Genomic DNA, 81,960 nt, shown 5'->3' with positions numbered 1-81,960 from the left:
AGACGCGCATGCAGCCGATCGGCAATGCCTGGCAGAAGCTGCCCCGCATCGTCCGCGACCTCTCATCCGAACTCGGCAAGCAGATCGAGCTCGAGATGCACGGCGCCGACACCGAGCTCGACCGCCAGGTGCTCGATCTGATCAAGGACCCGCTCACCCACATGGTGCGCAACTCCGCCGATCATGGCCTCGAGACCCCCGCCGAGCGCCTCGCCAGCGGCAAGGGCGAGCAGGGCACCATTCGCCTGTCCGCCTATCACGAGGGCGGCCACATCATCATCTGCATCGCCGACAACGGCCGCGGCCTCAACACCGAGAAGATCAAGGCCAAGGCGCTCTCGTCCGGTCTCGTCACCGAGGCTGAGCTCGAGAAGATGAGCGAAGCCCAGATCCACAAGTTCATCTTCGCGCCGGGCTTCTCCACCGCGGCCGCCATCACCTCGGTGTCGGGCCGCGGCGTCGGCATGGACGTGGTCCGCACCAATATCGACCAGATCGGCGGCACCATCGACATCAAGTCGGTCGCGGGCGAAGGCAGCTCCGTCACCATCAAGATCCCGCTGACGCTCGCCATCGTCTCCGCGCTGATCGTCGAAGCCGCCGGCGACCGCTTTGCGATTCCCCAGCTCTCGGTGGTCGAGCTGGTGCGGGCCCGCGCCAACTCCGAGCACCGCATCGAGCGCATCAAGGACACCGCGGTGCTGCGCCTGCGCAACAAGCTGCTGCCGCTAATCCACTTGAAGAAGCTCCTGAAGATCGACGACGGCGCCGCTAGCGATCCCGAGAACGGCTTCATCGTGGTGACGCAAGTCGGCAGCCAGACCTTTGGCATCGTCGTCGACGGCGTGTTCCACACCGAAGAGATCGTGGTCAAGCCGATGTCGACAAAGCTGCGTCACATCGACATGTTCTCCGGCAACACCATTCTGGGCGATGGCGCGGTCATCATGATCATCGATCCCAACGGCATTGCCAAGGCGCTCGGCGCCGCCGGCTCCTCCGCCCATGACATGGGCGACGAGAACGGCGCCCACCACATCGGAAGCGGCGAGCAGACCACCTCGCTGTTGGTGTTCCGCGCCGGCTCGGCGCAGCCCAAGGCGGTTCCGCTTGGCCTCGTCACCCGCCTGGAAGAGCTGCCCGCCGACAAGATCGAGTTCTCGAACGGCCGCTACATGGTGCAGTACCGCGAGCAGCTGATGCCGCTGGTGGCCATGGACGGCGTCACCATCGCGAGCCAGGGCGCCCAGCCGATCCTGGTGTTCGCCGACGACGGCCGCTCCATGGGCCTCGTCGTCGACGAGATCATCGACATCGTCGAGGAACGGCTCAACATCGAGGTCGGCGGCTCCTCCTCCGGCATTCTCGGCTCGGCCGTGATCAAGGGCCAGGCCACCGAGGTGATCGACGTCGGCCACTTCCTGCCGATGGCGTTCGCTGACTGGTTCACTCGCAAGGAGATGAAGCCGTCGCTGCATTCGCAGTCGGTGCTGCTGGTCGACGACAGCGCGTTCTTCCGCAACATGCTGGCGCCGGTGCTGAAAGCCGCCGGCTATCGCGTCCGCACCGCGCCGACCGCGCAGGAGGGCTTGGCGGCGCTGCGCGCCCAGAACTTCGACGTGATCCTGACCGACATCGAGATGCCCGACATGAACGGGTTCGAGTTCGCGGAAGTCGTTCGCGCCGACAACAACCTCGCCGCGACGCCGATCATCGGCCTCTCGGCGCTGGTGTCGCCGGCGGCGATCGAGCGTGGCCGTCAGGCCGGCTTCCACGATTATGTCGCCAAGTTCGACCGTCCCGGTCTGATCGCGGCGCTGAAGGAGCAGACCGCGGGCGCCGCCGGCGCCTCCGAGCTGAGCCGGGCGGCCGCGGCTTAGGCCCTGAAGCGGGATGGATCAGGAGAGAGGTAAGATGAGCAAGACCCAATCCAGCGAAGGCGCCATGGTCGAGTACGTCACCGCGATGATCGGCGGTCAGCTGTTCGGCCTGCCGATCTCGCGCGTCCAGGACGTGTTCATGCCCGAGCGCGTCACCCGCGTGCCGCTGGCCTCGCGCGAGATCGCGGGCGTATTGAACTTGCGCGGCCGCATCGTCACCGTGGTCGACATGCGCTCGCGCCTCGGCCTGCCCAAGGACGAGGACGGCAAGACCGCGATGGCGGTCGGCGTCGACCTGCGCGGCGAATCCTACGGCCTCCTGATCGACCAGATCGGCGAGGTGCTGCGCCTGCCCGAGGACGGCAAGGAAGAAAACCCCGTCAACCTCGACCCCCGCATGGCCAAGCTCGCCGGCGGCGTCCACCGCCTCGACGGCCAGCTCATGGTCGTCCTCGACGTCGACCGCGTCCTCGAGCTCGAAACCAAGACGCAAATGGCTGCTTGAGCCAACGAAACATCGAAGCCGGAGAACCGAAATGAAGACGTGTTTGGTGGTCGATGATTCCAGCGTGGTACGCAAGATCGCGCGCCGGATCCTGGAAGGCCTGGAGTTCGAGGTCACCGAGGCCGAGGACGGCTCCAAGGCGCTCGAGATCTGCCAGCGGCAGCTGCCCGACGCGGTGCTGCTCGACTGGAACATGCCGGTCATGGACGGCTTCGAGTTCATGGGCCACATGCGCCGCCTGCCCGGCGGCGACCAGCCCAAGGTGGTGTTCTGCACCACCGAGAACAACGTGGCTCATATCGCTCAGGCGCTCAGCGGCGGCGCCAACGAGTACATCATGAAGCCCTTCGACAAAGACATCATCGCCGACAAGTTCGCTGAAGTCGGTTTGATCCCGGTCGGACAAGCCATGGTCTGAGTGTGTCTGGCCCAAAGTGCTTGGGCCAGAGTGTTCCAGTACAGCTTTCGAGAGGCCATCCGTGACCCCGACCGAGTACGAGTATCTGCGTAAATTCCTGAAGGATAATTCCGGTCTCGACCTGTCCGCAGAGAAGCAATATCTGATCGAAAGCCGTCTGCTGCCGCTGGCCCGCAAGGCCGGGATGTCCGGCATCGCCGAGCTCGTGCAGAAGCTGCAAGGCGGTTCGCGCCAGCTGATCACCGACGTGGTCGAGGCCATGACCACCAACGAGACTTTCTTCTTCCGCGACAAGGTCCCTTTCGATCATTTCCGCGACCACATCATGTCGGAGATCATCAAGGCGCGTGCGGCCAAGCGCAGCGTGCGCATCTGGTGTGCCGCCGGCTCGACCGGGCAGGAGCCCTATTCGCTGGCGATGTGCCTGAAGGAGATGGGCGCGGCCCTCACCGGCTGGCGCGTCGAGATCATCGCGACCGACCTGTCGCAAGAGGTGCTGGAGAAGGCCAGGGCCGGCGTCTACAGCCAGTTCGAGGTGCAGCGCGGCCTGCCGATCCAGATGCTGGTGAAATATTTCAAGCAGATCGGTGAGACCTGGCAGATCAATCCCGAATTGCGGGCGATGATCCAGCACCGCCAGCTCAACCTGCTGCACGATTTCGCCCAGCTCGGCACCTTCGACGTCATCTTCTGCCGCAACGTGCTGATCTATTTCGATCAGGACACCAAGATCAACGTCTTCAACCGCCTGGCGCGCCAGATCGAGCCCGATGGCTTCCTGGTGCTTGGCGCCGCCGAGACCGTGGTCGGACTGACCGACACGTTCCGGCCGATTGCGGAGCGGCGCGGCCTCTACAAGCCGAACGATCCGCGCGCGGCAGTGACCAAGCCGGTTCTCGCCGGTGTGGCGCCGCGCATGGCGGCGATGGCGGGGCGATAATCATGGCCGAGGATGGCAAGGGCGCGGAGCGTGTGACCTTCAGCCGCGGCTATGATGTCTGCATCATGGCCATCGACGGCACCTGGCGGCGCGACTGCAAGCTCAACGCGATCTCCGACACCGACGCCGTTCTCACGGTGGAGGGCTCGATCCAGGGCTTGAACCTCAAGGAGTTCTTCCTGCTGCTGTCGTCCACGGGTCTCGCCTATCGTCGCTGCGAGCTGGTCCGTGTCAACGGCGCCGAAATGGACATCCAGTTCCTGCGCGGCAAGAACCGGAAGAAGCGCGGTGCGGCCGGTGGCCATGACGCCGCGGCCTGATCTCGCCGCCGCTGTCGCGACGCTTTCCGGCACTTTGCTTCACATTTGCTGAACGTGTCCGAGTCAATTGCTCGCGGCCGCTTTACGCGGCTTAAGCGCGAGCCGTGTATCCATTGACGCTCTCAATCTCAGGATCCGGCAATGCCCAGAAGTTCTCTTTCCCCGATCTCGTCAAACCTGCCCGACGGCGCCGAGCGGCGTGCGCTTCAGCTCCTGGTGGTCGATGACGATGCCACGCAGCGCCGCCTGATCACGGTCGCGGCCAAGCAGGCGGGCCACGAGGTCACCGTGGCGCCATCCGTGGCGGACGCGATCGAGAAGCTGCGCGCCGCGCGCTTCGACTGCGTGACGCTCGATCTCGTGCTGGAGGATGGTGACGGCGTCGACGTGCTGCGGGAGATGGCGAGCGCGAAGTTTGCAGGCTCCGTGATCGTCATCAGCGGCATGGACGGCAAGCGCCGCAGTGCCGCCCGCAGCTTCGCCCGTTCCGTCGGGATCGAGCTCCAGAGCCTGCCGAAGCCGCTGGATCTCGCGGCGCTGCGCATCAGCCTTGCCAATCTCGGCAAGACCGCGATGGGCCTGCCGGCGATTCACACCTGGGGTGGTGTCGCCACCGACGCGATCGTGGAACGGCACCGCGCCTAGCTTGCGGAGCTGCCATGCAGTCAGACGCGGCCGCCCGCCGCGTTGTCGGATTCCGACAGACATTGCAGGGCGTGGCCGAGGCCCGCCCGGCAGGCATTGAGGGCCGCGCTCGCGCTGACGTAGCGGGGCGTGACGTCATCGAGCAAGACGACATCTGCGGAACCTTCCGGATCGCTGCCGTGTTCTTGATCCATGGCTGCGGCGATCCGGCGCATGCTGGTCTCGATCTGTGCGATCAGCAAACGAAGGTCCGCCGCAATCAGCTCACGGCTCTCGACTTCGGACGTTGCGACGGGAGGCGACGTGTCGGCCAAATTTAGCATGGATATTCTCCGTCCACTGCAATTAGGCGCCATGCCGCTACTTGTGCGTTAAGTCCATGTCCCGTACAAATACGGGTGAGCCGGATCCGCGCCGAGCGCCATAACGATTGGCGCGGACGCGAGTCCTTCATGCCAACCGGATGTGGCACATGGCCGAACAAAGCTCTCGCGGTGAAATCTTCGTGGTCGACGACGACCCTGCCGTTCGCGACACCTTGTCGATGGTGTTGAAGGCGGCGGGCTATGAGGTGATCTGTTTCGCGGACGGTGCAGCGCTGCTCTCCGTCGCGCGAAACCGCACGCCGGCTGCAATCCTGCTCGACGTGCATATTCCCGGGAAGTCGGGTCTCGACATCCTGAAGGAGCTGCACGGCGAGGACTATCCGGCGCCGATCTTCATGATCTCCGGGCAGGGCGACATCGCGATGGCGGTGGGCGCGATCAAGAGCGGCGCGCTCGACTTCATCGAGAAGCCGTTCCGCGGCAGCGAGATCGTCGGCCGCCTCGACGAGGCGATCGGTGCCTATGCACGCAGGCAGGCCGAGAACGCGTCGCCGAAATTCGGCTCGCTGCATTTCCCCGGCCGCGAGCCGCTGACGCGCAGGGAGCGTGAGGTGCTGGAGCAGTTCGCCTCCGGAGCCTCCAACAAGGAGGCCGGCCGCACGCTCGGCATCAGTCCGCGTACCATCGAGGACCACCGCGCCAACATCATGAAGAAGCTCGGCGCGCGCAATGCCGCCGACCTGATCCGCATCGTGATGACCGCGGCCCAGCGCGCGTCGTAACATGGTCTCGTGCCCCGGACGCAGCGCATCATGCAATGATGCGCTGCTGAGCCGGGGCCCATCTCCCCAACTTCACGGCTCAATGTTCTGGGTCCCCGCTCTGCACAGCAGCGCTTACGCGCCGCAGTGCGTCCGGGACAAGAGAGCAATCACCCGCTCAACGCCTTGCGGACGATCCGCGCCAGGTCCGATTTGCGATAGGGCTTGGCCAGCAACATCACGCCGGAATCCAGCCGGCCGTGATGGATGATCGCGTTCTCGGTATAGCCTGACGTGTAGACCACCTTGAGATCCGGGCGCGTCTTCATCAGCTCGTCCGCGAGCTGCCGTCCGTTCATCTTGCCGGGCATGATGACGTCGGTGAACAGAAGGTCGAACGGCTTGCCGGCTGCGACGATCGCGAGCGCCTCCGCGGCGTTCGCCGCCTGTAGAGTGACGTAACCCAGCGAATGCAGCTGCGCCAGCACGTAGTCCCGCACCAGCCGGTCGTCCTCGACCACCAGGATCGTCTCGTGTCCGCCCTCGATCGTCGCCGGCGTCACGCCCTCGCCGACCGCCGTCGGCGTCTTGCCGGGCGGCAGATACATCTTGATCGTGGTGCCGTGCCCCTCCTCGCTGTAGATCTTGATGTGACCTGCGGACTGCTTGATGAAGCCGTAGACCATCGAAAGTCCGAGTCCGGTGCCCTTGCCAGGTCCCTTCGAGGTGAAGAAGGGATCGAACACCCGGGGCAGCATGTTCGCAGGGATTCCGGTGCCGGTGTCGCTCACGGCGATCAGCACGTAGTGCCCCGGCGGCACGTCGTTGGCGCTGGCATAGACCTCGTCGAGATAGGCGGCGCCGGTCTCCACGATCAGCTTGCCGCCGCCGGGCATGGCGTCGCGCGCATTGAGCGCGAGGTTGAGGATCGCGGTGGTGAGCTGGTTGGGATCGACGATGGCGACGCAATTCTCGTCCTCGAACACCGATTCGATCTGGATCTGCTCGCCGAGCGTCGGGCGCAACAATTTCGCAGTGTCGACGATCAGCGAGTTGATGTCGATCTCGCGCGGCTGCAGCGGCTGCTTGCGCGCGAAGGCGAGCAGGTGCTGGGTCAGATCGGCGCCGCGCGCGGCGGCCTCGTCGATCATCTTCGTGATCGCCGCGAGCTGCGGCTCCTTGGCGACCGCCTCCGCGAGAATCTCGATCGTGCCGGTGATGACGGTGAGAATGTTGTTGAAGTCATGCGCCACGCCGCCGGTCAGCTGGCCGACGGCCTCCATCTTCTCGGCATGGCGGATGCGCTCCTCGGCGGCGATCTTGTCGGTGAGGTCGCGGTAGAAGACGTTGAACAGCAGGCCCTCGCGCCGCTTCAGCGCGGTGACGCTCAGCTCGGCCCTGAATTCCTTGCCGTCGCGGCGGCAGCACATCAGCTCGCGGCGGCGGTTCAGCGTCCGGCCGTCCTCGTTGGCCAGGAATTGCTTCAGCCCCGCCCGAACCCTCTCGCGTTCGCTCTCGGCGACGATGAGGTCGATCGTGCTCTTGCCGAGGACCTCCTCGCGACGCCAGCCGAACAGCTGCTCGGCCTGCGAGTTCCAGTTCAGGATGCTCCCGGTCTCGTCGGTCTGGACGAAGGCGTCGAGCGAGGTCTCGACGATGTTGCGAGCGAGGCGCTCGCTCTCGCGCAGCGATTCCTGCGCGAGCCGTGCTTCGGTCATGTCGCGCCCGACGAAGAAGAAGCGCTTGGCCGGCTCGGACCAGCTGCCGAGCCAGGACAGCCAGACCTCGTGCCCGTTCTTGTGGATGCAGCGGGTGTCGGCCAGCTTGACGCGATCGCCGCGGCGCATCGCCCGCATCTCGGCACGGGACTGCTCGAGATGACCGGGATGGATGAAGTCGGCGCCGCTGCGGCCGATCATCTCGTCCGGCCGGTAGCCGAGAATGGTCTCGCTGCTCGGGCTGACCTGCGCGACATGGCCCCGCGCGTCCATGATCATGATCAGGTCCTGCGACGTCTCGAAGATCTGACGCCGCTCCTCGAGCTGGTGCTGCAGCGCTCGCTCGGCGCGCCGTGCCTCGGTCAGGCTGCGCGCGCTTCCCGAGGCGCCGATGATTTCGCCCGACGGTCCCTTGATCGGCGACAGGCTGAGCGAAATCTCGACCGGCGTGCCGTCCTTGCACAGGCGGACCGTCTCGAAGCGTTCGATCGGCTCGCCCCGTGCGATCCGCCGCAGGTACTCCTTGCCCTGTTCGCGGCGGTCGGGCGGGACGATGATCGAGGTGGGCTTGCCGATCGCCTCTTCCGCCGTATAGCCGTAAAGGCGTTCGGCGGCCGGATTCCAGCCGGTGATGATGGCATCGAGCGTCTGCATCACGATCGCATCGTCGGACGATTCCACGGCGGCACTGAACAGGTTCTCGCGCGCAGCGTGATGGCTCCGCGCGGCCTCGGTGCGGCGATGCTCCTCGATCTCGCGTTCGAGCGCGGCTGTTTTCGCGCGCATCTCCTCCACCATCCGCGCAAAGGCCCGTGCCAGCACGCCGGTCTCGCCGCTGGCATCGATGGGGATGTCCGCGGGACGTCCGCTGCCGATGGCCTGCACCGCCTCCGTCAGACGCCCGATCGGGCGGGTCAACGAGCGCGCCAGCAGCACCGCGAGCGCAGCCGCGGCGAGAACGGCCAGCACGCCGACCAGCAGGGACGTTTTTTGGATGGCGGCCGGCACGCGGCCGAACACGGACGGGGGAATGGTCACGACGATGGCGACCCATTCCTTGCCCGCAAGCGATATGGGCGCGAATGCCGCGCCGCTCGTCCGGCCCGACTCGTCGGTCGTGACCCGCGTGGCCACGTCCGACGTGCCGGCCAGCGCTGCGAAGAACGGAAAGTCCTTGCGCCAATCGGTCGGATGGCCCCGCGATGACCCGAACTCCCGCGCCCGGTCGGGATGGACGAGATAGTCGCCGCGCGCATTCACGACGTAGATCTCTCCGCCCGAGGTCGTCGTCGCGCGGACCCGGTCGAGTGCCGGGCGCATGTCGATATTGGCCACGATGATGCCGAACGGCTTGTCGTCGGCTGTGAACAGCGGCATCGCCACGCGTAAAGTCGGCGCGTGAGGCGCCGCCGTTCCCCCCTGACGAGTCGCGAGTTCGATGGGAGAAACATAGATCTCGCCGGGCCCGAGCCGTATGGCTTGCTGAAAGTACGCTCGGTCGCCCTTGCGCTCCAGTTCGCTGTCCGGAGCGATCCGGGCTGCTCCGTTGGGACCCGAACGATCGACGTGGACCAGTTCGCGCTGGTCGTTGTCGACGCCGATGATCCTGAACTGCCCGTAAATGGGCTTGGCGTCGATCTCGGCCGCGAGCCGCGCCGCGATACGCTCGCGCCAGGTCTGCTCCGAGACGCCGTCCGCAGGATCGATCCCGCCGCCGGCATGAGCGCGGATCAGGCCATTGATCGCCGCTGCGGCGCGATAGCCGACCAGATCGCCGCGTACGCCGGCAACGTAGGATTCAAGGTTGGTCGCGAGCAGGCGCGATTGGGCTTCGACCCGCTCCAGCACCCGCGGAATGACGGCCTGTGTGGTGTTGCGATAGCCCAGCCATCCGACTGCGGCCACGGTGACCGCAACCAGCAGGATCATCGCGATGGCCAGCCGCGTGGCCAGCATCGTTGCTGCTCTCATGGGGAGTTTCGCCGGACCTGCCGCATCGCTGCGCCATTTCTGGCTTGCGGCAGAGGAGGCGTTCTTGTCATCGGCGGCCGGAGCGGACATCGGACCCCTCCGGCGCGTCGGCCTTCAGGCAATCTGTGACCACGGCAAGCAGTGCATCGGGCCGGAACGGCTTTTGCAAGCTGGCCAACGCGCCGAGCTTGGTCGCCATCTTCAGGAAGTCCGGCCCCGCGTAGGCATCCGGCGTGACCGAACGGCCGGAGATGACGACGGTCGGAACCGCCGGGGCCAGCGCCCGAATGTGACGCATCGTCTCCAATCCGTCCATGCCGGGCATGAAGATGTCGAGAAACAACAGGTCGAACCGGCTTGCCTCGAACAGCGCCAGCCCCTTGCGGCCATCCGCGGCGATCGTCACATGATGACCAGCCCGTTCCAGCAGCAGCCGGATGGTGAACTGGACGGCCGGATCGTCATCCACGATCAGGATGTTGGCCACGCCTGAAATCCTCCGCGGTCGGCAGGGAGTGTCCCAGCGACCGCAAATCAAACCAATGAACACGAAATTGTTGCGCGGATTCTCAACGGCCGGCAAGCACTTCGGAACCCCTTGGGCCCGCCTGCCGCTTTATTGCGCTGCACTGTGCGGTGTGCACGCCTGAGTGCATAGCAGAGGTCCGCCCTCCGCCCGCCCTGCGCCTTGCCGGGGATGGATTGCCTGTGAGAAGAGCAGGGCGAATCCTCCGGACGGACAAGGAAAGAGATGAGCAACAAGAAGAAGACGCCCGACCAGCTCCGCAGCGCGCGCTGGTTCGCACCCGACGATCTGCGTTCGTTCGGCCATCGCTCCCGCGCCATGCAGATGGGATATGCGCCGGAGGAGTGGAAGGACCGCCCGATCATCGCGATCCTCAACACCTGGTCGGACGCGCAGCCCTGCCACATGCACTTCAAGTCGCGCGTCGACGACGTCAAGCGCGGCATCCTGATGGCGGGCGGCCTGCCGCTTGAGCTGCCGGCGCTGTCGCTGTCGGAATCGCTGCTCAAGCCCACCACCATGCTCTATCGCAACCTGCTGGCGATGGACGCCGAGGAGCTGCTCCGCAGCCATCCCGTCGACGGCGTGGTGCTGATGGGCGGCTGCGACAAGACCACGCCGGCGCTGCTGCTGGGTGCAACCTCGATGAACATTCCGGCGATCTATCTGCCGGCAGGCCCGATGCTGCGCGGCAATTGGAAGGGCAAGACGCTCGGCTCCGGCTCCGACGGCTGGAAATATTGGGACGAGCGCCGCGCCGGAAAGATCTCCGACAAGGACTGGCTCGACATCGAGGCCGGCATCGCCCGCAGCTACGGCACCTGCATGACCATGGGTACCGCCTCGACCATGACTGCGATTGCGGAAGCGATCGGCATGACGCTCCCCGGCGCCTCGTCGATCCCCGCCGCCGACGCCAACCATATCCGCATGGCAAGTGAATGCGGCCGCCGCATCGTCGAGATGGTGTGGGAGGATCTGACGCCGAAGGTGATCCAGACCCGCAAGGCGTTCGAGAACGCGATCGCGGTCGCGATGGCGATGGGCTGTTCCACCAACGCCATCATCCATCTGATCGCGCAGGCCCGCCGCGCCGGCCAGGATATCGGCCTCGACGATTTCGAGAAGGCCAGCCGCAAGGTGCCCGTCATCGCCAACGTCCGCCCGAGCGGCGATACGTACCTGATGGAGGACTTCTTCTACGCCGGCGGCCTGCCGGCGCTGATGGGCCAGATCAAGCCGCATCTGCATCTCGACTGCATCACGGTCACAGGCAAGACGCTGGGTGAGAACATCGAGAGCGCCGAGGTACACAACGCCGACGTGATCCGCGGCATCGACAATCCCATCTACAAGGAAGGCGCGCTCGCCGTGCTCAAGGGCAATCTCGCGCCCGACGGCTGCGTCATTAAACCCTCCGCCTGCGCACCGCGGTTCCTCAAGCACACCGGGCCGGCGCTGGTGTTCGACGACTATCCCTCGATGAAGAAGGCGATCGACGATCCCGATCTCGACGTCACCGAGGATCACATTCTCATCCTGCGCAATGCCGGGCCGCAGGGCGGGCCGGGCATGCCGGAATGGGGCATGCTGCCGATCCCGACCAAGCTCGTGAAGCAGGGCGTGCGCGACATGGTGCGCATCTCGGATGCGCGCATGAGCGGCACCAGCTACGGCGCCTGCATCCTGCACGTCGCGCCGGAATCGTATATCGGCGGCCCGCTGGCGCTGGTGCAGAACGGCGACCGCATCACGCTCGATGTCGCTGCGCGCACCATCAATCTCGAAGTCGGCGAAGCCGAGCTCGCAAAACGCCGCGCCGCCTGGAAGCAGCCCCAGCGCCGCTTCGAGCGCGGCTATGGCTGGATGTTCACCAAGCACATCAAGCAGGCCAATGACGGCTGCGACTTCGACTTCCTCGAGACCGATTTCGGCGCGCCGATTGGCGAGCCGTCGATTTATTAATCACCTTGTCATTCCGGGGCATCGCGAAGCGATGAGCTATGGTGCGCAATTGCGCACCTGAGAATCCATAACCACGATGGATTCCGGGCTCGCGCCAAGTGGCGCGCCCCGGAATGACGAAAGAGAGAACACGACATGACCAAACTCACCGAAGCCACCCGCAACAAGCTCAAATCCGTCTCCACCGCCACCGTCGCCACCGCCTTGTTCAAGCGCGGCCTGCGCATCCAGATGATCCAGGATGTCCGCCCCTTGAGCCCGGACCAGCCGACCATGGTCGGCGAGGCCTTCACGCTGCGCTACATGCCGGCGCGCGAGGACCTCAACACCATCGACGTGTTCAGGGACCGCTCCCATCCGCAGCGCAAGGCGGTCGAGGATTGCCCGCCGGGCGCCGTGCTGGTGATGGACAGCCGCAAGGAGGCGCGCGCGGCCTCGGCCGGCGCGATCCTGGTGACGCGACTGATGAAGCGCGGCGTTGCTGGCGTCGTCACCGACGGCGGCTTTCGCGACTCCGCCGAGATCTCAACGCTCGGCTTTCCTGCCTTCCACCATCGCCCCTCCGCACCGACCAACCTGACGCTGCATCAGGCGATCGAGATCAACGTGCCCATTGGCTGCGGCGATGCGCCGGTGTTTCCCGGCGACGTCATCCTCGGCGATGCCGACGGCGTCATCGTGATCCCCGCGCATCTGGCAGACGAGATCGCCAACGAGACCTTCGAGATGACCGCGTTCGAGGATTTCGTCACCGAGGAAGTCGGCAAGGGCCGCGGCATCTTCGGTCTCTATCCCGCCACCGATCCGCAGACGCTCACCGATTTCGCAGAATGGCGCAAGAAGAACGGGCGGTGAGTTGCCTCGCCTCTCCCCGCTTGCGGGGAGAGGCCGGAATTCGCAAAGCGAATTCCGGGTGAGGGGGAGCCTCCGCGAGCTTCACTGCCGGCGTGTTCGCGGATAAAGCCCCTCACCCGACCCTCTCCCCGTAAGAACGGGGAGAGGGAGAAGAGTCACGCCTCCGCCATCCCCGCGGCCCACAGCGCGAACGCGTACACGATCGCGACTTCGTCGAGCCGGTCGAAGCGCCCCGAGGCGCCGCCGTGGCCGGCGCCCATATTGGTGCGGAGCAGGACCGGGCCGCCGCCGGTCATGGTGGCGCGCAGGCGCGCGATCCATTTGGCGGGCTCCCAGTAAGTGACGCGGGGATCAGTCAATCCGCCCATCGCCAGGATTGCCGGATAATCCTTCGCCGCGACGTTGTCGTAAGGCGAGTAGGAAAGAATGGTGCGGAAATCCTTCTCGCTCTCGATCGGGTTGCCCCATTCGGGCCATTCCGGCGGCGTCAGCGGCAAGGTGTCGTCGAGCATGGTGTTGAGCACGTCGACGAACGGCACTTCTGCGACGATGCCGGCGAACAATTCGCCGGCGCGGTTGGCGACCGCGCCCATCAGCATGCCGCCGGCCGAGCCGCCATGGCCAATGATGCGCTTGGCGCTGGTGTACTTCGCGTCGATCAGTGCCCGCGCACTGGCGGCGAAATCGTCGAAGCTGTTCGTCTTCTTCTCGCGCTTGCCGTCGAGATACCAGCCCCAGCCCTTGTCGGCGCCGCCGCGGATATGGGCGATGGCATAGACGAAGCCGCGGTCGACCATTGACAGGCGGTTGGTGCTGAACGAAGCCGGCATCGCCATGCCATAGGAGCCGTAGCCGTAGAGCAACAGCGGCGCCGCGCCGTCGAGCTTCAGCCCGCGGCGATGCAGGATCGAGACCGGCACCTCGGCGCCATCATGCGATTTCGCCGTGATGCGCGTCGTGACGTAGTCGGCCGGGTTATGGCCGGACGGAATCTCCTGGCGCTTGCGCAAGGTGCGCGTGCGCTTGATCATGTCGTAGTCGTAGACTTCCGACGGCGTCGTCATCGACGAATAGGAAAAGCGCAGGGTAGTCGTCTCGAACTCGTAGGAGCCCATCGTATCGAGCGAGTAGGCCGCCTCGTCGAAGGCGATGGCATGCTCCTCGTTCGAGGCGAGGTCGCGGATCACGACCGACGGCAGCGCATTGGCGCGCTCCAGCCGCACCAGATGGCCGGCATAGAGATCGAGGTCGATGATGTAGATGCCGGGCCGATAGGGAATCAGATCGCGCCAGTTCTTGCGCTCGGGCTGGCTAAGCGGCGCAGTGACGATCTTGAAGTCGATGGCATCGTCCGCATTGGTGAGGATGAACAATTCGTCGCCGCGGTCGGCGAGCGAATATTGCACGCCTTCCTCGCGCGCAGCGACCAGGCGCGGCGGCGCCTCGGGATTGGCGAGATCGATCAGCCGTTGCTCCGAGGTCTCGTGATCGCCGCCCGCGATCACGCAAAAGCGGCCGCTGGTGCTTTCATGCAGGTGGGTGAACCAGCCGGCATCCTGCTCCTCATAGACCAGCGTGTCGTCGGCCTGCTTTGTGCCGAGCTTGTGCCGCCACACCTGCATCGGGCGGTGATTGTCGTCGAGCTTCACATAGAAGAAGCTCCTGCAGTCCGCGGCCCAGACCACGCCGCCGTCGGTCTCCTCGACGAGATCGTCGAGGTCCTTTCCCGTCGCCCAGTCGCGCACGCGGATGGAGAAATATTCGGAGCCCTTGGTGTCGGCGCTCCAGGCCTGCAGCTTGTGATCGTACGAGTGCCGGCTGCCGCCGAACTTGAAATATTGGTGGTCCTTGGCGAGCGCGTCGCCATCGAGCACGATATGGCCTTCGCCGCCGTCGCGCGGCATGCGCCCGAACAGCTCGTGCTGCCCGCCCTCGCGAAACCTGCGGAAATAGGCGAAGGGCCCATCCGGTGACGGCACGCTGGAATCGTCCTCCTTGATCCGCCCGCGCATCTCGCGCACCAGCATCTTCTGCAACGGCGCGGTATGGCCGAGCAGGCTCTCGGTGTAGGCGTTCTCCTCGTCGAGATATTTGCGGATGTCCGGATCGAGCACGGCGGGATCGCGCAGCACCTCCTGCCAGTTCGCGTCCTTCAGCCAGGCATAATCGTCGGTCACGGTGATGCCGTGCCGCGTGAAGGAATGCAGCCGGCGCGGGCCGACGGGGGGCTTCGAAGGCGTCTTGGCTTGGGTCACTCGGTCCTCGTTCGTCAGCGCATCGTCTTGTCTTAACCTCGCCCCGCTTGCGGGGAGGGTCGCCGCGAAGCGGCGGGTGAGGGGGTACAGGTCCCTCGACCATCTCGCGTGTGGAAAGAGGCCCCTCACCCCAACCCTCTCCCCGTAAGAACGGGGAGAGGGTTAAGAGGGGCCGCCGCTTGATCGCGCGTTCCCTTATATCGTTCCGATTCCGCCGATTGCCAGCACGACCGTCCCATCCCCACCGGGTTGTTGATCCGTCCCTTGTATGCTTTAGGACCTTATCCCCGCCGCCGGTCCAGCCCGATGCTGTTCAATTCCTATGCCTTCATCCTGCTGTTCCTGCCGGTCGTGCTCGCCGGCTATTTCCGGCTCGGCCGGCGCAGCAATCTGGCTCCGGTGGTCTGGCTGGCGCTGGCTTCGATCACCTTCTACGCAATCGGCAGCTGGCGGTTCGTCGCCCTTCTGCTGCTCTCGATCGCCTTCAATTACGCCGTCGGCCATCTTCTCATCGCGGCGGAGCTCACGCACCCGCAACGAAAGGCCGCGCTCGCCCTCGGCGTCGCCGGCGATCTCCTCATGCTCGGCATCTTCAAATATGCCGGCTTTGTCGCCGAGAACGTCAACGCGCTGCTCGGCACGCATGTCGCGGTCGACATCCTGCTGCCGGTCGGCATCTCCTTCTACACCTTCACCCAGATCGCGTTCCTGGTCGATGCTTATCGCGGCCGGGTCGCGGCCTATGCGCTGCCGCATTACGCCCTGTTCGTGACTTACTTCCCGCATCTGATCGCCGGGCCCATCCTCCATCACAAGGACATGATCCCACAATTCGAGCACGAGGAGACCAAGCGCCCGGACGGGCATCTCATGTTGTGCGGAATCATCATCTTCGCGATCGGCCTGTTCAAGAAGACCTGCCTTGCCGACGGCATCCAGCCGCTGGTCGCGCTCGCCTTCGAGGCGCGCTCACCGAGCTTCGACCAGGCCTGGCTTGGCGCGCTCGCCTACACCTTCCAGCTCTATTTCGACTTCTCCGGCTATTCCGATATGGCGATCGGCATCTCGCTGATGTTCGGCATCTTCCTGCCCGTCAATTTCAACTCGCCCTACAAGGCCACAAGCATCGTCGAGTTCTGGCGGCGCTGGCACATGACGCTGTCGCAATTCCTGCGCGATTATCTCTACATCCCGCTCGGCGGCAACCGGCGCGGCCGCGTGCTGCGCTACGTCAATCTGATGATCACGATGCTGCTCGGCGGGCTCTGGCACGGTGCGGCCTGGACTTTTGTCATTTGGGGCGCGCTGCACGGCGCGTATCTCTGCTTCAATCATGCCTTCAATGCCTTGATATCGAACGTTCCGCCGCTGTTTGCGCGCCCGGCTCGCATCGCGGGCGCTGCGCTGACGTTCCTCGCTGTCGTGGTCGCCTGGGTGTTCTTCCGCGCTGCGAGCGTGGAATGGGCGTTGCGCGTCCTTCGCGCCATGACCGATCCCGCGAATCTCGTGCTCGGCCGCGAGGAGATTGCAGCCCTGGTGCAGGTCATGGTCTACGCGGCGCTGGTGTGGCTGGCGCCGAACACGCAAGCGCTGATGGGATACGACCACGGCAACCGCAAGGTCGGCGAGGCGCTGCGGGCAGGGCGCACGCGGCCGCTGGTGCTCTATGCGGCCTCGCTGCTGCTCGCCTTCGGCTTTCTGGGCATCCAGAGCCACAGCGAATTCATCTATTTCCGGTTCTGATGCAGGGCGCGTTCACCAGTCTCAGGCGTCTTCTGCTGGCGAGCGCGGCCTGCGTCGCGAGCGCTGCAGCGCTCACTTTCGTCGTCGATCCCCTGCAGCTGTTCCGCCCCTCGCGCCTGGTCCCGGCCTTCTACTCGGAGGACACGCGCGTTCAGAATGCCGGCCTGATCCGCAGCCAGCCGTTCGACACCGCCTTCATGGGCACCTCGCTCGCCATCCATTTCCGGCAGAGCGACATCGATCGCGCGCTCGGCGTCCGCTCGCTGAAGCTTGCCATGACCGGCTCCAATTCGCGCCAGCAGGCGTTCGTGCTGGAGCAGGCGATCGACCGCGGCGCAAGACGCGTGATCTGGGAAATGGACGATTTCATCTTCATCGATGCCGCGGATATCGAGACCGATCCTTATTTGTCCGTCGATCTCTACCGCCGGACGACAAAAGGCATCGCCTCCTATCTGTTCAGCGCGGCGATGGCAAAGGAATCCCTGTTCGCGCTGCTGCGGTCCGTCCCGCTGCTGCGGCAGCCGCTGACCCGGGCGTCGCCCTATCTGCCGGTCAAGTTCGCGCTGGCAGACATCGACGACATCTACGCCCTGCCGCGGGACATCGACATTTCGCGAGACTACAACGCGAAGAAGACGCTCGCCGCCTTTGCCTATATCACCAGCCCGGTACGCAGCCGCTTCCTCGGCGAGGGCTACGGCTATGAGGCCATGCTCCGTCATTTCGAGCGCGATGCTATCGGCCTGATCGCGCGCCACCCCGATGTGACCTTCGACATCTATTTCCCGCCCTATTCGATCCTGCAATTCGTCGCGATGCGCGATGCCTCGCCCGAAACGCTGAAGATCGTCACCGCTCTCACGGCACACATTGCGCGGCGACTGACGCAACTGCCCAACGTCCGCCTGCACGATTTCCGCGCGCTCGCGGCGGTCACGCACGATCTCGACAATTACAGCGACGTCATCCACCATTCGCCGGTGGTGGACGCGATGGTGCTGAGATGGCTTGCGAGCGGAGAATACAGGGTCGATCCGAAAGCGCCGCTGGCGTCACTGGGTGAGTTGAAGGCGCAGGTCGAAGCATATCGCGTGCGGCAGCCGTAGCCATACACTCCGCTGTCGTCCCGGACAAGCGCGCCTCAAGCGCGCGCTGATCCGGGACCCATAACCCCAGGGAGAAGTTGTACCGCGAGCTGGTAACTCCGAGTCTTCGTCAAACCACTCCCTGTGGCTATGGGTCCCGGATCAGCGCTCCGCTCTGACAACGCTGCGCGTTGTCAGGACTACGCTTGTCCGGGACGACAGCGGAGTTTGTGGCTGCTACGCCGCCACCTCTTCCCCGAGATACGACACCGCCGCCTCCAGCCCGCCCTTGCCGTGCGGGATCTTCAGCGCGTTCAGCCCGACCTCGATCACCCCGAGCGTGCCGAGCAGCATCGGCGCGTTGACATGGCCCATATGGGCGATGCGGAAGGCTTGGCCGGAGAGATCGCCGATACCGGTGCCGAGCACGACGCCGCACTTGTCCTTGCAATAGCGTTGCAGCACCGCCGGATCGTGGCCGTTGCTCATCGTCACCGTGGTCACGGTGTTGGAGCGCTCGCTGGCTTCGGCGACGTTGAAGCCGAGCACCTGGCCTTCCGACCAGACCGAGACCGCCCGGCGGGCGGCTTCGCCGAGCAGGCTGTGACGGCGGAAGGCGTTCTCGAGCCCTTCCTCGTGCAGCATGTCAATCGCCTTGCGCAAAGCGAACAACAGATGCACCGGCGCGGTGCCGGCATATTTGCGATAATTCTCGGTGCCCTCGCGCTCGCTCCAGCTCCAATAGGGCGTCGACATGTTGGCCTTCTTGTGCACCTCGAGCGCGCGCGCATTGGCGGCGACGAAGCCGAGGCCGGGCGGCGTCATCAGGCCCTTTTGCGAGCCGGACATCGCGACGTCGATGCCCCATTTGTCCATCTCGAACGGCATGCAGCCGAGCGAGGCGACGGTGTCGACCATGTAGAGTGCGGGATGGCCGCTCGCCTTGATCGCCTTGCCGATCGCCTCGATGTCGTTCTGCACGCCGCTCGCCGTGTCGACCTGGACCACGACGACGGCCTTGATGCTGTGCTCCTTGTCGCGGCGCAGGCGTTCCTCGACCTCGTGCGGCCGCACCGCGCGGCGCCAGTCGCCCTTGAGCACCTCGACCTCCGCGCCCATCAGCGCCGCCGCGTTGCCCCAGCCGATCGCAAACCGTCCGCTCTCCAGCACCAGCACCTTGTCGCCGCGCGACAGCACGTTGCTCAGCGCCGCTTCCCAGGCCCCGTGACCGTTGGCGATGTAGATGTAGGACTTGCCCTTGGTCGCAAACAGCTTCGAGATGTCGCTGAGCAGGCTCTCGGTGAGATCCAGCATCTCCTTGGCGTAGATGTCGATCGCCGGACGGTGCATCGCCCGCAGCACCTCGTCGGGCATCGTGGTGGGCCCGGGGATGGCCAGAAACTCCCGGCCCGCGCGAACGGTCATTGCTGTCGGTCCTTGTTGCTTGAGAACAGGATGGTGGGTTGCTGAGTCTCACTTTTACGCGGCGTTGGAGGCCAAGAAAAGCGCACAAAACGCAGGTCTGGGGCTCTTATCTCTTGGTCTCCCGGCAACCGGCCGCTTCGGCTTCCTCGACCGAGCAGAACCAGCGGGTGCCCTTGCTGATCTTCATCTTGATCTGGGTGTACCAGCGGCTGGTCGGCTGGTGGTAGATGCACTCGCCGGCGCTGTTCACGTTGCCCTTGATGGTGCAGTCCGGCGACGGCGCGACCGGCCCCGAGGCCGAAGCGAGCAGCACCGCGTGCGCGCCGTCCGGCGGCTTGGTCGCGCCGAGGATGGCGGTCTTCTTGTTGCGTTCGCGCCAATCCCACGGCGCGATGAAGGCACCCTGCCACATGCCGGCTTTGGCCTCGCGCGCCGCCGCTTCGTCTGGCTCGTAGTCCTTGGAGATGCGGGTGTAAGCCAGCGCCCAGCCGTTGCGCACCAGCCATTTCTGGATGTCCTCGCCGCCAACCTCGCAGCGCGCCACGGTGCGGCCGCGCCGGTCGACCGATCTCGGGTGGCAGACCCAATTCTTGCCCTCGGCGTATCTGGCGAGCTCGTCGCGGGCCGCGACGCCGCAGGTCCAGCGCTCGGTCTTGGTGTTGAGGCAGAGCTGGTCGATTGCAGGCGCGTCGATGCCGCCGAGCCGGATCCGCGTGGTGCCGATCACCACGGTATCGCCGGTGCGAACCTTTGCCGTGCCGGCGATGTCGGCGGCATCTGCCAGCGAAGGGATGGCAAACAAAGACAGCGCAATCAGGACCTTTCGCAACATGCCCGTCCAGTTGTGATGACAATCTCGATAAGCCGCGCAATTGTGGTCGGCTTTTGGCCGCACGGCCAGCGCATGCCGAACAGACAGGCTTTCAACTTCCCGTCATTGCGGAAGGGCGTTCTTACCCTCCCCTGGAGGGGGAGGGTCGACACGCAGTCGAGCAAAGCGAGATTGCGTGACGGGGTGGGGTGATCTCTCCACTCGGGCACTGTTCGTCGCGGAGGGACCGTCACCCCACCCCGCTCGCGCTGCGCGCGATCGACCCTCCCCCTCCAGGGGAGGGTAAGAGGACTCACCCCCGCGCCATCGCCCGCTTCGCCACCGCCAGGCCCATCAGCACGAAGGCCGAGGTCACCTCGGGCCCACCGACCAGGATCCGCGTCGGTGTCTTCATCTTGTTCCATTCATAGGCGCGGAACGGGCCGCGGCGGCCGCCTTCACCGAGCCCGGCGACGATCACGTTCAGCGCCGGCGTGAAGGCGCGCGGGTCGGCGCCGAGATGGCCGAGCGCGATCAGCGCCAGCGCGGCGTCGAACACGTTCATCTCGGCCGCCACCAGCTCGCCCTTGACGTAGGACAGCACGCGGTGGCGGATGAAATCGAAATCGCCGGCGGGATCGATCGCGGCCTGCGCGGCCAGCGGCAGCGCCAGGAAGGCGGCATAGCAGCGGCCGAAATAGGCGCTGTAGAGCTCCGGCAGATAATAGATGTGCGAGCGCGGATTGGCGAAGGCGCCGCTGGCGGCCAGCCGCTTCTGGAAGCCGATGATCCGATGCACCGTTGCAAGCCGCGACGGCGTCTCCAGCACTTTCCAGCGCTCAAGGTTGCGGAAGCTGACCTCGAGAATGTCGAGATTGAGCGTCGGATCGAGATCGTTGCCGTAAGGGCGCTCGCCGGCCAGATTGTCGATCCAGGTCGCAACCCCGCCCTCATAGTCGATATTGTCGTTGAGCGGCACGGTCACGCGCGGTTCGTTGACGCCGGCGCGCACCTGATAGCCTGCATAGAAGTCCAGCAGCGGCTGGTCGATGATGGCGTCGGTACAGCCGGCCTGCGTCGCCGCGGAGATCGAGCAGGCCGTGGTGTCGCAATCCGGCACGTAGATGCCGAAGCCGAGGTCCTGCTTGATCTGCGCGAAGTAACGGGAGAAGCGTGGATGCGGCGCCGGCGCCAGTGCGGTGATGACGTTGAAGCGCGCGCCGTCGATGCCTTCGACCTCCTCGCGGCTGATGTTGACGCAGAAATCGACCATGTCGGCGATCGCGCGCTCTGCCGCGATCTTGTCGGCTGGCGAGGCGAGCCCGGTCTCGACGAAGCTGAGCAGGGCCTCGATGAAAAACGCGTCGTAATAGGCCGAGCGGTGTCGGATCTGCACCGGCTCCCACATCGGCTCGGCAATACCCTTCCAGGGCGGATTGACCACGGCGCGCGCGGGCGAGCGGGCGATGAAGACGCGGGCGAGGTTGAACAGCAGCGAGGAATTCTTGTAGCCGCGCGCGTTCAGTCCCGTCAGCGCCATGATCAGCTCACGGCCGCGGAAATCTGGATCGCCTATCAGGTTGAAGGCGGCGTAGGTCGGCAGGAAGCCGTTGCGGCGGTACGAGCCGAGCAGATGCTGCGCGCAATCGCGGATCACGCCGTCGACCTGCGCGCTCTGCGGCATGGCGGCGGTGAACGGCACCGGCGGCGGCCTGGGATGGTCGAGCGCGATGCCGTCGACGAGATCGGCGATCGGCTGCCCGACCGCCGCCCAGTCGGGCTCGGCCTCGTCGCGGGCCTGGGTGAGGGCCGCGCGCAGCCGCGTCAGCGCCCCCTCGTCGCGCAGTTCTGGCAGGCCGGCGCGGCGGAGCAGGATCCGTAGTGCGGGATTGCCGAGCGCGGTCTTGTAGAATTTGGCGAGATGCGGATCGCCGCTGGACGTGCCCGACAATACGGGATCGCAGACGTCGTAAAGCGAGGGGCCGTCCTTCCGCGCCGTCAGCGCCCGGCAGGCGGCGCCGGCAAAATAATGAAAGCTCATGAAATACCTGGTCGCGGGGGCCTTGGTCGGGGACGGCCAGCACGCCGGCATCGGCGCGCCACCCCCTGCAAGTCGTTGAAAAGGCTACCCGGATTCGCGGGAAATACAAATGTGATGAACGTCACGGAAAAGCCGGCGCGAGAGCTGCATGGTCGATCCCCGGAAGGCTACGGGGATACCAGCAAAGCAGGAATTGAGCTCGGAGAATTAGCTAACAGGCTCAGTCGCTTAGCTCAAATTTTGGGCAATCTATTGCCCCAGGGCCTATATCGGGTTAAGGGTTTGTTTGGTGCGGCGCCGCAAATTGCGCGCAATTCGGGGGCACTTCCCCGGCCAATCCCTCAAACCTAAAGACGCTATCGCGCTACTCAAACAGTGTGCGCGCGCTTGGCTGGTCTTTGGCACAGGAAACGAAGCGAGATGAATGTAAAGCAGCTCGACCTTTCCAGACGTACGATCGCCCTCGCCGCAGCCCTCATCGGCACGGTGTCGCTGGTGATCGGCGCCCATGCTGCTCTCAACATGCGCGCGATCGATGCCGCCAAGGCCGTCTCGACCGACCAGATCACCGGTTCGATCGGCCAGACCTCGCGCCTCGCGCTCGTCATCGGCAATGGACATTATCCCGACGCCAGCGCGCCGCTGACGCAGTCGATCAACGACGCCCGCGCGCTGTCCTCGTCGCTGCGCAAGAACGGCTTTGACGTCGATATGGTGGAAGACGCGACCAAGGACGACATGGTCCGTGCCGTGAGCCGCCTGAAGTCCCGGATCACGCGCGACAGCGTCGTTATGCTGTTCTTCGGCGGCTACGGCGTGCAGGCCGGCCGCGAGAGCTACATGCTGCCGGTCGATGCCGTGATCTGGAAGGAAAGCGATGTCCGCCGCCATGGCGTCTCCATCGACGGCGTGCTCGACATGATGAAAGAGCAGGGTGCCAAGGCCAAGCTCGTCGTGCTCGATGCCTCCCGCCGCAATCCGTACGAGCGCCGCTTCCGCTCCTACAGCCACGGTCTCGCGCCGATCAGCGCGTCCGACAATGCGCTGATCCTCACCTCCGCCTCGCCCGGCAAGGTCGTCGATGACGGCAAGGGCGAGCACAGCGTGCTGGTCAGCGAGTTCCTCAACAACCTCAGCAAGCCCGGCAGCGCCGAGAGCGTCTTCAACAAGACCCGCCTCGCCATCTCCCGCGCCAGCGAAGGCGACCAAGTCCCGACCGTATCGTCGTCGTTGCTCGAAGACGTCCGTTTCGGCGAAGCCGGCGGTTAGTTTTCTTACCCTCCCCTGGAGGGGGAGGGTCGGCACGCGATCAAGCGAAGCGAGATTGCGTGACGGAGTGGGGTGATCTCTCCACTCGGGCACTGTTCGTCGCGGCGGAGGGACCGTCACCCCACCCCGCTTCGCATTTCGCTTCGCTACATGCGAAGCGACCCTCCCCCTCCAGGTCCCCTCCAGGGGAGGGTGAAGCACCGCTTCTACTTCGCCGCTTCCGCGCTCGCCATCACGGGACGCACCGGATCGCCTTCGCGCAGCAAAGCGCCGGCGCGGGCGACGACAACATCGCCCTCGTTGAGGCCGTCGCGGATCTCGATATTGCCGCCCGACATCAAGCCGACCTCGACACGCTTGGTCTCGACGCGGTTGCGGCGGATCACCTGCACCACCGTGCCGGCGGATGAATATTGCACTGCTGTCAGCGGCACGGCGACGTTGCAGCTCTGCCCGGTCTTGATCAGCGCGCGCCCGCTCGCATTCAGCAGCAGCCGCTTCTGCGAGGAGATGCCGATATAAACCATGCCCTGCTGGATGTTCGGCTCGACGGTCGGGCCGATGCGGCGCACCTTGCCGCTGATGTCGCCGGCGCCTGCGATCCGGACGGTGGCCTGCTGATTGACCGCGAGCTTGCGCACATCGGTGGTGGCGACGAGGCCGACGAGATCGTACTCGCTGCGTGCCACGATCGTGAACAGCGCCTCGCCCTTGGCCGAGGCGAAGTTGCCGATCTGCGCGGTCGAGGTCGCGATCACCCCCGCCACGGGGGCGGTGACCTGAAGCGTGCCGCCCTCGGGCAGCGCCAGCCGCGCCAGCACCTGGCCGGCGGTTGTGGTATCGCCGGCTTCCGCCAGCACATCCGTGACCTTCAGGCCGGGACGCTCCGGCCGCACCGAGGTTTCCTCGCGCGCGATGATCGTGCCGGTGGCCTCGACGATGTCAGAGAAGCAGGATTTCGCGACCTTCAGCACCGTGACCGCCGGCCCCTTGGGCGCGTCGTCATCGGCGGCACCGGCCGGATGGGGGTTGAGGATGAGCAGGCCGGCGACGGCTGCGGGATACAGGCTTCGAACAACGGCGCGGGGCAAATGACGCATCGGAAATTCCACGGGGGCTATGCCTCCAATCGATAGCAGATGGTCGCCGCCCGCACTACGGCCGCGTCGTCCCGAAACAGGACGCCACGCCGCCGCAGGCAGTCGCGGCAAGTCTTTGATGAGTCGCAGGATTGGAAAACAGGTTCGCTCCGAAGAGCTCGCGTCGCGCGCGGCGGGCGTCAGCGGCGCCGATCACCGACCAGCTTGCCGCTTGTCCGCTCGATCAGATGGAACTGCGTGCAGGCCGGACAGGACACCGACACGTGCGTGCGATCGGCCGGCTCGTCGGTAAGCCGATGCTGCACGTTGAGGCCCGTCCGGGGGCATTTGAAGACAATCTGCCGGTCCATGACCGAGATATGGCGCCAAGCCGGGCCTCGCGAAATTACGGATGATTACGTAGGTCGGCGACGGCCCCTCACGGCAGGCTCAGAAACTCGACCCAGTTCGGTTTCTTGCCCGTGGGATAGGATTTCAGCTTGGCCAGCGCGCCGCTGCCCTGGTCGATGGTATAGACCGTCATGCTGTCGGAGAGCTCGCCGACCGCGGCGAGATAGCGGCCGCTGGGATCGACCTGAAAGCCGCGCGGCTGCTTCTCGGTCGGCACGCTGCCGATCGTGGTGAGCTTGCCGCTCGAGCCGTCGACCTTGTAGGCGGTGAGCGTGCTGGTGGTGCGCTCGGAAGCGTAGAGGAAGCGGCCGTCCGGCGTGATGTGGATGTCGGCGCCCCAGGGTTTTCCGGAAAACCCCTCCGGCAGCGCGGTGGTGCGCTGGATCTCGTTCCAGGCGCCGCTCTTGGCCTCATAAGAGAATGCCGCGACGTCGCCGTTCAGCTCGTGGAGGAGATAGACGAACTTGCCGCCGGGGTGAAACACGAAGTGCCGCGGCCCCGATTTCTCCGGCACCTTGTGCGCCGGCGGATCGTTCGGCGTCAGGGTGCCGGTCGTGGCCTCGAATGCGAAGGCCAGCACCTGATCGGAGCCGAGATTGGTGGCGAACGCGAAGCGGTTGTCGGGCGAGGGCAGGAAGGCGTGGGCGTTCAGCCCGGTCGGGATCACCTGCTTGGGCTCGCCGGCGACGCCGGTGCCAAGCAGCGGATTCAGCGCGACCTTGTTGCCGCCATAGGAGGCGCTGAACAGGTACTTGCCGCTGCGGTCGATGGCGATATGGGCCATGCTGTCCGCGAGCGGTCCGTTGCCGAGATGGCCGAGCTGGCCCGTCTTGGGATCGATCGCAAAGCTCACCGCAAGATAGGGCTGCGAGCGGATGCCGGCAATCAGCACGCGGTGGTCGGGCGTGATCGCGAGCGGTGTCGAGGAGCCCGGCTTTTCGATGCCCTTGAAGGCGGCCGTCTGCACGAGCGTCATCTCGCCGCTCTCGCTCATCTTGAACACGCTGATGTCGTTGCTGTCGGCGTTGCCGACATAGGCGAAGGTTTCGGCCATGCCGGCACGGACTCCAGAAACGAGGGTGACAGAAGCGAACAGGGCAGCGGCGATCGCAGCGCGTGGCGCGCGCGATGCGATGCGTCGGATCGGTCTCGACATGGGTCTCAACTTGGGCTCCTCCTGAAAGCCGGCTCGCGGCATTATCGTTTTGCCGCCAGGATAGCGGGCGGAGCGCCGCCGCACCAAAATCCAATCGGGATCGATCGATGCCGAAATCGCATCGGTCGCGGGATGACAGGTCAGCGCACCGCCGCGGTTCGGGAGGGCAGATGCAACCCGGGCGGCTGGTCCGGCGGCCCGAGCACGGTCCACACGGTGATCGCGACCAGGGCAGAGGTCATGAAGGTCCAGAGGATGAGTCGTTTTCGCATCAGGCCAATCCATCGGTGCAAGCCGCGAGGCCAAGGGCCGCGTCAGCGATCCTGCACCGCAAAGAGCGGCGGTTCTATGAGGCCGTTCACAGGGCGAAAACGGCCGATGCTGTCGCGAACCAATGCCCTGCGAACGCATTGAACCGGCATGTCCCGCGCAAACGACCTCGAAGGCAAGCCCGACATGGGCGGCAAGCATGGCGGTCAAGCCGGCCAGCCCAAGCTTCCGCCGCGCCCGTACGAGGGCGAGCGCGACACGGACGTCGTGGCAAAGCGCCACACCGGCCAAACCGATCGGGCGGCGCCGCCGACCAAACCAAAATAGTACCTTGCCGCCGCCCTCGCGGCAGGCCTCGCGCCGGGAACGGCGGCATCCTCTGCCGTTAGCTCGGGACGTGAGAGAGGGACAGGGAGGCTGGCTCGTGTTTTGGATCTATTGGAACACCGCTTGGTCGCTGATCATCAGCGGCATCATGGTCGCCACCATCGTCAGCCACCCCGACGCCGAATTCGCCGAAGTGCGGGCGGCCCGACAATCGATGTGAGCTCTTCGGCCTTGCCGAGCTTGTTCCGGATCACGTCATGCTGCCAGGCATGAAGCAGCGGATCTTGGGACGGCCGTTGACGTAGTAAGGCCAGACCATGGTGCGCTCGGCGCGGTTGGGCTCGGTGATCACAGTGTCGTCGGGCACCTCGACCCAGTTGCCGAGGAGCCGCACCCGGTAATGTCCGTCCCGCGTCTCCCAGTCGACGTCGTCGAGCGCGGTGCCGTCGGCGTCGGCACAACAGGGACCGCCACCCTTGCTTTGCAGGCTCTCGAACCAGCCCTTGAGCGGGGAGTTCGCGTAGCGCCCGTCGTCGCGGGCCTCCGCGGCGAGCCCGATCAGGGCCGCAACCGCGACGAGAGGGATCGTTCTGAACGCCGGGATCGCCATGTCACCTCGCTTCGTTGCACGCACGCGCGCGCCACAGCGCCGGCGATGAGCCGCCCGCGGTGCGCGTGATGCAATGTCGACCAGGGCCCGTCGGCCGGAGTTTCCCGACCGTCTCAGCGAGGCGATAACCGCACGGCGCGAGGTTTGATCCTATCTTTCCCGCCGGGGGCAGGCCCGACCGTCGAAGCGCCGTGTCGCGGGCGCTTCTCAACGAGCGGTTGGCGGGCCTCGGAACGCTCGGGGCTTCCAAGCGTTCAATCCCATCGCGTAGGCGCCCGCCTGCGGCACGTCGGGGCTAAGTATGTCGAATGTCGAGGAATTTCCGCTTTCTGCCCGCAAGCTGACCGAATTCGAGGCCCTGGTGGCGGCGGCTCCGGGTGCGCTCGAGGCCATTCCGGGCGCGGTCTATGTCTGCGATAGCGAAGGCTGGATCGTGACCTACAACCGCGAAGCCGCGGAGGTGTGGGGCAGAACTCCTGAGCTTGGCTCCGTCGAGAAGTTCTGCGGGTCGCACTATCTCTACAACATGGACGGTACCCACCTTCCGCATTCCGATTGCCCGATGGCCACGGCGATCCGGCTCGGGCTCCCCACGCGCAACACGGAGGTCATGATCGAACGACCCGACGGCTCGCGGATCACCGCGCTCGTGAACATCCGCCCGCTGCGGGATCACGCCGGCCGCATCCAGGGCGCAATCAACTGCTTTCAGGACGTTTCAGATCGCAAGAAGATCGAACAAGAGGTTCACGCAAAGACCAAGGATCTCGAGGACTTCTTCGAGAACAGCGCGGTGGGGCTCCACATCGTGGGCGGCGATGGCATCATTCGCCGCGCCAATCAGGCGGAGCTCGATCTGCTGGGCTACAGCGCCGAAGAATATATCGGCCATCACGTGGCCGAATTTCACGCAGACGCCCCCGTCATCGGCGACATTCTTCACCGGCTGTCCTGTGGCGAAAGGCTGGACCGCTATCCCGCCCGCCTGCGCGCGAAGGACGGTTCGATCAAGCACGTGCTGATCACCTCCAACAGTCGTGTCGAGGACGGTAAGTTCGTCAGCACCCGCTGCTTTACCACTGACGTCACCGAGCTGCGCGTGGCCGAGCTGGCGCGTGAGGCGAGCGAGACTCGCCTCGCTGCAACCTACCAAGCCGCCAAGGTCGGCATCGCCGAGGCCGATGAGCATGGGCGGCTGCTCCGGGTCAACGATTACCTGAGCGAGATCACCGGGCGATCCCGTGAAGAGCTGCTGGCGATGAGCTTTTCCGACTACACTCATCCCGACGATTGCGCCGCGGATCTTGCCCTCTATGAGCAGCAGGTGCGGGGCGAGATTCCGAGCTACTCCTACTACAAGCGCGCCCTGCGCCCCGACGGCAGCGTGCGCTATCTCGAGATTTTCAGCTCCTCAGTCAGGGACAGCGCGGGACGCTTCCGTTACGGGGTTCGTGTCAGTCACGACGTCACCGAAGCCAAGCGATTGCAGGATCGAATCCGCGAGAGCGAGCAGCATATGCGCGATCTGCTCGAGGCACTGCCCGCAGCGGTCTACACCACCGACGCAAACGGTCGCATCACCTTCTACAACAAGACCGCCGTCGAGATGGCCGGGCGGACGCCGTTGCCCGGCGACGAATGGTGCGTGACCTGGAGGCTGTATTGGCCCGACGGCACGCCTCTGCCGCACGACCAATGTCCGATGGCGATCGCGCTGCGGGAAGGGCGGCCCGTGCGCGGCATGGAGGCTGTCGCGGAGCGCCCGGACGGCACGCGCGTGCCGTTCATTCCCTATCCGACGCCGCTCTTCGATTCCGAAGGCAGCATGATCGGTGCGGTCAACATGCTGGTCGACATCACCGAACGCAAGCGAGCGGAAGCGGCGCAGACGCTCCTGATTGACGAACTCAATCACCGCGTCAAGAATACCTTGGCCACGGTACAATCGCTCGCCAGCCAGACCGCGCGCCATACTGACAGCCTGGACGATTTCAAGCGAATCTTCGTAGGACGGTTGCTGGCGCTCTCCCGTGCGCATGATCTCTTGACCGAGCGCAAATGGCAGGACGCTCCGCTCCAGCGGCTCGTCGAGGACATCACGGCAGCGGTGGCAGAGGATGGCCGGATCACGATGGAAGGTCCGACCGTCGCGCTCAATGCGCGCTCGGCGCTCAGTTTCACAATGGTTCTCAACGAGCTCCTGACCAATGCGACCAAGTACGGTGCCTTGTCAGCGCCGGATGGGACGCTCTCGATGCGATGGAGCCTGCGGAATGCCGGGCACGGCACCATTCTCGATTACGAATGGGTGGAATCCGGCGGGCCGAAAGTCACGCCGCCGATGCGCCGTGGCTTCGGCACGCGGCTGATGGAGCGCTGTGTCGAGGCGGATCTCGGCGGCGAGTTCGATCTCGCCTTCGAACCCGGCGGCGTGCGCTGCCGCATGTCGATGCCGGTCACTGGCACCGTCGGATCGAATTGAACATGCTCCGGGCCTAGCTTGCACGGCGCAAGCGGTTGCCTCCCGGAGGGGGCGACTGGCATGGGCATGATGCAGCCGCCGGCCGCGTTCGCTTCGCTTGCACCGCCAGCAGCCCGGGTGTCGCGCTACCTGTGGTCCGAGCAACAGGCGCGCGGCTGCTGCTGGATAACGCGGCGAGGTGTGGCTAAGTTGTTGGCCTGTTCAGGAAACGGACCGAGAGGACGTTTCTATCGTCGAGCGTTTTTGTTGGAGCTCATTTGCGAGCGCGATGGCTTCTTTCACGTCCGGCGTGAAGAGCCCTTCACGGAGCCTGCCGACGACAGGCACAAGCAGCTCGGCCGCCTGCTCATGCTTGTCGGAATCTCGCCAGAGGCGGGCCAGGCTGACGGCTGTCCGCAGCTCCCACGAGCGGGCACTCTGTCCGCGCGCGACCTCCAGCGACTGCACGAACAATTCCTCAGACTCGGCCGCTGGTCCGGCATGGGCCCGGATGGACTCCCCTTGCAGGCGGTAGATCTCCGCCAGATAGAAGTGATCGCCCGTCCTCTTCGCGACCGCCAAGGCACCATCGAGCGCGCGCAAGGCCGCTTCCGACAGACCGGCCCTCGCATAGCCTTGCGCGAGGAGGCATCTGAACCAGCAACTGGCGAGCCAGGAATCCTGCGCCTCATAACCCTCGACGCCCGCGCGCATCTCGCTCAGACCTGCATCCATGTCCCCGAGCTCAGTCAGCGCCCATCCATGCAGAATGGCCGCCTGTTGCTTCCAATGCAAAAAGCCGTGTTGCGATGAAATGGTCATCGCGCGGCTGGCATAATCTCTGGTGCCCGGGACGTCGCGCAGATGCTGACAAAGGTATGCGCCAAACACCTGCGCGAATGCCAGCGTAAAAGGATGGCGCATTTGCTCGGCATCGGAAATCGCCTGCTCGCTGTGCTGCCGCGCGGTGTCGGGCTGCCCCAGGAACCATAGCAGGTATCCGAGGTACGACGTCGACATGACACCTGGATTGAGGAGCCTTTCCGCCGAACCGCGATGCAGAGCCGGATCATCGAGTTGGATGGAGCGACGAAGATGATGTTGCGCCGCTAGAAATCGTCCGCGGTAAAGCATGGTCGCCGCGGTCGACCTATGGGCTTCCACGAGGTACAGGGTCTGCTTCGACAGCAACGCGCTCGGACGTTCTTGTCTGGCGAATTTCAGGAGTGCGGCACTCAGACCGTGCGCCTTGGTCAGGTCAGCCCGAATGAAGTGGTGCATCCAAAGCCCTCTTATCGCCGCTAGCACCTTGTCTTCATCATTGAGCTGCCGTCCGAGCTCGAGGCCTCGGGCAAAATTGTCTTCCACCTCCTGTGTGCCGTAACCTTTGGCAGCGATCAGCGCGTTACCCAGTGCAATGCGAAGCTCCAGCTCCATTCTATCGCGGTCGGGCATCTCGGGACTGCCCAGGACGACCGCCAGTCCGCGGCGCAGATGGCCGATCGCTTCCAGGTAGGCTCCCAACCTTGCGGCGTGCCTGCCGGCTTTGATCCAGGAATCTGCCGCCGGCTGGCTTTGGTCGGATTCGGTCAGATGATAGGCGAGAAGCTCCGGCTCGCGCTCGGTCTTTTCCGGATAGTTCTGAGTCAGCACCGACGCGATCCGCGCGTGGAGCCGCCTCCTTTCGCTGCGCAACAGGCTCGCATGCGCTGCATCCTGGATCATCACGTGCTTGAACGAGTAGAGCGCATCCGGCGGATGGCCCAGCTGGACGATCAACCCTGCCTCCTCCAGGCGATCGAGCGCCGCCTCGATCTGGTCGGCTGGTACGGAGGCGACTGCGTTCAGCATCTCGTAGGAGAACTGCCGGCCGATGGTGGCACCGATCTGTGCGATCCTCTTGAGCGGGCCCAGCCGATCCAGGCGCGCCATCAGCGAATCCATCAGCGTTGCCGGGATTGCCAGCTGTCGCCACGAACCGGAGAGCACATAGTTTCCGCGTTCCTCGGTCAGAAGGTCGCTTTCGAGAACGGCTTTGGTCAGCTCCTCGACGAACAGCGGCACGCCGTCGGTCTTGACGATGATGTCCTCGACGACTTCCTTCGGCATTTTACGGCTGCCGGCAACCCGCTCGACCAAGGTCGTCCGCTGCTGCCGGCTCAGCCTGTTCAGCACCAGCGTCGTGATGTGAGAGTGAGCGCTCCAGCTCGGCTTGAATTCGGAACGGCAGGTGATGACGACGAGAATGGGCGTGTTCTGCACCCGCTCCACCAGCAGATCGATGACCTCCCGGGATGTCGGATCAATCCAATGGGCGTCCTCGAAGGCGATCACCAGCGGCTGATCGCGCGCCAGGCCGAGGAGATGATTGATGAGGGCGGAGACGATGGCGTCCTTTTGCTGCTGCGGCGACAGATCGAACGGAGGATAGCGAGCTCCGGTCGGAATCGACAGCAGTGCCGCAAAGAGCGGCGTCACCTGCTCGATATCGCCATGCGCGGCCGCAACGGTCCGCTCAAGACTCGCCAGAGACGAGGCCGAAGCCTCGTCGCGGTCGAGGCCGAGGGCAAATTTGAGCTGCTCGATGAAGGGATGGAACGCCGTCGAACTGTAGTAGGGCGAACACTGGAACGAGACATGCCCGTGCCGATCGCCCGCAATCCGCACGAAGATTTCCTGGACGATGCGCGACTTGCCAATGCCCGGCTCCCCGAACAGCACCACGACCTGGCCGTCGCCCGCCTTTGCCTGTTCCCAGCGGTCGAGCAGAACCGAGATCTCATCGTCGCGATTGACGAGTGGCGTCAGCCGGGAGCCGATGGCCGCGGCAAAGCGGGTCTCCACGCGCGACGGCCGAACCACATGCCACGCCTGTGTTCTCCCGGCTATGCCCTTGAGTGCATGGACCCCGAGATTGCGATAGTCGAACTTTCCCTTCAACAGCGACTGCGTCGACGACGAGATGACAACTCCGTTCGGCGGCGCCAGGCCCTGCAATCGCGCCGCCAGATTCACGGTCTCGCCGACCGCGGAATCGCGCTCCTCGGTGCCCTGGCCGACCAAGTCGCCCACGACCACGAGTCCCGTCGCGATGCCGATCCGGACGGCGGGCGCGTGGCTAAGCGCACCCAGCGGCTCGATCGCAGGCGTGGTCGACAATGTCCGCACGATCTCGAGACCAGCCCGCACCGCTCGCTCGGCATCGTCCTCATGCGCTTTCGGGTAGCCGAAATAGACCAGGATGCCGTCGCCGACGAAGCGGGCGGCAAATCCTTCATAATGTTTGACCACGCGCACGCAAGTTTCGCGAAAGCTCGCGATCATGTCGCGCAGGTCCTCGGGATCGAACTGCGCGGAGAGCGCGGTGGAATCGACCATGTCGCAGAACATCGTGGTGAGTTGGCGACGTTCCGCAACGATTGCCGTACCGGGCAATGTGTGGCCCGTCGCTGGCGCGCCCATTCCGGAAAGGGACGCTATTGCACGCTGAAGCCGCTTGCGGTCTCCGAGCGGCAGTCCAATCTGTGCCAGATCCGACTCGGTCAGGTGGGACAGGACGTCGAGCTCGATGCGGCGGCGGATGAAGAGGTCCGTGTATTGGCTGAGCCCAACGCTTTCAAGCCAGTGTCTCAGACGCTCAGTCCCCGCCCTCGACTCATCATTCGGCATGCAGAAATCCCTGGTTCAAATTGCGCTAAGCGGTTCAGAAATGCCTGTGGTTTGCGCTTGGATGGGGACTCGATGCGACTCTTCGTTACGGCGGCCAATGGAGGCAAATCATCGGCATTTGGAGCGTTTCTTGCCCGCGTCCCGAAAATGAGGCGGATCGGCGGCTCACCACTTCGACGAGCCAAGTGCGCAGAATTCAATGAATTGATAGCTGTCAGTCGCTGATTGTCAAATCGCCGCACGACCTCGAACCAAACACTCAGCGACGCCGCTTTCCTCGAAGCGGACATCCGGGCCAGACGTGGCGTCGCCCGCTAGGCCGCGACCGCCTGCGCCGCCAGCAGCTGCTTCAGCTTCGCCGCCGGCACCGCCGGGCTGAACAGCCAGCCCTGCATCTGGCTGCAGCCGAGCTGGCGCAGCACCTCGCGCTGGGCTTCGGTCTCGACGCCTTCGGCCGTCGTCGCCATGTGGCGCGCGGCGGCCATGTGCACCACGGCCTGCACGATCGGCGAGGAATCCTCGGGCTCGCCGATGTCGCTGATGAAGCTGCGATCGATCTTGATCTTGTCGAACGGGAAGCGGTGCAGATAGCTCAGCGAGGAATAGCCGGTGCCGAAATCGTCGAGCGCGATGCGCACGCCGAGCTCGCGCAGCTGCTGCAGGATCGCCAGTGCTTCCTCGTCGTCGCGGATCAGCACCGTCTCGGTGATCTCGAGCTCGAGCCGCCCCGGCGTGAGCCCGGACTCCGCCAGCGCGGCGGCGACCTTGAGCGCCAGCGTGCGCGAGCGGAACTGGACCGGCGATACGTTGACCGCGATGTGAATCCGTCCCGGCCACGAGGCGGCCTCAACGCAGGCCTGCTTCAGCACCCATTCGCCGATCTCGCCGATCAGGCCGGTGTCTTCGGCGACCGGGATGAACTCCGCCGGCGAAACCATGCCGCGCTCGGGATGGCGCCAGCGCAGCAACGCCTCGCAGCCGGTGACGACATTGGCGGTGAGATCGACCAGCGGCTGGTAGTGCACCTCGAACTCGCCGCGCGCGAGCGCCTGGCGCAGATCGAGCTCGAGCTGGCGGCGCTGGCGCACCTTGGCATCGTATTCGGGGACGAAGAGACGGAAGGTGCGGCGGCCGTCCGACTTCGCCGCATACATCGCCAGATCGGCGCGCTTGAACAGATCGTCGAGATTGTCGCCATGGTCGGGCGCGATCGCGATGCCGATGCTCACATCGGTCGGAACCTCGTGCCCCCTGCAATCCACCGGTGCGTGCAACGCTTTGAGGATGGTTTCCGCAAGCGCCGTCAGTTCGGCCGGATCGGAGGTGCCGGCCTTGACGATGGCGAATTCGTCGCCGCCCAGCCGCGCGACCATGTCGTTGCCGCTGACGCAGGCGCGCAGGCGGTTCGCCACTTGGCGCAGCAATTCGTCGCCGACCTCGTGTCCGAGCGAATCGTTGACGCCCTTGAACTCGTCGACGTCGATATAGAGGATCGCGAACGGCTTGCCCTGGGCGAGCTCGGCGACGCGGCGTTCCAGATGCCCGCGCAGCAGCACGCGGTTGGGCAGATCAGTGAGCGCGTCGTAATGCGCCAGATGGGCGATGCGCTCGTCGGCGCGGATGCGCTCGGTGACGTCGTCATGGGTGGCGAGCCAGCCGCCGGCAGCGGCCGGCTGGTTCTTGATCTCGATCAGGCGGCCGTCGGCGGTTTCGACGATCGCGCTCTTGGTGCGGTCGACATTGCTCAGGATGTCGTCGCAATAGGCCTCGACGTCGCCCTCGAACGAGCCGGTGTCCCGGCGGTGCCGGATCACGTCGCGGAAGTGGGCGCCGGGCTTCACCACAGCGGTCGAGAGCCCGTACATGTCGATGTAGCGGCGGTTGCAGACGATCAGCCGCTCGTCCTGATCGAACATCAACAGGCCCTGCGTCATCGTGTTCATCGCGGTGTCGAGCCGCTGCTTCTCGAGCGACAGGCGGTGCGTCACCTGGCGGAAGATCAGAAACAGCGTGAGCACCAACAGGCCGATCGACAGTGCGGCAATGGTGACGAAGAATTTCGTCTGCGTTCGCCAAGTCGCCAGCGTCGCATCAAGCGACTTGGTCGCGACCACGACCAGCGGCTCGCCGGTGAGCAGGCGCGAGGCGACGATGCGGTCCTTGCCGTCGATAGGGCTTGCGAGCTGGGTGGTAACAAAGGTGCGCTCGAACACCGCTATCTGCTCGGGCGTGCCGTTGCGGAAGTTCTGCCCGATCATCGCCTCGACATGCGGAATGCGCGCAAGCAGCTGGCCGTTCTGGTGGTGCATCGCGATCGAGGAATCCTCGCCGAGCCCGGTCGAGGCGAAGAAGGATTCGAGCTGCTCGGGCGTGATCGCGCGCGAAACCAGCCCGAGGAACTCGCCGTGCGGGCCGGAGACGCGCCGCGCGAACACGATCGCCGGTCCGTTGCCGAGCCGGCCGGGCACGACCTCCACTTCCTCTTGCGCGGCCGGATCGTCCTTGAGACGGTTGAAATAGCCGCGATCGGCGATCGAGATATCGGCGACCGGCCATTGCCGCGACGAGTTGATCAGCACGCCCCTGGAATCGAACACATTGGCACCGGCGACGTCGGACCAGCCGCTGGCTTTCGCGCGCAGCACCTCGTGCACGGCGAGCGTGCCCATCTCGCTGCGGAAGATTTCGGCGGACTCGATGCCGTGGCTCTCGAGCTCGGCGATGATGCTCTTCTGCAGCACCGCAAAGTCCTCGAACTGACGGTCGAAATGCCGGGCGAGCATGCGGACGGCGTTTTCCAGGCTGTCGCGGCCGCTCTCGATGGCGTTTTGCCGGAAGCGGTCGACGGTGAGCGCGGTGCCAATGGCGGTCGCCAGCATCAGCACGAAGCCGCCGACGATCAGCCACGTCAGCGGCGCCCCGCGCCAACGGCGGAACAACGCGCGTGTTCGCGCGGTCCATCGGATCGATGCGCCCATCCAGCCCTCCCGTGGGATGCAAGATGCAGCAAAACCGACAAGAGCCCGTTACCATTGACAGTTACGAAAATATGAATCGGAACGGAATCAGAGGGTTGGTTCCATCGCGCGGAAAACCGCGGCGAGCCCGCAGGACCTCACCGCTTGATTTCCCACTTCAAGGCTTCCGTGTTGCCCTTGGCGAACATCTTCGGCACATCGAACTTGCCGGTCTTAAGGTCATAGCGGCATCTCCAATCCGCCAGTCCCTTCACCGCGACGTTCTTCGGATGCTTGTCCATTTCGCCGGAAAGCGAGATCAGGAGATAGCGGTTGTTGGGCCAGTCGACGCCGAGCCAGCGATACGCATTTTCGGTGCCTTTCATCAGATTGGCCGAGATGTGGTAGTCGAGCTTCATCTTCCCAGTGTCGGGCCGGCTGTGGAAATAGGCCCAGGCGAGATCGCCGAGCGATTGCTTGGTCGCGCTCACGAAGGCGCCGTTCTCGAAATGATAGAGAAAGAGGTCCTGCTCGCCCGAGCCGGTCTTCTGCATCCGCACCAGCCATCGCGAGTCCGCCGTGAAACGGAAGCCGGCCGGATAGCCCTGCTCGGGCTTCAGCTCTCGCATCTCCCCGCCGCGTCGCGCCCAGACCTGCCACTTGACGGCGAAATCCTCGCCCTCCTTCATGTATTGCTCGAGCCTGATGGCGCCGTCGGGCGAGGTGAAGGCGAGATCGGCATCGTCGGACAGCGTGAAGCCGGGCGGCGGGCCGGAGCCGGCCAAAGCGGGTAAAGCGGCCAGCGTCAGCACCAGCGCCAGCCATGGGGCAGGACGGTAAAATACGGTCACGAGAGGTCCCCTGACGTCATGCTGCGTTATGGCCGCGATGTTGGACGCCAGCGCCATGGCGCCGGTTCACCCCGGGCGCTGTCTAATCCCATCGACAGTCTTGCTGCCGCAGCCAAATCGGCGCACCTTGCCGGCCTCGGCTGATTTGCCACCCAAGGTCCTTTTCAAATGATCACCGCATCCAAGGCCTTCATTGCCTTCTGTCTGCTCGCGCTGGTCGGCACCGCGCTGGTGATCGGCCCGACCGAGCTGCGCCGCCTGCTGCCTGATGGGACGAAGGTTACCGTCGCCGCCAAGCCGGAGGCCAAAGTCGAACCCAAGCTTGAAGCCAAGGTCCAGTCCAAACCTGAGTCCAAGCCAGAGCTGAAGCCGGAACCGCCGAAGCTCGCCGGCAGCGCGCCGCCTGCACCCGAGCCGAAGGCAGGCGCGCTGGCCGAGACCCAGAAGCAGGTGGCCGCGCTCGGCGATCTCGTACCGGTCAAGCCGCCGGCACCGGCTGCAGATACCGGCCCCCGTTTCGACGTCGCCCGCATCGACGATCACGGCGAGGCGGCGGTGATTGCCGGCCGCGCCACGCCGGGTGCGAGGGTCGAGCTGATGCGCGACGGCAAGCCGCTCGACAGCGTGGTCGCCGACGCCTCGGGCCAATTCGTGATGACCCCGCCGCAGCTGCCGGCCGGCTCGTATGACCTGACGCTCCGGGCCAGGGCGCCGGATGGCACGGTCACCGAATCCGGCCGGACCATGCCGGTCACCATCGCCGCGGCGGCGCCGTCGCCCGCGCGCACCCCACCGGTTGCGAAGCAGGAAACCAAGCCGGCCGAGAAGCCCGAGGACAAATCGGATGTCGTGGCCGCACTGCCGTCGGCCTCGCCGCGGCTGGCGTCGGTGCCTGAGAAGCAAGCGGCCCGGCCGATCGGCGCGCTGAAGCCCGGGCCAAAACCGAAGGCTTTCGCGAATGCGCCGGCGGCCACCGCGGTTGCATCGGCCTCGCCGGCGGATGCGCTCACCGCCGCGCCGGCCGAGGCTGGCGGCAGCCGGATCATCGCCCGCGGCGACAGCCTGTGGGCGCTCAGCCGGCTCGCTTATGGCGACGGCTCCCGTTACGGGGTGATCTTCAAAGCGAACCGCGACAAGATCCACAACCCGAACTTGATCTATCCCGGCCAGACCTTCGTGATGCCGCAAAAGGCGGAGTGACACGGCACGGCCGGCACGCGTTGCGACGCATTGTCCTGTGTCTCTCCGGAACCTTCGGTTCCCTCGCGCGTCATCGTGATGCGACGCATTGCGCACTTGGCGGGAGGGAGGGCCAAGACGTGACCAAGCCCGTCTGGAGGTCAGTGATCATGCCGGGACGCATGGGACTGGCGCTCGCCGGTGCGGCCCTGCTAATTGCGACAGTGCTGCTGCCGGGCAGGGCTGAGGCGCAATTCGGCTTGCGCGGCGGTCCGCTGGGGGTTGCGCGCTTCGCCGTCGGCCACGTGATCGGCCTGTCGCGCCTGCGCCATTCCCGCATGGCGGTCCGTAGTGGTCGCTACCGCTCCGCTGCGCTGAGATCACAGGATCCGCGCGGGGCCGACCGCGGCCAGCTGTCGAACCCTTACGTGCTGCGCGCGGCCCTCACGGCGCAAGCGGCGCTGGCAGGCTGGCAAGGCGGCCGCCGCCCGCAGGGCTGGTGGCGCCATCCCGACGGCAGCTACGGCTGGGTCGGCCCGGTGTTCTGGCCGTTCGCCCATGACGATCTCACCAATGCGATCGTCTTCGGCGACACCACCAGCCTCTCGCTCTACGGCTACGGCGACCTCTATGCCGCGCTCTTCACGCCCTATGCCGCCACCGAGCTTGCCGCCTATACCGTGCCGCCAGGCCGTCGCGCGCGTCGAATCCCGGCCGCAGAAACAATGTGCGAAGCCAGCGACACCGGCGGCCTGCCGGTCGAGCGCATCGCGAGCGCCGTTCAGCCGAACGAAGCTCAGCGCACTGCGCTTGACGAGCTCTCATCCGCCTGGCTTGCGGCGCGCGACACCATCCGCGCCGCCTGCCCGGCGGCGCAGGTCCCTGCAAATGCGGCGGAGCGCCTCGGCCTGATGCGCGAGCGTATCGAGGCCATGGTCAAGGCCATCGATACAATCGAAGCGCCGCTGTCGAAATTCGTCGGCCTGCTCAATGACGACCAGAAAGCCCGGCTCAACGCCCTTGCCAACGAGCGCCGCGCCGCGTTGGCGTCCTACCAGTCCAAAAACACCGACAAGAACGCGAGCAAGGACGCACAGGCGGCCAAAGCCTGCCAAGCGGACTATGATCCTCTGTCCGACGAAAACGCCCAGCGCCAATACGAGCAACTCGTTCAGCAGCAATGGCCCGCGGAGATCGCCGCCACGCTCCACCTCGACGAGGTCGCCCGCGCCCGCTTCGAGGTGCTGCAGGACACCGCGCTCCGCACCATGCAGACGCTCAGCGCCTGCCCGACCGAGCCCGCCGCAACCCCGCAGGCCCGCCTCGTCGCCGTGAAGGCGCGGCTGCAGACTATGCTGGAAGCAGTGAACGGCGTGGCCGACGCGCTCGACGATTTCCAGGCCGATCTGAGCGACGAGCAGAAGGCCGGGTTCGAGGCGATCGGGCCGAAGCGGGGGGTGTGATCACCCGCACGCCCAGTCGAACTTCATGTCCTTGAAATCCAGCTGCGCGTTGCCACCGCCGAAATTGTAGCCGCCGAAATATTCCTCGAACTCGATGTAGAACGGGCTCATCTCCGGCACGGCCTGGCAGGGCCGCATGGTGCCGCCGAGATGGTTGTGGGCGTGATCCTTGGCCCAGTCGTGCAGGCGGAAATTGTCGCGGCCCGGTCTGCCCTCGACATAATAATAGTAGGGCTGATAGCCGGTCGGCGGATTTTCGCGTGCGTACTCGTCCTGCGGGCCCTTGCCTGCATTGGGATCATCAGCGCGCGGCGACAGCGCGATCGCGCGCGTCTCGCTGAGATCGGCGCGCGGCGGGGCAGCAAACATCTTCTTCGCGTAAGCCGGCGCGGCCTCGAAGAAGGCGCTGGCGCCGCCGACGTCGAGCCAGCGCGGCCGCTCCACCGTCGCCAGCGCCAGCGGCGCCGGCGGTGTCGCGAACGCGCCGTCATACTCGGCTTGCGTCAGCAGCAGCGCGGCATAGGCGTAGTCGAGAATGTCGGTCATGCGCGACAGGCGCGGATGCGATGGCCGCGCCAGCACCGCCTCGCGGACTTCAGGATCGTCCGGCGCGCCGCCGTCATTGTGATCGGGCGCCGTGGCGAAGAACGACACCGCGACGATGTCGTCGCCGTGCACACGGTAATCCTCCGGCAACAACAGCGTGAAGCCGTGTATCAAGGGATAGCCGGTGACGGGATCGAGCGGCCATTGCTCGGATGCAATGCCCGGCGGCAGCCCAAAGACCCAGCCCTGATCGCGCGCGCGGTCGACCGGCCGGTCCAGCATCTGCAAATCATAGGCACGCGAAGGCAGGGGAAATGCCACGGGTCGTCTCCCAGAAAGTCCGCCTCGCCGTTGAGGCGAGGGTTGGTCGCGGGGAGGAGGGACCTGGTTCGTGAGAGGCGTCTGGGATGCTGCCAATCTGGTGTTTTGCCCGACGGGTGAGATCGCGTGGGCACGCGCGGGCCTGCCGTAAGTCATTGATTCTCCAGCCCCCGCCTACTGTGCATGGGGTTGTTTTCGCGCTTTTTTGTTTGGCTACCCCCGCCGCCGCACCACTGCCGCATCCACCACGTTCTCCACCTCCTCGCGCCAGCTCAGGATCTCCATCGCCAGCACGGGGTGATTGAAGCCCTTGAGCTGGAGGTCGTCGAGCGCGCGGGCTTCGACCCAGGGCTCGACCATGCCGTAGACGCGGCGGCTGACCACGATCTGGTTGGGCTTGGCCTCGCTGCAGAGGCGCGAGGCGAGGTTGGTGACGCTGCCGATCGCGGCATATTCCAGCCGCTGTTCGAAGCCGACCTGGCCGAGCGTGGCATAGCCGAGCGCGACGCCGATGCCGAATCCCAGGCTATGCCCGCGGTTGCGCCAGCGCTCGGTCAAGGGACCGATGGTGTCGCGCATCTCCACCGCCATCTTCACCGCGCGCTTGGTGTGGTCCTCGAACTGGATCGGCGCGTTGAACAGGATCATCACGCCGTCGCCGGCATACTTGTCGAGCGTGCCCTCGTACTTGAAGATCAGCTGGCCGAGTGCCGCGTGGTATTCGCGCAGCACGTTCATCGCCTCTTCCGGCTCGGTCGCTTCCGTGAACGCGGTGAAGCCGCGCAGGTCGCAGAACACGACCGTGACCTCGCGGCGCTGGCTGGTGAGCAAACCTTCCGGGCTGTCGGAGGAGGCGATCAGCTGCGCCACCTGGGGCGCCAGGAAACGCTCGAGCTTGCGGATGCGCTCGATCTCGCCGAGCTGGGTCCTGACGCGCTCCTCCAGCGACTTGTTCCAGTCCTTGAGCTGCTCGGTCTGCTCGCGGAGCTTGTCGGCCTGGGCGCGCACGATCGTGTTCGCCGCCTCCAGCGCGTGGCTCTTGTGGTCGACCTCGCTGAACAGTTGCGCATTGCGCATCGCCAGCACGGCCTGGTTGGCGAAGGTGCGCATCAGGCCGATGATGCTGGGCGCGAACGCGCCGGCGGCGCGGCGCAGCACCACGAGCGAGCCCAGCGTGCCCTGCTGGTCGATCAGCGGCACCACCAGCACCGAGTTGAAGCCGGCCGCGCGCGCGACCTCGCGCAGCGGCTGCTCGGCGGCATCGCCGAGCTCGGCCAGTGCGATCGGCTCGCCGCTGCCCGCAGCATCGCTCAGGATGTTGCCGCCTTGCGCGATGGTGACATGCGCGCCCTCGGCGGATTTGTCGATGCCGTTGGCCTCGACCAGGTTGAAGCAGCGCGCCTCGGCGTCGAAGCCGTAGATCAGCACCGCGTCGGCACGGGTGATCTCGATCGCGCGGGCCGCAATCGTCGCAAGCACCGCGTTGAGATCGAGCGAGGAGGCCACCGCGCGGCCGACCTCCTCCAGCACCTTGAGCTCGTGGATCGATTGCGCGAGATCGCGGGTGCGCTCCTCGACCTTGCTCTCCAGGTTCGAATAGGTCTCCTGGATCTGGTCGGCCATGCGGTTGAACTGCCCGGCGAGGTCTTCCAGCTCGTCGGAGGTGTGCACGTCGATGCGGTGGCTGAAATCGCCCTCGCCGAGCCTGTAGGCGCCGTCGCGCAGCGCCGTGATCGGGATGATCATGCGGCGGGCGAGCAGCGTGCCGGCGAGGATCGCGACCATCAGGCCCATGCCGATCAGAAGCGCGATGCGCACCAGCTGGTCGCGGATCGGCATCAGGGCCTGCGTGGTTGGCTGCTCGAACAGCACGCTCCAGCCGAGCTTCGGCACGATGCTCGCGGCGCTCATCACCGCATGGCCGTTGAAGTCGGTGCCCGACGTGTCGGCTTCGTGGCCGGGCGCGATCGCGGCCGCCACCTGCGGCAGCTTGGAGAGATCCTTGCCGATCTCGGGCCCTTTCGATGACGTCGCCAGCACCCGGCCGCGCGGATCGACGACATAGGCAAAGGCGGCCTTGCCGACCTGGGCGTCGGACAGGAAGTCGGAGAGGAAGCTGAGATCGATCTCGGCCACGGTGACGCCGGCATTGAAGCCGGAATGCGCCACTGAGATCGACATTACTGGCGTCCGGTCGGCGAACCAAGCCGGCGCGTAGGTGACGCCGCGGGCGACAGCGTCGGTGAAGCGCATGTCGCGGGAGAGGTCGGCATTGCCGCCGGTCGTGGTCGATTGCCTGGAGACGCGCAGCACCTCGCGGCCGTCGCCGTTGAGCTGGAACAGCTGGTTGACGACCGAGACCTGGTGCAGCAGCGAAGCGTAGTCGGCGCGGCGCTTCTCCAGCGTATCCTGGCTCGCCCGCGTCACCCAGCTGATCTGGCGGTCGAGCTCGGAAATCGCCTGCTCGATGCGCCGGGCGGCTGCTTGCGCCTTGTCCTCCAGGCCGTCGGTCAGCTGCGTCCGTGTTGCGCGGTAGGAGATCCAGGTCTCCATCGCCCCGTTGACGGCGAGGACGAACACGACGAGGCCGACGAGGGAGACGACGTATTTGGCGAACAGGCCCTCGCGCAGAGATCGTGTCTTGTCGTTCGCTCCTGCCATCCCGATCCTCTCGCGCGGCCACTGACGCTGCGCGCTATGGGCCGGACAGGCCCTTCCAAGCCGTTCTACCACAATTTGGACCGAAGGGCCGTCATGCAGCCGGCGGACCGGCCGGTGTGGTTACCCCAGTGGTCTCCTAGGCGGGTTGGACCGGCAGCGATTGTCGCAGCCGGATCGGTTCGATGGAGGGAGCTTATCGATTGAAGAGCTGCCGCAGCACGTCGTTCATTGGCTGACTGTCCTGCTGCGCGACCGGCGGGTCCTCCCGGGCGGGAGCCGCAGGGGAGGCCTGCGGCACCGGCGTGGACGGCGTTGCCGGCAGGCTGCGGCTGCGGCTAGTGCCAGCGCCGCTCCCCGCGCCGCTGGAGAGACCCTGCTGGATCAGATTGCCGATCGCCTCCCCGAGCGGGCCCCCGAGCAGATTGTTCTGCCCCGGTTGCTGGCCTTGCGGATTGGCAGTGCCGGGCGCATTGCCGCCGCCCGGCGCGGCGGTGCCACCAAGACCGAGGCTGCCCAGGATGTTGCCGAGCCCGGCGCCGTCGGGGCCGAACAAGCCCTTGCCCATCTCGCGCAGCTTGGCATAGGCGGCGTCCGGATTGTCCAGCATGCCGGCCATGTCGGGATAGATCCGCGGCTGCGACCAGGAGCCCTGGATCATCACGGGAATGCCGAAGCCGACCGGCTCGGAAGTGCGGCCCTGGCCTTCGGTCGTCATCACGAGCTTGGGCTCGACGCGAAAGCCCATCATCTTGGTGTCGAGCGCGATGGTGCCGGCGCCGCTGACGCGCACCAGCGGCCCGATCAGGTTGAGATCGGTCGTCACCGCCTGACCCTTGTCGATGCGGAAGGAGGCCGAGAGCTGCGATAGATCCGTGCTCTGCTCCTGGCTCGGGTCCTGGCTGCTTTGCCAGCCGGAGAGCGTGCTCGTCGTCAGCGAGCGGATCATCTGCGCGATATTGACGCCGCGGATGGCGCCATCCTGGAAATTGACGAAGGCCGTGCCCTGCATGTTCGCCATCAGCGCGCGCTGGCTGTTGCCGGCGCTGCGCAAGGCTAGCTTGGCCTGCAGCTTGCCGTCGATGCGGTCGAACTCGGCAAGGGTCTGGAGCAGCGGCAGCGCGCGCACGCCGACGAGGTCGGAATGCATGGCAAAGTTCGGCGCACCGGTGGTCGCGTCCAGGATCACCTCGCCCGAGACCTGGCCGCCATAGGCGCCCAGATTGGCCGTGCCGGCCTTCAGCACGCCGCCGGCGAGCTTGGCGTCGAGCGCCAGCGGCGCGACGCGCGCATCGCCGATCACGACCTCGTTCGCGGAGATCCGCACCTGCGCATCGACGTAATTGAGCCCGGAGACGTCGATCGGCGCATTGCTCCAGGGCTGCCCGGACACGCCATCCGGCGATTTCGCCAGCGGCATAGATAGCCGCTGGAAGTCGAGATCGACCTTGACCAGCGGCTTGCTCGCGATGTCGACCGAAGCCCAGCCGTTGAAGGCGCCGTCGCCGAGCCTGCCGTTCACGCCGTTGATCATCACGACGTTGCCGCTCAGCCGCATCTCGGCGTGACCGGTGAGCTGGGATTTCAGCAGGCTGGGCATGTCGACGGCGAAATCCACCTGAAACGTCGGCCGTTCGGCCGGCGAGGCCGCCTTGATGTCGAACTTGGTTGGGTGATCGCCGACGCGCGCGGTGCCGGTGATATTCACCTTGCGGTCGCGGTCCAGGGTCGCGTCGGCGTTGATGGCGCTGATGCGGCCCTCGACACGGTCGCGGAGGCGCGAGAATGCCACTTCGCCGTCGGTGATCTTGATGCGGTCGATGGTGGCGCCCTTGGTGTCGAGCGCGAGCGGCTTCGAAGGCGCGGCTGCATTCGGCAGGCGTTCGCGCAGCAGCGGCTGGTAGAGCACGGGATGGGTGACGACGAGCTCGCTGATCTCGGGCGTGCCCGACCACACGCTGGCGAGCGACATGTCGACCTGCACGCGGTCGATCGTCAGGCGCGTGATGCCGCTGCGGTCCTTGGGGTCGGCGAGCGTGAGGTCGTTCAGCGTGACGTTCAGCGTCGGCCACAGGCTGATCTTGGTGGTGCCGTCGATCGACAGCCGATAGCCGGTCGCGCTCTCGAGGCGGGAGGCGATCGTCGAGGTCAGGAAGCCCGAGGGGATCCCGACGACGAGCAGAAGTGCGATGACGACGATGACGGCGGCCAAAGCCCCGCCGGCGAATTTCAATGCTTTCATGTCGACTTTCCGGCGACGGAGAATCCGCGCCGAATCCGGCCGATCACCCGTCCATTGCGCCCGGAGTTTATCCCCGGACGGGAAGCGGCTCCAAGCGCGTAAAAATAGTCAGGGGGTGCTGCAAAGTTATGTGACTTATGACACACTTCTCCGGCGCGGTTTTACGCGATCTTTGAAGTTGATGGTTTCGAGCGATTTGCCAAGACGATTTACCAAGGCGATGACCAGGACGTTCACAAGGACATTGACATGAGCAAGCAGGCCGAATTTGCGGTCATCCTGAAGATGAACCCGATGTTCGCCGATCTCGGCGCAGACGAGCTCCAGCGGCTGTCCAATCTCTGCCACACCCAGCACCTGGCCAGCGGCGAGGTGCTGTTCCAGAAGGGCGATCCCGGCAATGCGCTGTTCGGCGTGCGCCGCGGCCAGGTCCGCATCGAGACCGGCGCCGCCGACGGCAGCCGGCTGACGCTGAACTTCATGGGGCCGGGCGACCTGTTCGGCGAGGTCGCGGTGTTGGACGGCCAGAATCGCACGGCGGACGCCACCGCAGGCGAGGCCAGCGAATTGTTCGTGCTGCGGCGCGAAGACTTCCTCGGCTTCCTCGAGCGCGAGCCCAAGGTCGCGATCAAGATCATTGCGCTATTGTGCCAGCGCATCCGCTGGCAGAGCGAGCGTATGGAAGAATCCATGCTGCAGCCGCTGCCGGTGCGTCTGGCGCGGCGGCTCTGCGCGCTCGCCGCCGATTTCGGCTCCGAGGTCCACATCTCGCAGGAGCAGCTCGGCGTCTTCGTCGGCGCCGCCCGCGAAAGCGTCAACCGCCAGCTCCAGGCCTGGCGCAAGGAAGCGATCCTCGATCTCCAGCGCGGCCGGATCCTGCTGCGGAACATGACCAAGCTGACCGCGATCGCGCGGAATGAGTAGGTCAGACGATCGGGAGCCTGCGTCGGCGGACACGATCACGGTCGATGGTGATGATGCTGCCTTGAATCTCGTTCTCGGGGAGAGCGGATAGGACTTCTGCCAGCCGGTTCCGGACGCTCGTCTCGGTCCAGTCGCCGCCTCGGAAGAGAACGAGGCTTGGGCTGTCGCCGCCTGCTGTTGCAATCAGACGAGGATAGTCGAGATCTGCCGTAACGATTGTGCGCGCCTCTTGCCTGGCCCGATCGATGATTTCAACATCGCTCGCAGCATGAAGTCCTATCGCGGAGGCGTGGACGGCGTCATGTCCCATCTCTGTCAACCAGCGCGACAGCACTGGTGAGAGGGGCATGTCGACGAGGAATTTCACTTGGCTGAAACGGTCGGGCGAAGCTCGACGGCCTCGTCTTCTGCGAGGAAGGCCGCGTAGCGCAATGCTTCGTCAATGTCTTCGCGCTCAAGATAGGGGTAGTCGTTCAAAACGGACTCACGCGTCTCGCCGGCGGCAAGCAGGCCGAGCAGCCTTGCGACCGGAAACCGCAGCCCGCGGATACAGGGCTTCCCGGTGCAGACGGCAGGATCGATCGTGATGCGTGTAAACGTCATAGGCGCAACATAGCGTCAGCGCTCGCCTTTCGCCAGTGCACGACGCAGCCTTTCGAACCCTATTCCGCCGCAGGGTGCACGAGGCTCTTCGGCGCTGGCCCCGCTTGCGTGGGCGGCGCTTCGTGATGACCGCTCGTCTCCGCATCCTCGCTGTGCACGATCAGCCGCTTGGCGAAGCGCCAGATCAGGGCGCCGAAATCGTCCATCACCATGAACATCGCGGGCACGAACACCAGTGACAGGATGGTCGAGAAGATCAGGCCGCCGATCACCGCGAGCGCCATCGGCGAGCGGAACTCGCCGCCGGCGCCGACGGCGAGCGCGCTCGGCATCATGCCCGCGGCCATCGCGATCGTGGTCATCACGATCGGGCGGGCGCGCTTCATGCCGGCATCGATCATGGCCTCCTCGCGCGGCTTGCCGGCGTGAATGGCTTCGATGGCGAACTCCACCAGCATGATCGCGTTCTTGGTGACGATGCCCATCAGCATCAGGATGCCGATCCACACCGGCGTGGTGAGCTGCTTGCCGGTGACGAGCAAGGCCGCGATCGCGCCGCCGATCGAGAGCGGCAGCGAGAACAGGATGGTGATCGGCTGCAGGAAGGTGCCGAACAGCAGCACTAGCACCGCATACACCATCATCAGCCCCGCCGTGATGGCGGTCGCGAAGCCCTCGGACAATTCGTTCAGGCTTTCGGCATCGCCCGAGGGCGAGACCTTCACGCCCTTCGGCAGGGTCTTCATGACAGGCAGGTCGTAGATCTTCTTGGTGGCATCGCCGAGCGCGGCGGAGCCGACGAGGTCGGCGGCAACGGTCGCCTGCCGTTCACGATCGTAGCGGCCGATGCTGGTCGGGCCCTGGTCGAGCTTGACGTCGGCGATGACCGAAAGCGGCACGCCGCCCTTCTCGCCGCGCTCGCCGAGCGGCACGCGGAGCTGCTCCAGCGTCTTCAGATTGCCGCGGGCGGCGTCCTCAAGTTGCACGCGGATCGGCACCAGGCGGTCGCCGACGTCGAACTTGGCGAGCGCCGGTCCGACGTCGCCGATGGTGGCGACACGGATGGTCTGCGACAGGCTTTCGGTGGAGACGCCGAGCCGTGCGGCGAGATCGGCACGCGGCTCGATGCGCAGTTCGGGGCGCTCCAGGGCAGTTTCGGAGATGACGTTGGCGATGGTGGGAATGCGCTTCATCTGCGTCGCAAGCTCGCTCGCGACGTTGTTGACGATGTTGGGATCGACGCCGGTCACCACCAGCGAGATCGCGCGCAGGCCGTTCTCATCCAGGAACCAGAAGCGGATATCGGGAACGTTCTCCAGCTCCTGGCTGATGGAGAATTCGAGCTCGCGCTGGGTGATGTCGCGGCTGTCCTTGGGCGTGTAATTGATGATCAGGGCGGCGCGCCGCACCTCCTGAGTGCCCGGCGGGACGCGGCCGCCGTCAACGAAGATGCTCTTGACCTCGGGCCGCTTGCGCAGGCGCGCGACGATGTCCTCGGTGACCTTTTCGGTGTAGGCGAGCTGGGTGCCCGGCGGCAGCTCGAGCGCAAGTAGCGAGCGCGCGCTGTCCTGGGCCGGCAGGAAGCCCTGCGGCAGCAGCGTGATGCTCCAGATCGAGGCGGCGAAGATGCCGAGGCCGATCAGCACCGTGATGAAATAGTGCCTCACCGACCAGGCCACGATGCGATGATAGGACCGCAGGATGCGGCCGGGCGGCGGCTCCTCGTGCGTACTGTGCTTGAGGAAATAGGCGGCCAGCACCGGCGTGACGAAGCGCGCGGCGAGCAGCGAGAAGAACACCTGCACCGAGACGGTGATGCCGAACTGCTTGAAGAATTGTCCGGCGATGCCCGACATGAAGCTCGCGGGCGCGAAGATGGCGATGATGGTCAGCGAGATCGCGATGACGGCGAGGCCGATCTCGTCGGCGGCTTCGAGCGCGGCCCGGTAGGGCGACTTGCCCATATTCATGTGCCGGACGATGTTCTCGATCTCGACGATGGCGTCGTCGACGAGAATGCCCGTCGAGAGCGTGATGGCGAGGAAGCTGACGAGGTTCAGCGAGAAGCCGAGCAGGTCCATCGCCCAGAATGCTGGGAAGATCGACAGCGGTAGCGAGATCGCGGCGATGATGGTGGCGCGCAGGTCGCGCAGGAACAAGAGCACGATGACGACGGCGAGGATCGCGCCTTCGAACAGGGTGGAGATCGCCGCGTGGTAATTGCCCTTGGTGTATTCCACCGAGGTGTCGATCAGCTTCAGGTCGACGTCGGGATAGGCGGCTTTCAGCGCATCGATGCGCTTCTGCACGGCCTCGGCCACCTTCACGTCGCTGGCTCCCTTGGAGCGCTTGATGCCGAGCGCGACCACCGGCTCGCCGTTGAAGCGGGCGAAGGTGCGGCGGTCGGCGATGGTGTCGGTGACGGTGCCGAGATCGTCGAGCCGGACCTCGCCGCCGCCGAACAGCGGGATCATCGTGCCAGCGAGATCGCCAAGCGTCTTGGCGCCAGCGAGCGTGCGGATCGCCTGGTCGTTCTTGCCAATCTCGGCGCGGCCGCCGGCGACGTCGACATTGGTGCCGCGCAGGCTCTGGCTGACATTGACGGCGGTCAGGCCCATCGCCTGCAGGCGATCGGGATCCAGCGAGACCAGGATTTCGCGCTCGACGCCGCCGATGCGCTCGACCTGGGCGACGCCGCGCACGCCCTGCAGCGCGCGCTTGACCACGTCGTCCACGAAATAGGAGAGCTGCTCCGGCGTCTTGCCGGGCGAGATCGCAGCATAGGTCACGATCGGCAGGCCGATAACGTCGACGCGTTGGATCAGCGGCTCGGTGACGTTCTGCGGCAGGTTGGAGCGCACGCGCGTCACCGCGTCCTTGACGTCGTTGAGCGCGCGATCGGTGTTGGTCTCGAGCGCGAACTGGATCGTGGTGACCGACAGGCCGTCGGTGATCGACGAGGTGATGTGGCGCACGCCCTCGACACCGGAGACCGCGTCTTCAACCGTCTTGGTGACCTGGGATTCGAGCTCGGCCGGCGCTGCGCCGAACTGCGACACCGCCACCGAGATCACGGGGATGTCGGCCGAGGGCAGCCGTGTGATCGCGAGCTTGGTGAAGGACACCCAGCCCAGCACCAGCAGGATGATCGAGAAGACGACCGACGGCAGCGGATGACGGATCGACCATGCCGAGATATTGAGAGCCATCAGCGTACCCGCGTGCGATCGAGTTCATCGGCGAACATGGTCTTGATCTGGTCGCCGTCATGGAGCGAAGAGCCGGCGTCGGCGACGACGATCTCGCCGACCTCGAGCCCTTCCAGGATTTCCGTCGCGCTGTCGGACGACAATCCGACCCGCACCTTGCGTGTCTCGACCACATTGCCTTTGACGACCTGCACCATGAGGTGATCGATCGCGGTCTTCGGGATCGAGACGCCGCAGCTTCGCTTGGCGTCGATCGAGGCGCGAGCGAACACGCCGACCTTGAGCGAGGGATTGTTGGCGACGCTGATGCGGACGCGGCCGAGCTGCGTGGCACGGTCGATCTCGGGCGCAACCAGCCGGACCCGCCCGATCAGATCGGGTGCGTCGTCGCGACTGATCCGCACGGTCGCCCCGGAGGTGAGCTTGGACATGTGCACCGCCGGGACCTGGGCGTCGAGCTCGATCTCGTTGTTGACGGCGATGCGGAACATCGGACCGGCCTGCGGCGAGGCCGGCGCGCCGACGATGGTGCGGACTTCGGTGACGAGGCCCGGCGCGGGGGCCTTCAGCGAGATCGGGCCTTGCGGGCCGGGCCGCTGCGGCTGGCCCGGAATCTGCGGCGGCGCAGTGAGGCGCGCCAGTTCCTGATTGTCGGCGACGATTGTGCCCTCGGTGACCAGGAGGTCGGTGACCCTGGAGCCTTCCTGGTCGGCAACCACCACCGCCTCGCGGCGCGGCACGAAGAACCCGGTCACCCGCACCAGATCGGAGAAGCAGGCATTGGTCGACTTCGTCACGATGACGAGCGCCTCGCTTTGCGTCTCCTTCGGCTCGGGACGCTTGCGATGCTCGAACAGATAATAGCCGACGCCGAGCGCGACGACGAACACCACGGTTCCGGCCGGTTTGAGATAGTCAGTCAAATTCATCGCCGGATCATCCTGACCTGGCTCACGGCCATCCGCGCGAGGCCCAAACGGAGCGTTGTTCTGAAATGAAGCGGCGTCCCGCAAGGCTGCGGGACGCGCTTTGGAAACGAGACCTTACACGACATCACGACTTGTCACTGGCAAAGGATACGTCGTGCTCACTTCGATGCGGTGGTCTTGTTTTCCATGTTGACGACCTGCACGCGGCGGTTGACCTCCGCCAGCGGCTGGCTCGGGTCCTTAAGCTTGCTCTTGCCGTAGCCGACGGTGACGAGATCGGTCGCGGAGATGCTGTACTTCTCGACCAGGTAGCGCTTGATCGAATCCGCGCGACGCTCCGAGAGGTCCTGATTGTAGGCTTCGCCGCCGGCGGCGTCGGTGTGGCCGGCGACCACGAAGGTCGAGCCCTTCAGATCCGGGCTGGTCAAGGCGCGGCCGAGCGCCTGCACCGAGGGCAGCGACTTGGCGCTGATATTGGCGGAGTTGTAGTCGAACGTGATCTCGAGATCGATGTTCGGCTTGTCCTTGGCGGCGGAGGCGATTTCCTCGCGCTCGGTGGATGACAGCGACCGCGTCGAGCGGCCGCGCACGGATTGCAGCAGCTTGGTCTCCGCGGCGTTCGGTGCGGATTCGGTCTGCGGACCGATCGAGAGGCCGCGGGTCAGGGGCTTCTTCGGCGCCGGCGCCAGCGCGCGGACGATCTCGTCCTCGGTGACGTTCTTGCTGTTGCCGTCATCGCCCGCATAGGCGGCTGAGGTCGGCAGCGACAGCGCGGCGCCGACGGTGATGATGGACAGAAACGCGGTAAGCCAATTTGCAGCCGATCTCATAGCCAGTCCCTCCTGCGCAGCCAGCTCGCGTGCTCATAAAATTCAAGCAACACGCCCCCGAAAAGGCCTGTTGCGGCATCCGCCCATTGGTCTTCCCAGGGCTGTTCAAGGTTCGAGCCTTGGACCGGCTCAACTCAAAAAAATACTAGCGTACTCCGTAGCTTGCGAATTCCTGAACGATGTTCGGATCCATCGCCTTGGCATTGGCGATGTCCAGCGCCCCCTCCTGGGCCGAGCCGTTGCGTTGCTTGGCAAGGCCCCGTCCGTAAAGCGAGGAGGTGAGGCGCGGGTTGATCTTCAGGGCCGCGTCGAAATCGGCGATCGCATTCTTCACCGCACCCGACTTGAGATTGACGAGCCCGCGGCTGTCCAGTGCATCGACGAAGTTCGGCCGCAGCCGCAGCGCCTCGTTGCAATCCTTCAACGCGCCCTGGAGGTCGCCGACCACGGTGCGGGTCCAGCAGCGGTTGTTGAGGGCCTCGACATCCTTCGCATTGATCCGGAGGGTGTCGTCGAAATCCTTGATGGCGAGGGTGTAGGCGCCCTTGCTGGCATAGACCTGGCCGCGGCGGTACAGCGCGTTCACGTCGTCAGGATTGGCGGCGATCTTGGCGGTCAGGCTCTTGATGGTGGGATCGTCGGCCAGGACGGCAGCGCTCGGCCCGCCTTCCGTGCTCGGCGCGGGGGCGAGATCAACCGGCTTCACAGGCGGTGCCGGCGGTGGCGGCGGGGGCAGGGCGGCCTCGATCTGCGGCCGCGGCGTGGGAGCAGGCGCGGGTGCCGGTGCCGGCACCGCAACTGGCGCCGCAGGTGCCGGAGGCGCAGGAGCGGGAGCCGCAGCCACGCTGTCGGCCGGCTTCGGCGGCGGCGGTGGTGTCGGCGGCGCGGGAGGGGCGGGCGGCGGGTTGTTGGCGACGACGGCGGGAGGCGCGGGCGGCGTTGCCGGACGCGATCCGCCGGCGCCAGGAATGAACGAGAAATCTTCGGCCAATGACGAGGAGATCCACGGCACCTGCTCGCCGCGCGAGGCGCGGGTGACGCCCATCTTGGTGCGGTTCAGCGTCTCCTCGGCCATCAGGTCGGGGACGCGGATTTCCTTCAGCAGCTCCTGGACGAACAGGCTGCGGTCGCCGCCGGCGTCCGAGACCACCGAGGCCAGCGCCGCCGAGTACATCACCAGCGTGCCGTTCGGTGCGATCACCGGGGTCAGGCCCGCCGAGAAGCTGCGGAACCGGCGCTCGAACGGGTTGCGCCTGGATGCGTCGATCAGCGCGATCTTGACGCCGGCGCCGCGGGTGTTGAGCTCGCCGAGGACCGTCTCGAGGCTGAAGCCATCGCGGCGCACGTCGGACTCGGTCCAGATCTGCGCATCCACCGGCAGCAGGTAACTCTGGCGCGCAGACTGGATGCCGAAACCGGAGAAGAACACCAGCGCGACCGAGCCCGGCTTGATCTTGCCGTAAAGCTTGTCGAAGGCCCGGCGCATGGCGTCGCCGGTCAGGTTCTCGCCGAGTTCGACCGAAAAGCCGTCGCGCTTGAGCTCGTCGGCGACGGCGCGGGCATCGTTGATCGGTTCCTTCAGCGGGGCATCCGCATCCGGATATTTGGCGTTGCCGATGACCAGCGCAAAACGGTCGCCAGCCGCAAGCGAGGGGGCAGTCGGTACGAGCGAGATCAGCAAGGGCAGAAGAAAAAAGAAGCGAATTCTCATAATCAGCGCGGTCCAGCCAAAAAGGCGCCGTTCCAGCTTGCGCCGCGGCGACCTTAACTTACGCTTACCTCATTATCAAACCGGGGACGGAGGGCGTCAACCGCTTGGAGATTCGACCTTATCCCGATGATGGACCGCAGCGGATGGGCATGCCGCGAGAGGAATGGATGGGGTTGTCATGACGGTCCTCGGTACCTCGATGCTATCGGCGGACCTTAGCGCAGCCATGGCGATGAAGACGTGATCGATCTCACATTGCCGCCCGCCTCCGCCGCAATGCCCCGCGTTTGACCTTTCCTGCCGGTGGTGGCTTGGTGTGCGCGATCGTCCGGCAAGATCCAACTCGAAAAAAAAGCAAGACTCATGGGAAACGTCTACGAGATCTATGCTCTGCGCTATGCGACGATGTCGCCGCGCACCCCCCACATGAACTTCCTGGTGCCCGACCCGCATGACAGCGCGGCGCAGGACCTCGATTATTTCGTCTGGCTGATTCGGGGGCACGGCCGCGACATTCTGGTCGATACCGGCTTCAACGCCGAGGAGGCGAGCGCGCGGGCGCGCAAGCTCACGCTCAATCCGGTTGATGCGCTGGAGCGTTTCGGCGTCGCGGCGGCAGCCATTCGTGACGTCATCGTGACGCATCTGCACTACGACCACGCCGGCAATCTCGACCGCTTTCCCAATGCGCGCTTCCATCTGCAGGAGCGCGAGATGGCCTACGCGACCGGGCGCTGCATGTGCAACGGTCTGCTGCGCCATCCGTTCTCGGTCGAGCATGTGACGCAGATGGTGCGCCACGTCTATGGCGAGCGCGTCACCTTCTATTCGGGCGACGGCGAGGTCGCTCCCGGCGTGACCGTGCACCGCGTCGGCGGCCATTCCGACGGCTTGCAGGTGGTGAAGGTCGAGACCGCGCGCGGCCCCGTGGTGCTGGCTTCCGATGCCGCGCATTACTACGCCAATCTGCAGCGCAAGAGCCCGTTCCCGATCGTCTACAATGTCGGGGACATGGCGCAAGGCTGGGACACGATCGAGCGCCTCGCCGGCCATCCCGACAGGTTCATCCCCGGCCACGATCCGATCGTGACGGAGATCTATCCGCGCGCCAGCGAAGGGGTCGACGCCTGGGCGCTGCATCTGCCGCCAACGCGGTCATTTGTGACGTGACGGAATCCGGGCGTGCAAGCAGCGCGCAAACGAGCATCGCCGGAGGTCCGAGTCGGGCCAGGAGCGGTCGTGAGCGGTGCGACCCCGGCCAGTCAATCCTAGTCGCCCCAACTGCCGGCTGCTACGATGAGGCGTGACCGCGGTTCTATCGCGGGTGCCCGCTCAGATTTGCGAGGCCGGAGCAACATCATGACCAGAGGCTCGGCAGCTCTGGGGTCGGCGGTCTTTTTTCTGATTGCCCCCACGACGGTCGCCGGTGTCGTGCCGTGGTGGATTTCGCAATGGCTTCTGCAAGCGCCGTTCTTCGATCTCCAGATTATCCGATGGTTCGGCGGGGTTCTGATCCTGCTCGGCATTCCGGTGCTGGTCGAAACCTTCATACGATTTGTGCTGCAAGGCGGCGGCACGCCAGCGCCGGTCGCACCAACGCAACATTTGGTGATCACCGGCCCCAATCGTTATGTCCGCAATCCGATCTATCTTGCCCTGGTGGCGATTGTACTTGGCCAGGGACTGATCCTCGGAAACACAGGGCTTCTGGTGTACGGCGCGCTACTGTGGATCGGCTTCCACATCTTCGTGCTGGCTTATGAGGAGCCGACGCTGCGCAGGACATTTGGAGCGGAGTACGACACCTATTGCGCCAATGTGTCGCGCTGGTTGCCACGCTTGCCCGGCCCGACGTCGGCGTCGTCCTGATTGATGAGCATGCCGTCGAAGCTCGGCTGTGGGTCAAAGGAGCGTCTTCGCGACCCCTAAGATGAGGCCCCGACGCGCTGATGCGCGTCGGGGCCAAAGCTTAATCACTCACTGCGATCAATCGCAGATGCGTCGGCGAACCACAACGTCCTCACCAAAGCGATTGGTTCGGTGTTCGACGATGGTTCGGCAGCTACCGCGGTAGTCCCGATCGTAGTAGCCGTAGTCCCGGTCGGGGCCCACATAGACGCCGCCTGGACCGACGCCAAACTCCACGGCATTCGCCGTTGTCACCGCTCCCGCAGCCAATGTGGCTGCCGCGGCGAGCGCGAGGATAATTCGCTTCATTTGGCACCTCCTCTGAGAAGTGACAGCGCACGGGGCCAACGATTGGCGCGGGGTTTGGTTTCGGGAAGAATTGACCGGCGAACAGCGCTGAAGGCCGTTCCCATGAAGGGCCGCCGTTCCATTGTGAATGATGTGTTCACAGAGGAACACGCAAACAGTCTGCTGTCGCGGGGGCAGCGAGTTCCGGCAGGACTCCCACCAACAACGCGGAGGGATTTTCGAGCCGCCAATTTAGTACGCCTGCTTGGCGTCGGCCTCTTCGCTGGTCTGGATCAGATCGAGGCTCTGCTCGATCTTGCCGAGCAGGGCCGACAATTGCTTGCGCTCCTGCGCGGAGAGGCAGGCGAGGATCTCGTCCTCCCGCCGCAGCAATTGCGGGAACAGCTCCTCGTAGAGCGCGCGGCCCTTCCTGGTCAGTTGCAGCCGGAATTCACGGCGGTCGGCTGCGTTCTCGACCCGCTCGATCAGGCCGTCGCTAAGCAGCGTCGTCACCGCGCGGCTGATGGTGGATTTGTGCGTGCGGGTGCACTGCGCGATGTACTGCGCGCTGCAGGCATCATTGCGGAAGCCGAGCGTGGCGATGACGCGCCAGGCCGGAATGTCGAGGCCGTGGCGCTCCTGATATTCGACGGACAGCGCGGAACTGACTTCCGCCGCGAGTCGGTTGAGACGGAACGGCACGAACTTGAACAGATCGAGCCGCGGCTTTGGCCGCGCCAAAGCCTCGTTGGCCGCGCGCGCTTTGAACGCAATGTCGCTGGATGTCCTCGCCAAGGAGAGCGCCTCCGAATTCCAGTTGACGGCCGGCCGGCTCCGGTCCAAAATAGTTGCACGTGAGACTATCTAGCAGATCAATCCTGTCCTGACCAGAGCCGAGGTTCGTGTATGGCGCCGGCCAATACCCCTCACGCCAAGACCGCTCAAGCCAAGACCCAGTTCGGCTATCGCCGTCACCCCGATCAGGACCGCTCCGCCTCGAGCCCCGCGGAGCATCCGGTCGTGATCGTCGGTGCAGGCCCGGTCGGGTTGTCGCTGGCGATCGATCTTGCCCAGCGCGGCCAGCGCGTCGTGCTGCTCGATGATGCTGACCGCATCGGCGAGGGTTCGCGCGCGATCTGCTTCTCGAAACGCTCGCTGGAATATTGGGACCGGCTCGGCGTCGGCGACCGCATGGTCGAGAAGGGCGTGGTGTGGAGTGTCGGGCGGATCTTCCACGGCGAACAGCAGCTGTACCAGTTCAATCTCCTGCCCGAAGACGGTCACAAGCGGCCGGCCTTCATCAATCTCCAGCAATATTACGCCGAGGCCTATCTGGTCGATCGCATCAATGAGCTGCCGGAGATCGACCTGCGCTGGCGCAACAAGGTGACGGCGCTCGAGCAGCGCAACGATTCCGTAGCGCTGACGATCGAGACGCCGGAGGGCGCCTATCGCCTGAGTTCGCAATATGTCATCGCCTGCGACGGCGCGCGCTCCTCGCTGCGGCAGATGGTCGGGGCGGAATTCGCCGGCCAGGTGTTCGAGGATCAGTTCCTGATCGCGGACGTCAAGATGACCGCGGAATTTCCGACCGAGCGCTGGTTCTGGTTCGATCCGCCGTTCCATGCCGGGCGTTCGGCGCTGCTGCACCGGCAGCCCGACGACGTCTGGCGCATCGACCTTCAGCTCAACCGCTATGCCGATCCGGTTCTCGAGAAGAAGCCGGAAAACGTGCGGCCGCGGATCGCGCGCATGCTCGGCCACGACAAGTTCGAGTTCGAGTGGATTTCGCTCTACAAATTCCAGTGCCGGCGGATGGACCGCTTCATCCATGGCCGCGTGATCTTCGCCGGCGATTCCGCGCATCAGGTCTCGCCCTTCGGCGCGCGTGGCGCGAACTCGGGACTCGAAGACGCGGAGAATCTGTCCTGGAAGCTCGACCGCGTGCTGCGCGGCAAATCGCCTGCGAGCCTGCTGGAGAGCTACCATATCGAGCGCAGCATGGCGGCCGACGAGAACATCCGGGAATCCACCCGCTCGACCGACTTCATGGCGCCGAACTCGCATCAGGAGGCGCGGCTGCGCAAGGCGGTGCTGTCACTGGCCAAGGAGACCGAGTTCGGCAAGCGCATGGTCAATGGCGGCCGGCTGTCGGTGCCGTGCAGCTACGATACGCCGCTGTCCTCACCCGATGCCGATGCGTGGGCCGGTGGACCTCGGCCCGGCTGCTCCATGCTCGATGCGCCAATTGCCGAGCAGGGCTATCTGACGGACGCCTTCCGTAAGGACGGAACGGACTTCACCCTGCTGTCGTTCAGCAACGGCGTTGCGCCCGATGCGCCCGACGGCATGAAGAATATCCGTATCGGTGGCGAGAAAGGACTGGGCGACCCCTCCGGCCTCGCCGCCAGGCGCTACGACGCGGGGCCCGGCGCAGCCTATCTGCTCAGGCCCGATGGTTATGTCGCGGCGCGCTTCCGCCATCCGACGCGCGAGGCGATCGCGGCGGCGCTGTCGCGGGCCGCAGGCTTGAATTGAGGTTTCGCATGCCGCTCTCCACCAGCTCGAACTTCGCGCGCCCCGACGATGCCTTCCGCGCCATGGTCGAGGCGCATCGCGGCCTGACCGAGGAGCAGAGCGCCGATTTCGACGCGGCGCTGGTGCTGATCCTCGCCAACCATATCGGCGACATCGACGTGCTGCGCGAGGCGATCGGACTCGCCAGGCGCCGTATGATCGACGGTCAGCAGCAACAGCAGCAACAACAATAACCCCGTAAGGACGAACGCATGGCGAAGAACTTCGCATCCACCGGCGATCTCTCCGAGAAGAAGATCACCTTCTCCGAGATCGGCACCGATCTCTATGCCTTCACCGCCGAGGGCGATCCCAACACGGCCGTGATCGTCGGCGACGATGGCTGCCTCGTGTTCGACGCCCAGGCGACGCCGGCGATGGCGAACAAGGTGATCGAGCGGGTCCGCGCCGTGACCGACAAGCCGATCAAATATGTCGTGCTGTCGCATTACCACGCCGTGCGCGTGCTGGGCGCCTCCGCCTATCACGCGCAGGGCATCGTCGCCTCGCAGGAGACCCATCGGCTGATCGCGGAGCGCGGCCAGCAGGATTGGGATTCCGAGTACGGCCGCTTTCCGCGCCTGTTCCAGGATGCCGCCAGCATCCCCGGCCTGACCTGGCCGACGCTGACCTTCGAAGGCGAGATGACGATCTATCTCGGCAAGCGCGAGGTACGCCTGATGCAGCTGGGCGCCGGCCACACCTCGGGCGACATCGTCGCCTGGGTGCCGGATGCGGAGGTGATGTTCTCCGGCGACCTCATCGAATATCATTCGGCCTGCTATTGCGGCGATGCGCATTTGCGCGAATGGCCGATGACGCTGAACGAGATCCGCAACTTCAATCCGAAGGCGATCGCGCCCGGCCGTGGCGATGCGCTGAAGGGCACCGCCACGGTGCGCGAGGCTATCGCGATGACGCGCGACTTCGTCACTTCGCTCTACGGCGCGGCCGAAATCTCGGTCGCCAGGGGCCGCACGCTGAAGGAATCCATGGCGGCGACGCGCGAGGTGATGGATCCGAAATTCTCGAGCTTTGCCATTTACGAGCACTGCCTGCCGTTCAACGTGTCGCGCGCCTACGACGAAGCGTCCGGTATAGACGACCCCGTGATCTGGACCGACAAGCGCGACCAGGAAATGTGGGCCGCCCTGCAAGGAGGAGGATAGTCATGAACATCAATACCTCGCCTGACCAGATCATCCGCAGCTCGGCCCAGGTGACGCCGGGCTACATGTCCGGCTTCGGCAACTCTTTCGAGACCGAGGCGCTGCCGGGCGCGCTGCCGATCGGGCGCAACTCGCCGCAGCGCTGCGCCTACGGGCTCTATGCCGAGCAGCTCTCGGGCTCGCCCTTCACCGCGCCGCGCGGCAGCAATGAGCGCTCCTGGCTCTATCGCATCCGCCCTTCCGTGAAGCATTCCGGCCGCTTCGAGAAGGTCGATGCCGGCCTGTGGCGTTCGGCGCCGTGCCACGAATACGACCTGCCGATCGCGCAGCTGCGCTGGGATCCGACGCCACTGCCGGAGGAGGAGGTCACCTTCGTCCAGGGTGTGCAGACCATGACGACGGCGGGGGATGTGAATACGCAGGCCGGCATGGCCGCGCATGTCTATCTCATCACCAAGTCGATGGTGGACCAGCATTTCTACGACGCCGACGGCGAGCTGATGTTCGTGCTGCAGCAGGGCAATCTGCGCCTCGTCACCGAGTTCGGCCGCATCGACGCCGAGCCCGGCGAGATCGTGGTGATCCCGCGCGGCGTCAAGTTCCGCGTCGAGATTCCGAACGGCCCGGCGCGCGGTTATCTCTGCGAGAATTACGGCGGCGCCTTCACGCTGCCGGAGCGCGGGCCGATCGGCGCCAATTGCCTCGCCAATGCGCGCGACTTCCTGACGCCGGTCGCAAACTACGAGGACAAGGACACGCCGACCGAGCTCTACGTGAAATGGGGCGGCTCGCTGTTCAAGACCAGGCTGCCGCATTCGCCGATCGATGTGGTGGCCTGGCACGGCAATTACGCGCCGTACAAGTATGATCTGCGCACCTTCTCTCCGGTCGGCGCGATCGGCTTCGACCATCCCGATCCCTCGATCTTCACGGTGCTGACCTCGCCGTCGGAGACCGCGGGCACCGCGAACATCGATTTCGTCATCTTCCCCGAGCGCTGGATGGTCGCCGAGAACACCTTCCGCCCGCCCTGGTACCACATGAACATCATGAGCGAGTTCATGGGCCTGATCTACGGCGTCTACGACGCCAAGCCGCAGGGCTTCGTCCCCGGCGGCATCTCTTTGCACAATTGCATGCTGCCGCACGGCCCCGACCGCGACGCCTTCGATCACGCCAGCAACGGCGAATTGAAGCCGGTGAAGCTGACCGGCACCATGGCCTTCATGTTCGAGACCCGCTACCCGCAGCGCGTCACCGCCCATGCCGCGAAGTCCTCGACGCTGCAGGACGATTACGCCGATTGCTGGAAGGGCCTGGAGAAGCGGTTCGATCCGAGCAAGCCGTGATGCCTCTTACCCTCCCCTGGAGGGGGAGGGTCGCGCGCGTCAGCGAGCGGGGTGGGGTGACGGTCTCTCCATTGAGGCGGTGCCCGAGCGGAGAGATCACCCCACCCCGTTTCGCATTCCGCTCCGCTTCATGCGAACCGACCCTCCCCCTCCAGGGGAGGGTGAAACCGTCACCGCTCCGCAACGGAAAACCAATGCCCCACCCCAACGACCCCAGCCTCCGCTCCTTCATCGAAGTCGATCCTTCGTCCGACTTCCCGATCCAGAACCTGCCCTATGGCGTGTTCTCGACCAAGGATGGCCGCGCCCCGCGCCTCGGCGTAGCGATTGGCGACTACGTGCTTGATCTCTGGGAGCTTGAGCAAGATGGCCTGATCAGTGCGGGCGAACCCGGCACATTTGCTGGAGGACTAAACGCTCTGATGTATCTGGGTCCGAAGGTTTGGTCGAAAACCCGTGCGCGTATCAGCGAGCTGTTGCGACACGACAATCCGGAGCTGCGCGACAACGAGCAGTTGCGTTCGCACGCTCTTGTTCCCATGCGCGATGCGAAGCTCCACATGCCCTTCACCGTCTCCGGCTACACCGACTTCTATTCCTCGAAAGAGCACGCCACCAATGTCGGCGTCATGTTCCGCGGCAAGGACAATGCGCTGCAGCCGAACTGGCTGCACATGCCGATCGCCTATAACGGCCGCGCCTCCACCGTGGTCGTCTCCGGCACCCAAGTGAAGCGGCCGCGCGGGCAGCTGAAGCCGCCGAATGTGGAGCTGCCGAGCTTTGCGCCGTGCAAGCGGCTCGATTTCGAGCTGGAGATGGGCGTCGTGATCGGCCAGCCGTCGCCGATGGGCGGCATGCTGAGCGAGCAGCAGGCGGAGGAAATGATCTTCGGTTTCGTGCTGCTCAACGACTGGAGCGCACGCGACATCCAGCAATGGGAATATGTGCCGCTCGGCCCGTTCCTGGCAAAAGCCTTCGCGACGTCGATCAGCCCCTGGGTGGTGACGCGCGAGGCGCTGGAGCCGTTCCGCCTGAACGGGCCGGAGCAGCAGCCGGTGCCGCTCGATTATCTCAAGCAGACGAGGCCCCAGAACTACGACGTCGAGCTCGACGTCTCCTTGCGCGCTGCAGGTGCCAATGCGCCCGCCAGCATCAGCCGCACCAATTTCAAGTACATGTACTGGTCCTCGGTGCAGCAATTGATGCACCACGCGTCTAGCGGCTGCGCCATGAATGTCGGCGATCTCTTAGGGAGCGGCACCATCTCCGGCCCGGAGAAGAACCAGCGCGGCAGCCTGCTCGAGATCAGCTGGAACGGCACCGAGCCGGTCGAATTGCCAGGTGGCGCCAGGCGCTCGTTCCTCGAAGACGGCGACAGCCTCGTCATGCGCGGCTGGTGCCAGGGCAACGGCTATCGCGTGGGGTTCGGCGAGGTCGAGGGGACGATATTGGCGGCGGAGTAGCCGCGGTCGCCACCACAACCTCCGTCATTGCGAGCGCAGCGAAGCAATCCAGAATCTTTCCGCGGCGGCAGCCTGGATTGCTTCGTCGCAAGGGCTCCTCGCAATGACGGCGTGGGCAGAGCCTACCGCCGCTCCGGCGGCACGTCGCGCACCCGCGCACAATGCGCCGCGACATCCTCCACGCTGTACTTCAGATGCACCCGCTTGTCCGACGGCATCTGCTTGGCGGTGCACACGCCCGGCCGCCATTCCTGCGCCGGCCTGATCGGGCGCGGGGCAAAGCCGCCGCCGCAATTCGGGCAGACATTGAACAGCTTGGTTTCGACGCAGTCCGCACAGAACGTGCATTCATAGGAGCAGATCCGCGCATTGGTTGCGTCGGGCGGCAGATCGCAATCGCAATATTCGCAGTTCGGTCGCAGCTGGAGCGCCATGTTGAATCTCCGCAACTAGAGCTGCGATCATCGCAGATCGTGCAGCCAGCGCGAATGCCATAGTTCCCTCGATTTCAGCCGGGATTGATCTCCTTGAGCGGCAGCTTCGAGCTCTCCTTCAGCCGGTCCAGCACGATCGAGGAGCGCACATGCGCCACGCTCTGGTGCGGCATCAGGACGTCGTTGACGAGGTCGGACAGGCCCTTGAGGTCGCGCAGCACGGCCTTGAGGACATAATCGGCGTCGCCCGTCAGCGAATACGCCTCCTGGATCTCGTCGATCCGGTTCACCAGCGCACGGAAGCGTTTCGAGTTGTCCGGCGAGTGTGTCGCCAGTCCCACCTGGATGAAGGCGATCACGCCGAAGCCGAGCGCCTCGCTGGAGAGGTCGGCGTGATAGCCCGCGATCACCTTCTCCTCCTCCAGCCGCATTCGCCGCCGTGAGCATTGCGAGGCCGACAGGCCCGCAAGGTCGGCCAGCTCCTGGTTGGTAAGGCGGCCGTCGTCCTGCAGCGCACTGAGGATCTTGAGGTCGAAGGCATCCACGGAGATCATGCGTGTTTGGCCCATTCGGTGCACGGATCGTGCATACATTAACCAATCGACGTCCCGTTTGCACGCTCCTTGCGCGTCCCATGAAGGATAGTTCCTGCCAGCAGCCATTTGGGAGAACACCATGGGTCCGTTTCCGCACGATGCACCGCCTGCCACGATCAGTGCCGACAACCCGATGGGCACCGACGGCTTCGAGTTCGTCGAATACGCCCATCCCCGTCCGGAAGAGCTGCACGCGCTGTTCAAGCTGATGGGCTATGCGCCCGCCGCGCGCCACAGGACCAAGAAGATCACGGTCTATCGCCAGGGCGACATCAACTATCTCGTCAACGAGGAGCCGGGCACCCACGGCACCGATTTCGTCGCCGCGCACGGCCCCTGTGCGCCGTCGATGGCGTTCCGCGTCGTCGATGCCAAGGCGGCCTATGACCGCGCGATCGCCCTCGGCGCCGAGCCGGCCGACGTATCCTCCGCGCAGAAGACGCTTGACGTGCCCGCGATCAAGGGCATCGGCGGCAGCCTGCTGTATCTGGTCGATCGCTACGGTGCCAAGGGCTCGGCCTATGACGCCGAGTTCGAATGGTTAGGGGAGCGCGATCCCAAACCCGTTGGCGCCGGCCTGTTCTATCTCGACCATCTCACCCACAACGTCCATCGCGGACGCATGAATGTCTGGGCCGGCTTCTATGAGAAGCTGTTCAACTTCCGCCAGATCCGCTTCTTCGACATCGAGGGCCGCGCCTCCGGCCTGTTCTCGCGGGCGCTGACCAGCCCCGATGGCAAGATCCGCATTCCGATCAACGAGGACGCCGGCGATTCCGGCCAGATCGAGGAATATCTGCAGACCTATCGCGGCGAGGGCATCCAGCACATCGCCTGCGGCTGCCGCGACATCTACCGCACCATCGAAGGCCTGCGCAAGGCCGGCCTGCCGTTCATGCCGTCGCCGCCCGACACCTATTTCGAGAAGATCGACGCGCGCCTGCCCAAGCATGGCGAAGACGTCGCGCGGCTCAAGAAGAACGGCATCCTGATCGACGGCGAGGGCGTGGTCGATGGCGGCCAGACCAAGGTGCTGCTGCAGATCTTCTCGGCCAACGCGATCGGCCCGATCTTCTTCGAGTTCATCCAGCGCAAGGGCGATGATGGATTCGGCGAGGGTAATTTCAAGGCCCTGTTCGAATCGATCGAGGAGGACCAGATCCGGCGCGGGGTATTGAAGGTGGGGAACGCGGCGTAGGCTGCCGCGCGATAGCCCGCTCGCGCGTCATCCAAAGCTGTCGTCCCGGACAAGCGCGCGTAGATCCGGGACCCATAACCACAGGATGTGGGGCAGTGCGAGCTGACAACTCCGGGTCTTCGCCAAACCACTCCCTGTGGTTATGGGTCCCTGACCAGCGCTCGCTACGCTCGCTTGTCCGGGACGACGGCGGAGTTTGACGCGACAGAGAGAGTCTAGCGCCCCGCCCAGGCCTTCATCACCGCAGCGATCTCCGCCGCCTCCGGCTCGCGCGCGGCCGATGGCGTGCGCGAGAATCGCGGCGCAGGTGCCGGCTGCTTCACGCCGTGGCGCTCGATGAAGACGTTGCGGGCGACCATGTGCGGATGCTTCGTCGCCTCCGACATGGTCAGCACCGGCGCGAAGCAGATGTCGGTGCCTTCCATGATCTTGCACCAGTCCTCGCGCGTCTTGCTCTTGAACACGGACCGGAGCTTCTCCTTCAGCGCCGGCCAGGCCTTGCGGTCCATCTGCGCGTCGAAATCCGCATCCGTTAGGCCCGCATGCTCGCGCAGCAGCGCGTAGAATTGCGGCTCGATCGAGCCGATCGAGACGAAGTGCCCGCAGGCGCATTCGTAGACGCCGTAGAAATGCGCGCCGCCGTCGAGGAAGTTCTGGTTGCGCCCTTCGGTCCAGCGTCCCATCGTGGTCATGTCGAAGAAGAACGACATCAGCGAGGCCGCGCCGTCGCACATCGCCGCGTCCACCACCTGGCCCATGCGCGATTTCTGCGCTTCCAAGAGCGCGGCGAGCACGCCGACGACGAGATAGAGCGCACCGCCGCCGAAATCGCCGACCAGGTTGAGCGGCGGCACCGGCGCTTCCTCCGTGCCGATCGCGGCGAGCGCGCCGGTGATGGAGATGTAGTTGATGTCGTGGCCGGCCGCATTGGCGAGCGGGCCTTCCTGGCCCCAGCCGGTCATGCGGCCATAGACCAGCTTCGGATTGCGCGCGAGCACAACGTCCGGCCCGAGCCCGAGCCGCTCCATCACGCCGGGGCGAAAACCCTCGACCAGCGCGTCCGCGCTCCCGAGCAGATCCAGCACTTGCGCGATCGCCGCCTTGTCCTTGAGGTCGAGCTCGATCACCTTGCGGCCGCGCCCCGCCACCGACGTCATGCTCTTCTTCGCGCCGACGCGGTCGAGCGTGACGACATCGGCGCCCATGTCGGCCAGCATCATGCAGGCGAACGGACCGGGCCCGATGCCGGCGAATTCGACGATGCGGAAGCCCGAGAGCGGGCCGGAGGTGCGGACGGTCGAGGTGGGAGCTGGTTTGTCGAGCACGTTGTTGTTTCCTCGGGTCGCGGGCGCATGCGCCTGATGCGGCAATCGCCTCTGACGCTTCTTCTGTTGAGCGAGTTAATCGGCCGATTAACTTTTCTCGCCTTCACGCCAGCGAGGCAAGCGGTTTTCATGCCGCACGGCCAAAATAAAACGGCGCACACCGAAGTGCGCGCCGCGGAAAATTTGCGTGGAGACGCTAAGCCGAACTGTCAGCGAGCAGCAGCGACCGCGCGTTGTGCCATCACCTTGATCAGATTGGCGCGATATTCCGCCGTGCCGTGGATGTCGGCCAGCAATCCGTTTGCCGAAATCGTCACGCTGTCGATCGCCGATGGCGACCAGTTCGCCTTCAGCGCGGCTTCGATCGCCGGCACCCGCATCACGCCGGTTTGCGAGGCGCCGGTGGCGGCAACGCGAACGTCGCCCGACTTTGTCTGCGCCACGAACACGCCGGTCAGCGCGAAGCGCGAGGCCGGATGCCGCATCTTCTCGTAGCCTGCCTTCGCCGGCACGGGGAATGACACGGCGGTGATGATCTCGCCGTCTTCGAGCGCCGTCGTGAACAGGCCCTGGAAGAAATCATCCGCCGCAATCGACCGCTTGTTGGTCTTCACGGTCGCGCCGAGCGCGAGCAGCGCCGCCGGGAAATCCGCGGCTGGATCGTTGTTGGCGATCGAGCCGCCGATGGTGCCGCGGTAGCGCACGGCGGGATCGCCGAGAACTGAGGTGAGATAGGCGATTGCAGGAATCGCCTGCTTCACGTCGGCATTCGTCATGATGTCGTAATAGGCCGTCGCGGCCTTGATGGTCAGCGTGTCGCCCGACAGCTCGACGCCCTGCAGCTCCTTGATCCTGCCGAGGTCGATGACGTCGGATGGACCTGCGAGGCGCTGCTTCATGACCGGCAGCAGCGTCTGGCCGCCGGCGAGGAACTTCGACTCGCTGCCTTTGGCGAACAGGCTGGCGGCTTCGTCGACCGAGGAGGCGCGATGATAGGTGGTCTGGTACATCTTCGATGCTCCTCTTTAAGCCGCGTGGATCGTGCGCCACACCCGATCCGGGGTTGCGGGCATTTCCAGATTGTTCTTGCCGATCGCATCCGTGATCGCGTTGATCACGGCCGCCGACGCCCCGATCGCGCCGGCCTCACCGCAACCCTTGATGCCCAGGGGATTGCCAGGGCACAGCGTCGTGGTGTGGGACAGGTTGAACGACGGCACGTCGTCGGCGCGCGGCATGGCGTAATCCATGAACGAGGCCGTGACCGGCTGGCCGTTGGCATCGTAGATCGCATGCTCGAGCAATGCCTGCCCGATACCCTGCACGAGGCCGCCATGGACCTGGCCCTCGACGATCATCGGGTTGATCAGCCGGCCGAAATCGTCGGCCGCGACGAAGTTGATGAACGAGGTCTTGCCGGTGCCGGGATCGACCTCGACCTCGCAGATATAGGCGCCGGCCGGGAAGGTGAAGTTGGTCGGGTCGTAGAAGGCGCTCTCCTTCAGGCCCGGCTCCATCCCGTCAGGCAGGTTGTGCGCGGTGTAGGCCGCGAGCGCGACCATCGGCAGGGCGATGGCCTTGTCGGTGCCGGTTACCTTGAACTCGCCGTTCTCGATGACGATGTCGGCCTCCGACGTCTCCAGCGCGTGCGCGGCGATCTTCTTGGCCTTGGATTCGACTTTCTCCATCGCCTTCAGGATCGCGGTGAGGCCGACGGCCGCAGAGCGCGAGCCGTAGGTGCCCATGCCGAACTGCACCTTGTCGGTGTCGCCATGGACGATCGAGACCTGGCTGATCGGAACGCCAAGGCGCTCCGCGACGAGTTGGCAGAACGTGGTCTCGTGACCCTGGCCGTGGCTGTGCGAGCCGGTGAGGATCTCGATGGTGCCGACCGGGTTGACGCGCACCTCGGCCGATTCCCATAAGCCGACGCCGGCGCCCAGGCTGCCGACCGCCTTCGACGGCGCGATGCCGCAGGCCTCGATGTAGCATGACACGCCGATGCCGCGCAGCTTGCCGTCGGCCTTCGCCTTGGCCTTGCGGGCAGGGAAGCCGGCATAGTCGATCGCCTTCATCGCCGCGTCGAGCGACGCGTTAAAGTCGCCGGTGTCGTAGGCCATGATGACAGGCGTCTGGTGCGGGAACTGGGTGATGAAGTTGGTCCGCCGCAACTGGGCCGGATCGACGTTCAGCTGCCGCGCCGCCGTTTCCATCAACCGTTCGATCAGGTAGCTCGCCTCCGGGCGGCCCGCGCCGCGATAGGCGTCGACCGGGGTGGTGTTGGTGTAGACCCCGATCACCTCGGCATGGATCGCTGGGATGTTATACTGGCCCGACAGCAGCGTCGCGTAGAGATAGGTCGGCACCGACGACGAGAACAGCGACATGTAGGCGCCGAAATTGGCGTAGGTCTTCACCCTCAGGCCGATGATCTTGTTGTTGGCGTCGAAGGCCATCTCGGCATGGGTGATGTGATCGCGGCCATGCGCGTCGGTCAGGAAGGCCTCGGTGCGGTCGCCGGTCCACTTGACGGGACGGCCGACCTTCTTCGAGGCCCACAGCGCCACCATCTCCTCGGGATAGATGAAGATCTTGGAGCCGAAGCCGCCGCCGACGTCGGGGGCGATCACGCGCAGCTTGTGCTCGGGGGCGATGTTGTAGAACGCCGACAGCACGAGACGCGCGACGTGCGGGTTCTGCGACGTCGTATAGAGGGTGAAGTGCTCCTCGGCGCTGTCGTAATCGGCGATCGCCGCGCGCGGCTCCATCGCATTCGGCGCGAGGCGGTTGTTGGTAACGTCGAGCTTCACCACATTGGCGGCTTTCGAGAAGGCGGCATTCACCGCGCCCTCGTCGCCGATCACCCAGTCATAGACCTGGTTGCCGGGGGCCTCGGGATGAAGCTGCGGCGCGCCGGGCTTGATGGCGGCGCGCATATCGGCGACCGCGGGAAGCTCCTCGTAGTCGACGACGATGGCTTCCGCCGCGTCGCGCGCGAGATTCTTGCTCTCGGCGATCACGACCGCGACGGCCTGCCCGACGAAGCGCACCGTCTCCGGCGCCATCGCCGGCCATGCGCCCATCTTCATCGGGCTTCCGTCCTTGGAGGTGATGGCCCAGCCGCAGATCAGGTTGCCGACCTTGTCGTCGACCAGCTGCTGGCCGGTGAGCACTGCGACCACGCCCGGCATCTTCAGCGCCGCGGACGAATCGATCTTCTTGACCTTCGCGTGCGCGTGCGGGCTGCGGATGAAATAGGCATGGGTCATGCCCGTCAATTTGATGTCGTCGACGTAACGGCCCTTGCCGGTAATGAAACGCTTGTCTTCCTTGCGCACGACGCGTGCGCCGATGCCTTCAACACCCATGTCTGGTCCTCCCGACCGGAAATTTTATGACTGCGCTTTCCTTCGAAAGCAGCAAGCGGTGAATTTCTTTCGAGGCGCGCCGCTTACTCGGCCGCTTGCGAGACCTTCATGCGGCCGGCCGCATCCAGCACGGCCTTGACGATGTTGTGATAGCCGGTGCAGCGGCAGATATTGCCTTCGAGCTCGGTGCGGACGGTCGCCTCGTCGAGCTTTCCACCATGGCGGTGCACGATGTCGATCGCCGACATGATCATGCCCGGCGTGCAATAGCCGCACTGCAGGCCGTGATTGTCGCGGAAGGCGGCCTGCATCGGGTGCAGCTCGTCGCCCTTGGCGATGCCCTCGATCGTGGTGATGGTGGCGCCGTCGGCCTGCCCTGCCAGCATGGTGCAGGATTTCACCGCACGGCCGTCCATGTGCACGACGCAGGCGCCGCACTGGCTGGTGTCGCAGCCGACATGGGTCCCGGTCAGGTTGAGGTGATCGCGCAGGAGCTGGACCAGCAGCGTGCGGTCCTCGACATCGACAGCAACGGCCTTGCCGTTGACCGTCAGTTTGACTGTAGACACGTGAAGTCCTCCCAAAGTGATTTTGATTGGTTCTAATTAGAGACAGCGCGAACGAAACTTTGCAACTGGGTTTTTGCTGGCCGCGGTCATGGAAGGGTCATCGTGTGACGGTCGCAGATGTGCGATTCGGCCACGATGCCTCGTGCCGCCGCCATCACGTGCTGCGACATTGCGGGAGACACGCGGAAGTCGCCGCTGCGATGGCGTGCTCGGCTGCCACGATATCAGGCGCGTGACCTGGTCGTGCGTGCGGTGATCACCCTTGCCGTTTGCCCCGGGCTCAGCCCGGTCGTGCGTCGTTCCTCCCTCGAATGTCCTGCTCGTTGCGCGAATTGGAGCATGCGCTCCCGCCTTTGTAATCGCGATCTTGGTAGTAGGACGAGACGACTTAAGCCTTTGATTTTGCTTACGGCAATGCAGCGAACCCATGCGTGGGGCGAGGCCGGCGGGCGGCCGCCTAGTACTTCCTGGCGATTGAACGCAGCCGCCCGTCCTCCTAGTCGAGCCGTACAAGCAAAACGGCAACAAGGGTGGAAGCGATGCAGATGAACGACAGCCAGCGGATCCCAGCGTCGAAGGAAACGGTGTGGGCTGCGCTCAACGATCCCGATATTCTCAGGCGCTGCATTCCCGGCTGCCAATCGCTCGAGATGGCATCGCCGACCGAGATGACGGCGACCGTGGTGCTGAAGGTCGGCCCGGTCAAGGCGACGTTCAGCGGCAAGGTGACGCTGACCGATATCGATGCGCCCAACGGCTATCGCATCGTCGGCGAAGGCGCCGGCGGCGTCTCCGGCTTTGCCAAGGGCGGCGCGAAGGTCAGGCTGGAGGAAGAAGCGCCCGACGTCACCATCCTGCACTACGAGGCCGATGCGCAGATTGGCGGCAAGCTCGCTCAGCTCGGCTCGCGATTGATCGACTCGACCTCGCGAAAACTCGCCGCGAACTTCTTTGAGAGTTTTGCCGGCCTGGTAGCGCCATCATCGTGATTGATGCGCGCCGCCGCCTTGATTCGAGCGCGCATTTCGAGCTGCAAAATAAGGGCAGGACGCGAGGCGGGACAACGAGATGAGCGGCGAAAGCCGCCAATGATTTGCACTACTACCTTCCGCCTATACTAAGCGCGAAAAGGCGATGCTGTAATTTCGAACGATGGCTCGCAGGCGAACTGCGCATCACGGGCGCAAGCCGCTCGGGCGCCCAACGAGGCGTGCACAACAACATCGCGGAGGGAATACATGACCTTTGGAACGAAGGGCTTCTTGGCCGGCATCTCCATGATTGCGATGCTCGCCGCCGTCACACCGGGCGTTCGCGCCAACGACTCGCTGCTCAAGGCGCAATCCGATTCGAATCAATGGGCCGTTGCCGGCCACGATTACGGCAACACGCGCTTCAGCCCGCTCAAGCAGATCAACACCGAAAACGCGGGCAAGCTGACGCTCGCTTACTCCTTCTCGCTGGCCTCGCTCCGTTCGAACGAATCCTCGCCGATCGTCATCGGCAACACGCTGTACGTTTCGAGCTCGTGGGGGCCGAAATACGTCTATGCGCTCGATGCGGCGACGGGGCAGCGCAAATGGACCTGGGAGCCCGAGATTCCCGAGGACGTGCTGCAATATGCCTGCTGCGACGTGAACAACCGCGGCGTCTCCTATGCCGACGGCAAGCTCTTCGTCGGCCGCCTCGACGGCAAGCTGACGGCGCTCGATGCCGCGACCGGCAAGTCGCTGTGGACGGCGAAGGTGGTCGACTACAAGCAGGGCTCGGTCATCACCTCGCCGCCGCTCGTCGTGCGCGACAAGGTCATCACCGGTTTCGGCGGCGGCGAATACGGCGTGCGCGGGGCGCTGCTGGCTTTCGACATCAACACCGGCAAGCAGGTGTGGCAGACCTACACCGTTCCGTCCCCGGACGAGCCCGGCGGCGACACCTGGAAGGGCGACTCCTTCCAGCATGGCGGCGGCGCGGCCTGGCTGGTCGGTTCCTACGATCCGAAGAGCGACACGGTCTATTGGGGCACCAGCAATCCCGGCCCGTGGAACACGGCGGTGCGTTCGACCGGCGACGGCAATTTCGGCAAGTTGACCAACCTCTACACCGCCTCGACGCTCGCGCTCGATCCCAACACCGGCAAGATCAAGTGGCACATCCAGACCACGCCGGCCGACGCCTGGGACTATGATGGCGTCAACGAAGCCGTTCTCGCCGATCTCAAGATCGGCGGCAGCACCGTGCCGGCGCTGATGAAGGCAGACCGCAACGGCTTCTTCTTCGTCGCCAACCGTGAGACCGGCAAGGTGTTGTCGGCGGAGAAATACGTGTTCTCCAACTGGGCCCAGAAGTGGGACGTCGCCACGATGCGCGCGGTCGAGGATCCCGACAAGCGTCCCGGGCCGAATCATCCCGCCAAGGACATCTGCCCGAATCTGATCGGCGGCAAGAACTGGCAGCCGATGTCGTTCAATCCGCAGACTGGCCTCGTCTACATCCCGTCCAACAATGTCTGCATGGACTGGTCGGTCAGCGATGTCGCCTACAAGCGCGGCGTGTTCTATCTCGGCGCCGAATTCCCGACCAAGGAAGGCCCCGGCGGCTTCCTCGGTGAGCTCGTGGCCTGGGATCCGGTCGCGCAGAAGAAGGTCTGGTCGATCAAGGAAGACCTGCCCTTCAACGGCGGCACGCTGACCACCGGCGGCGGCCTCGTGTTTGCCGGCAACATCCATGGCGACTTCCGCGCCATCGATGCGAAGTCCGGCAAGGTGCTGTGGAGCAAGAATCTCGGCTCCGGCATCGGCGCAGGCCCGGTGACCTATCAGGTCGACGGCAAGCAATATGTGGCCATCGTCGTCGGCCGCACCGCTGCGCTGCCTGCGTTCCTGGGCGAGGTAGGAAAGAAGATGACGGCCGCAGCCCCCGAGGGCGGTTCGCTCTTCGTGTTCTCCGTCCAGTGACCACTCGCGCGCGTATCCTCGAGGTGACGGGATACGCGCGCGCTTTCTCCAAAGTTTAGCTGCGGCATCGGGCGGTGCCTTGTGCCGCCGCGCCTGGCTCAACAAGCTCCGGCGCAACAAACCAACGCAAGGGAGACGAGGATGTGTCCGAATCATTCCGCCACCGGTGCGAACCGACATCGCGCTATCGCAGCTCTGCTCGCATGTGCCGCCGCAGCGCTGATCGTTCCGGCCTCGCCGCTGCAGGCCGAGGCGGCGCAGCCGTTCCGTCTCTGCGCCGATCCGACCAACCTGCCATTCTCGAGCGACAGTTCGTCGAAGCCGGGCTTCTACGTCGAGATCGGACAAGCACTGGCGCAGGCGCTCGGCCGGCCGATCGCCTATGACTGGTACAAATCCTATTTCGGCAAGCGCACCGTGCGCGTCACGCTGCTCGGCAAGCAATGCGACGCCATGATCGGGCTGCCGCGGTCCGAGGATTTCATGGGTCCGGCCGTGATCTTCTCCGACACCTTCGCGAAGGAGGGCTATGCCCTCGTGGCCGCCAAGGAATCTACGAAGGGCGCGGCGGTCGGCGGCATCGACGGCCTCAAGGGCAAGCGCGTCGCCGTGCAATTCGCCAGCACGCCGCAAAACCTGCTCGCGAGCCGCGACGACATCCAGAAGGTGACGGTGCTGTCGCCCGAGGAAGGCATGCAGGCGCTCGACCAGGGCAGGGCCGACGTCGCCTTCATCTGGGGACCGGTCGCCGGCTGGCTGAACAAGACTAGCTACGACGGCCGCTACCAGATCGAGCTCACCGAGGGCGAAGGCCTGTCATGGGATGCTGCCATCGGCTTTGCCAAGACCTCGACCGAGTTGCGCGACCGCGTCAATGCCGTGTTGCCGCAGCTTCAAGGCAAGATCGGCGAGCTCGCCGTGAAATACGGTTTGCCGACCGGCGCGCCCGTTCGCTTCGGCGCGGCGCCGACGCCAGCGCCGGTGACGACGGGCACGGGAAGCGGAGCCGGCGTCGCGCAGGTCGCCAATGTCGTGGCGACCGAGATCAAGGGCGATGCGGTTGCGCCGGGCACCGAGGCCGTCGGCGCGGGCAAGGAGATCTTCAACGGAACCTGTGCGCACTGCCACGGTCCCGATGCGATCCAGAGCGAGCGCAAGATCGATCTGCGGCTGCTGCGTCACCGCTACGGCGACGAGATGCGCGAGAAGTACTGGACCACCGTGCACGAGGGGCGGCCGAACAAGGGCATGCCGGCTTGGAAGGAGGTCTATACCGAGGACCAGTTCAACAGCATCTATTCCTTCCTGCTGACGGTCCAGACCGAATCGAACGACTGAACGGTCTTGACCGAACCCGATCAGGAGGATGTGGTAGCGTTGATCCGGCACCGTCCCGGTGCCGGACGGATGCCGGATGGTTCCGCCGCTTCCGCTGCGGCGGCGGATGTCCCTACGGCGCAGCATTCGGCGGTGCAGTCCTGTGAAGGCGCCATGACCAGCTTCCTGATCATCGACGATCATCCGCTGTTTCGCGAGGCGCTCGGCAATGCGGTGCGGCTGGCCTTGCCGGAGGCGCGGATCTTCGAGGCGATGTCGATCGAGGACGCCCTTCACATCCTGACGGCCGAGCAGGGCGAGGGCATCGACCTCGCGCTGCTCGATCTCCTGCTGCCGGATGCGACCGGCTTCTCCGGCTTTCTGCGCTTGCGCGAGGCCCATCCGCGCCTGCCGGTCGCGATCGTGTCGAGCGAGGAGGACCAGCGCGTCGTCCGCGAGGCGCTGGAGCTGGGGGCCGCCGGTTTCCTGCCGAAGTCGCTGTCGAAGCGCGAGCTGGCGCAATCGATCGAGGGCGTGCTGAATGGATCGGTGTCTGTGCCGAAGGATTTCGTGGCAACGCCGCAGCGGCGCCGGGCCGAGGCCAGCAAGGCGATCGAGGTCAAGCTGCGCGAGCTCACGCCGCAACAGCTTCGCGTGCTCGATCTGCTGCGGCGCGGCTATCCGAACCGGCAGATCGGTCAGGAGCTTCAGCTCGCCGAATCCACCGTGAAGGCACATATCACCGAAATTCTGCGCAAGCTCGGCCTGTTCAGCCGCAACAAGGCGATCATCGAGATCGGCAAGGTGGACCTGCCGGATCCCAAGGCCCGGCCCTATGCGCGGGCCGACCGTGGGCGGCCGCAATGACGCGCAACATCCTGCTTGATCTGGATCAAGCCGGTCTGGTCCGGCTGCGACATTCTCGTTTCGGCGTCGAACCCGTCGATCATCTGACCAATCAACCAGGCAATCAACCAGGAATGGCTCACGTGTGATGCGATTTCTGATCGTCGAAGACCATCCGTTGTTTCGCGAGGCCCTCGAGGGGGCGCTCCAGATGGTGGCGCCGGCGGCCGAGATCCTTCAGGCGACGTCTATCGACGGGGCGCTCGAGCAGGCCGCGGCGGCTGCCGAGCTCGACCTGATCCTGCTCGATCTGTCGATGCCGGGCACCACGGGCCTGTCGGGTATCATCCGCATCCGCAAGGCCTTTCCCAGGATTCCCGTCGTCATCGTGTCCGGGCATCAGGATCCGCAGATCATGTCCGGCGCCCTGTCGCTCGGCGTCTCCGGCTACATCCTCAAATCGTCCTCCAAGCAGGAGCTGGCGCAGTCGATCGGCGAGGTGCTGCGCGGCGCGGTCTGTGTCCCTGCCGCCTATCGCGGGCTGGTCCGCCCGCAACGCGCCGCCGGCCCGGCGCAGGATCTCCTGAAACGCCTGCACGAGTTGACCCCGCAGCAATTGCGCGTGCTCGAAATGCTCAAGCGCGGCCTGCAGAACAAGCAGATCGCCTTCGAGCTGAATATCTCCGAGACCACGGTGAAGGTTCACGTCTCCGACATCCTGCGCAAGCTCAACGTGCTTAGCCGCACCAAGGCCATCGTCGAAATGTCCCGGATCGATTTCGCGACGCTGGCCGGCGAGGGGGCCGGCCTGAAGCGGGAGCGTTCGCAGGCCGATTCCCCCTCGGGATAGTCCGGCGTCAGTCGTCGGAACGAGGCGAGCCGCGGCTCAAGCCGGCAACGGCTGGCCGGCCTGCTCGCGGGCGATGTAGTCGGCGTACCAGTCCGGCCAGTTCGCATCGTACTGACCGCCGTTCCGCTTCTCGTGCTCACCGTGTGCCGCAGCCGCACGTCGGAGCGCGCTCGCGAGCTCGGACGAGGAGGTGAATGTTGTGCCTCCTGCCTCTACGCGTCCCGGCAATCGCGTGGTGATCTCCTGGAACAGCCAGCCATTGCCGTCGGGATCGTTGAACGAGACGTACGAGCGATAGCTGGCGCGCGCGGGATCTAGGCCAACAATCCGACGGCGCCCGAACAGATAAGGCTCGTCGGGTCCGGTGTGTACGTCGCCTTCAGCGTGGAAGACCTCACTGACTTCGACACCGCGACCTCGCAGATCGTCTCGCGCGGCTTCAATGTCGGAGACGATCAGGTACAGGCCCTGGGCGGAGCCGGGTGCCGCCGCGGTCACGTTCTTGCCGAAGATGACTGAGGAGGGGGAGCCGGGCGGTGTGAACTGGATCACGCGGTAGTCGTCAGGCCCCGCGAAATCGGCGTCGAGCCTCCATCCGAGGTTCGCATAGAACTTCTTGGCGCGATCGACGTCGGAAACAGGGATGACGACGACTTCGAGCTTCATGTCGATCGTTGGCGCTTGGGTGGTCTCGTTGGCATTGCGGGCAGACATTGCTCTCTCCTAAATTAGATCGTTTACGATATATTCGTGTGCGCTATATAAAATAACGTGGAGCCTCAATGTCAATCTTCCGATTTAATCGGACGCGATATATATGCGTGCGGAACTTCACATGTCCGTGTCGGAAAGGGTTGCCCCAATGAGCCTGAAGAACGGTCCCAGGGCCGATTCCAGAGACGATTCAATGACCAATCAGAAGCCGAAACCGAAACCGGCCGAGGGCGACCGGCGCCTCGACGATTTCCTGTGTTTCGCGATCTATTCGGCCAACCTCGCCTACGGACGAGCCTACAAGCCGGGCCTCGATGAACTCGGCCTAACCTACCCGCAGTGGATTGCGATCGTGGCGCTGTGGGAGCAGGACGACCAAACCGTGCGCGAACTCGGCGACAAGATGTTCCTGGAATCCAATACCCTGACGCCGATCCTCAAAAAGCTCGAGGCGATGGGCTATTTGCGCCGCCAGCGCGATCCCGCCGACGAGCGGCAGGTGCGCGTCAGTCTCACCGACGCCGGCCGACGCCTCCGCGAGAAAGGCATGCACATGAATCTCGTGAAGTCGAGCGGACTCAAGCCGGATGAGTTCGCGCGGCTGCAGAAAAGCGTCGTCAGGCTCCGCGACAATTTAATCAAGGCGATGGAGGAGGAGTGACAGGCCCCGTCTACTTTGCATGGGGTTGTTTTCGATATTTTTGTCTTGGCTACGTCCGATAGCCCCGCCGCAAGGAGGACGAGGCGAAGATCATCCGCGCTTCAGCTCAGCAGGAACGACAGCAGCGCCCGCATCTCCGCCGGCTTGATCGGCTTCTTCAGCACTTCGAGGCCCTGGAGGCTCGCCTGCTTCGCCGCCTGCTCGGAATAGTCGGCGGTGATGATCATGGCGGGCGCGTCGAGCTTCAAATGCTCCCGCACGTCGGTGATGGCCGAGAGGCCGCTCTCGCCGTGATCGAGATGGAGGTCGGCGATGACGACATCGGGCGCGCCGCCGAGCTCGCTGAGGCGCACGAGCGCATCCGCGGCCGATCGCGTGGTCGCGACATCGCAGCCCCATTCCTCCAGCAGCGCGGCCATCGCGTCCGAGCCGTTCGGATCGTTCTCGATCAGCAGGATCTTGGCGCCTTCGAGCCCGCTGTAATCGTAGTGACGCGCGGTGGGCTCGACCTCCTGCACCTCGTCGGCGACCTCAGCGAGGTCGGCCGGCTCCAGCTCCAGGGTGAAGGTCGATCCCTTGCCGAGCTGTGACGACAGCCGCACCTCGTGCCCGAGCGCGCTGGCGAAGCGGCGGACGATGGAGAGGCCGAGCCCGAAGCCGGCCTGGTCGGCCGCCGTGGCATCGCCGCGCTGGAATTCGCGGAAGATCGCTTCCTGCTGGGCCTGCGCGATCCCGGGTCCGGTGTCGGAGACCTGGACGCAGATCTGGCCGCCGCGCGGCCGGCATCCCATCACGACGCCGCCGCTGCGGGTATAGCGAATGGCATTGGCGAGCAGGTTCTGCAGAATCCGCCGCAGCATCATCGCATCCGACATCACCGCGAGCTGAGCGGGGCGGATGCGCAAGGACAGGCCTTGCCGCGCGGCGATCGGCTCGAACTCGTTGCGGAGCTGCTCGAACAGGGGCGCCAGCGCGATCGCGCGCACGTCGGGCTTGAGCGCGCCGGCATCGAGCTTGGCGATCTCCAGCAGCGAGCGCAGCAGGTCCTCCAGCATCACCAGCGAGCGGTTGGCCTGGTCGATCAGTACGCCCGCTTCCTGACACTCCATCATCTCCATCAGCGCGGACAGGGTCAGACGCGCCGCGTTGAGCGGCTGCAACAGATCGTGGGTGACCGAGATCAGCACGGAGGATTTCAGCGAGCTTGCCGCCTCCGCCTGCTGCTTGGCGCGGTAGAGACCCTCATTGGCGCGCTCGACCGAATGCAGCGCCTCGCGCAATTGATGCGTCCGGTCCCGAACCTTGTGGTCGAGCGCGATGGCGGTTTCGAACAATGAAAAGGCGTTGAGCTGCTGGTCCATCGAGCGCTCGACGCGCGACATCAGCGCGGCATTGATCTTCCTCAGCTTGGCGGCCTCGCGCCTGAGCTGGTCGATCGCATCGGGGCCCTGCCACATGTCCGTCACGACGGGCGCCTTCCGATCGCAACTCCCGTGAAGGTCTGGTTCACATGCATGGAGCCGAACTGCTCGCCGTAGGTGTGAAAGCCGACCACGCGGTTCTGCCGGTACAGCTCCGACATGTCGCGGGCGAGCTGATGCTGCTCGGCATCGAGCCGGCGGAGCAGGCATTCGAAGCCGATATAGAGCGAGACGTCTCCGATCTGGTCGCGGATGTCGGCGAACGTCTCGCGGGCCGCACCGACCAGGCTTCGCGACGTCGCCGCGGTCAGCACCATGCCCTCGTCGATAGCACAGAAGAAATGCAGGGAGCCATCCGGCTCGACGCGCTGGATCGAGCGCGCGTAATAGGCGCCGCCGACGCGCACCAGGACCGGATGCGAGGCGAAGGAGAACGGATCGAGCTTGGCGTCCATGATGCCGACCACGCGCGAATATTCCTGCGCAGCAGGCTCTGCGTTCAGCTCCCGGACCGTGCGGTTTTCGATGTCGGCCTCGGTCACCACCATCTTCTGCGCCTGCGGCTCGAAATTGTCGCACTTGAAGACGCGGAACGGCAACGAGGTGTTCAGCAGGATCAGCAGGGCGGCATTGCTGTGTGCCTTGCCGTCGAAGAACACGAACGTCTTCTCGAAGCGTAGCCCGTCGCCTGCCGACCCGCCGACGACCGGAATATCGTCAAGCGATGCATAGATCGCGGACATCACCGCTTCTTCGCGGCGGCACAGCCCGTCGATCAGGACCAGGCCGAAGGGATTCCCGCGCTCGACCTGCGGCGTGGCCCGCAACAGCTCGTGCCGGAGCTCGCCGCCGATCCTGCGGCCGTCCTCGACGCGGAAGCTGTCGAGGTTGAAGATGGGGCGCACCACCGCGGAGAAGTCGGCGCGGCTGAACGCCAGTGCCACGACGCTGTTCTCGTCCCAGCCATCGGGGGCAAGCTCGCCCGCGGTGGTACAACCGCAGACCTGGGTGTCATCGAATTGCCGGCTGATCTCGGCAATGAAGCGATCGGGGTCGTAGCTGGGGGAGAGGAACACCAGGATCAGCGCCAGCCCGTCGGACGGGAGCTGGGCCGCCAGCTCGGCCACGGCGTCATCGACGCTCGCGGCCTTCGACTTGGCCACGGCAACGCCAGACGCACCGCCAAACCGAAAATCGGTTTGCCCCACTCGGTTTCTCCCTCGAGGCTCGGTCTAATGCCAAGTGCCTGATAAGTATTCGAGAGTAGGGCGTTTTCCGGTGAGCCGCAACACGGCACCCGCTCCCCGTATGCCCCGATGGGTTTACCACCCCTTGACGATTCTGCCCTAATTTTGCGCAACGTTCGGAAAGGGCTGCTTCCGGACCGCAGAATCGCTGCAAGAACATGAACGGGGGTTGGGAATGTCCGGGCGTACCGCATCGCCGTCGAAGCGTGCACTATTTCCGACCCTCAAGTTCCGCGCAAAAATCATCCTCGGCTTCGCCGCCGTGCTGGTGATCTCCGCCGGCAGCATGGCCTTTTCCTATTTCGGCTTCGAGCGGGTCGCCTCCGGGGTCGGATCCTACCGCAGCAGCGTGTCGGAGGCCGATCTCGCGCGCAATATCGACCGTGAGCTGCTCGCCTATCGTTCGGCCGCCAAATATTTCGTCGTCACCGGCAAGGAAGACGACGCCAAGGCGGCGCTCGATGCCGAGGCCAGCCTGAAGAACGCCATCGACCAGGCCGTCAAGGCCGCCACGAAGCCGGCGCGGCAGGAAAGCCTTGGCAAGCTCGCCAAGGAGTTTTCCAACTTCTCCGCGACCTTCGCCAAGGTGCTCCAGGCCAAGCGCGACAGCGCGCTGCTGGTGCAGAACCAGCTCCAGCGCAACGCCAACCTCCTGAAATACAAGCTCGACGACATCGGCAACAACGCCTCCGACGCCGAAGCGCAGGCGATCGAGTTCGGCACCAAGCAGGTCAATGCCCAGTTCCAGACCGCGAGTGCGGCGGCGACCAATTTCGTGCTGACGTCCGACCAGGCGATCGCCACCAGCGCGCTGGCACGGCTGAAATTCGTCGAGAACTCGCTCGGCGCGGTCTATTCGATGGACGACAAGATCGTCGCCGGGCTGAAAGATGCCAAGGCGTTGCTCGGCGCCTATCGCGAGGCGCTGGAGAAGCTGATCGCCAACGCCAAGCTCGTCGATGACCTCGTCACCAACATGAGCGGCTCGGCTGGCGCGATCCAGCAAGGCGCCACCGCCATGAAGGCGGACCTCGTCGCCGAGCAGCAGCGGCTGGATTCGGAGTCGGCGGCGACCATTGGGCAGACCGAGCAACTGGTGCTGATGCTGGCCGTCGGCGGCACGCTGCTCGGTGCGGTCCTCGCCTTCCTGCTCGGCACCGGCATCTCGCGGCCGATGATCGCGATGTGCAAGGCGATGCGGGAGCTCGCCTCGGGCAATTTCGACGTGGTGCTGCCGGGTCTCGGCCGCAAGGATGAGATCGGCGAAATGGCCGGCGCCGTCGAGGAGTTCAAGATCCAGGCCGTTGCAAAGGCCGAGCGCGATGCCGCCGCCAGCGAAGCGCAGAACCGCGAGCAGGCCGCAAGCCGCCGCGCCGAGCTGATCCGCTTTGCCGACGATTTCGAGAGCGCGGTCGGCGCCATCGTCTCCAACGTCTCGGCCTCGGCCGTGCAGCTGGAATCGGCGGCTTCGACGCTGACCCGCACCGCCGAGACTACGCAGAGCCTGTCGAGCCAGGTCGCCGGCGTCTCCGAGCAGGCCTCCTCCAACATGCAGTCGGTCGCGACCGCGACCGAAGAGCTGTCGGCCTCGGTCGAGGAGATCGGCCGCCAGGTGCGCGATTCCAGCCGCATCGCAGAGGCTGCCGTGATGCAGGCCAAGGAGACCGACGGCCGCATCGGCAAGCTGTCGCATGCCGCCCAGCAGATCGGCGAGGTGGTCAAGCTGATCACCGCGATTGCCGAGCAGACCAATTTGCTCGCGCTCAACGCCACCATCGAGGCCGCCCGCGCCGGCGAGGCCGGCCGCGGCTTCGCGGTCGTGGCGAGCGAGGTGAAGT

At 65.2% G+C, this 81,960-nt stretch carries 69 protein-coding genes; 34 read left to right on the top strand and 35 right to left on the bottom strand.

Annotated features, from left to right (window positions below):
* The 6 genes from HZZ16_RS32490 to HZZ16_RS32465 all read left to right on the top strand — a co-directional run.
* On the top strand, window positions 1-1,880 hold a 1,880-nt coding region (locus tag HZZ16_RS32490; RefSeq protein WP_197954299.1), incomplete at its 5' end, for a hybrid sensor histidine kinase/response regulator.
* Window positions 1,881-1,914: 34 nt separating this feature from the next.
* Window positions 1,915-2,385, top strand: a complete 471-nt coding sequence (locus HZZ16_RS32485) for a chemotaxis protein CheW (RefSeq protein ID WP_197954297.1) — start codon at window positions 1,915-1,917, stop codon at window positions 2,383-2,385.
* 31 nt (window positions 2,386-2,416) lie between these two features.
* Window positions 2,417-2,803 carry a response regulator gene (locus HZZ16_RS32480; protein WP_018321619.1) on the top strand — a complete coding sequence of 129 codons (387 nt, stop codon included), beginning with the start codon at window positions 2,417-2,419 and terminating at the stop codon, window positions 2,801-2,803.
* Window positions 2,804-2,864: 61 nt separating this feature from the next.
* The gene (locus HZZ16_RS32475) at window positions 2,865-3,743 is read left to right on the top strand and encodes a CheR family methyltransferase (RefSeq protein WP_197954295.1); all 879 of its coding nucleotides are present in this window, start codon (window positions 2,865-2,867) and stop codon (window positions 3,741-3,743) included.
* Window positions 3,744-3,745: 2 nt separating this feature from the next.
* Window positions 3,746-4,063: a hypothetical protein gene (locus tag HZZ16_RS32470; RefSeq protein WP_036015908.1), complete on the top strand. Its 318-nt coding sequence runs from the start codon at window positions 3,746-3,748 to the stop codon at window positions 4,061-4,063.
* A gap of 141 nt (window positions 4,064-4,204) precedes the next feature.
* Window positions 4,205-4,708, top strand: coding sequence for a response regulator (locus HZZ16_RS32465; protein WP_036015910.1), 504 nt, complete (start codon window positions 4,205-4,207; stop codon window positions 4,706-4,708).
* Window positions 4,709-4,728: 20 nt separating this feature from the next.
* Here HZZ16_RS32465 and HZZ16_RS32460 read toward each other — a convergent pair whose 3' ends face one another.
* The gene (locus tag HZZ16_RS32460; protein ID WP_197954293.1) at window positions 4,729-5,031 is read right to left on the bottom strand and encodes a hypothetical protein; all 303 of its coding nucleotides are present in this window, start codon (window positions 5,029-5,031) and stop codon (window positions 4,729-4,731) included.
* Between the two features lie 149 nt (window positions 5,032-5,180).
* On the opposite strand from HZZ16_RS32460, the gene HZZ16_RS32455 reads away from it, so the two are divergent.
* A complete protein-coding gene (locus HZZ16_RS32455; protein WP_091897867.1) occupies window positions 5,181-5,816 on the top strand; it encodes a response regulator transcription factor in 636 nt (211 codons plus the stop codon).
* A gap of 149 nt (window positions 5,817-5,965) precedes the next feature.
* On the opposite strand, the gene HZZ16_RS32450 is transcribed toward HZZ16_RS32455, so the two are convergent.
* Both HZZ16_RS32450 and HZZ16_RS32445 read right to left on the bottom strand, forming a co-directional pair.
* Complete coding sequence (locus tag HZZ16_RS32450) at window positions 5,966-9,484, bottom strand: PAS domain S-box protein (protein ID WP_376707607.1); 3,519 nt, start codon at window positions 9,482-9,484, stop codon at window positions 5,966-5,968.
* Window positions 9,485-9,551: 67 nt separating this feature from the next.
* Entirely contained in the window at window positions 9,552-9,971 is a 420-nt protein-coding gene (locus tag HZZ16_RS32445) for a response regulator (RefSeq protein WP_197954289.1), read from the bottom strand.
* Window positions 9,972-10,235: 264 nt separating this feature from the next.
* Between HZZ16_RS32445 and araD the strand changes: the two genes are divergently transcribed.
* Both araD and HZZ16_RS32435 read left to right on the top strand, forming a co-directional pair.
* Entirely contained in the window at window positions 10,236-11,975 is a 1,740-nt protein-coding gene (gene araD, locus HZZ16_RS32440) for an L-arabinonate dehydratase (protein WP_197954287.1), read from the top strand.
* 135 nt (window positions 11,976-12,110) lie between these two features.
* A complete protein-coding gene (locus tag HZZ16_RS32435; RefSeq protein WP_197954284.1) occupies window positions 12,111-12,830 on the top strand; it encodes a ribonuclease activity regulator RraA in 720 nt (239 codons plus the stop codon).
* Window positions 12,831-12,985: 155 nt separating this feature from the next.
* On the opposite strand, the gene HZZ16_RS32430 is transcribed toward HZZ16_RS32435, so the two are convergent.
* Window positions 12,986-15,085, bottom strand: coding sequence for a S9 family peptidase (locus tag HZZ16_RS32430; RefSeq protein ID WP_197954282.1), 2,100 nt, complete (start codon window positions 15,083-15,085; stop codon window positions 12,986-12,988).
* A gap of 306 nt (window positions 15,086-15,391) precedes the next feature.
* Here HZZ16_RS32430 and HZZ16_RS32425 point away from each other — a divergent pair, with 306 nt between their 5' ends.
* The gene (locus HZZ16_RS32425) at window positions 15,392-16,828 is read left to right on the top strand and encodes an MBOAT family O-acyltransferase (protein ID WP_197954280.1); all 1,437 of its coding nucleotides are present in this window, start codon (window positions 15,392-15,394) and stop codon (window positions 16,826-16,828) included.
* Complete coding sequence (locus tag HZZ16_RS32420; RefSeq protein ID WP_197954278.1) at window positions 16,828-17,937, top strand: hypothetical protein; 1,110 nt, start codon at window positions 16,828-16,830, stop codon at window positions 17,935-17,937. Before HZZ16_RS32425 ends, HZZ16_RS32420 begins: the two co-directional genes overlap by 1 nt.
* A 216-nt stretch (window positions 17,938-18,153) precedes the next feature.
* Here HZZ16_RS32420 and HZZ16_RS32415 read toward each other — a convergent pair whose 3' ends face one another.
* From HZZ16_RS32415 to HZZ16_RS32405, 3 genes are all read right to left on the bottom strand, one after another.
* The gene (locus HZZ16_RS32415; RefSeq protein WP_197954277.1) at window positions 18,154-19,341 is read right to left on the bottom strand and encodes a pyridoxal-phosphate-dependent aminotransferase family protein; all 1,188 of its coding nucleotides are present in this window, start codon (window positions 19,339-19,341) and stop codon (window positions 18,154-18,156) included.
* A 106-nt stretch (window positions 19,342-19,447) separates the two neighbouring features.
* Window positions 19,448-20,173: a thermonuclease family protein gene (locus tag HZZ16_RS32410; RefSeq protein WP_197954275.1), complete on the bottom strand. Its 726-nt coding sequence runs from the start codon at window positions 20,171-20,173 to the stop codon at window positions 19,448-19,450.
* 292 nt (window positions 20,174-20,465) lie between these two features.
* A complete protein-coding gene (locus tag HZZ16_RS32405; protein WP_197954273.1) occupies window positions 20,466-22,193 on the bottom strand; it encodes a hypothetical protein in 1,728 nt (575 codons plus the stop codon).
* 420 nt (window positions 22,194-22,613) lie between these two features.
* Here HZZ16_RS32405 and HZZ16_RS32400 point away from each other — a divergent pair, with 420 nt between their 5' ends.
* Window positions 22,614-23,462, top strand: a complete 849-nt coding sequence (locus tag HZZ16_RS32400; protein ID WP_197954271.1) for a caspase family protein — start codon at window positions 22,614-22,616, stop codon at window positions 23,460-23,462.
* A gap of 206 nt (window positions 23,463-23,668) precedes the next feature.
* Here the strand turns inward: HZZ16_RS32400 and HZZ16_RS32395 are convergent, their stop codons facing one another.
* From HZZ16_RS32395 to HZZ16_RS38015, 4 genes are all read right to left on the bottom strand, one after another.
* Window positions 23,669-24,562, bottom strand: coding sequence for an efflux RND transporter periplasmic adaptor subunit (locus HZZ16_RS32395; RefSeq protein WP_197954269.1), 894 nt, complete (start codon window positions 24,560-24,562; stop codon window positions 23,669-23,671).
* A gap of 179 nt (window positions 24,563-24,741) precedes the next feature.
* Window positions 24,742-24,912, bottom strand: coding sequence for a hypothetical protein (locus HZZ16_RS32390; protein WP_197954267.1), 171 nt, complete (start codon window positions 24,910-24,912; stop codon window positions 24,742-24,744).
* Window positions 24,913-24,980: 68 nt separating this feature from the next.
* Complete coding sequence (locus tag HZZ16_RS32385) at window positions 24,981-26,108, bottom strand: lactonase family protein (protein ID WP_197954266.1); 1,128 nt, start codon at window positions 26,106-26,108, stop codon at window positions 24,981-24,983.
* Window positions 26,109-26,248: 140 nt separating this feature from the next.
* On the bottom strand, window positions 26,249-26,380 hold the full coding sequence (locus HZZ16_RS38015; protein ID WP_283815888.1) for a hypothetical protein: 132 nt from the start codon (window positions 26,378-26,380) through the stop codon (window positions 26,249-26,251).
* Window positions 26,381-26,528: 148 nt separating this feature from the next.
* Here HZZ16_RS38015 and HZZ16_RS32380 point away from each other — a divergent pair, with 148 nt between their 5' ends.
* Together HZZ16_RS32380 and HZZ16_RS38010 are read left to right on the top strand one after the other, a co-directional pair.
* Complete coding sequence (locus HZZ16_RS32380) at window positions 26,529-26,705, top strand: hypothetical protein (RefSeq protein WP_197954307.1); 177 nt, start codon at window positions 26,529-26,531, stop codon at window positions 26,703-26,705.
* Window positions 26,706-26,802: 97 nt separating this feature from the next.
* A complete protein-coding gene (locus tag HZZ16_RS38010; RefSeq protein ID WP_283815889.1) occupies window positions 26,803-26,925 on the top strand; it encodes a hypothetical protein in 123 nt (40 codons plus the stop codon).
* A 30-nt stretch (window positions 26,926-26,955) separates the two neighbouring features.
* Here HZZ16_RS38010 and HZZ16_RS32375 read toward each other — a convergent pair whose 3' ends face one another.
* Entirely contained in the window at window positions 26,956-27,315 is a 360-nt protein-coding gene (locus tag HZZ16_RS32375) for a hypothetical protein (RefSeq protein WP_197954265.1), read from the bottom strand.
* A 301-nt stretch (window positions 27,316-27,616) separates the two neighbouring features.
* Between HZZ16_RS32375 and HZZ16_RS32370 the strand changes: the two genes are divergently transcribed.
* Window positions 27,617-29,797: a PAS domain-containing sensor histidine kinase gene (locus HZZ16_RS32370; RefSeq protein WP_197954264.1), complete on the top strand. Its 2,181-nt coding sequence runs from the start codon at window positions 27,617-27,619 to the stop codon at window positions 29,795-29,797.
* A gap of 201 nt (window positions 29,798-29,998) precedes the next feature.
* Here HZZ16_RS32370 and HZZ16_RS32365 read toward each other — a convergent pair whose 3' ends face one another.
* From HZZ16_RS32365 to HZZ16_RS32355, 3 genes are all read right to left on the bottom strand, one after another.
* Window positions 29,999-33,445: an ATP-binding protein gene (locus tag HZZ16_RS32365; RefSeq protein WP_197954263.1), complete on the bottom strand. Its 3,447-nt coding sequence runs from the start codon at window positions 33,443-33,445 to the stop codon at window positions 29,999-30,001.
* Between the two features lie 314 nt (window positions 33,446-33,759).
* Window positions 33,760-36,423, bottom strand: a complete 2,664-nt coding sequence (locus tag HZZ16_RS32360; protein WP_197954262.1) for a bifunctional diguanylate cyclase/phosphodiesterase — start codon at window positions 36,421-36,423, stop codon at window positions 33,760-33,762.
* 137 nt (window positions 36,424-36,560) lie between these two features.
* Window positions 36,561-37,253, bottom strand: coding sequence for a TolB-like translocation protein (locus HZZ16_RS32355; RefSeq protein WP_197954261.1), 693 nt, complete (start codon window positions 37,251-37,253; stop codon window positions 36,561-36,563).
* Between the two features lie 168 nt (window positions 37,254-37,421).
* On the opposite strand from HZZ16_RS32355, the gene HZZ16_RS32350 reads away from it, so the two are divergent.
* Both HZZ16_RS32350 and HZZ16_RS32345 read left to right on the top strand, forming a co-directional pair.
* Window positions 37,422-38,453 carry a LysM peptidoglycan-binding domain-containing protein gene (locus HZZ16_RS32350; RefSeq protein ID WP_197954260.1) on the top strand — a complete coding sequence of 344 codons (1,032 nt, stop codon included), beginning with the start codon at window positions 37,422-37,424 and terminating at the stop codon, window positions 38,451-38,453.
* Window positions 38,454-38,602: 149 nt separating this feature from the next.
* A complete protein-coding gene (locus tag HZZ16_RS32345) occupies window positions 38,603-39,895 on the top strand; it encodes a Spy/CpxP family protein refolding chaperone (RefSeq protein ID WP_197954306.1) in 1,293 nt (430 codons plus the stop codon).
* On the opposite strand, the gene HZZ16_RS32340 is transcribed toward HZZ16_RS32345, so the two are convergent.
* The 3 genes from HZZ16_RS32340 to HZZ16_RS32330 all read right to left on the bottom strand — a co-directional run bounded on the left by HZZ16_RS32340 (window position 39,896) and on the right by HZZ16_RS32330 (window position 45,662).
* Complete coding sequence (locus HZZ16_RS32340) at window positions 39,896-40,762, bottom strand: hypothetical protein (RefSeq protein ID WP_197954259.1); 867 nt, start codon at window positions 40,760-40,762, stop codon at window positions 39,896-39,898.
* 213 nt (window positions 40,763-40,975) lie between these two features.
* Window positions 40,976-43,423: an adenylate/guanylate cyclase domain-containing protein gene (locus HZZ16_RS32335; RefSeq protein WP_197954257.1), complete on the bottom strand. Its 2,448-nt coding sequence runs from the start codon at window positions 43,421-43,423 to the stop codon at window positions 40,976-40,978.
* Window positions 43,424-43,616: 193 nt separating this feature from the next.
* Window positions 43,617-45,662 (bottom strand): AsmA family protein, encoded by a 2,046-nt coding sequence (locus HZZ16_RS32330; RefSeq protein WP_197954255.1) that lies wholly within the window; start codon window positions 45,660-45,662, stop codon window positions 43,617-43,619.
* A gap of 249 nt (window positions 45,663-45,911) precedes the next feature.
* Here HZZ16_RS32330 and HZZ16_RS32325 point away from each other — a divergent pair, with 249 nt between their 5' ends.
* Window positions 45,912-46,586 (top strand): Crp/Fnr family transcriptional regulator, encoded by a 675-nt coding sequence (locus tag HZZ16_RS32325; RefSeq protein ID WP_036044931.1) that lies wholly within the window; start codon window positions 45,912-45,914, stop codon window positions 46,584-46,586.
* Between the two features lies 1 nt (window position 46,587).
* On the opposite strand, the gene HZZ16_RS32320 is transcribed toward HZZ16_RS32325, so the two are convergent.
* The 6 genes from HZZ16_RS32320 to HZZ16_RS32295 form a co-directional block, all read right to left on the bottom strand.
* The gene (locus HZZ16_RS32320) at window positions 46,588-46,953 is read right to left on the bottom strand and encodes a DUF5615 family PIN-like protein (RefSeq protein WP_197954253.1); all 366 of its coding nucleotides are present in this window, start codon (window positions 46,951-46,953) and stop codon (window positions 46,588-46,590) included.
* The gene (locus HZZ16_RS32315; protein WP_197954251.1) at window positions 46,950-47,189 is read right to left on the bottom strand and encodes a DUF433 domain-containing protein; all 240 of its coding nucleotides are present in this window, start codon (window positions 47,187-47,189) and stop codon (window positions 46,950-46,952) included. The genes HZZ16_RS32320 and HZZ16_RS32315 overlap by 4 nt, the downstream gene beginning before the upstream one ends.
* A gap of 59 nt (window positions 47,190-47,248) precedes the next feature.
* Complete coding sequence (locus tag HZZ16_RS32310) at window positions 47,249-50,398, bottom strand: efflux RND transporter permease subunit (RefSeq protein WP_197954249.1); 3,150 nt, start codon at window positions 50,396-50,398, stop codon at window positions 47,249-47,251.
* Window positions 50,398-51,327 (bottom strand): RND family efflux transporter, encoded by a 930-nt coding sequence (locus HZZ16_RS32305; RefSeq protein WP_197954248.1) that lies wholly within the window; start codon window positions 51,325-51,327, stop codon window positions 50,398-50,400. The genes HZZ16_RS32310 and HZZ16_RS32305 overlap by 1 nt, the downstream gene beginning before the upstream one ends.
* Window positions 51,328-51,485: 158 nt before the next feature.
* Window positions 51,486-52,157, bottom strand: coding sequence for an OmpA family protein (locus HZZ16_RS32300; RefSeq protein ID WP_197954247.1), 672 nt, complete (start codon window positions 52,155-52,157; stop codon window positions 51,486-51,488).
* A gap of 145 nt (window positions 52,158-52,302) precedes the next feature.
* Window positions 52,303-53,868 (bottom strand): caspase family protein, encoded by a 1,566-nt coding sequence (locus HZZ16_RS32295; RefSeq protein ID WP_197954246.1) that lies wholly within the window; start codon window positions 53,866-53,868, stop codon window positions 52,303-52,305.
* 363 nt (window positions 53,869-54,231) lie between these two features.
* On the opposite strand from HZZ16_RS32295, the gene HZZ16_RS32290 reads away from it, so the two are divergent.
* The gene (locus HZZ16_RS32290) at window positions 54,232-55,038 is read left to right on the top strand and encodes an N-acyl homoserine lactonase family protein (protein ID WP_197954245.1); all 807 of its coding nucleotides are present in this window, start codon (window positions 54,232-54,234) and stop codon (window positions 55,036-55,038) included.
* 189 nt (window positions 55,039-55,227) lie between these two features.
* Entirely contained in the window at window positions 55,228-55,737 is a 510-nt protein-coding gene (locus tag HZZ16_RS32285) for a methyltransferase family protein (protein ID WP_197954244.1), read from the top strand.
* A 117-nt stretch (window positions 55,738-55,854) separates the two neighbouring features.
* Here the strand turns inward: HZZ16_RS32285 and HZZ16_RS32280 are convergent, their stop codons facing one another.
* Complete coding sequence (locus tag HZZ16_RS32280) at window positions 55,855-56,085, bottom strand: hypothetical protein (RefSeq protein WP_197954243.1); 231 nt, start codon at window positions 56,083-56,085, stop codon at window positions 55,855-55,857.
* Window positions 56,086-56,316: 231 nt separating this feature from the next.
* Complete coding sequence (locus tag HZZ16_RS32275) at window positions 56,317-56,859, bottom strand: MarR family winged helix-turn-helix transcriptional regulator (RefSeq protein WP_197954241.1); 543 nt, start codon at window positions 56,857-56,859, stop codon at window positions 56,317-56,319.
* Window positions 56,860-56,970: 111 nt separating this feature from the next.
* Here HZZ16_RS32275 and HZZ16_RS32270 point away from each other — a divergent pair, with 111 nt between their 5' ends.
* From HZZ16_RS32270 to fahA, 5 genes are all read left to right on the top strand, one after another.
* Window positions 56,971-58,602, top strand: a complete 1,632-nt coding sequence (locus tag HZZ16_RS32270; RefSeq protein ID WP_197954239.1) for an FAD-dependent oxidoreductase — start codon at window positions 56,971-56,973, stop codon at window positions 58,600-58,602.
* A gap of 8 nt (window positions 58,603-58,610) precedes the next feature.
* Window positions 58,611-58,835, top strand: coding sequence for a DUF2783 domain-containing protein (locus HZZ16_RS32265; protein WP_197954237.1), 225 nt, complete (start codon window positions 58,611-58,613; stop codon window positions 58,833-58,835).
* 18 nt (window positions 58,836-58,853) lie between these two features.
* On the top strand, window positions 58,854-59,810 hold the full coding sequence (locus tag HZZ16_RS32260; RefSeq protein ID WP_197954235.1) for an MBL fold metallo-hydrolase: 957 nt from the start codon (window positions 58,854-58,856) through the stop codon (window positions 59,808-59,810).
* A gap of 2 nt (window positions 59,811-59,812) precedes the next feature.
* A complete protein-coding gene (gene hmgA, locus HZZ16_RS32255) occupies window positions 59,813-61,159 on the top strand; it encodes a homogentisate 1,2-dioxygenase (RefSeq protein WP_197954234.1) in 1,347 nt (448 codons plus the stop codon).
* Window positions 61,160-61,353: 194 nt separating this feature from the next.
* Window positions 61,354-62,622: a fumarylacetoacetase gene (gene fahA, locus HZZ16_RS32250; protein ID WP_197954233.1), complete on the top strand. Its 1,269-nt coding sequence runs from the start codon at window positions 61,354-61,356 to the stop codon at window positions 62,620-62,622.
* A gap of 122 nt (window positions 62,623-62,744) precedes the next feature.
* Here the strand turns inward: fahA and HZZ16_RS32245 are convergent, their stop codons facing one another.
* A complete protein-coding gene (locus HZZ16_RS32245) occupies window positions 62,745-63,056 on the bottom strand; it encodes a DUF1272 domain-containing protein (RefSeq protein WP_197954232.1) in 312 nt (103 codons plus the stop codon).
* Window positions 63,057-63,130: 74 nt separating this feature from the next.
* Window positions 63,131-63,610, bottom strand: coding sequence for an Lrp/AsnC family transcriptional regulator (locus HZZ16_RS32240; RefSeq protein WP_197954231.1), 480 nt, complete (start codon window positions 63,608-63,610; stop codon window positions 63,131-63,133).
* Between the two features lie 121 nt (window positions 63,611-63,731).
* Here HZZ16_RS32240 and hppD point away from each other — a divergent pair, with 121 nt between their 5' ends.
* Entirely contained in the window at window positions 63,732-64,850 is a 1,119-nt protein-coding gene (hppD, locus tag HZZ16_RS32235; RefSeq protein WP_197954230.1) for a 4-hydroxyphenylpyruvate dioxygenase, read from the top strand.
* Between the two features lie 215 nt (window positions 64,851-65,065).
* Here the strand turns inward: hppD and HZZ16_RS32230 are convergent, their stop codons facing one another.
* From HZZ16_RS32230 to HZZ16_RS32215, 4 genes are all read right to left on the bottom strand, one after another.
* Window positions 65,066-66,175: a CaiB/BaiF CoA transferase family protein gene (locus tag HZZ16_RS32230; protein WP_197954229.1), complete on the bottom strand. Its 1,110-nt coding sequence runs from the start codon at window positions 66,173-66,175 to the stop codon at window positions 65,066-65,068.
* Between the two features lie 209 nt (window positions 66,176-66,384).
* Window positions 66,385-67,185 (bottom strand): FAD binding domain-containing protein, encoded by an 801-nt coding sequence (locus tag HZZ16_RS32225; RefSeq protein WP_197954226.1) that lies wholly within the window; start codon window positions 67,183-67,185, stop codon window positions 66,385-66,387.
* A 15-nt stretch (window positions 67,186-67,200) separates the two neighbouring features.
* Entirely contained in the window at window positions 67,201-69,543 is a 2,343-nt protein-coding gene (locus tag HZZ16_RS32220) for a xanthine dehydrogenase family protein molybdopterin-binding subunit (RefSeq protein ID WP_197954224.1), read from the bottom strand.
* Between the two features lie 83 nt (window positions 69,544-69,626).
* Window positions 69,627-70,112, bottom strand: a complete 486-nt coding sequence (locus tag HZZ16_RS32215; RefSeq protein ID WP_197954221.1) for a (2Fe-2S)-binding protein — start codon at window positions 70,110-70,112, stop codon at window positions 69,627-69,629.
* Between the two features lie 539 nt (window positions 70,113-70,651).
* Between HZZ16_RS32215 and HZZ16_RS32210 the strand changes: the two genes are divergently transcribed.
* The 6 genes from HZZ16_RS32210 to HZZ16_RS32190 all read left to right on the top strand — a co-directional run bounded on the left by HZZ16_RS32210 (window position 70,652) and on the right by HZZ16_RS32190 (window position 76,079).
* The gene (locus HZZ16_RS32210; protein WP_197954220.1) at window positions 70,652-71,101 is read left to right on the top strand and encodes an SRPBCC family protein; all 450 of its coding nucleotides are present in this window, start codon (window positions 70,652-70,654) and stop codon (window positions 71,099-71,101) included.
* A 249-nt stretch (window positions 71,102-71,350) separates the two neighbouring features.
* The gene (locus HZZ16_RS32205; RefSeq protein ID WP_246510567.1) at window positions 71,351-73,066 is read left to right on the top strand and encodes a PQQ-dependent methanol/ethanol family dehydrogenase; all 1,716 of its coding nucleotides are present in this window, start codon (window positions 71,351-71,353) and stop codon (window positions 73,064-73,066) included.
* Window positions 73,067-73,207: 141 nt separating this feature from the next.
* A complete protein-coding gene (locus tag HZZ16_RS32200; RefSeq protein ID WP_197954219.1) occupies window positions 73,208-74,404 on the top strand; it encodes a c-type cytochrome in 1,197 nt (398 codons plus the stop codon).
* 153 nt (window positions 74,405-74,557) lie between these two features.
* Window positions 74,558-75,250 (top strand): response regulator, encoded by a 693-nt coding sequence (locus HZZ16_RS32195; protein ID WP_197954218.1) that lies wholly within the window; start codon window positions 74,558-74,560, stop codon window positions 75,248-75,250.
* The gene (locus HZZ16_RS38005) at window positions 75,247-75,378 is read left to right on the top strand and encodes a hypothetical protein (protein WP_283815887.1); all 132 of its coding nucleotides are present in this window, start codon (window positions 75,247-75,249) and stop codon (window positions 75,376-75,378) included. The genes HZZ16_RS32195 and HZZ16_RS38005 overlap by 4 nt, the downstream gene beginning before the upstream one ends.
* Window positions 75,378-76,079: a response regulator gene (locus HZZ16_RS32190; protein WP_197954301.1), complete on the top strand. Its 702-nt coding sequence runs from the start codon at window positions 75,378-75,380 to the stop codon at window positions 76,077-76,079. Before HZZ16_RS38005 ends, HZZ16_RS32190 begins: the two co-directional genes overlap by 1 nt.
* A gap of 36 nt (window positions 76,080-76,115) precedes the next feature.
* Here the strand turns inward: HZZ16_RS32190 and HZZ16_RS32185 are convergent, their stop codons facing one another.
* Window positions 76,116-76,793: a VOC family protein gene (locus tag HZZ16_RS32185; RefSeq protein WP_197954217.1), complete on the bottom strand. Its 678-nt coding sequence runs from the start codon at window positions 76,791-76,793 to the stop codon at window positions 76,116-76,118.
* A 193-nt stretch (window positions 76,794-76,986) separates the two neighbouring features.
* Here HZZ16_RS32185 and HZZ16_RS32180 point away from each other — a divergent pair, with 193 nt between their 5' ends.
* Window positions 76,987-77,454: a MarR family winged helix-turn-helix transcriptional regulator gene (locus HZZ16_RS32180; RefSeq protein ID WP_246510566.1), complete on the top strand. Its 468-nt coding sequence runs from the start codon at window positions 76,987-76,989 to the stop codon at window positions 77,452-77,454.
* 101 nt (window positions 77,455-77,555) lie between these two features.
* Here the strand turns inward: HZZ16_RS32180 and HZZ16_RS32175 are convergent, their stop codons facing one another.
* Window positions 77,556-78,911, bottom strand: a complete 1,356-nt coding sequence (locus HZZ16_RS32175; RefSeq protein ID WP_197954300.1) for a hybrid sensor histidine kinase/response regulator — start codon at window positions 78,909-78,911, stop codon at window positions 77,556-77,558.
* Window positions 78,912-78,916: 5 nt separating this feature from the next.
* The gene (locus tag HZZ16_RS32170; RefSeq protein ID WP_197954207.1) at window positions 78,917-80,083 is read right to left on the bottom strand and encodes an FIST N-terminal domain-containing protein; all 1,167 of its coding nucleotides are present in this window, start codon (window positions 80,081-80,083) and stop codon (window positions 78,917-78,919) included.
* Window positions 80,084-80,297: 214 nt separating this feature from the next.
* Between HZZ16_RS32170 and HZZ16_RS32165 the strand changes: the two genes are divergently transcribed.
* The coding region (locus tag HZZ16_RS32165; protein ID WP_197954205.1) for a methyl-accepting chemotaxis protein at window positions 80,298-81,960 on the top strand (1,663 nt) is incomplete at its 3' end.

The sequence above is a fragment of the Bradyrhizobium glycinis genome (assembly GCF_016031655.1).
In the GTDB taxonomy this organism is placed as follows: domain Bacteria; phylum Pseudomonadota; class Alphaproteobacteria; order Rhizobiales; family Xanthobacteraceae; genus Bradyrhizobium; species Bradyrhizobium glycinis.
Note: the sequence above shows the minus strand (reverse complement) of the source record. Positions and strands in the feature narration are given on the sequence as shown.

Bases quoted from the DNA above. Each gene is read 5' to 3' on its own strand.
- HZZ16_RS32485 (WP_197954297.1), top strand. From the start codon at position 1,915: ATGAGCAAGACCCAATCCAGCGAAGGCGCCATGGTCGAGTACGTCACC.
- HZZ16_RS32480 (WP_018321619.1), top strand. From the start codon at position 2,417: ATGAAGACGTGTTTGGTGGTCGATGATTCCAGCGTGGTACGCAAGATC.
- HZZ16_RS32470 (WP_036015908.1), top strand. From the start codon at position 3,746: ATGGCCGAGGATGGCAAGGGCGCGGAGCGTGTGACCTTCAGCCGCGGC.
- HZZ16_RS32465 (WP_036015910.1), top strand. From the start codon at position 4,205: ATGCCCAGAAGTTCTCTTTCCCCGATCTCGTCAAACCTGCCCGACGGC.
- HZZ16_RS32460 (WP_197954293.1), bottom strand. From the start codon at position 5,031: ATGCTAAATTTGGCCGACACGTCGCCTCCCGTCGCAACGTCCGAAGTC.
- HZZ16_RS32455 (WP_091897867.1), top strand. From the start codon at position 5,181: ATGGCCGAACAAAGCTCTCGCGGTGAAATCTTCGTGGTCGACGACGAC.
- HZZ16_RS32450 (WP_376707607.1), bottom strand. From the start codon at position 9,484: ATGAGAGCAGCAACGATGCTGGCCACGCGGCTGGCCATCGCGATGATC.
- araD (WP_197954287.1), top strand. From the start codon at position 10,236: ATGAGCAACAAGAAGAAGACGCCCGACCAGCTCCGCAGCGCGCGCTGG.
- HZZ16_RS32435 (WP_197954284.1), top strand. From the start codon at position 12,111: ATGACCAAACTCACCGAAGCCACCCGCAACAAGCTCAAATCCGTCTCC.
- HZZ16_RS32425 (WP_197954280.1), top strand. From the start codon at position 15,392: ATGCTGTTCAATTCCTATGCCTTCATCCTGCTGTTCCTGCCGGTCGTG.
- HZZ16_RS32420 (WP_197954278.1), top strand. From the start codon at position 16,828: ATGCAGGGCGCGTTCACCAGTCTCAGGCGTCTTCTGCTGGCGAGCGCG.
- HZZ16_RS32415 (WP_197954277.1), bottom strand. From the start codon at position 19,341: ATGACCGTTCGCGCGGGCCGGGAGTTTCTGGCCATCCCCGGGCCCACC.
- HZZ16_RS32410 (WP_197954275.1), bottom strand. From the start codon at position 20,173: ATGTTGCGAAAGGTCCTGATTGCGCTGTCTTTGTTTGCCATCCCTTCG.
- HZZ16_RS32405 (WP_197954273.1), bottom strand. From the start codon at position 22,193: ATGAGCTTTCATTATTTTGCCGGCGCCGCCTGCCGGGCGCTGACGGCG.
- HZZ16_RS32400 (WP_197954271.1), top strand. From the start codon at position 22,614: ATGAATGTAAAGCAGCTCGACCTTTCCAGACGTACGATCGCCCTCGCC.
- HZZ16_RS32395 (WP_197954269.1), bottom strand. From the start codon at position 24,562: ATGCGTCATTTGCCCCGCGCCGTTGTTCGAAGCCTGTATCCCGCAGCC.
- HZZ16_RS32390 (WP_197954267.1), bottom strand. From the start codon at position 24,912: ATGGACCGGCAGATTGTCTTCAAATGCCCCCGGACGGGCCTCAACGTG.
- HZZ16_RS32385 (WP_197954266.1), bottom strand. From the start codon at position 26,108: ATGTCGAGACCGATCCGACGCATCGCATCGCGCGCGCCACGCGCTGCG.
- HZZ16_RS38015 (WP_283815888.1), bottom strand. From the start codon at position 26,380: ATGCGAAAACGACTCATCCTCTGGACCTTCATGACCTCTGCCCTGGTC.
- HZZ16_RS32380 (WP_197954307.1), top strand. From the start codon at position 26,529: ATGTCCCGCGCAAACGACCTCGAAGGCAAGCCCGACATGGGCGGCAAG.
- HZZ16_RS32375 (WP_197954265.1), bottom strand. From the start codon at position 27,315: ATGGCGATCCCGGCGTTCAGAACGATCCCTCTCGTCGCGGTTGCGGCC.
- HZZ16_RS32370 (WP_197954264.1), top strand. From the start codon at position 27,617: ATGTCGAATGTCGAGGAATTTCCGCTTTCTGCCCGCAAGCTGACCGAA.
- HZZ16_RS32365 (WP_197954263.1), bottom strand. From the start codon at position 33,445: ATGCCGAATGATGAGTCGAGGGCGGGGACTGAGCGTCTGAGACACTGG.
- HZZ16_RS32360 (WP_197954262.1), bottom strand. From the start codon at position 36,423: ATGGGCGCATCGATCCGATGGACCGCGCGAACACGCGCGTTGTTCCGC.
- HZZ16_RS32350 (WP_197954260.1), top strand. From the start codon at position 37,422: ATGATCACCGCATCCAAGGCCTTCATTGCCTTCTGTCTGCTCGCGCTG.
- HZZ16_RS32345 (WP_197954306.1), top strand. From the start codon at position 38,603: ATGCCGGGACGCATGGGACTGGCGCTCGCCGGTGCGGCCCTGCTAATT.
- HZZ16_RS32335 (WP_197954257.1), bottom strand. From the start codon at position 43,423: ATGGCAGGAGCGAACGACAAGACACGATCTCTGCGCGAGGGCCTGTTC.
- HZZ16_RS32330 (WP_197954255.1), bottom strand. From the start codon at position 45,662: ATGAAAGCATTGAAATTCGCCGGCGGGGCTTTGGCCGCCGTCATCGTC.
- HZZ16_RS32325 (WP_036044931.1), top strand. From the start codon at position 45,912: ATGAGCAAGCAGGCCGAATTTGCGGTCATCCTGAAGATGAACCCGATG.
- HZZ16_RS32315 (WP_197954251.1), bottom strand. From the start codon at position 47,189: ATGACGTTTACACGCATCACGATCGATCCTGCCGTCTGCACCGGGAAG.
- HZZ16_RS32310 (WP_197954249.1), bottom strand. From the start codon at position 50,398: ATGGCTCTCAATATCTCGGCATGGTCGATCCGTCATCCGCTGCCGTCG.
- HZZ16_RS32305 (WP_197954248.1), bottom strand. From the start codon at position 51,327: ATGAATTTGACTGACTATCTCAAACCGGCCGGAACCGTGGTGTTCGTC.
- HZZ16_RS32300 (WP_197954247.1), bottom strand. From the start codon at position 52,157: ATGAGATCGGCTGCAAATTGGCTTACCGCGTTTCTGTCCATCATCACC.
- HZZ16_RS32295 (WP_197954246.1), bottom strand. From the start codon at position 53,868: ATGAGAATTCGCTTCTTTTTTCTTCTGCCCTTGCTGATCTCGCTCGTA.
- HZZ16_RS32290 (WP_197954245.1), top strand. From the start codon at position 54,232: ATGGGAAACGTCTACGAGATCTATGCTCTGCGCTATGCGACGATGTCG.
- HZZ16_RS32285 (WP_197954244.1), top strand. From the start codon at position 55,228: ATGACCAGAGGCTCGGCAGCTCTGGGGTCGGCGGTCTTTTTTCTGATT.
- HZZ16_RS32280 (WP_197954243.1), bottom strand. From the start codon at position 56,085: ATGAAGCGAATTATCCTCGCGCTCGCCGCGGCAGCCACATTGGCTGCG.
- HZZ16_RS32270 (WP_197954239.1), top strand. From the start codon at position 56,971: ATGGCGCCGGCCAATACCCCTCACGCCAAGACCGCTCAAGCCAAGACC.
- HZZ16_RS32265 (WP_197954237.1), top strand. From the start codon at position 58,611: ATGCCGCTCTCCACCAGCTCGAACTTCGCGCGCCCCGACGATGCCTTC.
- HZZ16_RS32260 (WP_197954235.1), top strand. From the start codon at position 58,854: ATGGCGAAGAACTTCGCATCCACCGGCGATCTCTCCGAGAAGAAGATC.
- hmgA (WP_197954234.1), top strand. From the start codon at position 59,813: ATGAACATCAATACCTCGCCTGACCAGATCATCCGCAGCTCGGCCCAG.
- fahA (WP_197954233.1), top strand. From the start codon at position 61,354: ATGCCCCACCCCAACGACCCCAGCCTCCGCTCCTTCATCGAAGTCGAT.
- HZZ16_RS32245 (WP_197954232.1), bottom strand. From the start codon at position 63,056: ATGGCGCTCCAGCTGCGACCGAACTGCGAATATTGCGATTGCGATCTG.
- HZZ16_RS32240 (WP_197954231.1), bottom strand. From the start codon at position 63,610: ATGATCTCCGTGGATGCCTTCGACCTCAAGATCCTCAGTGCGCTGCAG.
- hppD (WP_197954230.1), top strand. From the start codon at position 63,732: ATGGGTCCGTTTCCGCACGATGCACCGCCTGCCACGATCAGTGCCGAC.
- HZZ16_RS32225 (WP_197954226.1), bottom strand. From the start codon at position 67,185: ATGTACCAGACCACCTATCATCGCGCCTCCTCGGTCGACGAAGCCGCC.
- HZZ16_RS32220 (WP_197954224.1), bottom strand. From the start codon at position 69,543: ATGGGTGTTGAAGGCATCGGCGCACGCGTCGTGCGCAAGGAAGACAAG.
- HZZ16_RS32210 (WP_197954220.1), top strand. From the start codon at position 70,652: ATGCAGATGAACGACAGCCAGCGGATCCCAGCGTCGAAGGAAACGGTG.
- HZZ16_RS32205 (WP_246510567.1), top strand. From the start codon at position 71,351: ATGACCTTTGGAACGAAGGGCTTCTTGGCCGGCATCTCCATGATTGCG.
- HZZ16_RS32200 (WP_197954219.1), top strand. From the start codon at position 73,208: ATGTGTCCGAATCATTCCGCCACCGGTGCGAACCGACATCGCGCTATC.
- HZZ16_RS32195 (WP_197954218.1), top strand. From the start codon at position 74,558: ATGACCAGCTTCCTGATCATCGACGATCATCCGCTGTTTCGCGAGGCG.
- HZZ16_RS38005 (WP_283815887.1), top strand. From the start codon at position 75,247: ATGACGCGCAACATCCTGCTTGATCTGGATCAAGCCGGTCTGGTCCGG.
- HZZ16_RS32190 (WP_197954301.1), top strand. From the start codon at position 75,378: ATGCGATTTCTGATCGTCGAAGACCATCCGTTGTTTCGCGAGGCCCTC.
- HZZ16_RS32185 (WP_197954217.1), bottom strand. From the start codon at position 76,793: ATGTCTGCCCGCAATGCCAACGAGACCACCCAAGCGCCAACGATCGAC.
- HZZ16_RS32180 (WP_246510566.1), top strand. From the start codon at position 76,987: ATGACCAATCAGAAGCCGAAACCGAAACCGGCCGAGGGCGACCGGCGC.
- HZZ16_RS32175 (WP_197954300.1), bottom strand. From the start codon at position 78,911: ATGTGGCAGGGCCCCGATGCGATCGACCAGCTCAGGCGCGAGGCCGCC.